This is a genomic window from Carnobacterium sp. (assembly GCF_045617425.1).
Classification (GTDB): domain Bacteria; phylum Bacillota; class Bacilli; order Lactobacillales; family Carnobacteriaceae; genus Carnobacterium_B.
The window spans coordinates 230,685-332,434 of the sequence record NZ_JAZLIO010000003.1 but is presented as its reverse complement, the minus strand read 5'-3'; the positions used below and the strand labels follow the sequence as shown (position 1 = coordinate 332,434).

Genomic DNA, 101,750 nt, shown 5'->3' with positions numbered 1-101,750 from the left:
CTTGGAACACATTATCATACTCTTTTTGATTAAATGGAGGTGGAGTGAATGGAGAAGCCCCTGTAGCAAAAACCAATACATCGTAATTTTCTAGTTTCTTTTCTCCAGAAACAAGATCCGTCACTTCTAACTGTTTGTTGGTATGATCAACTTTTGTCACTTTATGTTCGGTGAAAACTGAGACATTGTATCTCTTTTTGAACCATACTGCATCTCTAGGAGTTAAGGCACTTAATTCTTCAACTTCTCCACCAATTTGATAAGGAATTCCGCAAACAGAATAAGAAATGTCTTTTCCTTGATCGTACACGACAATTTCAGCTTCCTCTGTATTTCTTCGAGCTTTAGCTGCTACCGAAGTACCTGCTGCAACGGATCCAATGACAATAATTTTCATATAGTTTTTCTCCTCACTTATTGTTTAATAAAAGCTCGTTATTAGAATGGATTTATCTATTAAAAAATTCAAATTTTTAACAATTTTCCACCTTTATAGTTCATACTTTCTTTCATTCACTGACTACGGGTGTTCTGTTCTTTTTTCTACTTTTACTAAATCTGTATTTACAAGAATTTTTATGGTGGGATAAGGTCATTTAGGTAAAATCAAAATCCTCTAAAACGTTACAAGTACATAACTACTCATATGGAATACTATCTACTATTTTCACCTATTTAAGTTCAGACAAAGCTTTCATTACGATGGAATAAGACTAATAGCCATAAAAATTCCCTTCTTTTTATTCTCTTAATTTAAATATAGATGATGTTCTATCTATATGCAACAATAAAAATATAGTCTCATATAAAGATAATTGTTATCTATTTATGAGCGCATATTTCTAATTCAACTATTTTCAATATTGGAATTTTTTATTTCGGTAAAACTTTATTCCGTTTACTCAAAAAGATCATTAGATAACTCTACTACTTTATTAATCCAAGTGACTTCGTTTTTAATACTTTATTTAAAGTGCTAATCATTAACATACTGTTGTTTATGAATCATTAAATATGTGAATTCAGCTTCCCTTTTTTCATTTGCCTGTAGTTAGTAGATGATTTAAAAGTATGCTATCACTTATAAATGTAATTAGTTTAAGATTATATACTAATTATTAATTAAAGCATCTTCTGATGATTAAATTAATGTAATTTTAAGAGAAAATAAACTGTATAATATAATTAGTAAGCATCATTGATTTTAAACATAATTAGTAGCTTAACTATTTTTTAAGGAGGAATACATATGGAATTTTATATTAGACCAATTAATAGTGGGGACGGTAAAGGTTTAAACGAATTAAGACGCATGCCTGGGGTATTTGAAAATATTTTAGGTATTCCTTCAGAGAGAATACAACAAAATGAAGACTTTGTTGTTAGTATGGACGCTAATCAGCACCAGTTTGTCGCTATTTCAAAGTTTCAAGATAAAGAGGAACTAATTGTAGGAACCGCTGGATTATCTGTAAACGGTAATCATCGTATGAGACATAGTGGAACTATAGGTATAATGATCCATAAAGATTATCACAATCAAGGTATTGGTTCTGCTTTAATATCTGCACTTATAGACGTAGCAGATAATTGGTTAATGCTTGTTAGACTCGAACTTACTGTATTTGAGAAAAACGAAAGAGCTATACATCTATATGAGAAGTTTGGATTTGAAAAAGAGGGCCTTAAACGGCTTGCAGCAATAAAAGAAGGAAAGTACGAGAATGAATACATAATGGCGAGAATAAATCCTACTTTTCATTCCTTTTTGAATAACTAACTAATAGTTAATTTCTTTTTACATTAATAAGCTAATTTAGATAAGACCACTTTTTACTGGAAAAATTAGTGGCCTTTCTTAATTTGGATATGTTACATGATTTTATAGAAGTTTATGTGCCTAAATAAATCTATCTACCGTTATATGCCTCTAACCAATGATGGGGTTGTAATTCTTTTAAAGTTTTAAATAATAAGTCATTATCTTTTGTAGTGATTGCTGCTTTTACATCTGATCCCCAATAGACTAAACGTTCTTGACATGTTCCACATGGAGTTAATATTTTAAAAGGAGCATTTTCATTTTCTCTAACCACACATATGCTATGAGTAACAAAAGTATCCAATTTGTGTGCTTCTAATATTGATCCTGTCTCCATACACAACTCAGTTGAAGCATTCAATACATCTGGAGATACACTCGTTAAGATTTGATTATTTTTTGTGTACATAGCTGCTGCACCACCCCAGCCTTTAGGATATCTTTTTTCTATTAACAGTATAGCTGCTTGGTATATAGTTTCTTCTATATTCATTAAATAAGCTCCTTTCTGTAGATATACTATTTCGGATGATATCTTTGCTATAATCGTTTTTTATGTTCCATTTAATCTAAAAATATAGTTGTACATTATTAAATTTTTTAAAGTTTAATTGCTACACTTATTTTTATTTTAGATAATGATAAAAAAATACCAACTACAATACTTACAAATGTAATAAGATAAAAATCTTTGTATGTAATACTAATTTTCGATTCATATTTAATGCTCCTCTTAAATATAAATAAATCTCTGAAAAAAAAGAATAGTTAATTACTTTTAAACTCTCCAGTTATTTTTTGTAATAGCTATCATCAGAAAATAATACTATTTTTACTAGTAAATATTATTATAAATTTTTCTACCTACCTTATTTCATTTTTATCTTTGAAAAAAATAATTTCAGAAAAAGCTATACCAAAAGATATACCAAAGCTAGTTGAAAAAACGTTAAATAAATCTATTTTAGAAGACCTCATTACGTAACCAAAAAAATAATTTACAGTACTCAATAAAATAAAAACGGTAATAAATTTAAATATTCTTTTCCTTATATAAACCCCTTTAAAGTTCCTAATATTTACAAGGGCTGTAAAAGGAACATATATTAGCATGAAGAAAGTTAAAAATAGATACCCTACTAAAATTTTAAAAGAAATAGCATTATCTATATTTTTATAAATAATAAAAAAAGTTACTATAGTCGCCGATAAAAATAAACCATAAAGAACTTTTGTGAAAAGTAATCTTTTATTCTTTTTCATTTTGTGCCTCTCCCAAGTTGTTAGAATATATAGTGGTTAATAAATTTCTATTAAATTATATCATTAAATATACATTTAACGTACCTAAGGTTATTTTATACTGTTCAGTATTGAAACTTTTATATAGAATGATTTTTTAGCATGGAGATACTTACGAGATAGTATAATAAAATTAATAGTCTCTTGATAAAAAAGGCGAAATATTAATGTTTATAGTTAACCCATTTTATGCGATTTTATTAGGACTTATTTATTTATTTATTCGTCAGAAAAGAACTGAGATACATTAATTATAGTTTACTTTTTTTCTTGTCTTCTGTAGTTCATATTTTGTGTTGTCTATCCCATTTCATTTTAAAAATCTTCCTTCAAAATAGTTTTTGAAGGAAGATTTTTATACTATATATTTATCTCGTAGAATATCTTTCACAATAAAAAAGAGAACAGATGTTTAATAGCATCTATTCTTTTTTTAAAATATTTATTAGCCAATATTTTTTATGATGGTACGGATACGACTTCTCCTGTATCTAATAAACATAGATAGGTTTCCGTAACTTTTTTATCTAAAATAGATTCTAATGCAGATCGGTATAAATTCATTTGACCTTTATACTTCTCTAACATTTTCTCACCTGATTGTGGCCCATAATGACTGACTCTATCTGTCTTGTAGTCAAATAAAATAATCCGATCCTCTAACTCGATATAGCCGTCAATAATTCCGTGAATCAATATTTTGTCTTCAGCGTCGCCATTCATATCTGTAAACAATTTTTCAGCTTCTAATAAAAGTGAGAATGGTTCTTCACGATGAACATCTTTTGAAAAATCAATAATCATTTTCCCTAGTGGTGTTGTAAAAAATTCCACTACTTGTTCAACATTGACTTTTGCAGCAACATCTTCTTTTAAAACGCCATTTTTGATCAATGACGCAATTAGAGCTTCCAGTGTTTCTATAGTAGGAGCCGTACTTAAATCAACAGCTTGCATCACGGAATGCGTTGCCGTTCCTATTTCTGCATTCGAAGGAGCGGTTAATTCAGCCATAAACAGTGGTCGATCTAGAGTTTCTTCAACATACCGGTTTCGATTTCTCGGTTGATTGATATCGATTTTAACCATTTGATCGCTGTCTGGCTCTTCAAATAGCCGTTTGATTTCTGAAACCGATTGATAACTGGTTGTATGAGAAGCACCTTCATGCTCATAAATGTAATTCATCAATTCTAACGCTTTTTGAACGGTGAGTTGTTTGGGTTCAGCCTCAGAGATTGTATCTTGCAACTGATTCAACTTCTCTAACCAGTTTTCATCCGTTCCATTATCTTTTGAAATCAATTGTTCTTGAATTGCACTTTCATCATAAAAGTGGATACTAAAATGGGCAGAATGATTGGTAATGGCTCCATTTCTGGCACTGACAGAGATCTCCTCATTTTGACTTGAAGGATGACGAACAAGAGATAATCCGATCCACTTCATTAAACTACTAGCGGTAAATCGAATATCGGCTGGCAAAACGGTTGGATTATGGGAACTAACGACACCCCATTCTTTCCATGCTGCTGCTTCATCTTTATATGAACCCACTAAAAATAATTTTTCTTCTGCACGTGTCAATGCTACATATAATTTTCGCATTTCTTCAGATAACAATTTCGTTTTCTTCTCCACTTTCAAAGCGATTTCCGGTAAAGATGGGTATCGAATGCGACGGTCCAAATCTTTAAAATCCGTTCCCACTCCATATTGTTCATTAAAAATATAACTTTTTTTAATATCTTGCAAATTAAATTTTTTCGTTAAATCTAATACAAAGACGACTGGAAACTCTAGTCCTTTACTTGCATGGATCGTCATCACTCGAACAGCGTTCTCATCTTCAGATATAGCTGTAGGCTCTGCTAGATCTTTGTCTTTTTCTTGCATTTTTTCGATGAATCGTACAAATTGAAATAATCCTTTAAAACTTGTTTTTTCATAGCTGGCTGCACGCTCATATAAAGCATGCAAATTAGCTTTGCGTTGTTTACCCGAACTCATTCCTCCAACATAGTCTAAAAATCCTGTATCGTCATAAATTGTCCATATTAATGCTACTAAATGATCTCGTCGAGCAATTTCACGCCATTTGTTCAACCGCGTTAAAAACACATCGATTTTTCCATATAAATGTGAGGTAAAACGACTCGCTTTTTCTACACCTGGATAAGTTTGATAAAACGTTTTTACGGCATCAAAGTAATCCCCTGTTTTTTGGCTGATCCTAATTGAAGCTAATTCGTTCTCATCTAATCCAACAAGTGGCGAACGCAACACTGCAGCCAAAGGAATGTCTTGATATGGGTTATCAATGACTTTCAGCAAAGACATCATAATCGTGATCTCAGTCGTTTGAAAGTAATTCTGTGTATCATTTACTTGAAGCGGAATAGCCAGTCGTTTGAACATTTCCATTAATACCAAGTTATTCTTTTTAGTTGGTGTCAACAAAACAATGTCTCGATAATTAATTGGACGTGTTGTTTTAGCTCGCTTATCATAAATTGGAAATTGCGTTTGAATCAATTCTTGAATTTTTTGGCCGACCATCAATAATTCGCCTTCTGTCTTATCTTCAATCCGCATATCCCAATTAATCGATTCCGTTTCTTCGTCCTCATCTTCGGTGTCATTAGTACCTTTTTCGTAAATCAAAAGTTCCGGTTGATGTTTCTGCAATTCTGGAAAACCTGTAAAGCCTTGCACGAGTTTAGCCGCTTCATCATAATCCATTTGTCCAACTGCTTTATCCATTAGTTGTTCAAAGACTAAATTAGTGAATTGCAACACTTCACCACGTGAACGGAAATTTTCAGCTAATATAATTCGTTCACCTAATTCGTGATATTCATACTGTTCATATTTTTTTAAAAATAATCCTGGATCAGCTAAACGAAATGAATAAATGGATTGCTTCACATCACCTACCATGAACAAGTTTCCTTGATCTGATTTGTCATGGGCTAACCAACGCAATATATTTTCTTGAAGTTGGTTGATGTCTTGGTATTCATCAACCATGACTTCTTTAAATTTGTCTCGATAATGCATCGAAGCTTCAGTTGGAACCCAGTCTTCCTCATTGAACTGAGCCAGAATTTGGAGAGTCGAATGTTCTAAATCATTAAAATCTAAAAGGTTCCGTTCATCCTTGCGCTGACGAAAAGCTTCTGTGAAGAGTTGCGTCACACGCGCCATTTCTTCAACCAAAGGAGCAGCACTTAACATCAAGTCGATTTGTTCTTGGGGAGAAGCAGAGAAATAATCATTAGCTAATTCTTTAAAACGAGCTTTATATTGATCACGTAATCCCTTCATTTCTTCAGCCGTTTCTTTTATCGCTTCATCGGTTCCCTTTTTGATTGCTTTCCATCGAGCAAATTCAAAGTTTTTACAGCAATTATACGCTGCTTGATAATTGTGTTCGTTGATATATGCTTGAATTTCTTGCAATGCGATCCATTCTCCGCGAATCAAATCGGTTTGGTATTTTAGCTCTTCAGTACCCTCGCCTAGCTGAGCCGCAACTTGAGAAAGCTCGATTAGACTGTCCAATACTGATAAAATCTGAGGTTTTAACAGTTCTTTAAATAAAATGCCGGTCGTTAAATCATTTTCTTTTACTTGGTATAAATAAGATAATTGTTCTAACCACACAGCAGGCCTAGGGTTAGCTCTTGAAAACTCATACAAAGAGAAGATTAAGTCTGTTAGCCCCGCATCGCTTCGATCATTAGAGTACGAAGCGGTCAAATCTTTAAAAAGAGAGTCTTCTTCTCCGTACAACTCCTCTCTTACTTCTTCCCAGACACTTTCCTTAAGTAAAAGAATCTCTGTTTCATCCGTTAATAATCTAAAGATAGGATCTAAATTAATCAAATAATAATAACGACGGATTACTTGAAGACAAAAAGCATGCAATGTACTGATTGACGCTTGATGAATCAAGGTTACTTGTCGAGTAAGGTGTCTTTTTAATTCCATATCACTTTCAGATGTGACGGCTTCTTGGATTGCAACTTGGATCCGAGCTTTCATTTCTTTTGCGGCTGCTTCTGTATAAGTCACGATCAACATCTCATCAACATTGGTCCCCGATTTTATTTTTTCAATCACACGTTGGACAAGAACTGTTGTTTTACCTGAACCTGCTGAAGCAGACACAAGAATATTGTGGCCTTCTTCATAGATTGCCTGCCATTGTCCATCGGTAAAATGACTGTTTTCGGGTTTTAGCGGAAGTGGGTTCATCATTCTTCATCTTCCTCCTCTTCTTGCATTTTCTTAAGAATGTCTTCTCTTTTTAACGATTCCATCCGACGATAATTGTTTTCAGGCAACATCGCATCAAATTGTGAAACTGCGCGCAATGGTCCATTAACAGTCGGAATAAATTGTCTTTTTTCATAGAAAGGATTTAAAGTATTTACTCCTTCTACAATTTTATTGCCGGCATCAACAATCAATTTTTGGTTGTGTTGGCGTAATGCAGTCATTTCATCCAACGTAACAAATTTATTCGATTTTAAGTCTTCATTTTTCAATTGATTGAAGGGATAGACAAGTGAAGCTTTTGTCGGTTCAATCGTAGGATCTAATGACAAGAGCATGTCTTCATCTTCAAGCAACAATCCGTCCATTTTATAGGATTTTAGCAACTCATTGATATACGCATCTTCATCTAAAAATGTCCCCTTTTTCATAAACGGATTGGATACATGCAAATAAAACGCACCTGCAGGTTTAGCTTCGTGTCCAATCAATCCAACAGCATTTTGAAGAGCCGTATCCAAGTACGTAATCATTTGCATAGCTAGACCATAATAAGCATCCTGGTAATTAAATTTATGCGCGCTTGACTTGTAATCCACTACACTTAGGTAATAATCATCACCTAGATTCATGGCATCCACTCGATCGATTTTCCCGCGTAAATGTAGGGTTCCACCATTGTTCAGTGGAAAAGATAATCCTTCAATACCGGTTTGATTTGCAACTTGACCAAATAAAACTTCTGTCTGGACATTTTTCATATTTGTCCGTCTGCTTTGATTGCCGATGACCCAAACCATCTTTTTAATCGTTTGTCCTAGTTGATCACGAATATACTTCATACGATTGGAGGCATTTAAAATAGAGAATTTTGGTTTTCCATAAAGTTCTGTTAACACTTCTGATGTCAATTGTTCCAGCATGTCTTCCGTCAATTGATCAAAGCTGAGGTTTTTTTGAATGATTTGTTTAAACAAGTGATCTAACGCATCATGAAAGAATTCTCCCGTACCAGCTGGAGAAAGTTCAAAAACATCTCGTTCTTTTAACTTCAATCCATACGTCAAGAAATGGCCATAATGATCTGCATAAAAAGCTTCTAAACGAGAAACAGATAAATACAAATCTTTGCCATACAAATCTGTTGCAATGGTACTTTTTAAAGGTACTGGCAGATTTTTCTTAACCAAACTAACCAGTAAGTGATTAAAATCGCGTGCCACTTGTTTATCTCGTTTAAAGAACGTATATAAATTTTGCCAAAATAAACTTAACTGACCTTTTTGATCTTGCTCTTTGCGCAAAATCATCAACAGCTGACTAATCGTCGTTTTTTTCGTTCCAACAAAATCCATTAATTCTTTATCGGATGGATTTTCTAGTGATGTGACATCCATCAATTTGGGTTGGATCGGAAGATGAAACGCTTTTGCTATCCTGTCCACATATGGTGATAGTTTTGGACCATTCTTTGTTTCATCGCTGGTTGGGAAACTAAAAATCAATTTCTCAGAAGAATCTAAAAAGGCTTGATAAGCAATAAACAGTTCAGACGCCATAACCGCTTCAACAGTCGGTTTTAAATATTTTGTATCGTCTAGAAATTGTGAAAAGAAATCCCGATCTTCTTCAGTTAAAATACTTTTATTTTCAGTTTTAGCGGGCAAGTGGGCATCGGTTACTCCCAGCATAAATGTGACTTTGGCTGTTCCGATACGTGTTCCTTCAATACCTGAAAAAGTGACTTGATCAATACTTGGTGGAACCATGCTGTAAGTCGCATTATCAAATCCCGTCATTAAGATTGCATAGAAACTATCCAAGTCGAACGGTTCCTCTCCCAAAACTTCTACATATTCATCTAAAAGCTGCAAAAATGTTTGCCATGTTTGTTCATGTTTGCGAGCTTCTTCAAGATCATTGTCTTCAATCGCTTGGTCTCTCCAAAAGCCTATTTGATCTTTAACTCCAATGGTTTCCATAAATACATACAGTTCTTTTGCAGCATCTTTACTGGTTTGCGCTTTTTCTAATCGGTTGAAAAATGGAACCAATAATCCTGTCAGATCCGTTTTAATGGAATTGGCAATCTGTTCAATCCGCTGATCATTGTCCGACTGAAACTCGGCATCTTCATAGAAGTAACGAGTGTAGTGCCAAGGATCTGATTTTGTCCATTGGTACCCCTCATAGCCATAAGACAATAATACATTTTCGGTTACATCCACTCGTTCTCTAAACTGTCGTGCACGTTGCACATGCTGATTCACCCGTTGTGCGCGTTCTTTTGAAAGAGCTTCTTCCCCTTCGCTTATTGGAATCACTAACTCCGTTCTAAGAAGTCGCATCACATCTGCATATCGCCAATTGCGTTTGTAAATGCTGACTAAAGAGTCAATCACTTCAATAAGCGGATGTTGATTCATCAATTCTGCACTATCAACAAATAACTCTATCTCGTGACTACTAAATAACGGCTCTATGATGGCTAGATAATCATCCATATTGCGAGTCAAGACTAAAATATCCTTATAACGGTAATCACCAGTGGCAACCAATTTACGAATTTCTTTGGCCACATGGGTGATTTCTGCTTGTTTATTCTCTGCAGCCCATATCTCGATGCAATTCCCCATCGTATCAATGTTGTCTAACAGCTCATTGTTTGTTGAGGTGATTTGGCTCGTTTCTACCCAAAATTCTTCCAGTTGATTTAATTCCCCACAGTATGCCTCATCAATTTCTTGGATCAGTTTGTCTTTGTAGACTGGAATATTATTTTGGCGAGCCAGTTGATACAATTTATAGTAAGTTGCTCCGGATGTCTGGAATAAATTATGCATTTCCGGTTTTTCAACGGCATATGCTTTATCTGAGGTCAGCGCAATCGTCACTTTTTTAGCAGCTTTCATTAATGCCAAAATAAGTGCTTGTTCTTGAGCAGTAAATTGATAATAACTTTCAATGTAAATAGTGGTTTTAGACAAATCTAACTCTTCCACTTTTTGAATCAATGCAGACACAATATCTTCAGACTCGATATATTTATTCAATAATGCTGCATCAAAAGCCTGATAAATTAAGGATAGATCCTGTAACTTCAATTTGAAATCGGCTTCTTTAGGTGAAGTACCTAGACTAAACATCATATGATCCAAATCTGCTTGTGCAATCCGACCGCTGCGTAATTCTAAAAACAGATCTGTCATTTGCTGAACAAATCCATCTTTTCGGACTTCACCGCGATAGATGGTCAACTCTTCTTCATGTTCAATCAGTAATTTGCGAATCAACATCGATAAACCGGTTGTGGTTAATTGCGGCTTAGCGTAAATATCGGTATCTTTTAACCAATACCATGCTAATCGTGTAAAACTGAATACTTGTAAATGCATCATGCCCATAATCGGCTTCTTTTCAAAATAAGAATAGTGACTAAGTTTTTCTAAAACGGTCATTTCAGCCTGAAATTTAATATGGTCCGGAACTAAATAAAAAATAGACTCTTCCGTTTGTTTCGTCAGGCTTTCTGCTATCTCATCCAATAGTACCGAACGTTTATCACGATTCGCACGGCCTAACACAAATTGCAATCCCATCGTATTTCGCACATCCTCTCATTCAACTTCTCTGTCTCTCATTTTAACATACGCAAAAAAATAACGAGAGAAGAAACTTACCCTTATACCAACATTCATTTTTATCTTTTCATGGAAGAGTGAGTGTGATTTTTTGCTTCACTTGTTCGTGAAACCACTTTTGACGGAAGAGTGACGTTCATTTAGCCTGTCACTCTTCCGTGTAGAGGCGTTTCATGACAGAGCGATACCTATTTTATGCTCCACTCTTCCATGAACAAGCATTTTGTCGTTTAATTTGTTAACCGAAAAGCTTCTAGTCTAATTTTCTAGACAAAAAAGGCTGAGACAAATGTCCCAACCTACTATTTATTATCGATTAACATATACTAATAAGAAAGTAGCAAAGACCGCTCCTAAAGTATAAATCATCTTAAATGATCGTTTCATCGTTTTATGTCGAAATACTTTCATGCTTATCAAACCACCAAATCCGCCGCCAATGAGACCTAGAAATAACAATGTTTTTTCAGGAATTCTCCATTGTCTTTTTACAGCTTTTTGTTTATCTACATACATTAGAACAAACAAAAGGCTATTGCAAATAAGCAGATAACTCATTACAAAAATCATTCTTAAGCTCCTTTTAAAGCATTCAAGCGTGCAATTTCTACAATTACTGCAGTAGCTTTCTCCATGCTTTCAACGGCTACAAATTCATAGCGGCCATGGAAGTTTTCTCCACCAGCAAAAATGTTCGGTGTTGGCAGTCCCATAAAGGAAATTTTAGAACCATCTGTACCGCCACGAATAGGTTCGATGATTGGTTCGATAGACAGATTTTCCATCGCTTCTTCAGCTAAATCCACTACAGTCATATCTTTTTCAATGATCTCACCCATATTGTAGTAAGAATCATTTAAGTCAATTGTGATTCGTTCGCTGCCATATTCTTTATTTAATTTTTCAGCTTGTTCTAGCATGAAGGCTTTACGCGCTTCGAATTTTTCACGATCATGGTCTCGAATAATATAAGTCAATGTTGCTTCATCTACTTCACCCGTTATTCCAACTAGATGGTAGAACCCTTCACGGCCTTCCGTTTTTTCAGGAACTTCATCTTGAGGCAATAATGCATCAAAAGCCATGCCAATTTTCACTGCATTTACCATCGTATTTTTTGCAGTACCTGGATGAACATTTTTACCCTGAATCTTAACTATTGCTGAAGCTGCATTAAAGCTTTCAAATTCTAATTCTCCAATAGGACCACCATCCATTGTATATGCAAATGTGGCATTGAATCCTGGAACGTCAAAACGATCTGCTCCAATACCGATTTCTTCATCTGGACCGAAACCAACACGAATATCACCATGTTCAATTGAATTATCATTGATCAAAATCTCCATAGCTGTCATGATTTCGGCAATTCCTGCTTTATCGTCAGCTCCTAATAACGTTGTCCCATCGGTTGTGATCAACGTTTGGCCGATGTAATTTTTTAGATTAGGAAACTCTTTAGGATCTAAAACAACTTGTTGCTCTTCATTTAAAACAATCACTTCTCCATTGTATTGTTCATGGAATTGCGGATTTACATTTGCTGCATTAAAATCAGCTGTATCCATATGAGCAATAAACCCAACAGTGGGTACTTTTTTAGCTGTATTACTTGGCAATGTTGCTGTCACATAGCCATTGCTCTCATTATAAGAAATATCGCTTAGACCAATGTCTTCTAATTCTTTCATTAAGGTCTTAGCAAACGCCACTTGGCTTTGCGTGGATGGAATAGTGGTACTATTTTCATCAGAACGTGTTTCTGTTTTCACATAACGAATAAAACGAGGGACTAGATTTTCATACATAAGAGATAACTTCCTTTCAACATCGTTTTTTAGATAAATTTATAAGGATCTGTATTTAATTCTGATTGGATGATATCAAAATCCCATTCAAGATCAGATTTCCACTCCGTAAATAATTCAACCAACTTCGGTTTACAAATGCTTTCAATATGATGACCAGGATCAATAACGCTTAATCCGTCAGCTAACATATCATGAGCTGTATGGTAATAAACATCTCCAGTAATAAACACATCTGCTTTTTTGCTTAAGGCATCTGAATAATAGCTTCCTGCATCCCCACCACAAACGGCAACACGTTGAATCAGTTTATCTTTATCGGGTGTGATGTAACGTAAGCCCGATACACCAAACGTTTCTTTAACCTTTTGAGCAAACTCCTGAACAGTAACAGGGTCAGCTAAATTCCCTATTCTTCCAAGGCCATATTCATCAACAAAATTCTCAATCGTATATAAATCATATGGCGGTTCTTCGTAAGGATGAGCTTCAAATAACGCTTTTTCAATTGTTTGCGTTAGGTGTTCAGGAAACACAACTTCAATTCGTACTTCCGCTACATGTTCAGGTTCATCAATTTCTCCAATGGTCGGATTAGCATGATTGATAGGCGTGAAGCGTCCAATACCCTCAAATGTATACGTACAATCTTTGTAATTCGGACCGATTTGACCCGCTCCTGCAGCAGTTAGCGCTTTTCGAACTTCTTCTTCATTTTCTTTTGGAACAAAGACTGCAATCTTTTTATATTCCAGTCTTTTCGTAACATGTAAGATCTCTGTTTCTGTTAAGTTCAACTCATCTGCTAACCATGTGTTTATCCCATTTGTAGTCACATCTAAATTTGTATGCGCAGCATAGACGGTTATATCGTTTTTCAATAGATCCGCATACATCTTCGTTTGTGCATCATCTGTGGCTAAATTTTTAAGTGGGCGAAAAATAGGTGGATGATGTGCAAAGATAAAGTCAACGTGTTGTTCAATAGCTTCTTGCACCACTTCTGGACGAACATCTAATGTCACCATCATTTTTTTTATGGGTTTCTTTAACGTTCCAACCGCTAAACCAACCGGATCTCCTGATTCAGCTAAATATTTTGGAGCAAATGATTCAAATTTTTGGATAAACTCACTTCCATAAGTCTCAGTCATTTTAGCACCTCTTCTATTTTTTGAATTTCTGCTTGGATTTTTTTGATTTTAGTTGTTTGATCTGCACTTGAATGCGTTAAACTATCTAGAATATAGCGGTTTTTTTCAAGTTCTTTTTGCCATTTCTTTTTAAAGATAGCAGAACGTTCCTCTTTTAAATGAAAACCAAACATTAGGTAAGATTCCGTTACAGTTTGTTTTAGTAATGGATCTTTCACGGCCACCATCACTTCATAAATTTTATTGTTTTCTTCAATGATTTCTTCAGCCGTAATCGTGTACTCATGATTGACCAACCATTCGCGCAAAGTTCTTTCTCCTACGTTCGGCTGCAAAATCAAGCGTTCCTTGCCTGTCAAATGACCTTTTTTAAATCCATTGTCCAAGATAGAGGCAATTAAGGAACCGCCCATGCCGCATATCGTAATCGCGGTTACATCATCTTCAGGAGAAAGAACCTCTAAGCCATCCCCTAAACGTACACTGATTTGGTCTGCTAAACCAAGACGTCGCACTTGGTTTTTTGCTGCTTGGAAAGGGCCTTCGACAACTTCTCCTGCAATAGCAAACGTAATGCGATTATTACTCGCTAAAGCACAAGGCAAATAAGCATGATCAGAACCGATATCCGCTAAACGATCCCCCGGTTCGACATAAGACGCCGCTCTGCTTAAACGCAGCGATAATTGACTTTCGTCCATACTCATCACTTCTTTCTTTTCATAATCCTTGTTTATCCTTGGAAGAACTCTTCATCCATTAAATAACCTTCTGCAGCATCTTTTGAATGAAAAACTCCTTCAACTTGATCGTTCGGTAAAGTAACGACCCATGTCGGATTGTCATAGACTAAACGTAAAACATCGCCGTTATTGTCAAACCATAATTCAGAATAACCTTCTTCATATCCGTCAGCTGTTTTCTTTAAATGAGCAATCGCTTGATCCACTAAAGAACGAATCGTTGCTTCATCTTCATCTCTTACAGAAATGTAGCCTTTATCTGTTTCTTCTTTAGGTAAATAGCCTGCATAAATCAAAGCATTTCCATTCGGGTGAAGGAAGCGCACAGCCATTGTTTTAGGTACTGCACTGTCTTTAAAATGGTAATTCAAACGATTCATTGATACCTTTGTTGCCGTTAGTTCTTCGTAGCTATCAAAAATAGCCTTTTTTTCTTCAAATGATAACATGTCATTCATCCCTTCATTCTTACATCGTCTATTATTATACCAGTTTTTTCTTCCATTCGTTGAGTTTTATCTCTCAATACGAAAGAAGGCCGTCCAAATAATGTTGATTTTGGACGACCTTCATCTATTTTTATTCTAAGAAGTCTTTTAATTGTTTTGAACGGCTAGGGTGACGTAATTTACGAAGTGCTTTAGCTTCGATTTGACGAATACGCTCGCGTGTTACACCAAATACTTTACCAACATCTTCAAGAGTACGATTGCGTCCATCATCTAAACCGAAACGCAAACGAAGTACATTCTCTTCACGATCTGTAAGAGTGTCTAGCACATCCTCTAGTTGTTCTTTCAGCAATTCATAAGCAGCATTTTCTGCTGGACTTGTCGCATCGTGATCTTCAATAAAGTCCCCTAAATGAGAGTCATCTTCTTCTCCAATAGGAGTTTCTAAAGAAACTGGCTCTTGTGCAATTTTTAGAATCTCACGAACTTTTTCAGTTGGAAGATCCATTTCTGCTCCGATTTCTTCAGGAGTTGGTTCGCGGCCTAAATCTTGTAGCAATTGACGTTGGATACGAATCAATTTATTGATTGTTTCAACCATGTGCACTGGAATACGAATTGTACGTGCTTGGTCGGCAATCGCACGCGTGATTGCTTGACGAATCCACCAAGTTGCATAAGTTGAGAATTTAAATCCTTTTTTATAGTCGAACTTTTCAACAGCTTTCATTAATCCCATGTTTCCTTCTTGGATTAAATCTAAGAACTGCATACCGCGCCCAACATAACGTTTGGCAATACTAACAACTAAACGTAAGTTAGCTTCTGCAAGACGTTGACGTGCTTCTTGATCGCCTTCTTCTATTTTTATCGCTAATTCAACTTCTTCAGCAGCCGTTAATAAATTCACCCGTCCAATCTCTTTCAAGTACATTCTAACAGGATCATTGATCTTAACTCCAGGAGGAGCCGTTAAGTCTTCTGGTTTTTCTGCTTCTCTTTCAGCTTTCATTTCTTTGAGTTTCAGTTGTCGAGCTGTTGGACCACCATCGTCTCCAACCACTCCAACACCTGCATCTTCAACCGTTTGGATCAATTGATCCATTTTTTCAGCATTTAAAGAAAAAGGAGTTGCTATTTTATTTGTTAACTCATCGTAATGAATAGTTCCTGCTGCTTTATACTCTTTGATTAAACTCTTTACTTCACTATCATACGCTTTTTTTGTTGTTAGTTTTTTTTCAGCCATTAAAAAGCCTCCTCTTTCAATCTTACTCGTACATATTATGAATCATTTTTATTTATTTTTCAATAAACGAGATAAATTAACTACTTCGATCATCAGCACACGAAGCTGTTCTTTATCGCCTCGTCTGGATGCTTCTTTCAATGCATCTTGTTTTTCTTTCAATTGCAATTGAAGACCAGATTTTCTAGAGATCACATCTAAATAATCCTCTATTTCTCTTGTCGAAACTTCGTTGCTTATTGATAACAGTTCAATTTCAACAATTAAATTTTTCAATTCCGGTTCTTTTACAAAATCAATAAACGCATCAATCGTACCTTCATTAGCTGTGTGTTCTCGGAAACTTTCATACAAAATAAAGACCATTTGATACTCATCATGTACAAAATGAAATTCATCTGCAATATTCTTCAAGATAATCCATGCTTCTTCAAAGTGAAATAACCGATTTAATAGCAACCGTTCAGCGTGTTCAATATTAGTTGGTTTCCTTTTTTGGGTCTGCACTTGCGGGTAATTTGCTTCAGCAGGATGATTCTGCTGACTTTGCTGCTGTTTTTCTTTTGTCCGCTTATTACGAGACTCATGGAATTTCTGTTGAAACTGTTCTTTTAATGAATCAATCGAAAGGTCAAATTCCATTGCTAGTTGCTTAAAATAGAGTTCACGTTCAACAGCTGAAGTGACAGAAAGCAGTTCAGATAATATCTTTTCAATATATCCAAGTCGTTCACTCTCATTTGATAAATTGAGCGACTTACGGTAATAAGACATTTTGAACCCAAAAAGTGTTTCTCTTCCGTGAGCAATCAGTTCTTTAAAAGCATCCGCACCATTTTTTTTAATGTATTCATCCGGGTCCATACCTTCAGCGAATCGAATAATATCAATATCAAAATTGGTCTCTGCTGCTAAAAGATCACTAGCTCGTTTGGTCGCTTCAATTCCAGCAGAATCTCCATCATAAGCAATTATGACATGATCTGTAGTTCGGTCAATCAAATGTATTTGTTCGTTGGTAAGACTGGTTCCCATTGAAGCAATTCCATTGGTTATACCGGCCTTCCAAGCTCCAATAACATCCATAAATCCTTCAAACAAAATAACTTCTTTTTCTCTTCTGATCGAAGAACGTGCAAGATCAAAATTAAACAGAACGGTTCGTTTATTAAATAATTGAGTCTCCGGACTATTTAAATATTTTGGTGCACTGACATCAGCATCTGGCTGAAATATCCGACCTGAAAAAGCCACGGTTTTTCCTTGTTGATTGCGAATAGGAAAGATAATCCGATTGTAAAATCGATCAAGTAATTCCCCACTATCCTTCTCAACAAACAAACCCGTTTTTTTTAATAACTCTTGCTCATAATTTTTTCCAATTAAATATTGATGAAGCATGGTTCGTTCTCGTGGAGCAAACCCGATATTAAACGTATCAATTACTTCACGGGTCAATCCTCTTTGAGTTAGATACTCTAAAGCTTCTTCTCCTATTGTGGTATTCAATAGAATATGATGAAATAATTCTGCACTTTCTTCATGGACACGGATTAGTTTTTCTTTAGCTGAGTCATTTGGCTGGTTTTTATGATCGTGGTCTTGTACCAAAGATTCATCTAATTCAAATTGACTCAATTCAGCTGTTTTAATGACAGCTTCTGGGAAAGTTAACCCATCGACTTCCATTAAAAATGTAAAAACATTCCCACCACGTCCACAACTAAAACAGTGAAAAATTTGTTTCTCTTCTGTTACAGAAAATGAAGGAGTTCGCTCTTCGTGAAAAGGACAAAAACCAAAAAGATTTTTGCCTTTCTTTTTTAATTGAACATACTGACTGACAACATCCACTATATTGGTTTCTTGTCGTACTTTATTGACCGTTTCTTCTGGAATCATTATCGCCAAGCTGTTCACCTCTTAATCAAAAAAATAAAGAACGTTAGTTTCTATCAGAAATTACATTTAGTCTCTAAAAGTCGCACTCAAATACTAGTGCGACTTCACTCTCAAAATCTATTCTCAGACAGAAATATACATGTTTTATAATAGCACATTCTTTACAAGAAAACAAATCTTTAAATTGGTTAGCTAACATTGTCCTTTGTTACCTATAAAGAGATTTATTATAAAGATTAATAAAAGTTATTTATTTTGCTTTAACCTCATTTGCTAGAATCTTTTCATCACGGACAAACGTAAAATAAAACAATTGGTTCAGAGCCTCGCATAGCGCGTAGTTCCAAACCAATTGTTCACTTCAGTGATTTTTCATTTTAATTTTGCTACTGTTGCCGAGAATGTCGAGCGACTCATTAAAGATTTCCATACAATATGTGCAAGCATAAAATCAATCATACTGTGAACAATCGTACCTGCTCCTACCAATAGGAAAACCGATTGTAAGAAACCTTGCGTATAATAAGCAGTAGTCATCTCACCACCAAAATAAAAAACAGAAACTACAGCTACTTCACAACTAGCATGCAGCAAGCCGATTAAAAACGAAAAGAGTTGCGTTTTAGCAGTCGATTGCAAAATTGAAGGTTTTTTCAGGAGAATATAAGACCCGACTCCCGCAAAAACAACATGGGTCAAAGCTCTCAAAGCGATAATAATCGGGAAACCACCAAGCAAAAATCCGAGCGCCGTTCCTAAAGCTACAGTCAGTGCAATCATAGGCGAGATAAACATCGCAATAAAAATCGCCACATGACTAGCTAACGTAAAGGATGCGGGTTCCAAGATTAATTTAACTGGTGAAACCATTGGAATTAAAATACCTACAGCTACCAACAAAGCTGCAATCGTTAATTTGTGAACTCCATTCGTTTTCATTTCAACAACTCCTATCCTCAAATGCGCATTTACACGTGTCAAGACACGTTAGCAACTTTAATTATAGGTGTTTTCGAAAAGATGTCAAGACACCTTTTAATTTTTGTATAAAATGCCTAAGGTATTCAGTTCTTTTTTTATTCGATCAAATGTTTTTTTGTCTGGGCAGGCTATGGTATGCAGATGAACACCACCGGTTAATTCAGATAATAAGTTGGCTTGTTTATTTTCGATTGCTTCCATAAATTGATCTGCATCATATCGTGAAGCAATCATTAACCGTCCTTTTAATTCTCCATATATTGGGTGCTCAACGATAACATCCACCACTTCTCCTCCATTATCGACTACCGCATACAATTCAGTTTTTGTTTCTGCTGCACTATGGGAACTAGCTAATTGCCCAAGATATTTGTTCGTCATAGAAGCAGATTCCAATACATATCCTTTTGGGGTAGCAATAACATCAACCCCACTCGCTCTTAACAAGGCTACATCGCCCACAATAATTTGGCGACTCACATTTAATCGTGCAGCCAGATTTCTTGCACTTATGGGTCTGTTTTCTTGTGATAAAATCGAAATAATACTGTCTCTTCTTTTCGTTGCCTCCATAAAAATCAGTCCTTTTCCCATTAATACGCTCGTTTTAATCTTATTATACCTTAATAGAACACGTTTGAAGCCTTTAAATAAAACTTCTTAATTTATATAGGAACTATTCCTAAATATGCTATAATTTAAAAAAATGATTTCAGTTAGGAGGATCTAATGAAACTTTTCAAACTTAGTTTACTTATCTTCATCAGTTTAACTCTGATTTTTTGTCTATATGGTTACTATCAAAATCGTTCATTAGACATTGAATACCAAACGATTGCACTCGAAGATCTCCCCCAAGAATTAGATCAATTAAAAATCGTCCACGTATCAGATACCCATTTTGAAAGAAACCGCATCTCAATTGAAATGTTGCTTTCCGAAATAGAACAAGCCCAACCAGATCTGATTTTCTTAACGGGAGATTTGATTGATCGTACAGCTGATTTAAGCAATGTACCTTTAGAAGAATTCGGCCGCTCCTTGAGTACTCTTGCGCCAACTTATACCGTATCGGGAAACCATGAAACGAGCAGTGGACAATTAGATGAATGGGCTCAAGAAATCAATCAAAGCGGAGTTACGTTATTAAACAATGAACAGATCACTATAGAATTCAACGATGCTCAGTTAGCTTTAGTAGGGGTTAAAGATGAGGATTATCCTATTGATGTCCCTATGATAAATCCTATAACGGACATGCCTGTATTGTTACTCGCTCATCACCCTGAATATTTTGAAGACTATCTAACTTCTAACCCTCTTATTGAACCAGATATCACATTTAGCGGTCATGCTCATGGTGGCCAAATAAGACTCCCTCTTATCGGTCCTTTGTACGCTCCTGGTCAGGGCTTCTTTCCTAAATACACCACAGGAATCTATAATAGCGAAGTAGACCCCTCAAAAAAATTAGTCGTCAGCAGAGGAATCGGAAATAGCCTATTTCCATTTCGCATCAATAACAAACCCCATCTGTTAGTAATCACCCTTGAACGCACTAAATAAAAGCAACCACTTATGAGGAAAGAACAGGAGCTCTCATAAGTGGTTGCTTTTATATCTACTTTATTGACTAAATTGTGCCTCATACAACTTTTTATATGGCCCATTTTTTGCTAATAAATCTTCGTGACTGCCTTCTTCAGCAATTCCTTCTTCATTTACCACGATGATACGTGTAGCATGCTTGATCGTCGCTAAACGATGCGCAATGATCAATGTCGTGCGACCTTCGGCTAATGAGTTTAAAGATTCTTGAATCACTTGTTCTGTTTCAGTATCCAAAGCAGAGGTCGCTTCATCTAAAATCAAAATCGGAGGATTCTTTAAAAACATGCGCGCAATAGATAAGCGTTGTTTTTGACCGCCAGATAATTTTACGCCTCGCTCTCCAATAATTGTATCCAGTCCTTCCGGCATCTCATCAACAATTTTTTCTAAATGCGCTAATTTGACTGCTTTTCGTATTTCTTCTTCACTAGCATCTAGTTTCCCATAAGCCACATTTTCTCTGATGCTCCCTGGAAAAAGGTACACATCTTGTTGAACAACACCGACTTGTTCTCGCAAAGACTGCATCGTCATATCTTGAATGTTGATTCCATCAATTGTTACTTCTCCTTCACTAACCTCATAAAAACGAGGCAGCAAATTACAGATAGTCGTCTTCCCTGCTCCACTAGGGCCAACAAACGCCACCGTTTCACCTGCACGAATCGATAAATTGATTTTGTCCAACACTCTTTTGGACGAATCATACCAGAAGGATACTTGTCTGTACTCAATATCCCCTTTTAAGCGGTCGACTTCAATTGCATGTTCTTTATCTTGAATAGTAGGTCTTTTATCAAGTTCTTCTGTTAATCTCTTAAATCCTGCAATTCCTTTAGGGTAACTCTCAATCATCGTGTTCACTTTTTCAATCGGTCGAACAAATACATTGGATAATAAGATGAACCCTACAAAATCACCATAACTAATTTCACCTTGAATCGTATAGTAAGCTCCAAAAAATAAGGCAAATAAATTAATTAAACGAATCAGTAAATAATTATAGGAAGAGCTGATGGCCATCATCTTATAGAATAAAATTTTTGATGATCGATAAGCTTGATTCAGTAACTCAAATCTTCCGGCTTCATGTTCTTCATTTGCAAAGGCTTGAACCACACGTATCCCACTCACGGACGACTCAATACCTGCACTAAATTCACCTAAATCATTAAAGATCTTTGTGTTGATTTTGGTCATGCGTTTATTGAAAAACACTAATGCTATGGTGATAAAAGGAATCATCACAAACGTTGCTAAAGCTAATTGAACGTGCACTGTTAACATCAGCAAAAATGCTCCACCCAAAGTAATGATGGTGATAAACACATCTTCGGGACCATGATGAGCAACTTCCGATATTTCAAATAAGTCCGTTGTCAAGCGTGTCATTAATTTCCCTGTCTTTTGATTGTCATAATAACTGAACGGCTGCTCTTGCAAGTGACCATACAATTCACGACGCATATCTGTCTCGATATTCACTCCCAGTTTGTGCCCAAAATAAACAACGACATACTGCAAATAAGTGTTTACAACATACAAAAACAATAAAGATAGCGAAACTGTTACAATCAATGTCCAATTAGCTGAAGGCAAGAGGTCATCGACTACTCGATTGACTACTAGCGGAAAAGACAATTCTAAAACAGCTGCGAGTATCGCACAGCCAAAATCTAAAATAAATAATTTTTTATACGGCTTATAATAACTAAAAAAGCGTTTTAACATAGGATCCTCCAATCTGGTTTAGCCAATTTGATTACTATACTATTTTTTATGTACCTTATTTAGATTGAACGTACTCCATCAAGATGACCATATGATTGCATTCTTCATCTTTGGCAATATAGATAAAGGTTACCGGGGGGTTCAATTACCCGAAAATATATTGTTTGAATTTTTCCACGTGTGGATTGGCTTCTAATTCAGCCCAATAAGCTTGTTTAAACGCATTAAATTTTTGTGGTTGATGGTTAAACGCTTTGCGAATCGTTGGAGTTGGAGCAATTTCTTTAGCCCATTCTTTTAAATCGGCTTTTTCTTTCGCTACTCCTCTTGGCCACAGTCGATCTACTAAAATACGGCACCCATCTTCTTTTTCTACTTTTTCATAAATCCGTTTCATGGTTAAGGGATAGTTAAGCATAGCTGTTCACTCCTTTATCCAATTAAATAAAAACCCCACTAAGGAAAATTCTATCCTTAATGGAGTATAAAGTAAACTTATTTGCTAAAGGTTATTTAACAACTAATTTGTCTACACTTGCAAAAGATAACACAAATTCAGAGATTTGCATCAATAACGCTAATCGATTATTTCGAACAGCTTCATTGTCTGCCATAACCATATTTTCATTGAAAAAGGCTTCAATTAATGGTTGTAGCTGTTCAAAAGCTTCATAGCTCTGATGGCTGTTTTCTTGGCTAGACTCTGTTGCAATTGCTGCAAATGATTCATGCAAGTTTTGTTCAGATGGTGTTTCAAATAAAGCAGGATTTACTGATACTTGCGTTTGATCAAGAAGTTCTTCCCCTTTAGCAGCTAAATTTAAGACACGAGTCAACGCTTCGATGGTTGGTTTAAAAACAGCATCAGATAAATGACCATTGATGATTCGACTAGCTTCGATCAATTTCAGTACATTATCTTGACGAGAATTTAAAGCCGCATCGATAACATCATGACGAATGCTCTCTGCCATTAATAATTGACGTACACGTGCTTTAATAAAATCGATGACTTGTGGAGTGCTTGATTGGTAACCTTCTACCAAAGCGCTCTGTGTGATAACTGGAGCAGCTAAAATACCGTCTTTAAGTGAGTCCATAGGGAAAACCCAATTTTTTGATTCAATAATGCGTACAATACCGTATGTCTGACGTCTCAAGGCATATGGATCATTAGATCCAGTTGGAATCATTCCAACTGCGAAGAAACTCAAGACACTTTCTAGTTTATCGGCAATCGCTAACACGGCTCCGACAGACGATTGTGGAAGTTCTCCTTCACTTGAGATCGGCATATAGTGTTCTCTGATAGCAGCAGCTACAGTTGGATTTTCTCCTTGCATCAAGGCATACTTTTCTCCCATGATTCCTTGCAATTCAGGGAATTCTCCTACCATATTGGTTACCAAATCAAATTTATAAATTTCAGAAGCACGTTTTAAATCAATTAACTCAGTCGTCGTTAAGCCAACTTGTTCCCCAATCAATTGAGCAATAGCTTGTACTCGGTTCATTTTTTCATAAATCGAACCAATTTTTTCATGAAAAGTTACTTGTTTTAAGCGATCCACACAAGAAGCAATTGTTAATTTTTGATCTTCTTCAAAGAAGAATTGACCATCATCTAAACGGGCAGTCAATACTTTTTCATTTCCTTTTGCAACTGTCTTAATGTGCTCAGCATTTCCATTACGAACAGAAATAAAGCAAGGCAAAATAGTTCCTTCGCTGTCTTTCACTCCAAAATAACGCTGATGGTCTTTCATCGATGTAATCAATACTTCTTCTGGTAAATCGAGGTATTTTTTATCAAATGAACCATAAAAAGCAGTTGGGTATTCAATCAAATTGTTGACTTCTTCTAGTAATTTTTCATCAAATGTAACAGACCATTGATTTGCTTCCATCAACTCTTCAATTTGACTCACAATCATTTGTTTACGTTTGGCACTGTCCGCAATCACAAAAACATTTTCTAATGTTTTTTCATAATCTAATGCACTAGCAAAAGTGACATCTCGTCCTAAAAAGCGGTGTCCGCGTGAGGTATTTGACGTTTGAACATCCAAGATTTCAAAAGGAATCACTTCTTCATCCAACATCGCAGTCAACCAATGAAATGGGCGAATGTATTTAAAGGAGTGGCTGCCCCAATGCATGCTTACTGGGAAAGTCATAGAGGTAATCACTTCATCTAACCCAACTAAAATTTCTTTAACGGTTTTACCTGAAATAAATTTATCTACATAAACATACTCAACGTCTTTAATTGATTTGAAATAAATGTCCTCAGTCGTTGCCCCTTGACCACGCGCAAATCCTATAGCTGCTTTACTCCAATTTCCCTCAGCATCTTGAGCTATTTTTTTAGCAGGGCCTTTTACAGATTCTTCAATGTCTTCTTGTTTTTCGGCAATATCCTTCACAATGACCGCTAGACGACGTGGCGTTGAAAAAGGAATCACTTCTCCATGTGGTAATCTATTTTCTTTTAAAAAGGCAGCTACTTTTTGTGTTAATTGTTTGCTGCTCGGGGTAACGATATGAGCGGGTACTTCTTCTAAACCGATTTCTAATAACAGATTTTTAGTCATATTACTTTGCCTCCTTATTTTCGATAGATTGACCTTGAAGCAAAGGGAACCCTAATTTTTCACGTTCGGTAACAAAAGCTTTTGCAATCGAACGAGCCATTTTACGAATACGAGCCAGATATCCGGCACGCTCAGTAACCGAAACGGCTCCTCTTGCGTCTAACAAATTAAAGGTGTGGCTACATTTTAAAACATAATCATAAGCTGGATGAACCAGACCTGCTTCAATTTGAGTAGTCGCTTCCTTTTCATATTCATTAAATAACATTAAAAGCATCTCTTGATTGCTATTTTCAAAAGCGTATTTTGAATGCTCGTATTCAGGCTGAATAAAGATTTCGCCATATTTTACGCCTTTTGTCCATTCAATATCATACACACTGTCGACATCTTGAATGTAAGAAGCTAAACGTTCTAAACCAAATGTGATCTCACTAGTTACAGGATTGCATTCTAACCCACCAACTTGTTGGAAATACGTAAATTGAGTGATTTCCATTCCATCTAACCAAACTTCCCAACCTAGACCTGCACAGCCCATAGAAGGATTTTCCCAGTTGTCTTCCACGAAACGAATATCGTGTTCTAAAGGATCAATGCCTAATAAGCGCAGACTTTCTAAATAAAGTTCTTGGATGTTATCCGGTGAAGGTTTCATAACGACTTGAAATTGGTGGTGTTGGAATAAACGGTTTGGATTTTCACCATAACGGCCATCTGCTGGACGTCTTGATGGCTCTACATAAGCTGCATTCCATGGTTCAGGCCCAATAGCACGTAAAAAAGTATAAGGGCTCATTGTTCCGGCACCTTTTTCTGTGTCATAGGATTGGAGCAACAGGCACCCTTGATCAGACCAATATTTTTGTAAAGTTAAAATGATTTCTTGAAACGTTAAACTATTTTCTTTCATTACGCATTCTCCTTTTCATTTCAAATCCTAATGGATAACTAAAAAATAAGACAAAAAAAGTCCCTATGCTGATCAGGATCAGCATAGGGACGATAGTACAATCGCGGTTCCACCCTAATTCTAGTTTAAATAAAACTAGCATCTCTTTTAGTAAACAGCTCCAGAAGGCCTTTCAAAACTTTGTCTATACTCGGCTTTCACTATCCCAAGTTCGCTTTTATAGAGGTAAAATTTTTACTCTTTTCTTTCATCGCTGGTTATTCAGTTGTTACTATCATAGCTTGTCATAAGAACTTTTGTCAATCATTACTTTCATTCTTATCTGGCGTTTCATTCGGAGGAACTCTCTTGTCTATTAAGAGATTGCCCCAAGTATACATTTGATCGATAAATTTTTTACTTTTTAACTTGATTCCAACAGACTCTTCATAGATTAGGTCAATCAACGTCCTGATTTCACGTTTTGTTTCTTCTTTAACCGTAATAGCCCCTAATTGATCCAATGAAACTACTGAAAACAAACGAATAAAATGAATGGCTCTTCTGCTTGCATGATAGCGGTGACGATCTAGATGCCAATGATTTTGGCACAGTAGACCACCATAACTGCCTGAGTAATCAAAGGGACCTTCTGTATTTCCACATACACGGCAGCCTCTTAATTCAGGCGAAACACCAAAGTATGGAAGAATCTGGATTTCAAATATATTCACGACGATCTCAGGATCCGTTTCTTCATCGATTTCGGTTAAACACCGGTCAATTTTATGAAATAACGTACTATCCACAATCCCATCGTCTAGAGCTGCGTCAGCTAGATTTAAAATATAGGTTGCATAAGCATTTAAAAAAATATCGGTTTGCATACTTTTATACTGATCCACTTCTTTTGCATCTCTTATAAAACAAAGCCCCGTATCACGAATATCCGCAATATATGTCGCTTTCGTAAATGGCAACACCGCAGTTCTGAGTTTGTTCTTTTGCTTTCTGGTTCCTTTAACAAAAAACATTCTCTTGCCAAAGCGATTCGTAAACAATTTAACTAATTGATCGTTTTCGCGATGATTTCGCACAGATAACACAATGCCTTCTACTTCTTCTACTTGAGCCATTTAGAATCCTCCTACGAGATACAATCTCAGCTTAAAAAAACAAACCATAAAAATATGGTTTGTTTTTTTAGTTGGTTCCTGCTAATTAATAATCATCTTTGCGGTAACCGTAGTCTTGTAAATTCGTTTGACGATCGCGCCAATCTTTTTGAACTTTTACCCAAAGATCAAGGTAAATTTTGTCTCCCAGTAATACTTCGATATCTCTTCTCGCACGAATACCAATATCTTTCAGCATTTTTCCGCCTTTGCCAATAATGATCCCTTTTTGACTTGAACGTTCTACAATGATTGCTGCATGAACTTGAACTTTCCCCAGTTCATTACGTTGCATACTTTCTACTACTACCGCCACAGAATGAGGCACTTCTTCTCTAGTCAACTCTAATACTTTTTCACGAATCAATTCAGAAACGATAAAGTATTCGGGATGATCGGTCACTTGATCTTCCGGGTAGAATTGAGGTCCATCAGGAAGATATTTTGTAATTTCCTCTAACAATGTATCTACATTGTTTCCTTCAGAGGCTGAAATCGGAATAACTTGTGCAAAATCTACTAATGATCGGTAATCTTCGATAATCGGCAGCAATTGATCTGGATGTATTTTATCAATTTTATTCAAAACTAAAAACACAGGACTTTTTACTGTTTTTAATCTTTCCATAATAAAATTATCTCCGGGTCCTCTTTTTTCTGCAATATTTACCATAAATAAGATCACATCAACTTCTCTAAAAGCACTAAAAGCTGAATCTACCATGAAATCCCCTAGACGATGTTTCGGTTTATGAATACCAGGTGTATCAATAAATACGATTTGTGATTCAGGAGTTGTGTAAATCCCTTGAATTTTATTTCTTGTTGTTTGAGCTTTATCACTCATAATTGCTATTTTTTGCCCTACAATTCTATTTAACAACGTCGACTTACCAACATTTGGACGTCCTACGATAGAAACAAAACCTGATTTGTGCTCATTTGTATTTTTCATTAAACCATATCCTCCGATTTAAAAGCTCCGGGTAGCAATTCGCCAACCGTTGTTATGTGTTTATTTCCTTTATTGTTCGTTAGTAAGACAGGCATATCTGGACCACAAAATTCTGCTAGTACTTGTCTACAAGCTCCACAAGGTGAGATAGGGGCGTCTGTATCGCCGGTAACCACCAAATAGTCAAACTCCATTTTACCTTCAGAAACAGCTTTGAAAATTGCTGTACGCTCAGCACAATTGGTTAAACCAAAAGAGGCATTTTCAATATTACATCCTGAAAATACTTCTCCCTCTTTCGTTAAAAGAGCTGCTCCAACTGGAAATTTAGAATAAGGAACATAAGCTTTGTCTAGCATATCCGTTGCTTTTTGAATTAATTCTTCGACTTTTTTTCCTGCAGTGTGCATAAATGTTGATCCCCTTTAAAATAGTATTTGCCATAATTTAGGTAATATAATAATTGTCGCTACTACAACGGAAAATCCTGCTGTCATTAGAACAGCTGCTGCAGCCATATCTTTAGCTTTCTTTGCCAAAGGGTGATATCTCTCGCCAGCAGCTAGATCAACCACATTTTCAATAACCGTATTCCAAACTTCCATTATAATTACTAGAAATATACTGAAGATAACCCATAACCATTCATTGACAGCTAAATTAAGGAACAGACACAACAATAGTACTATTGAACCGATTCCAACATGGGAACGCATATTCCGTTCTTCTTGAAATACCGTTAGAACTCCCTTAAATGCATATTTAAAGGAATCTAAAAATCTAGAGTTTTTTACTACTTCTTTTTTATCTTTTAAGTCCATAGGCTTCCAATATCTCTTTCTGCAATCCAAACATTTCTTTTTCATCTTCAGGGGTCATGTGGTCATACCCATTCAAATGTAAGAACCCATGTAAGGCCAAAAATCCTAATTCTCGATCAAAAGAATGTCCATATTCATCGGCTTGGCTTGCGGTTTTATCAACAGAAATAATAATATCGCCAATATTTCTTGGCATCGGTTCTTCTAAATTGTCGAAGTTGATCATTAATTCGTCTTCTGCTTCATCTTCAATAGCAAAACTAATGACATCAGTCGGTTGATCTTTTCCACGGTAAGTCTTATTGATTTTTTGAATATTTTCATTGTCAACAAATGTCACTGACATCTCAGCATCCTTTGGCAACTCTAGATGATCTCCAGCAAATTCTAGCAATGCCTGGATCAATTCTTTTTGTTCTATAGTAATTTTGTTGGTTTCATCATACAAATCTAATTCCATGAGTACTATCTTCGCTCCTTTTTTATTCCTCAATTGTAACCCTCAGCTGATATTAATTATTCAATGTGGGGTATTCGATCCTCGAATGGAACGTACCATTCAATCCTTCACAAATTGCCTTTTCAACTATCTTCAATTCACGTAAAGAAATCGAACATTCATCAAATTGACCATCTGTGATTCTTCCATTAATTAAATTATGAACGAATTTTTCAATGGATTCTTTAGTCGGATGCGACATAGACCTTACAGCTGCCTCAGCACTATCGGCAATATTGATGACAGCTGCTTCCTTTGTTTGCGGTTTTGGTCCCGGATACCTAAAATCACTTTCAAGTACGGATTCATCTTTCTCTTTAGCCATAACATAAAAATATTTCATAAGTGTTGTCCCATGGTGCTGAGCACAAATATCAATAATCGATTGAGGCATTTTAGCATTTTCAAGCATTTTGACTCCTTCACTAACATGTCCAAAAATAATTTCTTTACTTTCAAAAGGAGTTAATAAATTATGTGGATTTTCCATCCCAGGTGGTAAATTTTCCACAAAAAAGAGTGAATGACGCAATTTTCCAACATCATGATAGTAGCATGCCACTCGAGCAAATAAGGAATCTCCCCCTATAGCCCCGACTGCATTTGCGCTTAAATTCGCTACCATCAAACTATGATGATAAGTTCCTGGAGCTTTTGTCAGCAGTTCTTTTAGCAATGGGCTGTTCGGGTTAGATAGTTCAGTTAACGTCAATACAGCATTTTCTTCAAATAAAACTTCAATATACGGCGATAGAAGTACAGCCAGTAAGTAAGAAATGATTCCACTCAATAGAGCATAGAAAATCATTAGAAAAACTTGTTGTGACCAAAAATTCATATTTAAGTATAAGATAAATGAACTGATAAACAAGGCATTGAATACAGTGACCCAAATAAAACTAGACCAGAATTGATTGGTGATTTTAGTACGCGTAATCATTGTACCCATCATACCGCTCAATAGATAAAACAGGACTAAAATAATGCTAAAACTAGTACCTGAATCTGGACTGAAAATAAAGATAGAAAATGCAGCTGTAAATCCATTGGCCAATATTCCAAAACGTCGTGAGCCAAATGCCGTTAATAACGTTGAAGCTAAAGCAGCTGGATACAATAAACCGATATAATCAATATCTGAACTTTGAAGCAACTGCAAGCTTTTCATCAACACTAATGAAGCAATCATAATAATAGAATAGAACGTAATTTGACGTCCATGATCGATTCTGTCAATTTTTCTAGATTTGCCTAAATAATACAAAAGCAACGCTTGCGTAAAGATCAATACAATCAGTCCATATAAAGATTGCCTTGAAGAAGAATTGTCCAGAAGACCTAGTAATTCAAGCTGATGCATATCATTGCTGTCAACAACATGGCCTTCTTGAACAATTACTTGACCTTGTAAAATCAGTGAAGGAGGAACATTAGCCATCTCTTCAACTTTCTTTTGCTCGGTAGCATTTGCATTATAGGTATTATTTTCAACAATAGCATTATCGATAATCAAGCTGGCGATGCGTTGGTTATTTGAGTCTAAATCAGAATAATCCAAATTGTTATTGGCTTCTATTTTAATTTCACTTACTTCTTCGCTTTTAATCGGATGAGTCATGAATTGAGATACCACAGAAACAATTGATTCTCTCATACTCACTAAAGTTGCTTCATTCGTAGTCAATAAATCTGAAACAGCCCAATCTGGAAGCATATCAATAAATTCTTTTGTGGCATCGTCTAAGTTGTTTAGTTTTTCTTTAAATAGTCTCAGCATCTCATCTTCTGATAATCTAGATACTTTCATCTCTGACAATTCCTCAGCACTTACCTCAGGATCGTTTTCAGTAGCTTTTTTTCTTGCTTCTTTTAAGTCAGCTTCATATTTTTTATCTGTTTCTTGAATCACTTCATCTATCGTAGCAAATAAAACTTCTACTTTTGATATTTGGATGCCCTTCAAGTCCGGGTTATACGTGTATACAGGAGAAACCGTTGCTGCGACAGTTTCTTTATTTTCTTTTGTCTTTTCTGTATCTTCTACAGTTGCATTTGCACGTATGGTCTCGTCTGCTACTTGAAACAACTCGATATCTAAAGCAGTAGGTTTAACGGTGCTGTACATAATAAAAAATATAATCACAGAAGAAAGCAAAAGAATAGAAGGAATATATAGCTTGCCCAGTTTTTTCTGAAGGCGTATTAAATTTCTTCGCATTCATTCACTTCCTATTCATTTTTTTCAGTACTCAGTTTTTCAATTTCATCTTTTTTGATTTCACTTATTGTTTTTTCTTCGCTGTAAGCATTTATAATGCTTGCAACTACTGGATGACGCACTACATCATTCGAATCAAATTGTACAAAATCAATCCCTTTAACTTTGTGCAATACTTTTTCAGCATGGACCAACCCGCTAATAGCTCCTCTAGGCAAATCAATCTGAGTAACATCTCCATTTACAATCATTTTTGAGCCAAAACCAAGTCGAGTCAGGAACATCTTCATTTGAGCTTTTGTCGTATTTTGTGCTTCATCCAATATAACAAATGAATCTTCCAATGTACGTCCTCGCATATAAGCTAATGGAGCAATCTCGATAACGTTACGATCCATTAATCGAGTAGTGTGCTCCAAGCCGAACACGCTGTACAAAGCGTCATAGATTGGGCGCAAATACGGATCGACTTTTTCTTTTAAGTCTCCAGGTAAAAAACCAAGATTTTCGCCTGCTTCAACAGCCGGACGAGTCAAAACGATTTTTTTCACTTCCCCTTTTTTCATAGCAGCAACTGCCATGACAACTGCTAAATAGGTTTTACCTGTTCCAGCTGGACCTACACCAAAAGTAATATCATTTTTTTTAATGGATTGAACATATTGGCGTTGACCAAATGTTTTTGCACGTATTGGTTTGCCACCATGATCTTTCCCAATTTCTTCTTCATACATGCTGACGAAAAATTGCAATGTATTTTTTTTAGCCATCTTAATGGCAGTAACCACATCTGATGGTCCAATTTGAATGGAGCGTTTGATCAACTCTTCTAATTGATTAAGGATTTCCTCAACTATAGCTGTGGTTTCTTCAGAGCCAATAATTTCTAAATGGCTTCCACGGCTGTTAATGATAACTTCCATTGATTCTTCTAATAACGTTAAATGTTTATCTTGAGTACCAAATAGAATAGCTGTAGTATTTTCATTTTTCAAATTTACTAAACGTGTTTCATTCGTCAAGTTAGTCAACCAAACAACACACTCCTTCTTCTTTCTATACTTTAAAGAATAGCACATTTTTTGTTTAAAATGAAGCTTTCCTTCTTAGATAGAAATCCACATCTTAAATCTTAAGAGCAAAAAAAAGATAAAGTTAAGAATTATCTTAACTTTATCTTTTTTAACGGATAACTGCTTATCCTTTATGCATTCAAAAGTTCTTTTACTAATCGATTGACTTCGTTACCGTCTGCTTTACCTTTTGTCAAAGGCACAACAACTCCCATAACTTTTCCAAAATCTTTCATAGACTTAGCATCTACTTTAGTAATAGCTTCTTGAATAATCGCTTTAAGTTCGTTTATAGAAAGTTGCTGAGGTAAATAGTTACCAACGATGTGCATAGCTGCTTCAGTTTGTTCAACTAGGTCTTCTCGACCAGCTTCTTTAAACTCTGCAAGAGATTCACGACGTTGTTTCATTTCGCGAGAAAGAACTGTTAACTCTTCATCCTCACTTAATTCATTACCTTTGCTGATTTGATCATTTTGCAATGCAGCTTTTAACATACGTAGAACAGCTAAAGATTCTTTATCTTTGGCTTTCATCGCAGTTTTAATGTCGTCATTAATGGTTTCTAAAAGTGACAAGACTTTCCCACCCTCAATTCTAAAAGCTATTTTTACTAGAATTTACGTTTTCTAGCAGCTTCAGATTTTTTCTTACGTTTCACACTTGGTTTTTCATAGAATTCGCGTTTACGAGCTTCTTGTAAAGTACCTGTTTTTGAAACGGAACGTTTAAAGCGACGAAGAGCATCATCAAGAGATTCATTTTTCTTAATAACTGTTTTTGACATATAAATTCCCTCCCTCCGTGCTTGAAAAAGTAACTGTTATTTAAGAACACATTAAATAAAATTACTGTATTCTTAAACACTGTCCTTCCTTATTATATCGAATGTATTTTTTTACGTCAATACAACATTTCCATATTTTAATAAAAAATAAGCAGTTTTTTGGTTTTTATACCATTTATTAAGAACAATTTTCACATTTCCCAAAAATTTCAAATCGATGGGATTCAATCTGGCACCCATTTAGTTGAGTCTCAAAGAAATTCATTGGGCACATTTCAATTTGTTTTGTTTTTCCGCAATTTGTACAAATAAAATGATGATGGTGTCCAGTATGTTTACACCCAAAACGGAACATTTTTTCCCCATTTAATTCAGTTTCTTCAAGTACCTCTAATTCAACAAATGTATAAATATTTCGATAAATCGTGTCGTAACTAATAGAAGGATATCTTTCTTTCAAACCAAGTTGTACTTCTTTTGCTGTTAGATATCGATTTTCAGCTGCAAATACGGATAACATATTCTCACGTTTGTCTGTGTATTTATATCCGTGTTCTTTCAACGTTTCGATTGCTTGTTCAACTGCTGTCATATAAGTGATCGCCTCCTTTACATGATCCATTTACCATCACATAGTATAACGCATTTGCTACAGCTTAATCAAGTTCTTGATTTCACCTTTTTTTAAAGTGATTTATTGTTGTTTAGTTGGTGGTTCTTGTATACTATTAATGAAGTAAGCAGATACAAAAAGGAGGAACATCATGTCTTCAAAATCAACTATTAATTTTTATATCATCTCCGATTCAGTAGGCGGAACAGCTAGTCAACTTGGACAAGCTGCTATGACTCAGTTTCCTGATGCAGATATTAAAGTCTCAGCCTATCCTTTCATTCGTGGATCGGATACTCTTTTATCTATTTTAGAAAAAGCAGAAGTCGATAATGCAATCGTCCTTCATACATTGGTAGATGAAACTTTAAATGAAACAGCTAAAACGTTTTGTGAATCGCATAAGTTGGTTTGTTTTGATCCGCTCTCTCCAATCATAAGCGAGCTTGAAGAACGTTCTGAAATGGCCCCTATACAAAAACCAGGAGCTTTGCATCTTCTGGATGAAACCTATTTTAATCGAATTAAAGCAATTGAATTTGCTGTTAAATTTGATGATGGTCGTGATCCTAAAGGTTTTTTAGAAGCTGACATCGTATTGCTTGGGATTTCTAGAACGTCAAAAACACCTTTAAGTATGTTTTTAGCTAATCAGAATTATAAAGTCGCTAATTTGCCTCTTATTCCTGAAGCACATATACCCGAACAAATATGGGAAGTAGATCCGAAAAAAATAGTTGGTTTAACCAGTGACCGTGAAGCGCTGAACTCTATTCGTCGTGAAAGAATGATCACCTATGGAATGAATCCAGATACGGAATATTCTAAATTAGACCGAATTGATAGAGAGCTTGTTTTCGCAAAAGATTTGTATGATAAATTAGGATGTTTAGTAATCAATGTCTCAAAAAAATCGATTGAAGAGACCGCTGCAATCATTATTAATACTTTACAAATCGAACATAAAAAATACGAACAGAATTAATTATAACTCCACTTTTAACTGAATAAACCATGGAATTTTCTATTCGTAACCTAAAAAATAAACCTAAAGAATTAAAGCTTTTAAGCTATAATTCTTTAGGTTTATACTTTATATTCTGAAAAAAGTCCACTATCTAGATGATCTTAAGCTAAAGCTAGAAATCGTAACCGGCAAATAGCCTGATTAGTCATAATATACTTCATCTAAAAACAATCCTTGAGAAGGCACTGTCATGCCGGCCTCGCTTCTGATCCCACTCTTAAAGATAGCATCTATAGATGATGGATCTGCCATACCTGATCCAATTTCCAAGAGCGTTCCCATAATGATTCGAATCATTTTATATAGGAAACCTTCTCCTGTGAAGGTAAAGTGAAGCAGATTGCCCTCTTTATGAATCTTGATTTCATTGATTGTTCTGACTGTCGATTTTTTAGATTTTTTAAGTGAAGAAAAACCTATGAAATCATGAGTTCCAACAAGTTTGCTGCAAGCCTCGTTCATTTTGTCAATATCAAGTTCTCCAGGAAGATCATAGCTGAAATTACGTTCAAACACAGAAGGGATACTATTATTCCAAACATAGTAGCTGTATTTTTTTCCACTGGCATTATACCTTGCATGGAATCTTTCGGGAACTTCCTCAAGTTTTTTCACAACAATGTCACGTGGGAGATAACGGTTTAGATGGTCTAACATCGCTGGAAATTCCATGGTAGATGTTGTTTTGAAATTAGCTACCTGCCCTTTAGCATGAGCTCCGGCATCCGTGCGCCCTGAACCAATTATTTCAGTTGTTGTTCCTGTCATTGCGGTTAAGACATTTTCTATTTTTCCCTGAATGGTTTTGTCTGAATCACTGAGCCTTTGCCAGCCTAAATATCTACCGCCATCATACTCAATCGTCATTTTAATGTTTCTCATTATATCCCTCTTAATCATTTAATTCTGCCCTATTTCCATGCCGTATACTTCTCTATTAGACCTATAATTGTTTATTAGATTAGACATTAACAGTACTTGTTACTAATTTACTTGTTTATTTATGCCCCTCTATACGACAGGGGCATTTAATTTTTTTACTGATTTAGCTCAAAGGAGTTAGCTATACTTTAGAAACCTCGGCTTGATCCCCCACCACCGGATGATCCACCGCCTCCAAAGCCGCCTCCACCACCGAAACCTCCTCCGCCAAAACCGCCACCGCCTCCACGGTAATGACTTCCGCCGGACATTCCAAGTAAGAAAGGCCACATGCTGCTTCGTCTTCCTCTTCCGCCGCCTGATCCGCCTCCACCAAAAAAGCTGCTGATAACAAAGAAGATAAACACAACTATAAGAATAGCTGGAAAGTCTCCTGAGTCGTCTTCATAATCTTCGGCATTGACGTCGTAGCCAGAAAAAATTGTATCATTATCAAACTGATATTCTTCATTAACTTTTATTGCTGTTTCAGTAAAAATATTTTTCAATGCTGCATTGTAATCATCATTGGATAAATCTTCAAGATTTCGATCCAAAATCGCTCCAGTTCCACTATCTGTCAGAGCACCTTCTAATCCATAGCCGATTTCAAAACGGATTTCACGTTCCTCAGCAGATAAAAGAATCAAGACTCCATTATCTAACTCATCATTCCCAATTCCCCACTTTTCAAACAGTTCTACGGTGTACTCTTCAATTGTCACACCTTGCAAACTGTTTACTGTAGCAACAACTATTTGTGGCTTCTCTTGGGTATCTTCATAATGTTTATTAACATCTATAATAAATTTTTCTGTTTCATCAGAAAGCAAATTTGCTTCATCATAAACATAAAACTCAGTAGAAGGTTCTGGATAATCAACAGCCGCCTCGACATTTAAAGGAAACAGTAACATAAGCAACAATCCGAAAGAAATCGAGAAAAAACTTAAAATTGAAAAACGGTCAATTTTTCTCACTAAATTTCCTCCTAACACATAAGTCTTTACAATTATTCCTCATTATTATCAAAATCAACTTCAGGGGCTATTTCTGCGCCTTCAACTGCTTCAAAATAAGGTTTTTCTGAAAAACCAGTCATACTTGCAATAATTGAACCTGGGAATCGTTTCACACGATTGTTGTATCCTTGTACTGTCTCATTGTAACGTTGTCTTTCAACGGCAATTCTATTTTCTGTACCAGCTAATTCATCCATTAAAGCTGTTACGTTTTCATTAGATTTTAACTCTGGGTAACTTTCAACCACTACTAATAATCTGGATAATGCTGAATTCATTTCGTTATTTGCTTCTACTTCTTCTTCCATCGAACCCGCTCCACTTAATGAAGCACGTGCATCTGCTATAGCTGTAAATACTTCTTCTTCTTGATCCATTGCGCCTTGAACGGAATTAACCAAGTTAGGAATCAAGTCATTTCTACGTTGCAATTGTGATTCAACTTGTGACCAAGCAAGATCCACGTTACTTTCTTCTTTGATTAATCCGTTGTACGAACTAATTAATGGAATGGCGATAATCACTACAGCTACGATAATTCCTATAATTATTTTCGTGCCGCTTTTCATATTTTTCATTTTGTCATCCTTCTTTCTTATATTATTCTATTGATTTAATTATACTGTATATTTTTGATTGATGCATCCGACTTAAGGATGAAAACCCTATATTTAATCTTAAAACATCACTTTAATTCCCTATAATATTATACACGGATTAATTATGTCATAAATGTCATTATTTAGGAAATAATAGAGTTAAGAAAAGAGAAAAAGAAAGATTCCTTTCTTTTTCTCTTTAGAGTACTACTTGACTGATTAATAACCTATTTGATTTAAAATATCCTCTAATAAATCAGGATTAAAAGTCTGTTCTTTTAGCATTTTGATTTCATAGCCATATGGTGCTTTTTTATCTTTTTTATCTTCACCTACATAGGGTGTTTCCAATATTTTAGGTAGATTAATCAATTGAGGATGATGCACAACTTTGTTTAACGCGTCAAATCCAATCGTTCCAAAACCAATGTTTGCATGACGGTCTTTATGACTGCCCTGTGGATTTTTTGAATCATTCACATGTACCACTTTAAGACGTTCTAATCCTACAATTTTATCAAACTCATTTAAAACACCATCAAAGTCCTCTTTCACGTTATATCCTGCATCATTTATATGGCAAGTATCCATTGTTACAGAAAGCTTGTCATTTAAGGTTACACCGTCAATAATTTTAGCGATTTCTTCAAAATTACGTCCTACTTCAGTTCCTTTTCCAGCCATTGTTTCTAGAGCAATTTGTGCTAGTTGATCTTTATGCAAAACTTCGTTCAATCCTTTAATAATTTGAGCAATACCTGCCTCTGATCCCGCACCTACATGCGCACCTGGATGCATAGTAATTTGTCTGGCTCCTAATGCTTCCGCTCTTAAAATTTCTGCTCTTAAAAACTCAATCGCAAATGTGAAATTTTCAGGTTTGATAGTATTTCCTAGATTAATAATATATGGAGCATGAACAACCATATTAGACAGATTATTTTCCTCCATATAGGAAGTACCTAGCGAAATATTCATATCTTCAATTGATTTACGTCGCGTGTTTTGTGGAGCTCCAGTATAAATCATGAACGTTGTAGCATTGTAGCTGCTCGCTTCTTCAGCTGAACCAAGCAACATTTTTTTTCCACCCATTGAAACATGTGATCCTAATAAAACCATCTTTTTTCTCCTAACATTAAATGCATTTTCTCTTATTCTAAGCTAGTTGTTTCAAAAGAACAACCAAACTTAATCATGATCTTCTATTTATTGCTTCTCAAATGACAATTGGTTTGCCCGTATTAAGTTTTCAGAGACAACGGATGTATCACTGAAAAAATCACCCAGATGTTGTTTTTCTTGTGTGAACAATACCATTAGATAGATAAATGGAAATATTTTTAAAATATAGCGACTAAAACATTCTCGGATAATTACCGTTGCCCAGCTTAGCTTCTCTTCTTTGAAGCTGACTACTCGAATCCCAAAAATAATTTTTCCAATTGTTTGTCCATTCGTTAATTTTGTTGTTAATACAAAATAGAGTAAGTAGATAACCAATTTACTTAATGAAAACGCTGAAAATGCATCATCATTTAATGGACTCCTTAACAATAAGAACAGCGGCTGAACAATTAATCGATTGATACTTGAAATTACGAGTAAATCAACTAAAAAAGCAAAAAATCTGAACCAAAACCCTGTGTAAAAAAATGAAGGATAACTGTGAAATGGTTTGCGCTTGCGCTCTTCTTGTTTTTGTTTTTCTTGCCAATACTTTCGTCTAGCATCTCTAAGATCTTGCGAATTCATTTTTTCTGTTGATTTATCTTGAGATTCTTGTGAAACTGGCTTAACAACTAAATCTTCCTCAATAATTGTTGATTCCATTTGTTTTTTCTGTTGTTCTAAACGTTTTAATCGTTTTGCTCGTTCAAGTTCCGCTTCTTCAGTAGCTAACGTTTTTTTTAACGCACTTAAATCCAGTTCTTTTGTATCACCTTTTTTTACTCGGCCTGATTCTTTCAAATGTTCGTGCTCATTATTATTGGAAGGTATACTCATTCTACTCACCTCCATAATAATACATCATCTTAGGAGAATCAGGTGTTCCAATTGCAGTCATCAGTTTATCGATATCTGAGTTCATTGTCTCACCTGATTGAAATAGACTACTTACTTTAGAACTAAATAATGAAGAAAATGACATGGAAGGACCTTGATAAGTAAATAGTTCTGCATCTTCTAAATCATAATCTTTTTTTATTGCTTCTAGTGCATCTTCTTGATAGCCTATTACATCGACTAAACCATTTAAAACAGCTTGTGCACCATCGTAAATACGTCCATCGGCTATTGTCCTAACGACTGCTTCATCCATTCCACGCCCTTCAACAATAACATCTACAAAGCGATCATACGATGTATTTACCAATGTTTGCAAAATTTCTGCGTCTTTTTCAGTCATTGTTCGAGTTGAAGATCCAATATCTTTAAATTCACCGCTTTTAATGGTAGTGTCATCTACCCCGATTTTTTCAAACAACTCACTAAAATTCGTTCCAGACATAATAACACCTATTGAGCCTGTCAAAGTTTCTTCAGAAGCAAATATTTTTTCTGCTGAAGCTGAAATATAGTACCCACCACTAGCAGCCATGCTTCCCATTGAAACATAAATAGGTTTTTCAGTTGTTTCTTGAATTTCAACTAATTTGTCTTTGATTTGAGCACTTTCATATGTACCACCACCCGGGGTATTGACGGATAAAACAATGGCTTTAATCGTATCATCTACTAATACTTGTTCCAACTGTTGTAAAAACGAATCATGATCGTACACTGAATCCCCAGTTAAACCGGATGCCTGACCATCTAAAATTGTTCCATCTACTGACAACAATACGATCCGGTTAGAAGCGTCTCCAGCTTCTAATAAATTTTCTTCCAATACAGTTGTTCCCAAAAAGCCTAATAAGTTATCGCTTAACGATTCAGTTGCTTCTTGTTCTTCGACAATATAAGAAAAATAATTACTAAAAAATAGTGAGAAAATAAAAATACCTAGCGCAACACCAATTGCACTCCATCTTTTTGCATTCATCTATAAACCTCCCAAATTTTGTTTCCTTACTCTATTTTGACAAAATTAAATATGAATAACAAGCTAAATTTATATTCTATTTTGCTAAGTTGTTTTCAGTGGACGAAAAAACGTGAGCAAATGATTATTGCTCACGTTTTTACTGCCAAAGGAAAGTTTACAGTTTAATCTTCAATTTTTGTTGTGTGGATCGATAATTCATCTAATTGTGCTTCACTGACTAAACTAGGTGCTGAAGTTAATGGATCTGTCGCTTTTCCATTTTTAGGGAAAGCAATCACTTCACGAATATTTTCTTTGCCTGCCAAAAGCATAGCAAAACGGTCAAGCCCTAAGGCAATTCCACCATGTGGAGGGAAACCATAGTCAAGTGCTTCTAACAAGAACCCAAATTGTTCTTCTGCTTCTTCTTTTGAAAATCCTAAAGCTGCAAACATTTTTTCTTGCAACTCACGAGTATGAATTCTAATTGAACCTCCGCCTAATTCGTAGCCATTTAATACAATATCATATGCTTGAGCGTAAACTTTTCCAGGTTCCGTTTCAAGCAAATCAATATCAGACTCTTTTGGCATTGTAAACGGGTGATGAGCAGCTGAGTAACGCCCTGCTTCTTCATCATACTCTAGTAATGGCCAATCAACGATCCACATAAAGGCATAAACGGATTCATCGATCAATTCTAATTCTTTTCCTAATTTCGAACGCAATGCTCCTAAAGAATCATGGACAACCGATTTTTTATCAGCCACAAACAACAACAAATCGCCTGTTTCAGCTTCCATTTTTTCAATCAATGCTTCTGCATCTTCTTTAAAGAATTTAGCGATTGGACCTTTTAAGCCATCATCTTCAACTTTTAACCACGCTAGACCTTTAGCTCCGTAAACAGAAACGAATTCGCCTAAAGCATCAATATCTTTTCGAGAATAGTTATTAGCCGCTCCTTTAGCGTTGATGGCTTTAACAGCTCCACCATTTTCAATTGCTCCACTAAAGACTTTAAAACTAGAATCTTTCACTATATCACTAATGTCTACCAATTCTAATCCAAAACGAACATCGGGTTTATCACTACCATAACGACTAATGGCTTCATCATAACCCATACGAGGGAACGGTAAAGTCAATTCAACATCTTTTGTATCTTTTAGTACTTTAGCTAATAATTCTTCAGTAAATGATTGAATCTCTTCAGGCTCCAAAAAGCTGGTCTCAATATCTACTTGTGTAAACTCAGGTTGACGGTCTCCACGTAAATCTTCGTCTCTAAAACAACGAACGATTTGATAGTAACGATCAAATCCAGCACCCATTAAGAGTTGTTTAAATAATTGTGGCGATTGAGGCAACGCATAAAAATGACCTGGATGAACTCGAGACGGTACCAAATAATCTCGCGCACCTTCTGGAGTTGATTTTGTTAAATAAGGTGTCTCTGTATCAATAAAGTTATGGTCATCTAAATAATGACGAATCGATTTTGTCATTTGGTGACGCAAAATCATATTTTGTGTCATCTCTGGACGTCTTAGATCAAGGTAACGGTATTGCATTCTTTTATCATCTGATACAGCTACACCATCTTCAATATAAAACGGTGTTGTTTTTGAAGTGTTAAGAACCTTCACATCGTATACTTCGACTTCCAATTCTCCTGTTGAAATATTTTTATTTACAACAGCTTCTTTTCTTTCAACAACTTTCCCTTTAACTTCAAGGACATATTCACTACGTACATCTTCAGCGATAGCCAATGCTTCTTTTGAAAAAGTAGGATTAAAAACGATCTGAACGATTCCTTCGCGGTCGCGTAAATCAATAAAAATCAAATCCCCTAAATCTCTTCTTTTTTGTACCCATCCTTTTAAGATTATTTCCTGTCCTAATAAATCACGCGAGACTTTCCCGCAATATTCTGTTCTTTTCCCCATTTGCTCCAGCTCCTATCACTAGTTGTTCCTATTTAATCTTCTTTATTGAAAAAGTCATTGAAAGCTGTCATATCTGCTACTTTTAAATTGAATAATTTTTCAAAATCTTTGTAAACCTCTGCTAACGGAACTTTTGATTCATTTCCAGTCTTCATGACTTTAAAATTCACTTCTTTTTGTTCTAATTCTGCATCGCCTAAAGTAATCACTACTTTAGCATTTAGTTTTGAAGCTGTTTTAAACTGACCTTTTATTTTACGATTCATGTAATCCCGTTCAGCAGACAACCCAGCTCCTCGAGCAGCTTGAACGATCTTAAGCGATTCAAGGTTCGTTGCTTCTCCTAAACCAATAACATAGACATCTACTTCATGAGTATCTGGTATATCGATTCCTTCTGCTTCTAGTGTCATCATCAACCGTTCTAAGCCTAAGGCGAAACCAAAACCAGGAGTAGCAGGACCACCGACTTCTTCTACTAATCCATCATAACGGCCACCAGCACAAATCGTTGTAATTGCACCAAATCCTGGAGCATCGCTCATTACTTCAAAAATCGTGTGAGTATAGTAGTCTAATCCTCTAACCATATTGCTGTCGATTACAAAAGGAATATCTAAAGCTGTTAACATTTCTTTTACGGCTTCAAAATGTTTTTCAGATTCTTCACTTAAATAATCTAGAATAGATGGAGCATTTTTAACGATTTCTTTGTCTTTTTTATCTTTACTGTCTAATACACGTAACGGATTTTTATGCAAACGTGTTTGCGAATCGGCACTTAACTCTTCAAAATGAGGTTCTAAATAAGCAATTAAAGCTTCTCTATAAGCTATACGACTTTCAGAATCCCCCAATGAATTGATCACTAAAGTCAATTTTTCTAGACCAAGTTCTTCAAACAAAGCCATGGCAAGAGCCATTGATTCGACATCTGTTGCCGGATTTGTACTACCAAAAACTTCAACACCTAATTGATGAAATTGTCTCATTCTACCACCTTGAGGACGTTCATAGCGAAACATTGGACCTTTATAATAAACTTTATAGGGTTTATTGTGTTCAGGTCCAAAAAGTTTATTTTCAACAAATGCACGTACAACTGGCGCTGTTCCTTCTGGACGAAGCGACATATGACGTTCACCTTTATCGTAGAAATCATACATTTCTTTTGAAACGATATCGCTTGTTTCTCCTACACCGCGAGAAAATAAATCATAACTTTCAAAAATAGGTGTTCTTATTTCTCCAAATTGATAATCAGCCAATACCATATTTAAAATTTCTTCAACGTATTGCCATTTTCTTGAATCCTCGGGTAATAAATCTGCTGTCCCTTTAGGTTTTTGAATAGCCATTAATCAACACTCCTTATTTTTTCAATTATTCTAAAAATACAAAAAAAACGTCCTTATTCTAAATAGAATAAGGACGAATGATTAGTTATTATCGTGGTACCACCTTTGTTTGAAAGCCTAAGCTTTCCTCAACGATTAACGCTCGTAACGTAACAGCTTTTCACTGCTAACCCTCAAGAATGTCTTTCAGTTAACTCTACGGGAATTTCTTTCAGCCAAGGAAATTCTCTCTATTCACACGTCAGAATTGCTTACTTTTTCTCTCATTGGGTGTTATATACAATAATGTAAGATTACAAGAAAGGATAAACAATGTCAAGACTAGAAAGTAAAAAGGTATTGTTCTATCCATTCATAAAAAAAATGAAGGAATATTAGGATTTAATTGCATATTAAAGCGTAACATTGCTATAATTGGAAAGTACATAGAATCTATAGTTGGTTGCGTTACCGCCATTAAGAAAGTAGTGAAACTATCAGTGGAAAATAATTTAATATTAAAAAAGAAAAAAAAGATTGTCACATTGTTCATCATTGCATTGTTTATCGGATTAACTGCTTTCGCTACAGTCGTTCTGGCTAATCAAGGAACCATCAAAGTGGATGCAAGTGTTGTCAATGTCCGAACGGGACCAGGACTATCTTACGACATTATGACACAGGTTACTGGCGGAGAAAAAGTAACCATGTTAACCGAGGAAAACGAATGGTATAAAGTACGTTTAAGCAACGATCAGATCGGCTGGATCGCCAGCTGGCTTATTGAAAATACCGAAGTGAGTGCTGCAACCAATAAGATTGGTGTGGTTACTGGAGAAGAAGTAAATATACGGAGTGAAAGCAACGCGGACTCTACTATCCTTGGAAAAGTAGTCAATGGAACAGAGCTAACCGTATTGTTCCAGCAAGAAGGCTGGACACAAGTTCAATACTATGGACAAGTTGCTTGGATCAGTTCAGAGCTGATTGAAATTACAGAATCATCTACTGAAACAACCACTGTTGCAGTCGCAGAGGAAAATTCAGCGCCTATACAAACCATCACAACTCGTAGTGCTAGCACGAATATTCGTACCAGCCCTTCTGTTGAAAGTAGTGTTGTGGCAACTGCTGAAAAAGGAGAAAGTTTTACTTATCTCTCTACTGAAGGCGATTGGTACCAAATAGAGTTATCTAGTGGTGAAACGGGTTATGTAGCAAACTGGGTTGTAGACTTGTCAGCCAACCAAACCCCTGCACCAACTGCCAACATTACTTCCTTAGCTGAAGCTACGATTGTAATCGATGCCGGACATGGTGGAGATGATCCTGGTGCCTTAGCACATTCATTTTATGAAAAAGATGTTACGCTAAATACAGCTAAGCTCGTGGCTAATCGATTGCGTGATGCTGGAGCAAATGTTATCTTGACGCGTTCAGATGATGAATTTGTCAGTTTAGATGAGCGAGCGGTCATCAGTAACCAATCAAATGCAGATGTATTCATTAGTTTACATTATGATTCAACTGAAACAGCTAATGAAATCAGTGGTACTACAACGTACTATTACCATGATAAAGATATGCCATTAGCTGAGGTCGTAAATGCTAATTTGAAACAAAATGGCTTATTGCCAAATAACGGTGTGCGATTTGGGGATTTCTATGTCACAAGAGAAAATACTCAGCCTGCCATCCTACTGGAATTGGGATATCTAAATAATGATGTGGATCAAGATACGGTCAATTCCGTATCCTATCAGTCTTCTATTGCAGAGATTCTTTATCAATCATTGAATCAATACTTTATTCCATAAACAAAAAACTGGCCCTTCAAGAAAAATTTCTTGTAGGGCCAGTTTTTTAACGTTGTTTACTATCTATGATAATGGTTACAGGACCATCATTTACAAGCGAAACTTGCATATCTGCACCAAATACTCCGGTTTGCACAGTTAATCCTGATGCTCTTAACTGCGCATTGAACGCATCGTAAACGGGAATAGCCGTGTCTGGTTTTGCTGCTTTAATAAAACTTGGGCGATTCCCTTTTTTAGTATCTGCATGTAATGTGAATTGAGAAATGGAAAGAATCTCTCCACCAACATCCTCTATGCTTAAGTTCATTTTCCCTTGTGTATCTTCAAAGATACGCATATTACTGATTTTACGCACAAGGTATTCTATATCCTCTTGTTGATCCTCTTCTTCTATTCCAACTAATAGAACGAACCCGTGAGTAATCTCTCCCACAACCGATTCTTCAATACTGACGCTTGCTTCCTTTGTTCTTTGTATGATAACTCTCATCTTGTACTCCCCTTTTTACTTTTTAAGAATTTTACTTATCTATCTTCTTGTTTAACAATTGTATCGGACCTTGTACTAATTTGAAAGATAAGATTACTTCTATTCCAAAAGAAATGTCCTTTAGAGCACCATCATCAATTATCAAACAACCTTATAAAAAAAAGCAGAAATCGCCTGTAATTTAGGGGATTTCTGCTTTTTTTATTGTACTATTAAGAAGACATTCTTTTTACACTGTATACATCAGGAATTGATTTAATTTTTTCAACAATTTTATCTAATTGTTGAATATTTTGAATACCCACCGTTAATGTAATAGTAGCCATTTTATTATTGTCTACTTTTCCATTCACATTGTTTAAATTTTTGGTCATACTGTTTACTACTTGCAATACTTCATTCAACAAACCGGAACGGTTATAGCCAATGATTTGTAATTCCGCATTGTATTCTTGACTCTTGGATGTCGTATCTTCCCACTCAACATCTATTAATCGATTTTCAGCATCTTTTGCTGCAAAAACATTTGGACACGTTTTCCGATGAATCGAAACGCCACGGCCTTTTGTAATATACCCAACAATTTCATCACCCGGAACAGGATTGCAACAACGACTGATACGAATTAGTAAATTGTCTATTCCTTGAATGACAATGCCGCCCTCATGTTTTATTTTAATTTTTTCAGGCTCTTTTTTAGTTTTCAATTCTATTGACGTAGTATCTTGGATTTTCTTTTCAAGATCTCGTTCTCTGCGCTCTTTTTCCGTTAAGCGATTGGCTATTACAAGAGCTGTTAATTCGCCATACCCTACGGCAGCGTATAAATCGTCTTCTGAAGTAAAATTAAATCTTTCTAACAGCATTTTGATATTGTTTTTCGTCAAGAAATTTTTCGGCGGAAACTGCATTTCATTTAACTGTTTTTCAACCATTTCGCGACCTTTTATGACATTAACTTCACGATCTTGTAGTTTAAAGAAACGTTTTATTTTATTTTTGGCTTTACTGGTTGATACTAAATTGATCCAATCACGACTTGGTCCGTAAGAATTTGGAGAAGTTAAAATTTCAATGATGTCACCCGTTTTTAATTTGTAATTTAAGGGAACAATCTTTCCATTAACTTTAGCACCAGTCGTTTTATTCCCTATCTCAGTATGAATATTGAATGCAAAATCTAACGGACCAGCTCCAGAAGGCAATTCGCTGACATCGCCTTTTGGTGTGAAGACGTAAACTTTGTCTTTAAAAATATCTTCTTTGACACTTTCCATAAAGTCACTTGCATCACTGGATTCATCTTGTAATTCAATAATATCTCTAAACCAAGAGATTTTTTTACCATCTGAATCATCTTCAACTTTTTTGGTAATGCCTTCTTTGTATGCCCAGTGAGCGGCAACCCCATATTCCGCTACTGCATGCATTTCTTTTGTGCGGATTTGAACTTCTATAGGTTTACCAAATTCTCCTATAACGGTAGTGTGGATGGACTGATACATATTCGATTTTGGCATAGCAATATAATCTTTAAATCTACCAGGCATCGGTTTCCAACGTGTATGAATCGCACCTAACACTGCGTAACAATCTTTAATTGAGTCTACAATAACGCGTATAGCTAATAGATCGTAAATTTGATCAAATTGTTTCTTCTGGTCACGCATTTTACGGTAAATGGAATAGATGTGTTTTGGTCTGCCTGTAATATCTGCAGATATATTTAGTTCCTCTACGGACTCTTCAATTTTTGAAATAGAATCCGTAATATATTTTTCTCGTTCTTCTCTTTTAGAATTCATCAAATGAACAATACGGTAATATTGTTGAGGATTTAGGTAACGCAAAGAAGTGTCTTCTAATTCCCATTTAATTAAATTGATCCCTAATCGATGAGCTAACGGAGCATAGACTTCAAGAGTTTCATTTGCGATACGTCTTTGCTTTTCAGGTCTATGAAATTTTAATGTGCGTAAATTGTGCAAGCGGTCAGCTAGCTTAACCATGATAACTCTTAGGTCTTTTGCCATTGCCAGCAACATTTTACGGTGATTTTCTGCTTGTTGTTCTTCGTGTGATTTATATTTAATTTTCCCTAATTTAGTAACTCCATCTACAAGCATAGCTACTTCAGGTGAAAATTCTCTGGAAATATCTTCAAAAGTGTATTCAGTATCTTCCACAACATCATGAAGAAATCCCGTTGCCACGGTTACAGGGTCCATTTTTAATTCAGCTAAAATACCCGCTACTTGTATTGGATGAATAATATAAGGTTCTCCAGATTTTCTGAATTGATCTCTATGGGCATTCGTAGCAAAATCGCATGCTTTTTTGACAAAAGCCACATGACTGCTATTCATATAAGTAACAGTTAAAGCAATTACTTCTTGTGCAGTATAATCTTTATTTTTAGGCATTTTGTCACCTTCTTTTCATTTATCCCTAGCTTGTTAAAAATTCATTACAAAATAAGCACTCCAAAATGAGTGCTTTAATTCCTTTATTCTCACTATATTATACTCATTTTAGTCCTTAATTTCAATATAAACCAAAAAATCAACTAAAACAGTCATTATTTTTTGATAAAAAAGAATACAAGTCAATCATTCGACTCGTATTCTTTCAAATTTTATTAGAGACCTATTAACCTTTAACGATTGCTAATCCATTTGAAGAACCTAAACGAGTTGCTCCAGCTTCAATAAATTGTTTAGCATCTTCAGTTGTGCGGACACCGCCACTTGCTTTAACGCCCATATCTGGCCCTACAGTAGCACGCATTAATTTAATATCTTCAAGTGTTGCTCCGCCAGTTGAAAAACCAGTAGATGTTTTCACATAATCAGCTCCTGCTTTTTTAGCAAGTTCACATGCACGTACTTTTTCTTCATCCGTTAATAGAGCTGTTTCAATGATAACTTTTGATAATGCTTTTCCTTTTGAAACGTTTACTACACTTTCAATATCACGTTGAACTAAAGCGTCATCTCCGCCTTTAAGAGCACCAATATTGATAACCATATCTACTTCTGTTGCGCCATTTTGAATTGCATTTTCTGCTTCAAAAGCCTTCACTTCTGGTGTGTTAGCTCCTAAAGGAAAACCAATAACTGTACATACTTTTACATCTGTACCCTTAAGTAATTCAGCAGATTTTTTTACCCAAGTAGGGTTTACACATACAGACATAAAGTTATATTCTGCAGCTTCTTCACAAAGCGTGATGATTTGTGCTTCTGTTGCTTCTGGTTTTAATATCGTGTGATCAATTGTTTTATTTAATTCTATTGTCATATTATATCCCTCTTTCTTATACTGTTGGTAGCATTTTCATTATACCCGACTTTTCATTTTGGAACAAAAAAGAAATTTCTCATTTATGCATTAATTCAAAATGATATGAGGTTGCTGCTAAAGCATATAACGGAGCAGTTTCTGTTCTTAAAATTCTTGGACCTAATGCACAAGGCAAAAACCCATTTTGAAGGAAATCATCGATTTCTTCTTTTGATAATCCACCTTCAGGACCAAAAATAATCAACAACTTACCGCCAACAGGAACCTGTTTCAATCCTTTAACGAAATTTTGATCCTCTCCCGCTTTAGCACTTTCTTCATAGGCTACTAAGCAGACATCAAAATTTTCTTTCATCTCTACCAACTGTTTTACCGAAGAGAGCGACTCAATTGTTGGGATTTTTGTACGATGAGATTGTTCAGCTGCTTCTTGCGCAATTTTTTGTAACCGTTCAATTTTTTTTGCCGCTTTTTTGGTGTCCCATTTTGTAATTGAAAAAGAACCTGCAAAAGGAATAAAGACACTTGCACCTAATTCTGTTCCCTTTTGAATAATTAAATCTAATTTATCGCCTTTAGGAAGTCCACTTGCAATCGTTACTTCAATTGGCAATTCTTGTTGTCTAAGGTCATCTTCTACCCAATTTAACTGAACTTCTTTCTCTTCTATAGCACTGATTCTAGCAATGAAAGCTTTTTGATCTTTTGTGACAAGGTACACACGATGATCAACTTTCATGCGCATAACTTTTACCATATGATGGAAAGCATCTCCGCTAATTGAAATGGTTTGGTTTTGATAATCTATTAAATCCTCTTTCAAAAAATAACGTTGCATTTATTCAACCTCCGCCAACGGTTTTTGAGCGACAATACTACACCAATCGTTCATTTGTTGCACTTGAATAATGATGAAACCATGTTTCTTTTGCTCAGAAAGAATGAGTTCTTTTTTATCTTCAATAATTCCAGAAGTTAAAAATAGACCACCTGGTTTTAAAACGCCATAAGCTTCTGGTATAAGTGGCACAATGATTTCTGACAAGATATTAGCTACCACAATATCTGCTTCGATCGTTACACCTTTCAGCAAGTCATTAGCTTTTACCGTAACGTCTTTAGCATATTCATTTAACTTAATATTATCCATGGCTGATTTTACTGCAACATCATCTAAATCATACGCATGAACATGCTTGGCACCTAAAGCTTTACTAGCAATACTTAATACACCTGAACCTGTTCCTACATCTAAAATCGTTTCGTTTCCACGAATATAGGTTTCAAGAGCTTGCAAGGAAAGCATAGTAGTTGGATGAGTTCCTGTACCAAAAGCTAAACCTGGATCTAATCGAATCACACGCTCATCTGCATGTGTTAATTCATACTCTTCCCAACTTGGGACAACCGTTAAAAATCGCGTTACTTGCAAAGGATGGTAATATTTTTTCCACGCCGTAGCCCAGTTTTCTTCCACAACTTCGTCTACTTTTACGATATTTGGCGCAATAGTTAAACCAAACGTTTCCAATTCATTGATCCGAAGTTTAATGCTTGGGAGCAATTCAGGTAAGAAAAGTGTATTTGGAAAATACCCTTTTATAATTACGCCTTCTTGAGAAAAATCGGCTTCATCTAATGCCCAAATTTCACCAAAACCATCATCTGGAGAATTTAAAAAATCTTGAATATCCTCAATTGCTACCCCTTGCGAACCAGCTTCAATAAGAATATTTGACACAGCATCTAAAGCTTCATTTGATGTTTGTATTTGTACTTCTGTCCATTTCATCTTGTTACGTTGCCTCCAATAAAAAATATAGTTGATTCTACTCGTTCAGTACTTCGGATAGATTAGCTTTTCCTCACTGTAACGATTAATATCTTTCAACGTTTTGATTGTTCCGTCAAAATTCGTATCGTTCCAATTTAATTCAAATGTATCAATTGATGGGTCAGTAGCAAAGTCTAACAAATCAGATTGCCCTTCCGTTACTACTATACGCAATGTTTTCAGTACTGCATCAACATAGCCTTTTTCAATACTCATTTTAAAATCAAATGGGATAGCTTTTAAGTAATTGTCCATTTGAATTTTTGATTTTTTAGGATCAAAAAAACAAATAGCGTCTTCAAATTGAATAATCTCACCTTCATTTGCAGTTCCTTCAACATCTTCAATCACAACATGATTTTCTTTATTTTCAGCAAAAATCGAAAAGTATAGTTCAATAGCGTGTTGACGCTTATTCCACTCTAACTTCCAATCAAATTCAAAATCACTTTCTTCTAAAGCTTCTCCTAAATAATCTAATAATGTTTCTTGTGCCATTATTTTTCGCCTCCATTAGTTGTTGGTTTCTTCCAACCGAAATCTGCATCTATCTTGCCTTTTTTTCTTGATACATATGGATTACCTGCAACTGTATACCGAAGCAAAGCTTCTGTCCATTCTCCTTTATTCGGAATACCTATTCTAGAAGAAACGTCAATTTTTTTAGGAATTTTTCTCGTTTCTACATCAATAGTCAATGGCGGTTCTGTAGCCAGTGTACCGTCGTCCAATTTGGTAATGTTCATCGCTTTTGTTAATTTTCCTGGTCCGTCTGTTACTATGAATCCTGATTTTCCTCGTCTTTCGGTCATTAACGCTAGTCCTTTTTGAGGTTCAATGGCTCGAATCAAAATAGCTTCCGGTATCCCTTTATCTTGAACCACAACGTTTAACATCAAATGAGTGTGCATACTATAGACATAAATCGTACCTGATTCTTTGTACATAGAAGCTAGGCGAGGTGTCTTCTTCAACCCATAACTGTGAGCAGCTTCATCCATTTCACCCAAGTAGGCTTCGGTTTCTACAATCCAGCCAGATGTCACCCCTTCGTCCGTTTCGTTGACCACCAAACACCCAAGTAAGTCTTGAGCAATTTCTTGTGTCGTTTTTGTCTGATCTGTCCAAAAATTCATTTCAATCCTCTTTCTAGTTTAGTGCACATTAAATGCTGCTTCATTCACTTCTTAGTATACAATAAAATAACACTTAGATAAAAAGAAACTCATTTTTGCGCTAATTTAGTTGGATATTTAATAGGTTATAAAGATTAAGTCTTACTTTTTTTAAATATCTATACTATGGTAGTTTTATGAAAAAAACTAGTTACTCCTAGAAATATATGTAGTTAAGAATCTTTAATGGTATACTCTTTAATAAGAAATGATAAAGCAAGTTATTTATATATTTTGATTTAAATACATATATGGGGGCGTCAATTTTGGAAAAATTTAAACAAGAAATTTTTATGTTAGCTGAACGATCTAAATTAGTAAAAGAAAAATTATTGACAGAAGAATCAACAAAGACTTCTTTAGTTATGCCTTTTTTTCAGATGTTAGGTTACGATGTTTTTAACCCTTCAGAATTTGTTCCTGAGTACATAGCTGACATAGGTATAAAAAAAGGTGAGAAAATCGATTACGCTATCATGGCTAACGATAAACCAATTATTCTAATTGAAGCCAAATCAGTTAATGATAAATTGACAACTCACGGTTCCCAATTGTTCCGCTATTTCCACACTAGTAGTGCAAGATTTGCTATACTGACTAATGGAATTATTTATCAATTTTTCACTGATTTAGATGAACCAAACAAAATGGATCAAAAACCATTTTTTACCTTTAACTTAGAAAAAATAAAAGATAGTTCTCTTTCTGAACTGATTAAATTCAAAAAAGATGGCTTTAATTTAGAAAGTATTTTTACAACTGCTTCCGATTTAAAATACTTAAATCTTTTTAAAGAATATTTTGAGACTGAATACGAATCTGTTAGTGAAGATTTTGTTAAGTTTTTTATTGGAAAAATTTATGAAGGTAAAGCAACCAGAAATGCAATAGATAAATTCACTCCTATTGTACAGAATGGATTGAAACAATTCGTTTCTGAAAAAGTTAGTTCTAAAATAAACGATGCTTTAAAAACTACTAGTGAAACTCCTATTAAAACTACTATTGTTGATACTGTTCCAGAAAAAATAGAAACAGTAGATTTGATTGATACTGATATTGAAACAACAGAAGAAGAGATACAAGGGTTTGGAATAGTAAAAGCTATTCTTTTTGAAACTGTCGATCCAGAAAGAGTTTTTTATCGCGATAATAAATCTTATTTTAATGTTTTATTAGATAATAGCATCAGAAAATGGATTGTAAGGTTAAACTTTAGTAACACTCGTAAGATAATACAGTTTAATGATGATTCCTCAGAAAAAATTGTATTGGATAACGAAATTGATATTTTACAATACAAGGATAGAATAATAGAAATTAGCAAAAGATTTTTATAGTAATTATCTGGTAAGACTATTTTTCAAAAAAAATCGTTCTCAATTTAAAGCAAAAAAACAATCCTGCATGAAAACTATGCAGGATTGTTTTTTGATATTTAGTAACAGAATGCATGTCAAACTAAAAATGGTTTGTTTCATTAATCCATTTCAAAAGCGCCAGTATAAAGTTGGTAATATTCTCCTTTTTGAGAAATCAGCTCTTCATGGTTTCCTCTTTCAATGATGCGTCCTTGTTCCATTACCATGATGGCATCCGAGTTGCGGACAGTTGAAAGGCGATGAGCAATTACCAATACTGTTCTACCCTTCATCAAAGCATCCATTCCACTCTGTACAACCGTCTCTGTACGTGTATCGATACTAGACGTTGCTTCATCAAGAATCAAGACAGGTGGATTTGCAACAGCTGCTCTAGCAATTGCCAGTAATTGTCTTTGTCCTTGAGAAAGTGAACCGCCATCTCCTGTTAATTCTGTATCGTACCCGTGTGGCAATTGTCTGATGAAGAAGTCCGCATTAACTAATTTTGCTGCTGCTTCAATTTCTTCATCCGTAGCATTTAATCGTCCGTAACGAATATTGTCCTTAATCGTTCCTGAGAATAAATGCGTGTCTTGTAGAACGATTCCTAACGATCTTCTTAAATCATCTTTTTTGATGTTTTTAACATCGATCCCATCGTAAGTGATGGTTCCTTTTTGAATATCATAAAAGCGATTGATCAAGTTGGTGATGGTTGTTTTCCCAGCGCCTGTTGCTCCAACAAAGGCAAGTTTTTGCCCTGGTTTTGCAAATAAGTTAATGTTATGAAGAATCGTTTTATCTGAATTATAGCCAAAGGTCACATCTTTAAAACGCACATCCCCGGTTAACTCCGTGTACACAGCTTCATTGGCAGTAGTAGTTTGTTTCCATGCCCAACTACCTGTCCGTTGGGTAGATTCTACAATATTTCCATCCGCTTGTTTGGTAACATTTACTAACTCAACCGTTCCACCATCTTCTTCAGGTTTTTCATCCAATAGATTAAAGATACGTTCTGCACCCGCAAGCGATAAAATAATCACATTAAACTGTTGTGAAATCTGCGCTACAGGCATAGTGATACTTTTCGTAAATTGAACAAAAGATGCTATACTACCAACCGTTAAAGCTGTTAATCCGGTAATCGACAGCGTAGCTCCTATGACAGCTGTTAACAAGTACATAAAGTTCCCAATGTTCCCCATGATTGGCATTAAAATATTTGCATACGTATTGGCTTTTGTAGCATTCTCTCTCAAGTCTTCATTTAACTTGCTAAAGTCAGCAACTGCTTCTTCCTCATGATTGAATACTTTCACGACTTTTTGTCCTTCGATCATTTCTTCCACATAACCATTTAACGTACCCAATGCGGCTTGTTGAATTGAGAAGTAACGACCACTTTTCCCACCGATCGTACGAATAACAGCAACCATAATCCCTACCATAAACAAAACAACTAAGGTCATTGGGATATTAATAATAAACATGGCAATAATAATCGATAAAATCATGATCAGCGAAGAAAAAACTTGCGGAATGGATTGACTGATCATCTGTCTTAACGTATCCGTATCATTCGTATAGTGGCTCATAATATCGCCTGTTGCATTGCTGTCAAAATAGCGAATTGGCAAAGATTCCATGTGCGTAAACATTTCATCACGAATATCTTTAAGAATCCCCTGTGACACTGTAACCATTGTGCGATTAAAAATATAAGTAAATAGAGCACCGGTCAAGTACAACATCGCCATTAATCCAATAGTACGCGCTAAATTCGAAAAATCAGGTGTTGCTTGAGTAAGAAGCGGCGCAATATAATCATCAATCAAAGTCTTTGTAAAACTGATTCCAATCGCATTCGTTGCTGCACTAATAATAATACTGACGACTACGACAATGATCCGTAATTTGTATTGCTTCGTCGCGTAAGACAGAATTCTTTTGAATATTTTTAATGGACTAACAGTTGGTCTCATCATCGAATTATTCTTCAACTATAGTCCCCCCTTTTACTTGAGAATCAAATACTTCTTTATAGATCTCATTATTTTTCAATAACTCTTCATGTGTACCAATTCCACTGATTTCCCCTTCGTCTAAGACGATAATACGGTCAGCATCTTGAATGGAAGAAATACGTTGTGACACAATAATTTTTGTTGTATTTGGAATTTCTTCAATAAATGCTTTTCGAATATAAGCATCTGTTTTTGTATCTACAGCACTTGTTGAATCATCCAAAATTAAAATCTTTGGTTGTTTCAACAAGGCACGAGCAATGGTTAACCGTTGTTTTTGACCACCAGAGACATTCGAACCACCTTGGTCCAGCATTGTTTCATATTTATTTGGAAAATCTTGAATAAAACCATCTGCTTGGGCTAATTTCGCAACACGGCGAACTTCCTCTTCAGAGGCCTCTTTATTTCCCCAACGTAAGTTGTCAATGATTGTTCCTGAAAACAACGTATTTTTTTGCAATACCATTGCAATTTGATCACGCAAGGTGACTAAATCGTACTCTTTTACGTTATGCCCTGAAACGTATACTTCACCTTTACTCACATCGTATAGGCGCGGAATCAATTGAATCAATGAAGTTTTACCACTACCTGTTCCACCGATGATTCCTATCGTTTCACCAGATTTAATCGTAAAGTTAATATGATTTAAATCTGGTTCTTCCGACAGTTCATTGTATTTAAATTGAACATTTCTAAACTCAATTTCGCCATTTTCAATCGTTGTAATTGGATTTTTAGGATTTATTAAAGTTGCTTTTTCTTTTAAGACTTCCGTTACACGCTCTACTGAAGCTTCAGAGATAACGATCATGATAAAGATCATCGAGATCATCATGATGCTGCTTAGAATCTGCATCATATACGTAATGAAACTCGTTAATTCACCCGTACTCATTGTTCCGCCTACAACGTATTTCGCCCCAAACCAATAAACAAGAAGCAGACAAGAGTAAATAGCGATTTGCATTACTGGAGCATTCAATGCTGTGATTTTTTCTGCTTTTGTAAACAGATTTTTTATATCCTCAGATGCTATTTTGAATTTTTCGATTTCTTTCTCTTCACGAACAAACGATTTCACAACACGTACACCATTGATATCTTCTTGTACGGTTTGATTCAATCGGTCATATTTCTTAAACACTTGTATAAAATAGGGGTGCACGCGATAGATTAGTCCGACTAAAATAAAACCTGCAATTGGAACAATAATTAAAATAGTTAAAGATAATTTCAAATTCGTATAAGAGGCCATTGCAAAGGCAAATGCAATCATGAACGGTGCTCGAATAATTGTTTTTAGAATCATTTGAAATGCCATTTGAATATTGGTAATATCCGTTGTCAGTCTTGTGATTAGACTAGATGAAGAATATTTATCAATGTTATCAAAGGCAAAGGTTTGAATATTTTCGTAGATATCTTGACGCAAATTAGTTGAAAGTCCTACAGCGGCATCTGAAGAAAATTTCCCACCTAGTACTCCAAATAACATAGACATACAGGCCATCAGAAACATGAGTGATCCGATTTTAAAAACATAATCTAAATCACCTGCTATCAATCCTTTGTCAATAATTTTTGCCATAAGAAATGGAATGAAAATTTCTGTAGCAACTTCTAATGCCATAAACAGCATAGTTAAATACGACGGTTTCTTGTACTGTCGCAATGATTTCATTAATGTTTTATACATTGTTAGATTCTCTCCTTTTAATTGAGCGAATGTTCTTGCTCCATTAAATCATATATTCGGTAAATCGTTTTTATCGTTAAACGGATATCTTCTTCCGGAATATCTTTTAGTATCTGACTATTTTTGTGATGAAACTCGTAGACGACTTTTTGATGCAGCGTTAGACCTTTTTTGGTTAATTTGATATTGACTACCCGTTTATCCTCGATGTTGGCTACTTTTTTTATATAGCCCAAGTCTTCTAACGAGGTTATGTTTTTTGTGATACTTGGCAGCGTTACGCCGAGTGTCTCAGCGATATCACTGATACGTACCTCCGTTAACTCTTTTGATAAATTATATAATGTTTTGATGATATAAACGTGTCTTTGTTGGACTTCAGGAGGAGGTTCAGGCAAAAACCGCATCGTGTGTTTCGCACTTAAACATGCATCGATATATTCTTCAGATAGTTGACTATCCATTGCTCAGCCCTCTTTTCTAATTAGTTTACCTAGTATAATTACTACAGGTAACTATATTAGCAAAAAAAAGAATAAATAGATAGTGAAATCTACTTATTCTTTCAAAGTAATTTTATCTAGTCTTTATTTGCTTTTACCTAAACCTGTTAAAAATTTAACGGTCTCAGGATCGTAATGAGAGAAAAACAAACTTTCTTTTTGGTTTAATCCTAGAATCGTTGCCATTTCTTCATCCGTTAACGAAAAGTTAAAGACATCAAAATTTTGTATCATGCGTTCCTTTGTGACTGTTTTAGGAATCACCACAATATTCCGTTGAATCAAATAACGTAAAGCAACTTGTGCTACAGACTTGCCATAGTTCTCACCGATTTTTTTCAATGTTTCATTGTTAAAGAAATCATTTTTACCTTCAGCGAATGGTCCCCATGATTCAATTTGAGTATTGTATTCTTCCATAATTTTTTGAGCTTCTACTTGTTGGTTAAATACATGCGTTTCGACTTGATTTACCATAGGCTGAATTTCGCTGAACTCCGCAATATCAATAAATCGGTCCGGATAAAAATTGCTGACTCCAATGGCTTTTATTTTTCCTTCTCTATAATATTCCTCCATCGCACGATAAGTTCCGTAGTAATCATTAAACGGTTGGTGGATCAAAATCAAATCCAAATAATCCGTTTGCAATTTTTCCATAGACTCTTCGATGGAAGCTTTTGCTTTTTCATATCCTGCATTTGAGATCCAGACTTTTGTTGTGATAAAAAAGTCTTCACGAGGAATTCCGCTCTTCTTCACAGCATTTCCAACAGCAGATTCATTCCCGTAGGCTTGTGCTGTATCAATTGAACGATACCCTACCTCAATGGCTTCACTTACCACACGTTCACATTCTTCAAGATCATCTACTTGATACACTCCATAACCTAAAATCGGCATTTTTATACCGTTTGCTAACGTAACTGTTTCCATTTAAATGGCCTCCATATTTTTATTTTTATTTATTTTTCTACGAGAAACCAACAATGCGATGTGGAATGTAAGGTTCTTCTAGAAATTGAACATCTTCTTGAGTAAGTTTAAACTCTACTGCAGCAACAGCTGTTTCTACATGTTCGAGTTTAGTTGCTCCAATAATCGGTGCAGCCACTCCCTCTTTTTGTAAGAGCCAAGCAAGTGCTACATGCACTCTAGTGACTCCATAACGTTCTGCTAATTGTGCAACCCTTCCAATAATTTCAAGGTCCTGATCAGCTGTTTTATCATATTTAAGACGTGCTATCTTATCCGTTTCTGTCCGTTTTGTTTGAATGGATAAATCTCGTGTTAAGCGCCCCGAAGCTAAAGGACTGTATGGTGTCAGAGAAATTTTTTCTGATAAGCAGTAAGGAATCATTTCGCGTTCTTCTTCTCGGTAAATCAAATTTAAATGATCTTGCATAGAGATAAATTTAGTCCATCCGTTCCGCTCTGCAATCGTTTGGGCTTTTTGAAATTGCCAAGCATACATTGAAGAAGCCCCAATATACCTTGATTTACCAGATTTCACGATGTCATGTAGCGCTTCCATCGTCTCCTCTATCGGCGTATCATAATCCCAGCGATGAGTAATGTACAAATCAACATAATCGGTTTGCAATCGTTCTAAACTTTGGTCAATTTGAGAAAGTACAGCTTTTCTTGATAGACCTCCACCATTCGGACCGTCAAACATTTGACCATGAACTTTTGTTGCCAGTACAATCTCATCTCGATTGGCATACTCTTTTAATGCTTTCCCTAAAATTTCTTCACTTTTCCCAATCGAATAGATATTAGCAGTATCAAAAAAATTGATTCCCAATTCCAATGCTCGTTTAATAATGGGACGACTTTCCTCTTCATTCAATACCCATTTATGAATCCATTTTTCAGAATCTCCAAAACTCATTGCTCCTAAACAAATCCTTGAAATATCTACTCCTGTATTTCCTAGTTTTGTATATTCCATCTATTCACCCCTTCACTAATAATGAAGCTAACTTATAAGGTTCATTTTACTAAATGATGCTTGTTCTTCCTACTCAAAAGTCTTTTCAATAAAAGTTACCTTATTAGTGACTAGGATACACCTTGGAGTGAACTTTAAGTCAAGTAAAAATAACTTTTTTTTAAATGAAGAAAATTCAATATTCCTTGGACTATGTTAATCATAAAAGTAAAATAACTGAGTCGTCGATTGCTTAATTAAATTGAGTTCAGTTCCCACTTTTTCCCAATGTAGTTACTTTTTTAAACACAGAATAAAGACTTCCATATGTTAGTGGAATTTGCATTAGGATAATCTGATTCCATATACCAGTGTCTATAATCTATTGATTGATGATGACATTATTTTTTATGAGCCTAGTTTTTTTTATTCTGTATGCTAGCTAAAATACTCATAGCTTTTTGATAATCTACGTTAGGGCTTCCATCTAAATTTTTATCTGTGATCTCAAACCCTAGTTTTTGATACAAGTGAATTGCTGCATAACTCCACGTTTGAGTGTGCAGATAAATAGGTGAATTTTTTTCAAGTTCTTGCAGTAGTATAAGAGTTCGATTCACCATTGCTTTTGCGAGTCCTTTACCTTGATAACCTGGTTTTACAGCTACCCAATGAACTAATGGATAACGCTCGCCATTTGGCGCTTCCTTCCACCAAGCTGAGCACGTGCCAACTTTTTCTCCTGAAGAATCTAGGACAAATAACAATCGCGTTCTCAGATCTTTAGAGTATGGCGCAAATTTTTCCTCGAAGTAATCCAATGCTAGTCCCTCATTCTCAAATTCCGAAACAGCCGTTTCAATGGCTGCCCATTCTACTTCATCGCCCTCTTGATAACTTTTAAAGTAAAAACCTTCAGGTAAAATGTGTTCATTAACTGGAAGATCTTTTGAACGATACATCCAAATTTCCGCATATGGAATTGTTTTATCTAACAAAAAAGCACCACCTTTTTTTTATTGTTGAAAATAATTAACGATTTTTAGAACATTATACTTAAGATTTACTCTTTCAATCTTTTATTCATGCCACAACAAATGACTTGAACAATAAAATTTTAAATATACTTAATTCTATTATAATACTAGCACTATTTAGACGAAAGTGTTTTAAGTACGTTTATATAACTCATGAACTAGTTCGTATAGAAGACTCAATGCTTGAGTTTTACTTTTAGAACCTTTCTTTTCTTTTGGATATAACTATTTTTTATGAGTGTTCGCTTTACAAACAGAACAAACGTTCGTATAATAGGATGAAAGGAGGGGTTCTTATGTCATTCAATTATGCTAAAGAAAGAAGCGATGATATCTTTTGTATTGACGTTAAATCTTTTTATGCTTCTGTGGAATGTGTTGAACGTGGTTTACATCCTTTAAAAGCTCTACTAGTTGTTATGAGTAATGCAGATAAACCCGGTGGCATTGTGTTAGCTGCTTCACCAATGGCTAAAAAAGTATTAGGCATTAGAAACGTTACTAGAAAATGGGAAATCCCTTATCACCCCAATTTGGTTATCGTACCACCTAGAATGAGCTATTATATCGAAAAGAATACTGAAATCAACGATATCTTTCGTAAATACGTTTCTGATGAAGATCTACATATTTATAGTATCGATGAATCCTTTATTTCTGTCCGAGGAAGTTTAAAGCTTTTCAAAAAAAAGAGTGCTTATGGCTTGGCCAGAATGATTCAATACCACATTTTTAAGAAGACCGGTCTCTACGTAACGATTGGCATTGGCGACAATATGTTAATGGCTAAACTAGCTTTAGACAATGGCGCCAAATATAATGACGACTTTATTGCTGAATGGCGATATAAAGACGTTCCAAACACAGTTTGGAAATTAGAAAAATTAACCGACATGTGGGGTATCGGGAGTCGAACAGCACTTAGATTAAACAGTTTAGGAATTAAAACAGTCCATGATCTAGCCCATGCAAATTTTTATCAGTTGAGAGATTCAATGGGTTTGATTGGTGAACAATTATATGCAAATGCTTGGGGCATCGATCGCAGCGACATTAGAGACTCCTATCGTCCTTTAGAAAAAAGTTATGGCAACTCTCAAATTCTCAAAAAAGACTATTATAAAAAACATGAAATTAAAATTGTTATTCGTGAAATGGCTGAACAAGTTGCTACCCGAATTAGAAAACATCATTGTCAAACTGGATGTGTCAGTCTTTCTGTTAGTTATTCTAAATATGAGGAACAAGTTGGGTTTTCGCGCCAATTAAAGATCCCAAGTACTTCTAATACAAAAAAATTAGTTGACTCCTGCTTTGAAATCTTTAATAAGTATTACGAGGATGACAAAGCCGTCCGGCGCATAGGCATTACCTATTCAAAATTATCCTATACGAGTGATATTCAATTGGATTTATTTGAAGATCCGACTGAACAAATTACAAATGAAAAATTAGATTTGCTAGTCGATAAAATAAGAGAGAAATATGGTTTTCAATCATTAGTACATGCTAGTAGTCTTATGGATGGTGCAACAGCTATCGACCGTAGTTCTCTTGTTGGGGGCCATGCTGGCGGAATGGAGGGTATAAAATGAATGACTTAAATGATGAATACCGTGATCGGGGTATTAAAAAATGGGCAGGCTTTTATTTGTCTGAACATACAGCTACTCAAGAAAAATTAACGAATGAGAAAAAGAAATTCAATCCACAAAAAAAAAAAATGGACTCACAAGAAATCGCATCCGTAATCAATGAGGCTGTACTCAAGAATAAGTCCATTGCTATCCAAATTGAAGCAGTCGACCAAAATGGGTATTATAAAGACGATGTTGTTGGTTTAGTTATTGGCGGAGATGAATTAGGCATCTACGTAGACGATACAAAAGTTGATTTCGATGAGATTCGCAATATTCAATTTATCCGCCTTAAAAAATGGACTAATCTTACTGATGAAAATGAAATGGAGGGATAAATATGAATACGGCTATCCTTACAGGAAAAGTTGATTCAGATGTTAAAGTAATCAATACAAAAAGCGGCACACCCTTCTGTAGGTTTACTCTACTCTCAGATGGCCGCAAGTTTAATTGTTTAATAGCTGGTAAAAAAGCTTTTAGTTTTGTGTATGAAGTAGAACTTGGTTCAAACATTACAATTGAATCTGTCATTAACGATCGCAATCAATTAGTAGTTCAAAAATTCAAACTATTAAGCCCACCTAATTACTTTGGACAGGTATTTGATTATAAAGGTCACCGAATGCCACACAAAAAGGTTATGTTTTAAGGTTTATTCTTATTATTGTTACTATCTAAATAGGTCAACAATTTCAATATGTTGATCAGCCCATTATTTTTAATACAAGTTTGGTAGTGCTATACTCTAACCAGGTAATAAAGATTACCCAATCAAAAAAATAACACTAATAGAATAGTTGACACCTTATTTTTTCAACCTATTCCTATTATGAAAGGAGAAAAAATGAAAAAATTAAGTATGACTCTAACTATACTGATGGGATTATTTATTCTAACCAGCTGCGGTACTAGCAATGAAGATGAAGAAGCTTCTTCACAATCTTCTGTTGCACAAAGTATTTCATCAAGTTCAAGTAGCTCGAAAGAGTCGGCAGAAAGTGCTTCAAGTACGCCTACTTCTGATGGACAAAATGAATCATCGAGTTCAAGTAGCTTAGAAGAACCAGCAGAAAGTACTTCAAGTAGTTCGGAAAGTTCAGAAGAAACTACTGATAGTACGCCAAGCGCACCAGAAAATGTCATCAATTCTGAAGAAGAAGCTTTTGCTTTTATCAAAGAACAAACTGGAATTGAAGCTAATAACACTGATATCGTCTATGGTCTTTTAGAATCAGATGAAAATTCATATACATTAAGATTAGTAAGTCAATCTTTAAGAGAACAAGGCGGTTCTGGAACTGCTGGTATATATAAAGTTTATAAAGATGGTACTTATGAAATAGTAGCTTAGTTAACCAATAGAGACATTAACTGTCCTGCACATGACGTGTAGGGCAGTTTCTATTTTATTATAAGTATTATTTTAATAGCAGTTCAATTATGACACTACTAAATTAGTTTCATATAAAAAAGACCCCAAAAAGGAGTCTTGAAGTTTATTGCACTTTATAAACAACTGTTGTAAGTAAAACATGCGGTTCCGTCATCACTTGGTTGACAGAAACAATTTCTCCTTCATTCTCACTTACTTCTCCTAACAATACTTCTAAATCGTTTTGTACAGTTTCGCGTCCTTCAAATTCTCCAATAGGATTACTCGTAACAGTTAAAACTCTATAGTTATACATCATATTTCTCCCTCCTTTCTGGTGCCTATATTATAACAGAAAGTAATCTCAATTCGATGCAGTTAGCTTGCTAGAAATTTCAAATAAACGAATGCTCTTATATTAGACTATGAAAATCAATAGGTAGCTATGTTTAAAAACCTTTTTTTATTTTTCAGATACACAATGTACTTTTATAATGCTAAAATCAATTATATACATTCACTGACATAGAACCAAAAGATTTAAAGAGCAAACTAGATAATTTTCTAAGGTAATATTATACATAGATACAATGAACGCACTATTATGGAGGTTCTTTAATGGAAAGGTTTATAGATATTTTATCGTCAATTGCTATTATAATTTTACTGGTTCAGGCTTTAGTTTTATTTATTAAAGGTCAAAGTAATAAATATCAATGGTTCAATTTACTAAGTTATGCATTAATTTTCTTTTATTTACTACTTCCTGATTCTGATTCGTTATTTTTCGCGAGTTGGCTAACTTTAATGTACTCTATTTTTCTTGGCCATATTGCTGATAAATATAAAAAGGGAGTAAATGTGTTTGATTCAACTGATACGTCTAAGAAAAAAGCTACATTATACCAGATTACTCTATATTCATTTCCAATAGTAATCCTATTCTTGTTTTCACTTTATTTTATACTTCCTAAAAACTATTAAGAACAATAAGAGTTTTCTATTCTCTTTTTGAAAACAAAAGAAAAAAATTTTATAGATTTTTTAAATACGCTGCCTAACATTTTAAATTTTTATCTTTTTCTTGTATCGAATTTTAAAAGTAATATTGAACAAATAAAAGAATACAAAGAACTTCTAAATCTGGATGTCATCAACCAAGAAGAATTCAACAAAAAGAAAGTAGAGCTATTAGATCTATAAATAAAGATATGTATTTTATCATGAGTATGGCTATTTTGACTATAATTTTCAACTTAATTTTTAATAAAAGTTCATAATAATTCGTAATTCTGATATTGTGTGCGATACTTCTAGAAAGGAGATGTTCTAACATGAGGTTAGTTATTACATTTATTAATGGAGAAGAACTTGAACTGATTGAGTCTTCTATTCTTAATGGTTACGTGAATTCACATAAACAAAACACAAAAAATGGACTCGAAAAAATGTTTTCAAACTCATTTGATGGTTTGCATACAAATGTTTTTTCTTTAATCGCCACCAGTACACCTCAATTAGGCTATGCTAGTTTAATTAATGAAGCAGATTGGATTACAGTAGGAAAAGATAGTGAATTCGCTACTTTTTATAAAACTTCATCGATTAAATCTATTGCACGAAAATTACTATAACTCTAATCATTAAATATAAAGCACCCAAAAATCTAAGTTTTTGGGTGCTTTTCTTTGTGTTCTTAGTTAGAATCAACTAATTTATCTAGTTTGATCGTACATTCGACGCAGAATAAACATTTATTTAATTCCTTTTTTTCTTCGTTTATCGTCTAAAATAATTTTTAATGCACGTTTTTTTGTTTTAATATTTGGACTTTTCATTCTTCGTCTAGCACTCGCTAAATCTTCTTTTTCAGACATCCTATTTTCTCCTTATATTTAATTTCATTAAATATGGTTAATTAGTAACTGTTTATATTTTCTAAATGATGTTGGTTTTTATTTATCAGCTTACTAAAACCTAAAATATTACCAGCTGGCTTTTTTTACACCAGGTATAAGTCCAGCATGAGCCAAATTCCTGAACGTAATTCTTGACATGCCGAATTTGCGCATGTAACCTCTTGGCCGACCATCTATAAGATCACGATGATGCAAGCGTGTTGGTGAAGCATCGCGAGGCAACTTCTGTAAAGCTGCATAATCTCCATCTGCTTTTAACTCTTTTCGAATAGCAGCATATTTTTCAACTGTTGCTTGTTGGCGTTTATTTTTTTCCATTTTACTTTTTTTAGCCATTATTCATTTCTTCATTTCCTATTTATCTGTAATAAAATTTTCAAAAGCAATCTCTTTTACAATACCTGATGCTACTTTACTTCCGGAGCTTGCTGAGTGAACGAGTTGTTCTCCAGATGTTGCATTACTATCTCCAGCTGCATAAACATTTTTGAACGATGTACTTCCAAATTCATCCGTTTGAATTCTTCCTGCATCATTTAATGTTATCGAAAGATTTTTAGCAAAAGTCATGTTCAATTCAAACTGAGGTGCTAAAAATCCTCCATAAACTTCTATCGATTGGCTGTTGTGTAAATTGATTTTACCTTTACTATCCTTTTTTTCAATAGATTCAATTTTATCCTCAAACAATTCAATCTCATTTTTGGCAAGAATTGATTTAATAGAATCGGAAACTTTCATGCCATTCGTGAAAACAGTTAATTGTTTGCTCCAATGAAAAATCATTGTTGAAAAATGTAATATATGTTCTTCTTGTTCGACAATGATAGCTAATTTCTGATTCTTCAACTCCCAACCATCACAAAATGGGCAATTAAAAAATAAATCGCCATATACTGACTCTAACCCTTTAACATTAGGAAGGGTTTCTTTCAAACCTGTTGCTAAAATAATTCGTTTTGTTTCAAAATTATTTTTTAACGTTTCAATGATAAAAAAAGAACTTTGATCAGAAATATCGGCAACAGTGTCAGATATCAGTTGAATATTTGAGTATTTCAGGAGGTCTTTTTTTGCTTTTTCCCTAATAGTGAACGGAGATAAGCTGTCATTCGTGATAAATCCATGTGCTTCATTTGTTACTTTATTACGCGGGTCGTTATTGTCGATTAAAAGAACATTAAGTTTGGCTCTTCCTAAAACAAGTGCTGCACTAAGACCTGCAGGGCCTCCTCCAATAATCACGCAATCGTATACCATAAATTTCTCCTTTTTATAAACAGTTTGTATGATCCGTACTTTCTACTTTATTGCCTTATCGCAACTCTAAGCTAGCATTTACAAAGAAGTTAAATTGAATTTATGTATAAGAAAAAAACACTTATACATAACAGCATAAAAATTCTATAACTAAATTAACTACCGAGTTTCTTTATACAAGGTTTTCTTTCTTAGTTTAGGAGAGTACTTCATCAATTCTAGCCGTTCTGGTTGAGTTCGTTTGTTTTTAGTTGTGTGATAATTCCTCTCACCTGTTTCAATACATTCAAGTATCACTTTTACTCGCATATAAGTACCACCCTTCTTTTTAAAACGTAATGATTACGTTTTAAAAATAGCACAATTTAATAATCCCGTCAACTTAAATATCCAAAAGAACACTATTTTTTAATTGAACCATCCATTTAAAGTGATAACTACCTTAAAAATTTTTCTATTGTTTCCAATTCTCTTAACTGAATCCTTTTCAAATAAATCAAGTAAAACGGATGGACTACATTAAAATCACTTAACGGAATCTTTTTTAAGATGCCGTTTTTCAGTTCTTCTTCAACAGCTTTCCGATACACAAAAGTAATACCTATATTTTTTCCAACCAATTTTTTTATTGCACCGATACTTCCAATCGTCATAACTTTTGAAAAGCTATCTAAATGGATTCCTTTATTTTTTATGGCTGTTTCAAAAATAAGCCGTGATCCAGATCCCTCTTCACGCACCAAAATCGTCGTAGAAAATAAGTCATTAATACTTTGATTCTGTTTCCATAAAGAACATTTCTCGGAACAGACCGCGATAAACGGTTCCTCAGCAATCTTTTGAAATTCAAATACAGATTGATTAAATTCCCCTTCCACAAGTGCAAAATCGATTTTCCCATGTTCCAATAGTTCGGTTAAGTGTTGAGTGTTATCCATTACCATCGAAATATCATGAGTTGGGTATTGATTTAAATACGACTCAATGAGGTCCGGTATCATATAATCCCCAATCGTCAAAGAAGCTCCAAATGTAAGAGTAGTGTGTTCTATAGTAGAAGACAATTGTTTTTGCACCTTAGTGATCTCTCTTTGCAGCAAATAAAGATCCTTTTGCAGTTGCTTGCCTTTAGCTGTTAAGGATAGTTGTCTGTTTTCATAGCGAATCAGTTCGACTCCTAGTTCCTGCTGCAAATACTGGATGTGTTGAGTGACAGCAGGTTGAGTAATGTGCAGCCTTTTAGCTGTTGCTGTGTAATTCATTTCTTCTGTCAGCGTAAGAAACGTTTGGTATCGGTAATCTAGCATCTCAAACATCCCCTTCATAAGTTTATCTTATAAAGATATAATAAATGATTATTTTATTTTATACAAATTATCTTATATTATAATCTTATAAATAAAGGATTGGAGGAAGTTTAATATGTATACTCAAATGAAAAATAATCGTTCCATCTTGCCTGGTTTAATGATCAGTGTCATAATTTCATTCATTAGTCAGTATTTAACCAATCTTATACCGAATATAGGTGCAGCATTGATTGCCATTTTTTTAGGGATCCTTCTAGGAAACACCTTTTTGAACAAACCTTATTTAAAAAGAGGAACTAAATTTTCTGAAAAAACACTCTTAGAATGGTCGATTGTATTGAATGGGATAATTTTAGATTTTCAGATTATCAAGCAAGTTGGTTCTACCGGATTTATTTTTGTGATTCTCCAAATGATTTTAACGATATTATTTACTTATTGGATCGGTCGAACTATGAAGTTCAATAAAAAGATGTCTTTATTAATGGGTGCGGGTAATGCAGTATGTGGCTCTTCTGCTATTGGGACCGTTTCTCCAGTGATTGAAGCTGATAAGAAAGACAAAGCCATGTCTATTACTATAGTCAATGTCATCGGTACGATATTGATGGTCTTATTGCCTATCCTCTCTTCTGTTCTGTATCAAAATGAAGTCGTTCAAACATCTTCACTGATCGGAGGAACGGTCCAATCTATAGGACAGGTCGTTGCTTCAGCAAAGCTGGTCAGCGTCGACGTAACCAATTTGTCCATTGTCTTTAAACTCATGAGAGTTCTCCTCATTGTTGGTGTAGCCCTATGTTTCAGCAAATTAAATACCCAAGAGGAAGAATCGCTATTTTCTAAAACGACTACTAGCTCAACTTCTGAAGTGAAAAAGAATTCTAGTCTAATGACTGTTCCTTGGTTTATTATCGGCTTCTTCATTTTGTTCGTGCTTAGAAGCTTTCTGCCTTTGCCTTCCCTTATGATTCACAGCTCGGAAGTCATCAGCAATCAATTTGAGATTACTGCTTTAGCTGCAATTGGATTACAGGTCAAGTTCTCAGATATCTTAAAAGAAGGACCTCGAACTATGTTGTACGGTTTACTGATTGGCTTCTTCCAAATCGTATTGGCTGTGGTATTAATTACTTGGCTGTTTTGATAGAATCATTTAGTAGGTAGAAAAAGTCGTTTTACATCAATGTTTCCAGTAGTTAGTTGCACATAGAAAAATACTTTTAAACAAGGAGAGCATAGGAATGAAACAAGAAACTATCTTAAGAAAAATGATACCTGAAGATTATGATTCTATTTTGGATTTAGTGATTAACACTTGGGATTATCGGTCATGGGTCCCAAACAATTTAGTAGCTCCAATGGCCGATTTTTTTCTAAGTGATTTATTACTAGAATCAGATGATATTTTTGTTGCTCAAATAGGTGATGACATAGTTGGGATCGTAGCATCCGGATTAGTAGACCAAACCAATATTCAGAAAATCAGTACTAGGAAGAATATTTCTTCATTGGAAAAAATTTTACGCATTACTGAACCTGATTCGATCTTTTTAAAATACATTCAGACGTTGGAAATCAATGAATTTCTTTTAGAAAAAAGCCAAAAAATTTATGATGCCGGTTTAAATTTGCTTATCGTGAAAGAAGAATTTAAAGGATCGGGTATTGGGGGACTGCTGTATAATCATTTTTATGATTACCTTAAACAACATCAAGCAGAGAATTTCTATTTGTTTACCGACAATTCTTCTGATTATCAATACTATGAACACAAGGGTCTATCCCGCGTAGCTGAGAAAAAATATTATTGGGAACCAGGAAATAATGATACCTTAGAAATTTACTATATATATGAAGGAACATTAAACTTATCCGACTAAACGAATTAACCGTTTCAGTTCAACTATTATTTTACAATTTAGAAAAAAAGCAGGCACAGTCAACTCTAAAGCTATCCGCTTTAGAGTTGACTGTGCCTGTAAAGTAATCGGAAATTATTCCTACTAATTTAAATTACTAGTTTACTTATTTATATAAATTTTCTCTAAATCTGAATAAAATGAGTAACATGATTTACCTTATTAAAAGGTTTGGCCACTGAAAATTGTGAATCAAGTTGAACCACAGCAATATACACTAGTTAAAGAAAAGGGAAACGTTATCTAAATTTTACTTCTAACCGTACATCAAAAAAGCACTGCCTATAATTCAAATTCTTTACTACTATTCCTTCTATCGATAACCCAGCTTCCTCCTGAACACATTCAATGCATTATATAAGATACACATCATGGAAATCAGTAAGCTATTTATAAAGCACCGTATTAGCTAACTTGTTTTTGCAAAACGTTCCAAGTTTTCCAGTGTGGAATTCAACCCATCAAGATGATCTTCATTTTTGATGCCTTCAGGGACATTTTCAGCGACAATTGTTACTTTTGTGCTTAGGACAGCTTCCTCAAAGTACCAGGTCACCACCATATTCCCTGCAAAGGCAGGATCATCTGACTCAAATACACCAGCCTCTACAATTTTCTTATCGGGTATCAATTCGATAAAGGTACCTTCTAAAGTATCTGAGTTTGCAGTTGTTTTACCTTGAACAGCATATTCATCCTCATAGATGAGTGTTAATTGAAATCTCCCACCTACTACAGGTTCAAAGAGCTTTATTTCTCCTCTCATGCCCTCCGGCGGCAACCACTTAACTAAAGAATTCGGATCCATAAATGCTTGATAAAGTGTTTGTGGCGAAGCATCAATTACTTTTGAGACAGTGTCAATCCTTCCACTCTTCGGATTGTTTTCCATGATAAACGCTCCTTTATCATAAAATCGACTCTTTTACTTTTTTAAAGTATACCACCATTAGTAAGAGAGATTCTTCTAGAATGTTTTAATCTTCAAAAATATCAATATATTCTTATGTCAGCATCAAATTGAGTATACTAGTTTTCGTTCACAAAAAAAGAACTGTCATATAGACAGTTCTTTTTAATATAAAACGTTATTTTAACATTTTGAGTATTGAGACGTTGTTTGAAATTTTTAAGGCCTGATTATTTAATATCAAACAAATAAAAAATATACAAAAATACCTACCAAAAACCTAAAAAATTAATTTTAGTAGGTTTTTGGTAGGCAAATCATTATTCCATGGCTTTTATTTATTTAAAATCTTGTTATATCAGCGTTTTACTCGTCATCCATCTTAAGAACACTCATGAACGCTTCTTGAGGGACTTCAACTGATCCGACTTGTTTCATCCGTTTTTTACCAGCTTTTTGTTTCTTCAATAGTTTTTGACGACGGGTTACGTCACCACCATAAAGTTTAGCTGTAACATCTTTACGCAAGGCTTTGATGTTTGAACGCGCAACAATTTTTTGTCCGATTGCTGCTTGAACTGGGATTTCGAATTGGTGTCTTGGAATGATCGTCTTCAATTGATCAACGATCGCTTTTCCACGGTTGAAAGCAAAGTCTTTATGGACGATAAATCCTAAAGCGTCTACTTTTTCGCCGTTTAATAGAATATCCATCTTAGATAGAGCACTCGTCTTATAGCCGATCATTTCGTAATCTAATGAAGCATAGCCTTTAGTACTTGATTTTAATTTATCAAAGAAATCATATACGATTTCGGATAATGGAATTTCATAAACCACGTTTACTCGGTTATCGTCCATGTAGTCCATTGTTAAGAAATCCCCACGTTTGCGTTGTGAGATTTCCATAACCGCACCAACGTAATCATTTGGAACCATGATCGTTGCTTTAACGTAAGGTTCTTCAATTGATTCGATCACACCTGGTTCAGGCATTTCAGCAGGATTCGCTACGATTTTTTGAGTACCATCTGTCAAGTTTGCATGATAGATAACCGATGGAGCTGTTGTGATCAAATCTAAGTTGAATTCACGTTCTAAGCGTTCTTGGATAACGTCCATGTGTAAGAGTCCTAAGAACCCACAACGATAACCAAATCCAAGTGCTTGAGAAGTTTCAGCTTCGAATTGAAGTGCTGCATCGTTTAATTGTAACTTGTCTAGAGCGTCTCTTAAATCGCCATAACGAGAAGAATCAATTGGGTACATTCCACAATAAACCATTGGTGTCATTTTACGGTAACCTTCTAATGATTCTGTAGCCGGATTATCAGCTAATGTAATAGTATCTCCAACTCGAGTATCTTGGACTGTTTTGATGTTTGCAGTAACATATCCAACATCTCCAACCATTAGAAATTCGCGTTTGATCGGTTTAGGCGAAAAGATCCCAACTTCAGCTACTTCAAACGTTTTTCCGTTACTCATCATTTTCATAGTATCGCCAGGTTTGATCATACCTTCCATCACGCGGATATTTAAAACAACTCCTCGATACGCATCGTAAGCTGAGTCAAAGATCAACGCCCTTAAAGGATCATCTATATCACCAACTGGAGCTGGAACTCTTTCAACGATTTGTTCTAAGATATCTTCGATCCCAATACCGGCTTTAGCACTCGCTAAAACTGCATCGCTTGCATCGATTCCAATTACATCTTCGATTTCAGCACGAACACGTTCTGGATCTGCAGCTGGTAAATCAATTTTATTGATAACCGGAATAATCTCAAGGTCGTTGTCTAAAGCAAGATAAACGTTAGCCAGTGTCTGGGCTTCGATTCCTTGTGCCGCATCAACAACTAGGATAGCACCTTCACACGCTGCTAAACTTCTTGAAACTTCGTACGTGAAATCGACGTGTCCTGGTGTGTCAATCAAGTGTAGTGTATACGTTTCGCCATCTTTGGCAGTATAGTTCAATTCAATCGCGTTTAATTTGATTGTGATGCCTCGTTCACGTTCAAGATCCATCGAGTCCAATAATTGTGCTTGCATATCACGATCAGCAACTGTATGCGTCATTTGTAGGATACGATCTGCTAAGGTTGATTTTCCATGGTCAATATGGGCAATAATGGAAAAATTCCGTATGCGTTTTTGTCTTTCATTTAATTCCTGTTTATTCATCTAGTCGTGCCTACCTTCTTTATTTATTCCGAAAAAGTGTCACTGTAAATTATACCAGTGAAAAGCTTGAATTACAATGCGTTGACTCAAACTAGCTCTTAAGACAAAAGAAAAACCTAAGCATTAGCTCAGGTTTTTCTTTGTGCTTTAAATAAAACTAATGCTTATTTAAAAAAATCGGTTCATTTCTTTTTCTTATCTGCTTTAAATGCATCTTTTACTTTATCAAAAATCGAACCATCTTGTTCTTCAACTTCCATACCGCTAGATTTAGCGAACTGTCTCAACAAGTCTGTTTGTTCTTTTGTTAAATTTTTCGGAGTCACTAATTTAACTCTTACATGTTGGTCTCCTGTACCTGTACCACGTAATTTTGGTGCTCCTTTGCCTCTCAAACGGAAATTCGTTCCGGTTTGTGTTCCAGCAGGTATTTTTAATTTCACCTTACCATGAACAGTTGGCACTTCCACTTCATCTCCTAAAGATGCTTGGACAATATTGATTGGCAATTCATAATAAATCTCTGATCCATCTCGATCAAATTGATTGCTAGCTTTAACACGGAAAACAACATATAAATCTCCGTAAGGTCCGCCATTTTTACCGGCTTCCCCTTGTCCATTTAAGCGCATTTGATTACCATCTTCCACACCTGCAGGAACAGTTACTTTAACGGTATGTTTGTCTTTCGTATGTCCAGAACCATGACAAGTTGGACAAGCTTCTTTGATTTCTTGACCTGTACCATGACAAACATCACATGTTTGACGTGTCATTACGCGGCCAAGTGGCGTGTTACGTTCAACGTTCAATGAACCTGTACCATGACATTTAGAACACGTTACAGGGTGAGTACCTGGTTTTGCCCCATCACCATGACACGTTTTACATTCTTCTTCACGGTTATAGCTAACTGTTGTTTCTTTCCCGAAAATAGCTTCTTCAAATTCAAGATTGATTGTGTATTGTAAATCGTCTCCTTGACGAGGAGCATTTGGATTTTGCGAACGACCTCCGCCACCAAAGAAAGATTCAAAGATATCTTCGAAACCACCGCCGCCGAAACCACCAAAGCCTCCGCCGCCGTATCCGCCGCCACCTGCTCCAAAGTTTGGATCTGTACTTGCATGTCCATATTGGTCATATGCCGCACGTTTGTCAGGGTTACTTAATACTTCATAAGCTTCCGCAACTTCTTTAAACTTTTCTTCAGATCCAGCTTCTTTATTAATATCCGGATGGAACTTTTTTGATAATTTTCTGTATGCCTTTTTTATTTCATCATCGGAAGCACCTTTTGATACTCCTAATACTTCATATAAATCTCTTTTAGCCATAATTTCCCTCCATCGTCACTTGACAATTTTTTAATGTATCCTCAAATTCACCTTATTGAGCATAGCATATCTAGAAGAAAAAGCCAAAAGCAATTTGCCTTGGCTTTTCCATTCCATCCTTAAATTATAAAGGTTATTTAGCGTCATCGTCGATTTCTTCAAAATCAGCATCTACAACATCTTCAGAACCATCTTGTGCTTGTTCTGCAGCTTCAGGATTTGCTTCTCCTTGTGCTTGAGCAGCTTGTTCATATAATTTAACTGTTAATGCTTGTACGATTTCATTTAACTCATCGCGTTTTGTTTTCATTGCTTCAAGATCATTTGCTTCAACAGCCGCTTTCAATTCATCACGAGCTTCTTCAGCTTTTTTAACTTCAGCTTCGTCAACTTTGCCTTCTAATTCACCAATAGTTTTATCTACTTGGAATAATAATTGATCCACTTCGTTACGTAATTCTACTTCTTCTTTACGAGCTTTATCAGCTTCTGCATTAGCTTCTGCATCTTTAACCATACGTTCGATTTCTTCATCTGTTAAGCCTGAAGAAGATTTGATTGTAATGGTTTGTTCTTTTTGAGTTCCTAAATCTTTAGCACTTACGTTAACAATTCCGTTTTTATCAATATCAAAGGTTACTTCGATTTGAGGAATTCCACGTGGTGCAGCAGGAATATCTGTCAATTGGAAGCGACCTAGTGTTTTGTTGTCAGCTGCCATTGGACGTTCCCCTTGCATTACGTGTACGTCAACAGCTGGTTGGTTGTCAGCAGCAGTTGAGAATACTTGTGATTTACTTGTTGGGATCGTTGTGTTACGTTCGATCAGTTTAGTAAATACGCCACCCATAGTTTCAATACCTAATGATAACGGAGTAACATCTAACAATACGATGTCTTTAACGTCACCAGTGATAACTCCACCTTGGATTGCAGCACCCATTGCTACAACTTCATCAGGGTTAACAGATTTGTTTGGTTCTTTTCCAGCTTCTTTACGTACTGCTTCTACAACAGAAGGGATACGTGTTGATCCACCAACTAAGATTACTTCATCAATTTCAGATGTTGATAATCCAGCATCTTTCAATGCTTGGCGAACAGGTCCTTTAGTACGTTCTACTAAGTCATAAGTTAATTCGTCAAATTTAGCACGAGTTAAGTTGATTTCCAAGTGTAATGGACCAGCTTCTCCAGCAGTGATAAATGGTAAGCTGATTTGAGTTGAAGTAACACCTGATAAGTCTTTTTTAGCTTTTTCAGCAGCATCTTTCAAACGTTGTACAGCCATTTTGTCTTTAGATAAGTCAACGCCGTTTTCTTTTTTGAATTCAGCTACCAAGTAGTCCATGATTTTGTTATCAAAATCATCTCCACCTAATTTGTTGTCACCTGCAGTAGCTAATACATCAAATACACCGTCTCCTAATTCAAGGATTGAAACGTCAAAAGTACCACCACCAAGGTCAAATACTAAAACTTTTTCATCTTTGTCTACTTTGTCTAAACCATAAGCTAATGCTGCAGCAGTTGGTTCATTAACGATACGTTCCACTTCAAGACCGGCAATTTTACCAGCATCTTTTGTTGCTTGACGTTGTGCATCGTTGAAGTAAGCAGGAACAGTGATAACAGCTTTATCAACTGTTTCGCCTAAATAGCTTTCAGCATAACCTTTCAAGTATTGAAGAATTGTTGCAGAAACTTCTTGTGGAGTATATTTTTTACCATCAACTTCAACTGAAAAGCCAGCTTCTCCGATATGACGTTTGATTGAGCTAATTGTGTTAGGGTTTGTTACAGCTTGACGTTTAGCCACTTCTCCTACTTGCATTTCTCCATTTTTAAACGCAACAACTGATGGAGTCGTACGATTGCCTTCTGGATTCGGAATAATTTTTGCTTCTCCGCCTTCTAATACAGCAACTGCTGAGTTTGTTGTTCCTAAGTCAATACCAATTATTTTACCCATTCTAAATCCCTCATTTATATTTTATTTTTTTTTACAATTTTTTAAGCTTTATTGAGCGACAATTACCATTGCGGGACGTAATACACGTCCGTTTAAATCATAACCTTTTTGGAAAACTTGTACAACTGTTTCGCTTGGCTGACCTTCTTCAACAGGAACGGTTTGAATCGCCTGATGGAAGTTTGGATTAAATGGTTCATTCAAAGGATCAATAACTTCAATGCCTTCACTTTTCAATGCAGCATTGAATGTTTCCATAACCATTTCAATTCCTTTTTTCAAATTTTTCCCTTGCTCATCTGTTACTTCAATAGCTAGAGCTCGTTCTAGATTATCAATAACGGGAAGTAATTCTGTTGCTAAAGATTGAGCACGGAATTTAGCAGCATCTTCACGTTCTTTTGCATTGCGTTTTTGGATATTTGCCATTTCAGCTTGTACACGCAAATATTTATTTTCCATTTCTTCTAAATCAGCTTTTACTTTAGCAAGTTCATCAACTTCTGGTTGTTCCACTTCTACAGTTTCAGTTGTTTCTTCTACCAATTCTGTTGGTGTTTCTTCAACCATTTCTTGTTCTTGCTTTTTATCTTTATTTCTAGACACAACAACAGCTCCTTTTGTTTAATCGTCTACAGAATCATAATAGTCGATTATTTTTTTTGAAAGCTCATTTCGAAATACATCCACCAAACCAATCATTTTAGAATATGGCATATTTGTTGGACCTAACAATGCAATAACACCTGAACTATATCCTTCAATGTCATAACTGGCTGTAATTAAACTGAACTCATTAAAAAGCTCATTGTTTAACTCCGTCCCAATTTTTACATTGATTCCAGTCGTACTTGGAATCAATAAAGAAGATAAGTCATGAGTACCATCCATTAAGGAATAAATAGACTTGAATTTTTCGACATTTAATTCATTCGAGAAATCGAGTATATTCATTCTTCCGCCTACATGCATCCTATCTTGTCCAGCTTTCAAAAAGACATCTTCGAAGATATTCAACATTCCTTCATTTGTTCGAACATACTTATTCAACAATATCGGAATTTCTGTCTTCAGTCTTTTAAATACTTCCATTAGCGGAAGACCAACTAATTGTTCGTTAAAAATACGAACAATTTTTTCTAGCTCGTTAACATCCATTGACCTCGGAATCGTTACTATTTGGTTTTCTACATGGCCTTTATCGGTTACTAAGATAGCCATCACTTGGTAATCATTTAATGGCACCAATCGAAAACCGGTTAGAATACTTTCTTTGATTTCAGGACCTAACGTTATCGCCGTGTAACTGGTCAACCGAGAAAGCAATTCAGCAGATTGAAAAACGATCTCATCCAATTGTCTAAACTGATTTCCTAAAGCATTCTTTATGACCGCAAGATCTTTTTTTTGAATTTTTGCTGGATGTACCAGATGATCTACATAAAAACGGTACCCTTTTAAAGATGGGACACGACCGGATGACGAATGCGTTTTTTCAATGAAGCCTAATTCTTCAAGACGCCCCATTTCATTACGAATAGTTGCTGAACTAAAATTAATTTCAGCCTCATTCATTAAGGTTTTGGACCCTATGGGTGTCTCATATGAAGTGTATAAGCGAATGATAGATTTTAAAATTAAAATCTGCCTTTCAGTTAACATATTGCATCACCTCTTTTTTAGCACTTGAAACTACTGAGTGCTAATACATTTATTAATTTACCAAATATAACTGTATCTGTCAATAATTTTTGATTTTTTTTTGACTAATTTTGACGTTTATCTAAAAAGCCAATCTAATGCTTGATTTATCCTAATTTTACTAAAAAGACAGTGTCAAAAATGGAAAGTTCCATCTTCAACACTGTCTTTTAATTTTTCTTATGTTAGATTAAATTCTAGTTTAGCTTTTTCAATTTCATTTCTAATTTGTTCAAATCCAGTACCACCTAATGAATTTCTACGTTCAACAGCTACACGAGATTCCAATAACGTATAAACGTCTTCTTCGATAATAGGAGCAGCTTTTTGAAATTCAGTTAAAGGAATATCTTGTAAATAATGACCATTTTTCAAACACTTCAAAACAAGTTTCCCAACAATTTCGTGCGCTTCTCTAAACGGAATACCTTTTGAGGCTAGATAATCAGCTAACTCAGTTGCGTTCGAAAAATCTTTCGTTGTTGCTTCACTCATATTTTCTTCATGCACGATCATGTCTTCCAACATACCGGAAAATATTTCCAAACAATCTTTAACCGTTTTTACTGTATCAAACATGCCTTCTTTATCTTCTTGCAGATCCTTGTTATAGGCTAACGGCAAACTTTTCATTGTTGTTAACAGCGAAAATAAATTGCCGTACACTCTGCCTGTTTTTCCACGAATCAATTCTGCCATATCCGGATTTTTCTTTTGCGGCATAATGGAACTACCAGTCGAAAAAGTATCGGTTAAACTAGCAAATTGGTATTCATGACTGGTCCAAAGAATCATTTCTTCGCAAAAACGTGAAAGATGCATCATCAGTATACTGCTGGTAGATAGAAACTCTAAGATGAAGTCTCGATCGCTAACGGCATCCATACTATTAGAGTAGATAGAGCTGAAACCTAACTGTTCAGCGGTGTACAAACGATCGATTGGAAATGTTGTTCCTGCCAAAGCGGCTGCTCCTAGTGGCGAGCAATCGATTCGTTTTAAACTATCTTGATACCGTTCTAAATCACGTTTAAACATATTGTAATACGCCAATAAATGATGAGCAAAAGAAATTGGCTGAGCATGTTGCAAATGAGTATATCCTGGAACAATCGTTTCAACATGCTTTTCTGCTTTCAACAAAATAACTTTTTCCAGATCCTCAAGAGATACAGAAATTTCACCTACTTGACGTTTTAAGTACAGGTGCATGTCAGTAGCCACTTGATCATTCCGGCTTCTTGCAGTGTGCAACTTTCCTGCAACAGGACCAATTTCTGTATGGAGAAGCGTTTCAATATTCAAATGAATATCTTCATTTTCAATAGAGAATACCAACTCATTATTCTGGGCTTTTACTAAAAGACTTTCCAACCCTTTGATGATTTCATCTGCTTCTTCTTGAAGAATAATCGACGTTTTAGCCAACATTTTAACGTGTGCCAAACTTCCTAAAATGTCTTCTTCAGCTAAAACTTGGTCTACTTCAATTGAAGCCCCAAACTCATCAATCCATTTTTGATTTTCTCCTTCAAAACGACCGCCCCATAGTTTTTTCATTTTTGTCATCCTATCTTTTATTAAGTATACTTTCTTAGATTTTACTTAGTCTTAATTGCATCTTTTGGTTTATTTACTTCTGCGTGTACTTTTGTAGGTAATCCCCACAATTTGATAAAACCAACAGATGACTCTTGGTTAAATGTATCTGCGGAAGTATAAGTCGCCAAGTTCTCATCATACAATGAGTTTGGTGATTTTCTACCTTCTACAATGGCATGGCCCTTAAACAACTTCACACGAACCGTTCCGTTAACGTACTTTTGAGTCGATTTCAAAAAGGCAACCAAACTTTCAGTTAATGGGTTGAACCATAATCCGTTATAAATCATTTCAGTTATTTTTTGTTCGATCATTGGTTTAAAGTGCGCAATATCTTTAACAAAAGTAAGGTCTTCTAGTTCTTTGTGTGCCGTCATTAACGTTACTGCTCCAGGTGCTTCATAAACTTCACGAGATTTGATCCCAATCAATCTGTTTTCAATATGATCGATCCGTCCAACTCCATGTTTTCCAGCAATGCTGTTCAACTGTTGAATCAGTTCAGCTAATTCATATGTTGAACCATCGATTGCTATCGGTACACCTGCTAAAAATTCGATTTCAATCATTTCAGGAATATCCGGTGTGTTTTCTAAACTAACGGTTAAATCATACGCAACTTCTGGTGGAGCAATCCATGGATTTTCTAAAACACCACACTCATTGCTTCTTCCCCATAAGTTTTGATCAATAGAGAAAGGATTATCTAAATCAATTGGAACCGGAATTGAATGCTCAATAGCGTAATTGATTTCTTCTTCTCTTGACCATGTCCAATCACGAACCGGTGCAAGCACTTTTAAATCTGGTGCTAAAGAATGAATGGCAACTTCAAAACGAACTTGATCATTCCCTTTTCCTGTACACCCATGTGCTACTGCTACAGCTTCTTCTTTTATAGCTACTTCAACTAATTTTTTAGCGATTAAAGGACGAGATAACGCTGATATCAACGGATACTTACCTTCATAATACGTATGCGCTTGTAACGCAATCAATGCAAAGTCATTAGCAAATTCATCTTTAGCGTCAATCGTATATGAGGCTACCGCACCAATTTCGATTGCTTTATCTTTAATAAAGTCTAAGTTCTTTCCTTCTCCAACATCTAAACAACAAGCTATTACATCATATCCTTCATCCATTAACCATTTAATAGAGACTGATGTATCCAGTCCCCCTGAGTAAGCTAAAACAACTTTTCCTTTATTCATAAAAACACCTCATCCGATTAATTTTATTGCATGAAAGTATCCTAACATGGCAATAAGATTAAAACAAGCTAAAAGTGTTTTTTTATACTAATTATTGTATTTTTTAGCTTATTTAAGAAAAATTATTGTATATAAATATGTTTTATTCGTTAATTATGTATAAACGCATAAAATAAAAACCAGCTATCGACTCATGATTTTTTCATTTTTATGCACAAAAAAAGACAAGATCGTGATATCTCGTCTTTTTTTATTCGTTTAGAGTTCGCCTAAAAAGTTCTTATGAGTCAATCCTTTATACTCTTCAAAAAAATGCGCAGTATCCAGTTCATCTTGTTTCAATTGAGCGATTAAAGCATCAATCGAATCATATTTTTCCTCATTACGCAAATAATCGTACCAAAACACGGTAACATTTTCACCATAAATATCTTCATTAAAATCAAGAATGTACACCTCAACCGTCAATGGACGATTCGGTTCAAAGGTTACATTATGACCGATAGAGGCCATTCCTTTATAAACTTGACCCCCTACTAAAATTTCAACAGCATATACGCCTATGCGTGGCAATTTAACAAAGTTCTCAACTTCGATATTCGCTGTTGGGAATCCTAATAATCTTCCTCTTGCATCACCATGTACGACTCTTCCAGGTGTAGCATAAACATAACCCAGTAGATTATTTGCAGCAGCCATATCTCCAATCTCTAGAGCTAAGCGAATACGTGTAGAACTGATTTTGTCTTCTTTTGAGAGTTGTTTCTCCACTACTACGATCTCAAAACGATCTTTAGCATATAGCGGCAAATGCTCCATGGAGGCCACTTCTTTTTTTCCAAATGAATAATCAAAACCGGCTACAACCGTTTGAGCATGTAAACCAATAATGTACTGTTCTACAAACTCTTGAGGAGTCAAACTTGCAAAAGCAGACGTAAATTCTACTTCATAAAGAAAATCAACCCCAATTTTTTCCATTAACTCTTCTTTACGAGAAACAGTGGAAAGATATTTATGATGATCCGGATTTAATTTTTTAAACACAATTGATGGATGTTGATTAAATGTCATAACTGCTAATTTCAACTGATTTTTTTCGGCAATTTTTTTTGCTCTGCCGATTACTTCTTGATGACCTCTGTGGACGCCATCAAAAAAACCTAAAGCTAATACTACTTTATCTTTAGGGATTTCACCTTCCTCATATGGATGATGTAATTTAATGATTTCCATAGTGTGAAAACTCCTTTATAAATTATTTCGTAACACTTTAATTGGTTTTAAATACTCTTTTTTTTGCGGGTGAACAGCATAAATACTGACAGCTTTTTGAAGATACATAAACACGATTGGCTTAGACAATAATTCTTCGGGTACAGTATTGATTGGAAGCACTGTGCCATTTTTCACTTTATCCCAAAGCTCTTGATCAATTTCAAAAGAAGCTAACTCTTTCAAACCAAATTCCAAAGGAAATAAAGCTTCTTCTATTTCTTGTTGTTCCATTTTTTCAGCAACTTGCGCTAAGGTTAAACAATCACTGGCTTTAAACGTTCCGCTTAAGATACGTGTTAAGTCTGACATATGGGCAGGGTAGCCCAAATTTGCGCCTAGATCCACTGCTAAAGTCCGAACATACGTCCCTTTTCCACAAGCTACTTCAAATTTCCACGAAACGGTCCCTTGCTCTTCATCTACCAAAAGATCCGAAGTGCGCTTAAATGATTTTATGTCAGCAATTCTAACCGGTCGTTCAACCGTTTCGCCAGCACGAGCATACTCATACAATTTTTTCCCATTTACTTTTACAGCAGAATACATTGGCGGAATTTGAGTAATTTTTCCCACCATATTATTCATAGCTTCATCAATACTTTCCAGTGATGGAATGCTTCTGACACTAACTTGTTCAACAATTTCTCCGCTGCGGTCTTCTGTTGTAGTGGAATACCCTAGTGTGATTTCTCCTATGTATCCTTTACCCGTTTCCATCATATACTCAACAACTTTTGTGGCTTTGCCCACACAAATAGGCAACACGCCATCAACATCTGGATCTAATGTACCTGTATGTCCAATTTTTTTAGTTTTTAAGATTTTTCTGAGTTTAAATACACAATCATGGCTAGTCATGCCACGTTCTTTCCATAAAGGGAGAATACCTTCCATAGCTAAATCCCAACCTTCCTTTTTTCAACTCTCCTAGTATACCATAATTACCAAAATGCCGTCATCCATTTGTTAACTGTATATTAGTTCAATCATCTGTTTTAGTGAGCGAATTGAAAGCTACCTTTGTTACTCTATTCTAGATTTTAGATAAAGCTCGTACTAAGTGAAACATCATTTTGTACGAACTTTATCAATAAATCTGTATTATTAATCAAAAATCTGTATTATTAATCAAATGGATACTTATTTTAATACTCGTTTAATCAATAAAATCATTTATTAATCAATTGGAATTTATTTCAGTGCTCATTTAATCATTAAATTTATTTTGTTAGTCAAATAGATTCTTATTTGCCATCTATTGAATCAATAAATTTAAACGAAAGCTCCTTTACAATGAATGGATACGTAAAAAAGTTCAATAATACAAAATCAGAGACCAGAATCTATGTCCCAGTCTCTTTAGTCTAGATATTTTAAAATTTCTTCTTCATAGCCTGGACTGACTTCAGTCACTACCGAAAGATCTCCATTAGATTCTAAGATTACTGCAAAAACCTTATCAGACGAACATCTTGCTTGAGATCGAATAGCAGAATAAATATTTTCTTTTGTTACTCGACTCTTATTCATTGTATGTTCTAAAAAATCTCCTTTTAAAAACAATACTTTAGGAGGCGGATTAATATAACTAGAAAAAATTGGCCATTTGCTAATGATTTTTGAAATAAGAAACTGCAATAATAATAAGAGAACAATGGCTAAAAAACCATTAAAGATTGTTACTTCTTTTAAAATCAAAGTAGAAGAAATCGTTGATCCTATAGTAAATGAAGTGATAACATCCTGTATACTAATATTGGAAACACTTCTATTACCAAATATTCTTAAGCAGACAAGCAACAATATAAAGGTAATAATCGTTGCAAAAAAGATTCTAATAACTGGTGTCCAACTTTCAAATAAAAGATTGGGCGCTTCCATTTCTGTTTGCAAATTTATTAAAAAGTCTGACATAAAAACACCTCCCTTACTCATTAAGTGTAAAGAAAATGTTTTAAAGAGTAAAGAAATTGAAATCAAAGAAATTTTACTAAATTCTTTAAATAAAAAACCCCCAAAGATTACCTTTGGAGGTTTGAAATAAGTCTCATGTTTTAGTAAGATTTTTTTATCCCACTTAGTTCATTGAGAATTTATTTAGTCTTTATTTAAGTTACGCAATAATTCATCAATATGATTACCATATTCAACAGATTCATCACGCTCAAATTTAATTTCTGGTGTTTTGTAAAGTGACAAACGTTGGCCTAATTCACTTCTAACTAAACCAGAAGCTTTATCCAATCCTAGCTGTGTTTTTTCACGATCGCTAGCTTTATCAGATAAAATACTGTAGAAAACCGTTGCTTGTTGTAGATCACCTGTTACACGTACGTCGGTTATATTTACATCAGCAACACGGGGATCTTTCACACGTTTTTTCAAGATATCATTTACTTCCCTTTGAATTTCTTGAGAAACGCGACCAATTCTATGATTTGCCATGTTTAACCCTTCTTCCTTACGTATTACTTACGTTTAATTTCAACCATTTCATAAGCTTCGATAACATCATCCACTTGAACTTCGTTGTAATCTTTAACCATAAATCCACATTCGAATCCTTTTTTAACTTCTTTAGCATCGTCTTTAAAACGTTTCAAACTTGCTAATTCGCCTTCAAAGATAACGATATTGTCACGAATCAAACGGATGCTGCTGCTACGAGTGATGTAACCATCTGTAACAAATCCTCCGGCAATTGTTCCAACTTTTGATACTTTGAATGTTTCACGAACGACTGCTTGTCCAGTTACTTTTTCTTCGTATTCAGGATCCAATAGACCCTTCATAGCTGTTTCAATCTCATCAATAGCATTATAGATGATACGGTGTAAACGAATATCAACTTGTTCTTGATCAGCTTGAACCTTAGCTTGTGGTGTTGGACGAACATTAAATCCGATAATGATTGCATTACTTGCAGCTGCCAAAGTGACATCACTTTCGTTGATCGCTCCTACTGCTGTGTGGATCATTTTCACACGGACGCCTTCTACATCAATTTTTTGTAAGCTTGATGATAAAGCTTCTGCAGAACCTTGTACGTCTGCTTTAATAATAACATTAACGTCTTTTAATTCGCCTTCTTGTAAACTAGAGAATAAGTTATCAATGGTCACACGATTCGTTACCGAACGTTGTTCAGCCATTGCCTTTTTCTCACGAGTTTCTCCAGCTGTACGAGCTGTTTTTTCATCTTCAAAGACAACGAATTGATCTCCTGCTTGAGGAGCATTGTTTAACCCAGTAATTTCCACTGGAGCAGAAGGGCCAGCATGTTTCACACGACGACCATTTTCGTTAACCATTACACGAACACGGCCGTAAGTATTCCCAACTACAATAGGATCTCCTACATTCAATGTTCCTTCTTGAACAAGTAAAGTAGCAATTGGACCTTTTGATTTATCTAAACGAGCCTCAATAACTGAACCAAGTGCTAAACGAGTAGGATCTGCTTTTAAATCTTCCACTTCAGCTACAAGTAAGATCATTTCTAATAATTCATCTAAGTTTTGTCCGAATTTAGCTGAGATTTCAACAAAGATAGTGTCTCCACCCCATGATTCAGGAACCAAACCATATTCAGTTAATTCTTGCATAACACGTTCAGGATTTGCATCTGGTTTATCCACTTTGTTCACTGCTACAATAATTGGAACTTCAGCAGCTTTAGCATGGTTAATCGCTTCAACTGTTTGAGGCATAACACCATCGTCTGCAGCTACCACAATAATGGTGATATCTGTTACATCTGCACCACGAGCACGCATAGTTGTAAACGCAGCATGTCCTGGAGTATCTAGGAAGGTAATGGTTTTTCCATCAACATCTACTTGGTAAGCTCCGATATGTTGTGTGATTCCACCAGCTTCGCCTAAACTAACTTTTGTATTTCTAAGTGAGTCTAGTAAAGTTGTTTTACCATGGTCAACGTGTCCCATAATGGTTACTACTGGTGGGCGAGAAGTAAGGTTTTCTTCAGCAGATTCTTGTTCAAAGTACACATCTAAATCAGATACATCTACTTGAACTTTTTCTTCCGTTGCAATACCATACTCTTCAGCCAATAATTCAATGGTTTCTTTACTTAAGCTTTGATTTAATGTTGCTGCGACACCAAGTAGGAATAATTTTTTGATGATCTCAGCTGGTTCGCGGTAAATCTTTTTAGAAATATCTGCTACTGTCATACCATCTGTATACACAAGTACTTCTGGTAACTCTTTAAATTTACGTGCTACTGGTGGTGCTACCGGTTTAGTTTCACCTTTTTTACCTTTTCTTTTACGTTTGTTGAATCCGCCATGTGTTCCTACACTACCACGGTTAAACGGTCTATTACCCGTTCGTTTATTTTTATTACCTGCTGGAGCTGCTGCTGCACGTTGTGGTGCTTGATTTCCAGTTCCAGTTTGAGCAGTTTGACTGCTTGTTTGCGTTTTTGGTTTTGTTGATGCAGCTGGTTTAGCAGCTGGTTTATTTGTTGATGCCGGTTTTACAGTTGTTGTATTTTTCGGCTTGTTTGTACCAGCTTGATTTTCTTTTGCTGGACGGTTTGGTTGATTGGATTGGTTCTTCTGATTCGTTATAGTATTACCACCTTTTTGATTTTTTGTACTTGAAGTACTCGTTGATTCTGTTTGACCACTCTTATTAGGAGCTGTATTGCCTTTTTTATTTGAAACAAATAATTGATTTAGTTGTTCAACTTGTTTGTCTTCCATTGAAGACATATGGCTATTGTAATCAATCCCAAGTTCTTTTGCTTTATCAATAACACTTTTAGTTGGTACATCTAATTCTTTAGCGTACTCATATACACGTTTTTTAGCCATGTTATCACCCTCCAATTAAATTGATAATAATTCTCGGAATTTTTTTCCAAAGCCATTATCCGTGATGGTGCAAATGGTTCGTTCTCTTCCTATTGCTTGGCTTAATTCACTTCTCGTAAAGTGAATTATAAAAGGAATTTCATAATAACTACACTTATCCGAGACTTTTTTCTTCGTATTTTCACTTGCATCGGTCGCTACAATCACAATTTTAGCAGACTGATTTCTGATTTCTTTTAAACTTAAGTCTTCACCAGTAGTCAGTTTCCCAGCTCGTGTTGCCATGCCTAAAAGATTTAAAACTTTTTGTTCTTCTATCATAAACTCATCCTAGCTTTTTGATGCGTAACATAGTCCAAAAGTTCTTGATAAAAAGCATCGTCCAATGTTGTAGTACCTAATACTTTATCCAGCACATGTTTTTCCCATGCGGATTGTACAATTTCAGGTTCAATTGAGACATAAGCTCCTCGTCCAGGCAATTTTCCGCTTGGATCGATAGATACTTGATTTTCTTTATTAATTACAATTCGAAGCATATCTTTTTTAGGTTTCATTTCGTTGGAAATAACACATTTCCTCATAGGAATTTTACGTTTTGGCATCATTTTCACCTCTTGTTAGTCTTCCACGTTATCCCGTTCTTCAGCTAATTCAATCAATTCTTCTGCAGATTCAGCATCTAAATTACCTTCTCCAATGTCATCAGCAATTGTGATTTCATCAAATTCAGAATCTAGGTCTTCAACAGATTCAATGATTTCTTCATCATTCATTTCTTGTTCTTGACTTTCAATAGTTTCAATTACTTCAGCATATTTAACATCTTTTTCTAAACCAGTTTCTTCTTTAGCCAAATTGATAGCCTCCATGTCTGTTTCAGATTTGATATCGATTTTATATCCTGTTAATTTAGCCGCTAATCGAGCATTTTGTCCGCGTTTTCCAATTGCAAGAGACAGTTGGTAATCAGGAACAACTACTAAACAGCTGCCGTTAGATTCATTGAATGTCACACTGACAACTTGAGCAGGATTCAAAGCATTTCCGATATATGTTGCAGGATCTGCATCCCATTCAACGATATCCATGTTTTCACCTTTTAACTCATTTACGATTGCTTGAACACGTTGTCCTTTAGGTCCTACACATGTTCCAACTGGATCAATGTTTTCTTCTCTCGAACGAACTGCTACTTTAGCACGGTCACCCGCTTCTCTAGCGATTGAAACGATTTCGACCACTCCATCATAAATTTCAGGAACTTCTTGTTCGAATAAACGTTTCAATAAATCAGGGTGGCTACGACTAACAAAAATTTGTGGACCTTTTGATGTATTTTCAACTTTTGTTACGTATACTTTGATACGATCATGAGGTTTGTATACTTCATTAGGAATTTGTTCTTGTTTAGATAAAACAGCTTCAATTTTACCTAAATTAACGTAGATATAACGGTGATCTTGTCTTTCAACAATTCCTTGCATAATATCATTTTCATAAGCAATGAATTCATTGTAGATAATGTTTCTTTCCGCTTCTCGTACACGTTGCATGATGACTTGTTTAGCTGTTTGAGCAGCAATTCTTCCAAAGTCTTTAGGAGTTACTTCAAAACGAATTTTGTCGCCTAATTCATATGCTTTGTTTAATTCTAAAGCTTCTTCCATACCTACTTCAAGACGAGAATCATAAACGACATCTACCACTTCTTTAACAGAGTAAACATGGATATTCCCTTTTTTTAAATCAAATTCAACTTCAACGTTTTGTGCTTGATCATAGTTTCTTTTGTACGCTGAAACTAAAGCAACTTCTAAAGCTTCGATAACGAATTCTTTTGAAATTCCTTTTTCTTGTTCCAAAGCCTCAAGAGCATTTAACATTTCTTTGCTCATTTTTTACTTCTCTCCTATCCTTAACACTAATTTAAATTAAAATTGAATCGCTCTTCTAGCTTTCGCAATTGTTTTTCGACTGAATTCGATATCTTTCACTCTAGTTTTAACGCGAATAGTCAATATTAACGTTTCATCATTTACTTCTTTTAAAGTGCCTTCATAAACTTTTTCACCATCTACAGGTTCGTATAAAGAAATATGGATATATTCCCCTACTGCATTGACATAATCTTCTTCTTTTTTTAGTGGTCTTTCAGCTCCAGGAGATGAAACCTCTAAGAAGTATGCTTGCGGTATTGGATCCGGATTGATTTTGTCCATGTGTTCGCTAATTTGTTCGCTAACCAATGCACAATCCTCTAAATCAATACCTTCTGGCTTATCAATATAAACTCTCAAGAACCAGTTTTTGCCTTCTTTTATAAATTCAATGTCTTCTAATACAAACTGATTTCTTTCAACAATAGGTTGCACGATTTCAGTTACTGTTTCTACCACATTACTCAACTTTTTCGCCTCCTTATAGTTAGTTTTCTAACTTACTGCCGAAAAAGAGTGAGCGTCACCGCTCACTCTCAACAGAATATCTAAATCCAAATAAATAGTACCATAAATTCGGACAATAAGCAACAAAACACCATCAAATAAGTCTTTCCAGTTGTGTTTCACTTTAAAAATTTTTCTGATTTAAATTAGTTGAGTTCTTAAAAGAGGTCAAATAAGGATAATTGATTTTCATCTGGTAATCCTTTTAATACACCATTTTCATTCAAAAACTCAATAACAGTTTTAGAAACTTTCCCTCTTTTAGCTAAATCTTCTTTAGAAAGGAACGGTTTTTCGTTTCTAGCTTCCTTAATTTGTTTAGCCACATTGGCTCCTAAACTCGGAACAGCTCTAAATGGCGCAATAAGCGAATTACCTTCAATGACAAAATTAGTTGGATCTGATTTTTCTAAATCTACCATTTTAAATTCAAATCCACGCTCAACCATCTCATTACACAATTCTAAAACGGTTAGTGTATTTTTTTCTTTTGTTGAAGCATCTAATCCTTTATCCGTGATTTCTTTCATCTTTAATTTTAAGCTTTCTTTTCCTTTCGCCATAGCGACTAAATCAAAATCGTCAGCGCGTACGGAAAAGTAGGCTGCATAATAAAGGATTGGAAAGTGCACTTTATAGTAAGCTACTCGTAAAGCCATTAATACATATGCAGCAGCATGGGCTTTAGGGAACATATATTTGATTTTCAAACAAGACTCGATATACCATTCAGGTATTTTTTGATCTCGCATCGCTTTTTGCCAATCATCAGGAATCCCTTTTCCTTTACGAACAGATTCCATAATTTTAAAGGCTATACCATCTTCTAAACCATTATGAATAAGATAAACCATGATATCATCACGACAACCAATTACTTCTGACAAAGGAATATTATTCACACGAATCAATTCTTCCGCATTTCCTAACCATACATCTGTTCCATGCGATAATCCGGATATTTGAAGCAACTCAGCAAAAGTTGTTGGCATGGTTTCTTCTAGCATCCCTCTTACAAAACGTGTACCAAATTCTGGTATGCCTAATGTACCCGTTTTTGATTGGATCTGTTCTGGTGTTACGCCAAGAACTTCAGTTCCACCAAAAATCTTCATCACTTCTGGATCATCAGTCGGAATGGTTTTAGGATCAATCCCAGATAAATCTTGCAACATTCTAATAACGGTTGGATCATCATGACCCAAGATATCTAGTTTCAACACGTTGTCATGGATGGAATGGAAATCAAAATGCGTTGTTTTCCATTCTGAATCTTGAGCATCTGCTGGAAATTGGATAGGAGTAAAATCATATACATCCATATAGTCGGGTATAACAATAATTCCGCCTGGATGTTGACCAGTTGTTCTTTTGACTCCAGTTGACCCTTTTGCCAATCGATCAATTTCTGCAGCACGTAAGGTCAAATTATTGTCACGTTCGTATCCTTTTACATAACCAAACGCTGTTCTGTCTGCAACAGTACCAATCGTTCCAGCACGGAATACATATTCTTCACCGAAGAGTTCTTTCGTGTAATTATGTGCTTTTGCTTGATAGTCACCTGAGAAGTTCAAGTCAATATCCGGTACTTTGTCTCCATAAAAACCTAAGAACGTTTCGAAGGGAATATCGTGTCCATCTTTGTGCAGACGTGCTTCACATTTCGGACAGTTTTTATCTGGCAGATCATACCCCGAACCAACAGAGCCATCTGTAAAGAATTCAGAGAACTGGCAATTAGGGCAAGTATAGTGTGGCGGCATCGGGTTAACTTCTGTGATCCCGGTCATCGTTGCAACAAAACTAGAACCAACCGATCCCCTTGAACCAACTAGGTAGCCATCTGACATACTTTTATGAACCAGTTTTTGTGAAATCAAATAGATAACCGAGAATCCATTTCCAATAATACTGTTCAGTTCTTTTTCGATTCTTTTTTCAATGATTTCTGGTAAAGGATTGCCATATAGTCTATGTGCTTCATCGTAGCTCAATTGACGTATTTCATCCTCTGAACCTTCAATTTTTGGAGTGTATAGATCCGTTTTTATCGGTGTGATATCATCTTCCACCATATCTGCAATCTTATTTGTATTCTCCACAACAATTTGTTGGGCAGTTTCTTTTCCTAAAAATGAAAAAGTTTCTAACATTTCCGTTGTCGTTCTAAAATGAACTTCTGGTAATTCTGCTCGGTTCAACGCATTAGCTCCACCTTGAGAATTAATCAAAATTTTACGATAAATACTATCTTCTGGGTTTAAATAATGCACATTTCCAGTTGCAACTACCGGAATATTCAACTCTTTTCCTATTTTGACAAGATTACGAATAATTTCTTCTAAATCTGATTCATTTGTAACCAACTCTTGTTCGATTAGAGGCGCATAAACTTCTTTTGGCATAACTTCAATATAATCATAAAATTTCGCTTTATTTTTTGCTTCATCATATCCTTTTTGCATCATGGCCTCAAAAACTTCTCCTTGACTACAAGCAGTGCCAATGATCAATCCTTCTCTAAATTTATTCAATTCAGAACGGGGCAATCGTGCAGTTCGGAAGAAATAATTGACCATGGATGAAGAAATCAATTTAAAGAGATTTTTTAACCCAACTTGAGAAGTTGCGATAATGGTTGCATGAAATGGTCGAGCCCGTTTATAGGCATCACCTTCACCAATATGTTCGTTTAATTGATCATGATAAAACATCTCATGTTCTTCTCTAGCCTCTTTTAGAAAAAGCCAACACAATTGTCCAGTCGTTTCAGAGTCAAAAATAGCACGGTGATGTTGTTCTAAATTAATTCCGTATTTTTTTGCTAAAGTGTTTAACCGATGACTCTTATATTGCGGGTGTAAAAAACGTGACAATTCTAACGTATCAATTACCGGATTTACAGCATCTGGGATATTGTGTTTAGCGTTACTTGTATTTAAAAAGCCCATATCAAAACTAGCATTATGAGCAACGAGTATATGATCGCCCGCAAATTCTTTAAATAACGTTAAGACTTCTTCCTCAGATTTTGAGCCATGAACCATTTCATCCGTAATACCCGTTAAATTAATTGTTGTCTGTGACAACGGATGACCGGGATCAATGAATTGTTCAAAAGACTCAATAATATTTCCTTTGTGCATTTTAACGGCTGATAACTCAATAATGCTATTGTATACGGCTGAAAGCCCGGTTGTCTCCACGTCAAATACGACATAAATCGCTTCTGATAACTCAATGTGTTCAGGATTATAGGCAATCGGTACACCATCATCCACGATATTCGCTTCAATCCCATAAAGAATTTTAATATCATTTTTTTGACCAGCATGAAAAGCATCTGGAAAAGATTGCGCACCAAAATGATCTGTTATTGCAACAGCTTTATGACCCCACTTAGCTGCTTGATCCACTAAATCTATAACGGTATTCGTTGCATCCATTTGACTCATATTGCTATGCAAATGCAACTCAACACGTTTGTTGTCCTCTGGAGCAGTATCTTTACGTGTCTCATGATCCCATTCCGTAATGTCTTGAGCATTCAACACGAGATCCCGCATAAAGTTGTCTTCTTGGACACTACCTCTTACTCGGATCCACATTCCCTTTTTTACAGCCGCAAAAGCTGCTTCATCTTCAGGAGAGTTAGAGAATTTTTTTACTGAAAAAGAAGACGTATAGTCCGTCATTTTTAGTATAAGTAATTGTCTTTCTGATCTTAATACTCGTACTTCAACATCAAAGACATATCCCTCGATTGTAACGCGACGCTCTTCTTCAACAATTTGATCCATCTGTTTGACTTCTTCTTTAGCCGTAATCTTCCGACCTAACACGATTGGACCTTTTTGAGCTTGAACTTGATTTTTATTGTGTTTCTTTTCTTGTTCTGCTTTTTGTATATTTTCATTGGCTCGAATAGCTAGTAACGTTTCCGATTCTTCTTTTTTCGCTTGGAATTCAGCTATTTTCTTCAGATGAGATTCCTCATCAATAACGGGTTCAATTTTAAATCTTGGAAAACCTAAAGAAACATACGCTTCTTCAACTGGTGGCAAATACTGGTTCATTAAATGTCCTTTGACAACTTCGTTTTCAACATAAAATTGAATTTTTTTTCCATTCAAAAGTGGAAATTGTTCTCTAAAAGGTTTATCACAGATTGGCGAAGAAACTGCACTTAATTTCACTGCAGATGACCAATAATGTTCAAGTTTTTCAATAGTCAGTTTGGGTTGAAGTGTTTCAATGGTCAATTGTACACTAGCAATTGGATTAAAAGCTAATTGCATTTTTTCAGAAAGATTTTGATAAACTTCAAACGGCAAAATATCTTGGAATTGCAAATGGAAGTTCCACAATTTTGATAATTTATGAACCGTTACCTTTAAAACTTTTGCTTGAGAAAAATGAATTTTGTAACGATCTTCATGTTGTAAACCGATTTGTTCGAGTAGTTTTTGAAATAATTCTTCTTGATTTAAACTCATGAGAAACTCCTTTCACTTACTAAGGGTAGTACTAAGAAGCAAAACGAACAATCAAAGTACAATTGTAAAAGGAGTACAGACAAGTGGATGTGCGTACTTGTTTGAACTCCTTTAATAGTAATGTCTTCGTGCGATTAAATAGAACTTAGTAGAATGTTTAATGTATCGATTAATTCTTCGGTACGTACTTCTAAAGCTTCTCCTGTTTTTCTAAGTTTCAATTCAACAATATTTTCTTGAGCTTTTTTACCTACTGTAATTCGGATAGGCATTCCAATTAAATCTGAATCTTTAAATTTTACACCGACACGTTCATTACGATCGTCTAGGAGAACTGAAAAACCAGCATCTTGTAATGACGTATACAACTCGTTTGATAAGCTAACTTGGTCATCAGCTTTCATATTAACAGGGATCAAATGTAATTCATATGGTGCTAAGTGTCTTGGCCAGTTCAAACCTTCCTCACTCGATTGCTGCTCGGTAATAGCAGAAAGTAAGCGACTAACACCAATTCCATAACACCCCATCACTACTGGTATAGAACGTCCATTATTATCTAAAACCGTAGCATTCAATGGTTTTGAATAACGAGTTCCCAATTTAAAGATATGACCGATCTCGATTCCTTTAGTGAATTTCAATACTCCTTGTCCATCAGGTGATAATTCTCCTTCTTGAACAAAGCGTAAATCAATATAGTCTTCAATTGATGAATCACGATTTAAATTAACATTTAAATAATGATAACCATTTTCATTCGCTCCAGCAACAGCATTGATCATGTCTTGAACATACTCATCTGCAAGAACTCTTACATCTTCACTAATGCCAACTGGACCAATCGAACCAGCATTTACACCAAGATAGTTAACTGTTTCCTCATCGGTTGCTAACTCTAAAAAGGCAGCATCAAGGTAATTTTTTAATTTAACATCATTTACTTCATGATCGCCTCGGATGACAACTAAAACAGGGTTTTCATCTGCAATAAATAATAGACTCTTCATAATTTTTTCTGGTGCTACTTGCAAGAATTCAGAAACTTCAGCAATCGTTTTGCTAGTTGGTGTTTCAACTTTTTCTAAAGCTTTTTCATTCTCAAGCGATTTTTTATGCATATGGAAACTTGTAGCCATTTCTAAGTTTGCAGAATAGTCACTTGAATCTGAATAAACGATCGTGTCTTCGCCGATATCGGATAAAGCCATAAATTCTTTCGAATTGCTGCCTCCCATTGCACCAGCGTCACCAATAATACTTCTAAAATCAAGACCGCAACGCTCAAATATTCTTGTATAAGCTTTTTCAAAATTTTGATAGGTTTCATCTAAGCTTTCGAAGCTATCATGAAAAGAATATGCATCTTTCATAATAAATTCTCTTCCTCTTAACAAACCAGAACGAGGACGTTTCTCATCTCGGAACTTTGTTTGAATTTGATACAAAGAAAGCGGCAACCGTTTATATGAAGAAATTTCATCACGTATCAAAGTTGTAAAAGCTTCTTCATGAGTAGGACCTAAAAGATAGTCACGTCCATGACGGTCTTGTAATGTCATCAAATCTTCACCATATGTTTCATAACGTCCGGATTCTTCCCATAGTTCACGTGGCAATAGTGAAGGCATCAACATTTCAACTGCATTGATTTTTTCAAATTCTTCACGCATAATAGTTTTTAATTTTTCTAATACACGAGTTGCCAATGGCAAGTAGCTGTAAACACCACTCGATATTTGTCTGATGTATCCAGCTCTTAACAACATTTTATGGCTAAGAACTTCTGCCTCATTAGGTACATCTCTTAAAGTTGGAATAAATAATTTTGATTGTTTCATCGTTTGCTGTCTCCTTTTTGACACATTAAATTCATCTCTATCAATTTTTTCGATGTTCTTTAATTAAAAAAATACGTTTGGATATCGTTCCATGTAACTAACACCATCAATAGCAACAATAAGGCGATACCAACCAATGTGATAATGCCTTCTTTTTCTTCACTTAGTGGTTTGCCTCGTATACCCTCTACAATGTTTAATATCAGTTTCCCACCATCAAGACCTGGGATAGGTAACAAATTCACGATTCCTAAATTTACACTCAAGACAGCTAGCCAATTGACTATTCCAATTAACCCTGTTCTAACAACTGTTTCAGTCGTTGCATAAATAGCAACTGGACCACCAAACATGTCAATTGAGAATCCTTTTGTAAACATCGAGCCTAACACAGTAAACAATTGAGTCATTAAGAACCAAGTTTGAGTAAAACCAAAACCGATTTTTGCCCAAAATGATGTATTCAAACTATTTTCTACACCTATTTGTCCTACTTCGGTTCCATCAGCCATTTCATTAGCAGCTGGGGTTAGTGATACTGTTTTCTCTGTTCCATCAGCTGACTCGATATGAAATAGCAATTCCTTATCAGGATTCACTCGTACGATTTCTACCATTTCAGTCCAGCTGGTAATTTTTTCATCATCGATCTGAACGATACGATCGCCATCTTTTAAGCCAGCTTCTGCTGCCGGGCTATCGGGAACCACCGTGCCTAAAATATTTTCTTGGCTGACTACACCACCTTGCATGAAGGCAAGCACTATAAATGCAACCACAGCTAAAATAATATTGTTCATTGGACCCGCAAAGTTTGTCATCATTCTTTTTGGCAAACTAGCAGATTGAAATTGAACGTCAAGCGGAGCGATCTGAACTTCTGTTCCATCTTCTTCTATGATCATGGCATCTCTTAGTACTGGGTAGCGGACCAAGTTTGTTTCATCACCAGCTAAGTAACCCTCTACAAATAAGTCTTTTTCTAAATCAATAGCACTTATTTCCATTGGGACTGCATCTAATAATTGCTTTTTCTTATAATTATTGATCAATGTCACTTCATTATTATCGTTTACTATTAAGCCAATCGGTGTACCTGGTTTTATTTCAGTTTCCTCTTCATATCCCGCCATACGAACATATCCGCCCACTGGTAAGATGCGAATCGTAAACGTTGTTTCACCTCTACGATAAGAAAATATTTTAGGTCCAAATCCAATAGCAAATTCTCTAACTAAAATACCTGCTTTTTTTGCAAAATAATAATGTCCGAATTCGTGAAAAATAACTAAAATACTAAACACTATAATAAAGGTAATAATGGTAGTGATCATATACTCTCTCCTTTAGTACTTCATTAAAAATTAAAATTTAATTTTATCGTTAATACTGCGTACAAAACAAGTTTAATTCTATCATAATTTGAGTGTAATAACCAATCGACTTATCAATTTATTGTCTATACGAGAAAAGTAGCCATCGCAATAAAGGACAACTACTTTCTTATTTCATATAAAGATTAAATCAATCCTGAAAAATAGAGGATTGGCAAGACGAACAACAAGCTGTCAAATCGATCTAAAATGCCACCATGACCAGGAAGCAAATTACCAGAATCTTTTACATTGTAATACCGCTTAAATGCAGATTCAACTAAGTCTCCAAGTTGTCCAGCTACTGAAAGAACAATGGTTAGAGCTAACATCCAACCAGTATTGTAGTTTTGTGGATAGTAAGTCAAATAAATAAACCCTACAATTAAAGCCATAACTACTCCGCCCAAAGCACCTTCAATAGTTTTATTGGGGCTGATTGATGGAGCAAGTTTGTGTTTACCCAATTTTCTGCCAATCAAGTAAGCTCCAATATCTGTTGCCCAAACCACAAATAAAACAAATAACAATAAATCTAAACCTGAATGTCTTGTTAACAACAAGAATCTAAATCCATACCCTATGTACATTATTCCTAGAACTGAAACCGCAACATCATCAAACGTAAAATTGTTTTTTGAAAATACGGTACAGACTAATAATAATAAGACAAAAAGATATAAAATTATTTGTGAATTCATATATTCAGGTAAAAACATGGATACATAATGTGGAAATAACAATCCTAATAATGCCAAAATAGCAATAAGACCTTCGCTTGTAAAGAGCTTATTGCCCTTCATTCTAAATAGTTCAAATAATGCAATTATCCCCAGACCAGCAACTACAAGTTCTAAAATCCAAGAACCCATATAAACGACTGGAACAAATAGAATAAGAGCGACAATTGCCGTTATAATGCGTTGTTTCACTTGTATTTCCTCCTAACTTAATTATAATCCCCCAAAACGTCGGTGTCGTTTTTGATAAACTCCGATAGCTTGCTCTAATGCTTGTTCATTAAAATCAGGCCAAAGCACTTGAGAAAAGTAAAATTCACTATAGGCATTTTGCCACAACATAAAGTTACTGATTCGTTCTTCACCACTCGTACGAATCATAAAATCAACGTTTTGATAACCTTTTAACTCATGTGTCATTAGAGATTCTTCAAATAATGATTCCGTAATATCCTCAACGTCAATTTCTCCAACTCTGACTTTTTCAGCGATAGCTTTAGAGGCTTCAATCAATTCGCTTCGTCCTCCGTAGTTAAGGGCAAAATTTAATACCATACCTGTATTCTGTTTAGTATCTGCTATTGCCTTTTCGACAGCTTTGCGAGTATGTTTAGGGAGTTGTTCTGTAAAGCCCATAACTTGTACTTGAACATTCTGCTCCATTAACTCAGGTACAAAAGTGTCAAAAAAATCAACCGGCAATTGCATTAAAAAACTCACTTCATCATCAGGACGTTTCCAGTTTTCAGTTGAAAATGCATAAAGCGATAACACTTTCACACCCATTTGACTTGCCCTTTTGGTTACTTTTTTTACAGTATTCATTCCCTCTTTATGACCAGCGATTCGAGGCATAAATTTATTTTGAGCCCAACGACCGTTTCCATCCATAATAATAGCAATATGTTGTGGAATTTTTTCATTAGCATTAAAAGAAACATCTGTGATTTCTTTTTGATTTTTTTTCTTAAATAACCAGTTCAAGTGTTTCCCTCCACTTCGTAATTCACCATTACTCATTGTAGCAAAAAAGGGGGTAAAATCCTATTAAATTTAATAATAAACAAATTTTTTAGCAAATCTTTAAGGAATAGCGATAGTGGTTTCTTTTGATCCTTTTATAAATTCGACACTTACTCTTCTTTATTTATCAAATAATAACAGTAAGAGCCTTTTAGTGGGCTCAAAAAATGAATAATGCTATAATAAATTATACTCAATTAGTTACTTAAGGAGGACACTAAAATGAACAGAAGAATTAAAAAATTTATAGTCGGTTTAATCATTTCTGCTATAGTAACCAAGTTAACTAGTCTGTTAATGGGTGATGATAAAGAAAAAGTTTAACACCATTTAAATTGCAAACGCAACGCCGTCCAGTCATTAAGATTGGGCGGCGTTGCGTTTGCAATTTTTGTGTTTATTTTGTTGCACCCTCTGTTATCCCTTTAATAATGTACTTTTGAAGGAACATGTATAAAATAATGATGGGTACGATAGCGAGTACAAGTCCTGCTAGAGCAAGGTGCCATTGTCTGGTGTACTGTCCAAAAAAATAAAACATTTGTAAAGGAAGTGTATGCATCCCTTCTTTATTGATCACTAATGATGGAAGTAAGTAATCATTCCATATTTTAATGGTATTTAATATAATCACCGTTACCGTTGTCGGTCTTAATAAAGGGAAGATAATAAACTTGAAAATTTGAAATGGACTTGCACCATCTAATATTGCGGCTTCATCTAATGATTGTGGAATAGATCTTAATGCTCCATAAAAAAGGAAAATAGATAAACTAGTAGAAAAACCTAAATTCATAAAAATCAACCCTACTCGGTTCAACATATTTATTTTTCCAAACAATTCTACTAAAGGAATCATAATTGAATGAAAAGGAATCAACATGGTTAATGCACATAAGAAATAAATGATGGAACTTGCTTTTCGTTTATTTCTAGAAAGAGCATAAGCTGCCATGGCAGTAAAAACAACAATGATTAATACACTAACGGCTGTAATCACAAATGAATTCATAAAACTTCTAACATAATCCAAATCTTCAAATGCTGCTGGGTAATTTTCGGCCGTTACTTGTTCTGGCCAAAATAAGGTATTAGTAAATATTTCGCTTTTGGTTTTTATTGAATTAATAAAAATTAAGATAAAAGGGTACAACCACATAAGTGAAAGAATTCCGCCTAAAAGATACACCAAGTTCCGGGTCAATTTAGCTGATTTCATCATAAGTCCACTTCCCTTTTTCTTGTGATATAAATTTGTACAATTGATATGACAGCTACTATAATAAAGAAAATAATAGCTTTAGCTTGTGCATACCCCTGTTCAAAAGAGACAAACGCTGTATTGTAGATATTCATTGCAACCATTTCAGTAGAACCAAATGGACCACCAGCTGTCAAAGCTAAATTTTGATCGTAAACTTTAAAAGCGTTAGATAGTGTTAAAAACAAACTGATTGTAAAAGCTGGAGCAACCATTGGAAATTTTATTCGCCAAAACTTTTGTTGTGAGCTTGCACCATCTATTTCAGCTGATTCTAACAACTCAGCTGGTATTCCATTTAAAAAGGAGATATAAATCAGCATAATATATCCACTCATTTGCCATAAAAATAGGATCACTAGTCCCCAAAATCCTGTTCTTGCATCTGCTAGCCAACCGTTAAAGAAGTTTAAATTAGTCAATGAAGCAATTCCTTCAAATGCATTGATAAAAATAAATTGCCAAATAAAGCCTAATATGATCCCACCTATAAGATTTGGCATAAAGAAAATCGTTCGAAAAATCGTGCTCAATCTACTCATTTTTTGCGTGACTAATAATGCAAAACCTAGACCTATAGCATTAACTCCTATCACTGAAACCAATGTAAATCTAAAAGTAAACGAAAGACTTTTCAAAAATTGGTCATCCTTTACAATTCTCGTATAGTTTTCTAAGCCAATGAACGTAGACTGAAATCCATCAGAATCAGTAAAGGAA

The 101,750-nt window shown here is 35.1% G+C and carries 92 protein-coding genes and 2 other annotated features (1 of these 94 only partly in view); of the genes, 13 read left to right on the top strand and 79 right to left on the bottom strand.

What is annotated here, in order from left to right; translation table 11 throughout:
- A partial coding sequence (locus ACKI3H_RS02125; protein WP_407370638.1) for an FAD-dependent oxidoreductase occupies nucleotides 1-397 on the bottom strand: 397 nt, incomplete at its 3' end.
- Between the two features lie 852 nt (nucleotides 398-1,249).
- Between ACKI3H_RS02125 and ACKI3H_RS02120 the strand changes: the two genes are divergently transcribed.
- On the top strand, nucleotides 1,250-1,780 hold the full coding sequence (locus tag ACKI3H_RS02120) for a GNAT family N-acetyltransferase (RefSeq protein WP_407370637.1): 531 nt from the start codon (nucleotides 1,250-1,252) through the stop codon (nucleotides 1,778-1,780).
- 130 nt (nucleotides 1,781-1,910) lie between these two features.
- On the opposite strand, the gene ACKI3H_RS02115 is transcribed toward ACKI3H_RS02120, so the two are convergent.
- The 13 genes from ACKI3H_RS02115 to ACKI3H_RS02055 form a co-directional block, all read right to left on the bottom strand.
- A complete protein-coding gene (locus tag ACKI3H_RS02115; RefSeq protein WP_407370636.1) occupies nucleotides 1,911-2,315 on the bottom strand; it encodes a cytidine deaminase in 405 nt (134 codons plus the stop codon).
- Nucleotides 2,316-2,686: 371 nt separating this feature from the next.
- Entirely contained in the window at nucleotides 2,687-3,085 is a 399-nt protein-coding gene (locus tag ACKI3H_RS02110; protein WP_407370635.1) for a hypothetical protein, read from the bottom strand.
- 498 nt (nucleotides 3,086-3,583) lie between these two features.
- Nucleotides 3,584-7,387, bottom strand: coding sequence for a helicase-exonuclease AddAB subunit AddA (gene addA, locus ACKI3H_RS02105; RefSeq protein WP_407370634.1), 3,804 nt, complete (start codon nucleotides 7,385-7,387; stop codon nucleotides 3,584-3,586).
- Complete coding sequence (locus ACKI3H_RS02100) at nucleotides 7,384-11,004, bottom strand: PD-(D/E)XK nuclease family protein (protein WP_407370633.1); 3,621 nt, start codon at nucleotides 11,002-11,004, stop codon at nucleotides 7,384-7,386. Before ACKI3H_RS02100 ends, addA begins: the two co-directional genes overlap by 4 nt.
- Nucleotides 11,005-11,355: 351 nt before the next feature.
- Entirely contained in the window at nucleotides 11,356-11,616 is a 261-nt protein-coding gene (locus ACKI3H_RS02095) for a DUF1294 domain-containing protein (RefSeq protein WP_407370632.1), read from the bottom strand.
- Nucleotides 11,617-11,618: 2 nt separating this feature from the next.
- Nucleotides 11,619-12,854, bottom strand: coding sequence for a peptidase T (gene pepT, locus ACKI3H_RS02090; RefSeq protein WP_407370631.1), 1,236 nt, complete (start codon nucleotides 12,852-12,854; stop codon nucleotides 11,619-11,621).
- A 29-nt stretch (nucleotides 12,855-12,883) separates the two neighbouring features.
- Nucleotides 12,884-14,008, bottom strand: coding sequence for a Nif3-like dinuclear metal center hexameric protein (locus tag ACKI3H_RS02085; RefSeq protein WP_407370630.1), 1,125 nt, complete (start codon nucleotides 14,006-14,008; stop codon nucleotides 12,884-12,886).
- Entirely contained in the window at nucleotides 14,005-14,709 is a 705-nt protein-coding gene (locus ACKI3H_RS02080; protein ID WP_407370629.1) for a tRNA (adenine(22)-N(1))-methyltransferase, read from the bottom strand. Before ACKI3H_RS02080 ends, ACKI3H_RS02085 begins: the two co-directional genes overlap by 4 nt.
- Before the next feature lie 32 nt (nucleotides 14,710-14,741).
- A complete protein-coding gene (locus ACKI3H_RS02075; protein ID WP_035024165.1) occupies nucleotides 14,742-15,200 on the bottom strand; it encodes a hypothetical protein in 459 nt (152 codons plus the stop codon).
- A gap of 130 nt (nucleotides 15,201-15,330) precedes the next feature.
- The gene (rpoD, locus tag ACKI3H_RS02070) at nucleotides 15,331-16,452 is read right to left on the bottom strand and encodes an RNA polymerase sigma factor RpoD (protein ID WP_350450033.1); all 1,122 of its coding nucleotides are present in this window, start codon (nucleotides 16,450-16,452) and stop codon (nucleotides 15,331-15,333) included.
- A 48-nt stretch (nucleotides 16,453-16,500) separates the two neighbouring features.
- On the bottom strand, nucleotides 16,501-18,354 hold the full coding sequence (gene dnaG / locus ACKI3H_RS02065) for a DNA primase (RefSeq protein WP_407370651.1): 1,854 nt from the start codon (nucleotides 18,352-18,354) through the stop codon (nucleotides 16,501-16,503).
- A 372-nt stretch (nucleotides 18,355-18,726) separates the two neighbouring features.
- Nucleotides 18,727-19,293: a hypothetical protein gene (locus ACKI3H_RS02060; RefSeq protein ID WP_407370628.1), complete on the bottom strand. Its 567-nt coding sequence runs from the start codon at nucleotides 19,291-19,293 to the stop codon at nucleotides 18,727-18,729.
- Nucleotides 19,294-19,389: 96 nt separating this feature from the next.
- Nucleotides 19,390-19,908, bottom strand: coding sequence for a transcription repressor NadR (locus ACKI3H_RS02055; protein WP_407370627.1), 519 nt, complete (start codon nucleotides 19,906-19,908; stop codon nucleotides 19,390-19,392).
- A 156-nt stretch (nucleotides 19,909-20,064) separates the two neighbouring features.
- Here ACKI3H_RS02055 and ACKI3H_RS02050 point away from each other — a divergent pair, with 156 nt between their 5' ends.
- The gene (locus ACKI3H_RS02050) at nucleotides 20,065-20,901 is read left to right on the top strand and encodes a metallophosphoesterase (protein ID WP_407370626.1); all 837 of its coding nucleotides are present in this window, start codon (nucleotides 20,065-20,067) and stop codon (nucleotides 20,899-20,901) included.
- Nucleotides 20,902-20,961: 60 nt separating this feature from the next.
- On the opposite strand, the gene ACKI3H_RS02045 is transcribed toward ACKI3H_RS02050, so the two are convergent.
- The 14 genes from ACKI3H_RS02045 to ACKI3H_RS01980 form a co-directional block, all read right to left on the bottom strand.
- On the bottom strand, nucleotides 20,962-22,677 hold the full coding sequence (locus ACKI3H_RS02045; protein WP_407370625.1) for an ABC transporter ATP-binding protein: 1,716 nt from the start codon (nucleotides 22,675-22,677) through the stop codon (nucleotides 20,962-20,964).
- Nucleotides 22,678-22,822: 145 nt separating this feature from the next.
- Nucleotides 22,823-23,095 carry a DUF488 domain-containing protein gene (locus tag ACKI3H_RS02040; protein ID WP_407370624.1) on the bottom strand — a complete coding sequence of 91 codons (273 nt, stop codon included), beginning with the start codon at nucleotides 23,093-23,095 and terminating at the stop codon, nucleotides 22,823-22,825.
- A gap of 91 nt (nucleotides 23,096-23,186) precedes the next feature.
- Nucleotides 23,187-25,271, bottom strand: a complete 2,085-nt coding sequence (gene glyS, locus ACKI3H_RS02035) for a glycine--tRNA ligase subunit beta (RefSeq protein WP_407370623.1) — start codon at nucleotides 25,269-25,271, stop codon at nucleotides 23,187-23,189.
- 1 nt (nucleotide 25,272) lies between these two features.
- Complete coding sequence (gene glyQ, locus ACKI3H_RS02030) at nucleotides 25,273-26,184, bottom strand: glycine--tRNA ligase subunit alpha (RefSeq protein ID WP_013710795.1); 912 nt, start codon at nucleotides 26,182-26,184, stop codon at nucleotides 25,273-25,275.
- An 82-nt stretch (nucleotides 26,185-26,266) separates the two neighbouring features.
- Nucleotides 26,267-26,444, bottom strand: a binding site (T-box leader).
- A gap of 39 nt (nucleotides 26,445-26,483) precedes the next feature.
- Complete coding sequence (gene recO / locus ACKI3H_RS02025) at nucleotides 26,484-27,299, bottom strand: DNA repair protein RecO (protein WP_350450040.1); 816 nt, start codon at nucleotides 27,297-27,299, stop codon at nucleotides 26,484-26,486.
- Between the two features lie 85 nt (nucleotides 27,300-27,384).
- A complete protein-coding gene (gene era / locus ACKI3H_RS02020; RefSeq protein WP_407370622.1) occupies nucleotides 27,385-28,293 on the bottom strand; it encodes a GTPase Era in 909 nt (302 codons plus the stop codon).
- Nucleotides 28,293-28,703, bottom strand: a complete 411-nt coding sequence (locus ACKI3H_RS02015; RefSeq protein ID WP_407370621.1) for a cytidine deaminase — start codon at nucleotides 28,701-28,703, stop codon at nucleotides 28,293-28,295. Before ACKI3H_RS02015 ends, era begins: the two co-directional genes overlap by 1 nt.
- A gap of 15 nt (nucleotides 28,704-28,718) precedes the next feature.
- Nucleotides 28,719-29,114, bottom strand: a complete 396-nt coding sequence (locus ACKI3H_RS02010) for a diacylglycerol kinase family protein (protein WP_407370620.1) — start codon at nucleotides 29,112-29,114, stop codon at nucleotides 28,719-28,721.
- Nucleotides 29,098-29,574, bottom strand: a complete 477-nt coding sequence (gene ybeY, locus ACKI3H_RS02005) for an rRNA maturation RNase YbeY (protein WP_407370650.1) — start codon at nucleotides 29,572-29,574, stop codon at nucleotides 29,098-29,100. Before ybeY ends, ACKI3H_RS02010 begins: the two co-directional genes overlap by 17 nt.
- A 52-nt stretch (nucleotides 29,575-29,626) precedes the next feature.
- Nucleotides 29,627-31,831: an HD family phosphohydrolase gene (locus tag ACKI3H_RS02000; RefSeq protein WP_407370619.1), complete on the bottom strand. Its 2,205-nt coding sequence runs from the start codon at nucleotides 31,829-31,831 to the stop codon at nucleotides 29,627-29,629.
- Between the two features lie 11 nt (nucleotides 31,832-31,842).
- Nucleotides 31,843-32,853: a PhoH family protein gene (locus ACKI3H_RS01995; protein WP_407370649.1), complete on the bottom strand. Its 1,011-nt coding sequence runs from the start codon at nucleotides 32,851-32,853 to the stop codon at nucleotides 31,843-31,845.
- A gap of 182 nt (nucleotides 32,854-33,035) precedes the next feature.
- Nucleotides 33,036-33,482, bottom strand: coding sequence for a GatB/YqeY domain-containing protein (locus tag ACKI3H_RS01990; RefSeq protein WP_350450045.1), 447 nt, complete (start codon nucleotides 33,480-33,482; stop codon nucleotides 33,036-33,038).
- Nucleotides 33,483-33,517: 35 nt separating this feature from the next.
- A complete protein-coding gene (rpsU, locus tag ACKI3H_RS01985) occupies nucleotides 33,518-33,691 on the bottom strand; it encodes a 30S ribosomal protein S21 (protein WP_007725241.1) in 174 nt (57 codons plus the stop codon).
- 178 nt (nucleotides 33,692-33,869) lie between these two features.
- The gene (locus ACKI3H_RS01980) at nucleotides 33,870-34,292 is read right to left on the bottom strand and encodes a Fur family transcriptional regulator (protein ID WP_274413432.1); all 423 of its coding nucleotides are present in this window, start codon (nucleotides 34,290-34,292) and stop codon (nucleotides 33,870-33,872) included.
- A 163-nt stretch (nucleotides 34,293-34,455) separates the two neighbouring features.
- On the opposite strand from ACKI3H_RS01980, the gene ACKI3H_RS01975 reads away from it, so the two are divergent.
- Nucleotides 34,456-35,289: a pyruvate, water dikinase regulatory protein gene (locus ACKI3H_RS01975; protein ID WP_407370618.1), complete on the top strand. Its 834-nt coding sequence runs from the start codon at nucleotides 34,456-34,458 to the stop codon at nucleotides 35,287-35,289.
- Between the two features lie 183 nt (nucleotides 35,290-35,472).
- On the opposite strand, the gene truA is transcribed toward ACKI3H_RS01975, so the two are convergent.
- From truA to hisS, 8 genes are all read right to left on the bottom strand, one after another.
- Complete coding sequence (gene truA, locus ACKI3H_RS01970) at nucleotides 35,473-36,213, bottom strand: tRNA pseudouridine(38-40) synthase TruA (protein WP_407370648.1); 741 nt, start codon at nucleotides 36,211-36,213, stop codon at nucleotides 35,473-35,475.
- Nucleotides 36,214-36,401: 188 nt separating this feature from the next.
- On the bottom strand, nucleotides 36,402-37,232 hold the full coding sequence (locus ACKI3H_RS01965; protein WP_407370617.1) for a TPM domain-containing protein: 831 nt from the start codon (nucleotides 37,230-37,232) through the stop codon (nucleotides 36,402-36,404).
- Between the two features lie 32 nt (nucleotides 37,233-37,264).
- Nucleotides 37,265-37,852, bottom strand: coding sequence for a LemA family protein (locus ACKI3H_RS01960; protein ID WP_407370616.1), 588 nt, complete (start codon nucleotides 37,850-37,852; stop codon nucleotides 37,265-37,267).
- A 240-nt stretch (nucleotides 37,853-38,092) separates the two neighbouring features.
- Nucleotides 38,093-38,995 (bottom strand): deoxyribonuclease IV, encoded by a 903-nt coding sequence (locus ACKI3H_RS01955; protein ID WP_407370615.1) that lies wholly within the window; start codon nucleotides 38,993-38,995, stop codon nucleotides 38,093-38,095.
- Between the two features lie 87 nt (nucleotides 38,996-39,082).
- Nucleotides 39,083-39,880: an RDD family protein gene (locus tag ACKI3H_RS01950; protein WP_407370614.1), complete on the bottom strand. Its 798-nt coding sequence runs from the start codon at nucleotides 39,878-39,880 to the stop codon at nucleotides 39,083-39,085.
- A gap of 1 nt (nucleotide 39,881) precedes the next feature.
- Complete coding sequence (gene sppA / locus ACKI3H_RS01945; RefSeq protein ID WP_407370613.1) at nucleotides 39,882-40,919, bottom strand: signal peptide peptidase SppA; 1,038 nt, start codon at nucleotides 40,917-40,919, stop codon at nucleotides 39,882-39,884.
- A 164-nt stretch (nucleotides 40,920-41,083) separates the two neighbouring features.
- Nucleotides 41,084-42,853, bottom strand: coding sequence for an aspartate--tRNA ligase (aspS, locus tag ACKI3H_RS01940; RefSeq protein ID WP_407370612.1), 1,770 nt, complete (start codon nucleotides 42,851-42,853; stop codon nucleotides 41,084-41,086).
- A gap of 32 nt (nucleotides 42,854-42,885) precedes the next feature.
- Nucleotides 42,886-44,211, bottom strand: a complete 1,326-nt coding sequence (hisS, locus tag ACKI3H_RS01935; protein ID WP_407370611.1) for a histidine--tRNA ligase — start codon at nucleotides 44,209-44,211, stop codon at nucleotides 42,886-42,888.
- A gap of 66 nt (nucleotides 44,212-44,277) precedes the next feature.
- Nucleotides 44,278-44,487, bottom strand: a binding site (T-box leader).
- A gap of 203 nt (nucleotides 44,488-44,690) precedes the next feature.
- Here hisS and ACKI3H_RS01930 point away from each other — a divergent pair.
- Nucleotides 44,691-46,007 (top strand): N-acetylmuramoyl-L-alanine amidase, encoded by a 1,317-nt coding sequence (locus tag ACKI3H_RS01930; RefSeq protein WP_407370610.1) that lies wholly within the window; start codon nucleotides 44,691-44,693, stop codon nucleotides 46,005-46,007.
- Nucleotides 46,008-46,053: 46 nt separating this feature from the next.
- On the opposite strand, the gene dtd is transcribed toward ACKI3H_RS01930, so the two are convergent.
- The 7 genes from dtd to ACKI3H_RS01895 form a co-directional block, all read right to left on the bottom strand.
- Complete coding sequence (gene dtd / locus ACKI3H_RS01925; RefSeq protein ID WP_407370609.1) at nucleotides 46,054-46,500, bottom strand: D-aminoacyl-tRNA deacylase; 447 nt, start codon at nucleotides 46,498-46,500, stop codon at nucleotides 46,054-46,056.
- A 212-nt stretch (nucleotides 46,501-46,712) separates the two neighbouring features.
- Nucleotides 46,713-48,923: a RelA/SpoT family protein gene (locus tag ACKI3H_RS01920; RefSeq protein WP_407370608.1), complete on the bottom strand. Its 2,211-nt coding sequence runs from the start codon at nucleotides 48,921-48,923 to the stop codon at nucleotides 46,713-46,715.
- 226 nt (nucleotides 48,924-49,149) lie between these two features.
- Complete coding sequence (gene deoC / locus ACKI3H_RS01915) at nucleotides 49,150-49,794, bottom strand: deoxyribose-phosphate aldolase (RefSeq protein WP_202945007.1); 645 nt, start codon at nucleotides 49,792-49,794, stop codon at nucleotides 49,150-49,152.
- Nucleotides 49,795-49,879: 85 nt separating this feature from the next.
- Nucleotides 49,880-50,641 carry a 16S rRNA (uracil(1498)-N(3))-methyltransferase gene (locus tag ACKI3H_RS01910; RefSeq protein WP_407370607.1) on the bottom strand — a complete coding sequence of 254 codons (762 nt, stop codon included), beginning with the start codon at nucleotides 50,639-50,641 and terminating at the stop codon, nucleotides 49,880-49,882.
- Entirely contained in the window at nucleotides 50,642-51,595 is a 954-nt protein-coding gene (prmA, locus tag ACKI3H_RS01905) for a 50S ribosomal protein L11 methyltransferase (RefSeq protein WP_407370606.1), read from the bottom strand.
- A gap of 45 nt (nucleotides 51,596-51,640) precedes the next feature.
- Complete coding sequence (locus ACKI3H_RS01900; protein WP_407370605.1) at nucleotides 51,641-52,135, bottom strand: DUF3013 family protein; 495 nt, start codon at nucleotides 52,133-52,135, stop codon at nucleotides 51,641-51,643.
- Nucleotides 52,135-52,773: a DNA-3-methyladenine glycosylase gene (locus ACKI3H_RS01895; protein WP_407370604.1), complete on the bottom strand. Its 639-nt coding sequence runs from the start codon at nucleotides 52,771-52,773 to the stop codon at nucleotides 52,135-52,137. The genes ACKI3H_RS01900 and ACKI3H_RS01895 overlap by 1 nt, the downstream gene beginning before the upstream one ends.
- Before the next feature lie 305 nt (nucleotides 52,774-53,078).
- On the opposite strand from ACKI3H_RS01895, the gene ACKI3H_RS01890 reads away from it, so the two are divergent.
- A complete protein-coding gene (locus tag ACKI3H_RS01890; protein ID WP_407370603.1) occupies nucleotides 53,079-54,152 on the top strand; it encodes a type I restriction endonuclease in 1,074 nt (357 codons plus the stop codon).
- A gap of 140 nt (nucleotides 54,153-54,292) precedes the next feature.
- Here the strand turns inward: ACKI3H_RS01890 and ACKI3H_RS01885 are convergent, their stop codons facing one another.
- The 6 genes from ACKI3H_RS01885 to ACKI3H_RS01860 all read right to left on the bottom strand — a co-directional run bounded on the left by ACKI3H_RS01885 (nucleotide 54,293) and on the right by ACKI3H_RS01860 (nucleotide 61,339).
- Nucleotides 54,293-56,164 (bottom strand): ABC transporter ATP-binding protein, encoded by a 1,872-nt coding sequence (locus tag ACKI3H_RS01885; RefSeq protein WP_407370647.1) that lies wholly within the window; start codon nucleotides 56,162-56,164, stop codon nucleotides 54,293-54,295.
- Nucleotides 56,165-56,168: 4 nt separating this feature from the next.
- Nucleotides 56,169-57,905, bottom strand: coding sequence for an ABC transporter ATP-binding protein (locus ACKI3H_RS01880; protein WP_407370602.1), 1,737 nt, complete (start codon nucleotides 57,903-57,905; stop codon nucleotides 56,169-56,171).
- A 17-nt stretch (nucleotides 57,906-57,922) separates the two neighbouring features.
- Nucleotides 57,923-58,369, bottom strand: a complete 447-nt coding sequence (locus ACKI3H_RS01875) for a MarR family winged helix-turn-helix transcriptional regulator (RefSeq protein ID WP_407370601.1) — start codon at nucleotides 58,367-58,369, stop codon at nucleotides 57,923-57,925.
- Nucleotides 58,370-58,492: 123 nt separating this feature from the next.
- Complete coding sequence (locus tag ACKI3H_RS01870) at nucleotides 58,493-59,344, bottom strand: aldo/keto reductase (RefSeq protein ID WP_407370600.1); 852 nt, start codon at nucleotides 59,342-59,344, stop codon at nucleotides 58,493-58,495.
- Nucleotides 59,345-59,381: 37 nt separating this feature from the next.
- Nucleotides 59,382-60,362, bottom strand: coding sequence for an aldo/keto reductase (locus ACKI3H_RS01865; RefSeq protein ID WP_407370599.1), 981 nt, complete (start codon nucleotides 60,360-60,362; stop codon nucleotides 59,382-59,384).
- 395 nt (nucleotides 60,363-60,757) lie between these two features.
- Nucleotides 60,758-61,339: a GNAT family N-acetyltransferase gene (locus ACKI3H_RS01860; RefSeq protein WP_407370598.1), complete on the bottom strand. Its 582-nt coding sequence runs from the start codon at nucleotides 61,337-61,339 to the stop codon at nucleotides 60,758-60,760.
- Between the two features lie 335 nt (nucleotides 61,340-61,674).
- Between ACKI3H_RS01860 and ACKI3H_RS01855 the strand changes: the two genes are divergently transcribed.
- The 4 genes from ACKI3H_RS01855 (at nucleotide 61,675) to ACKI3H_RS01840 (ending at nucleotide 64,369) form a co-directional block, all read left to right on the top strand.
- Nucleotides 61,675-62,973, top strand: coding sequence for a Y-family DNA polymerase (locus ACKI3H_RS01855; protein ID WP_407370597.1), 1,299 nt, complete (start codon nucleotides 61,675-61,677; stop codon nucleotides 62,971-62,973).
- Nucleotides 62,970-63,353 carry a hypothetical protein gene (locus tag ACKI3H_RS01850; protein ID WP_407370596.1) on the top strand — a complete coding sequence of 128 codons (384 nt, stop codon included), beginning with the start codon at nucleotides 62,970-62,972 and terminating at the stop codon, nucleotides 63,351-63,353. Before ACKI3H_RS01855 ends, ACKI3H_RS01850 begins: the two co-directional genes overlap by 4 nt.
- Nucleotides 63,354-63,355: 2 nt before the next feature.
- Nucleotides 63,356-63,667: an ssDNA-binding protein gene (locus tag ACKI3H_RS01845; protein WP_407370595.1), complete on the top strand. Its 312-nt coding sequence runs from the start codon at nucleotides 63,356-63,358 to the stop codon at nucleotides 63,665-63,667.
- Between the two features lie 195 nt (nucleotides 63,668-63,862).
- Entirely contained in the window at nucleotides 63,863-64,369 is a 507-nt protein-coding gene (locus ACKI3H_RS01840) for a hypothetical protein (protein WP_407370594.1), read from the top strand.
- A 145-nt stretch (nucleotides 64,370-64,514) separates the two neighbouring features.
- Here ACKI3H_RS01840 and ACKI3H_RS01835 read toward each other — a convergent pair whose 3' ends face one another.
- Nucleotides 64,515-64,709, bottom strand: coding sequence for a hypothetical protein (locus ACKI3H_RS01835; protein ID WP_013710757.1), 195 nt, complete (start codon nucleotides 64,707-64,709; stop codon nucleotides 64,515-64,517).
- Between the two features lie 299 nt (nucleotides 64,710-65,008).
- Between ACKI3H_RS01835 and ACKI3H_RS01830 the strand changes: the two genes are divergently transcribed.
- Both ACKI3H_RS01830 and ACKI3H_RS01825 read left to right on the top strand, forming a co-directional pair.
- Nucleotides 65,009-65,374, top strand: a complete 366-nt coding sequence (locus tag ACKI3H_RS01830) for a hypothetical protein (protein ID WP_407370593.1) — start codon at nucleotides 65,009-65,011, stop codon at nucleotides 65,372-65,374.
- A 350-nt stretch (nucleotides 65,375-65,724) separates the two neighbouring features.
- Nucleotides 65,725-66,024 carry a hypothetical protein gene (locus ACKI3H_RS01825; protein ID WP_407370592.1) on the top strand — a complete coding sequence of 100 codons (300 nt, stop codon included), beginning with the start codon at nucleotides 65,725-65,727 and terminating at the stop codon, nucleotides 66,022-66,024.
- Between the two features lie 120 nt (nucleotides 66,025-66,144).
- Here the strand turns inward: ACKI3H_RS01825 and ACKI3H_RS01820 are convergent, their stop codons facing one another.
- The 5 genes from ACKI3H_RS01820 to ACKI3H_RS01800 form a co-directional block, all read right to left on the bottom strand.
- Nucleotides 66,145-66,267, bottom strand: coding sequence for a putative metal homeostasis protein (locus ACKI3H_RS01820; RefSeq protein ID WP_198022524.1), 123 nt, complete (start codon nucleotides 66,265-66,267; stop codon nucleotides 66,145-66,147).
- Between the two features lie 108 nt (nucleotides 66,268-66,375).
- Nucleotides 66,376-66,645, bottom strand: coding sequence for a 30S ribosomal protein S14 (gene rpsN, locus ACKI3H_RS01815; protein ID WP_407370591.1), 270 nt, complete (start codon nucleotides 66,643-66,645; stop codon nucleotides 66,376-66,378).
- An 18-nt stretch (nucleotides 66,646-66,663) separates the two neighbouring features.
- Nucleotides 66,664-67,569, bottom strand: a complete 906-nt coding sequence (locus ACKI3H_RS01810) for an NAD(P)/FAD-dependent oxidoreductase (protein ID WP_407370590.1) — start codon at nucleotides 67,567-67,569, stop codon at nucleotides 66,664-66,666.
- Between the two features lie 159 nt (nucleotides 67,570-67,728).
- Nucleotides 67,729-67,878: a 50S ribosomal protein L33 gene (gene rpmG, locus ACKI3H_RS01805; protein WP_407370589.1), complete on the bottom strand. Its 150-nt coding sequence runs from the start codon at nucleotides 67,876-67,878 to the stop codon at nucleotides 67,729-67,731.
- A gap of 128 nt (nucleotides 67,879-68,006) precedes the next feature.
- Nucleotides 68,007-68,876 (bottom strand): LysR substrate-binding domain-containing protein, encoded by an 870-nt coding sequence (locus tag ACKI3H_RS01800; protein WP_407370588.1) that lies wholly within the window; start codon nucleotides 68,874-68,876, stop codon nucleotides 68,007-68,009.
- A 115-nt stretch (nucleotides 68,877-68,991) separates the two neighbouring features.
- Between ACKI3H_RS01800 and ACKI3H_RS01795 the strand changes: the two genes are divergently transcribed.
- Both ACKI3H_RS01795 and ACKI3H_RS01790 read left to right on the top strand, forming a co-directional pair.
- Nucleotides 68,992-70,026: a YeiH family protein gene (locus ACKI3H_RS01795; protein ID WP_407370587.1), complete on the top strand. Its 1,035-nt coding sequence runs from the start codon at nucleotides 68,992-68,994 to the stop codon at nucleotides 70,024-70,026.
- A gap of 97 nt (nucleotides 70,027-70,123) precedes the next feature.
- Entirely contained in the window at nucleotides 70,124-70,762 is a 639-nt protein-coding gene (locus tag ACKI3H_RS01790) for a GNAT family N-acetyltransferase (protein WP_407370586.1), read from the top strand.
- A gap of 448 nt (nucleotides 70,763-71,210) precedes the next feature.
- On the opposite strand, the gene ACKI3H_RS01785 is transcribed toward ACKI3H_RS01790, so the two are convergent.
- The 24 genes from ACKI3H_RS01785 to ACKI3H_RS01670 all read right to left on the bottom strand — a co-directional run.
- Nucleotides 71,211-71,693 carry an SRPBCC domain-containing protein gene (locus ACKI3H_RS01785; protein WP_407370585.1) on the bottom strand — a complete coding sequence of 161 codons (483 nt, stop codon included), beginning with the start codon at nucleotides 71,691-71,693 and terminating at the stop codon, nucleotides 71,211-71,213.
- Nucleotides 71,694-72,077: 384 nt separating this feature from the next.
- On the bottom strand, nucleotides 72,078-73,901 hold the full coding sequence (lepA, locus tag ACKI3H_RS01780; RefSeq protein ID WP_407370584.1) for a translation elongation factor 4: 1,824 nt from the start codon (nucleotides 73,899-73,901) through the stop codon (nucleotides 72,078-72,080).
- A gap of 182 nt (nucleotides 73,902-74,083) precedes the next feature.
- Nucleotides 74,084-75,241, bottom strand: coding sequence for a molecular chaperone DnaJ (gene dnaJ / locus ACKI3H_RS01775; RefSeq protein ID WP_407370646.1), 1,158 nt, complete (start codon nucleotides 75,239-75,241; stop codon nucleotides 74,084-74,086).
- A gap of 130 nt (nucleotides 75,242-75,371) precedes the next feature.
- The gene (dnaK, locus tag ACKI3H_RS01770) at nucleotides 75,372-77,210 is read right to left on the bottom strand and encodes a molecular chaperone DnaK (protein ID WP_407370583.1); all 1,839 of its coding nucleotides are present in this window, start codon (nucleotides 77,208-77,210) and stop codon (nucleotides 75,372-75,374) included.
- A gap of 48 nt (nucleotides 77,211-77,258) precedes the next feature.
- The gene (gene grpE / locus ACKI3H_RS01765; RefSeq protein ID WP_407370582.1) at nucleotides 77,259-77,816 is read right to left on the bottom strand and encodes a nucleotide exchange factor GrpE; all 558 of its coding nucleotides are present in this window, start codon (nucleotides 77,814-77,816) and stop codon (nucleotides 77,259-77,261) included.
- An 18-nt stretch (nucleotides 77,817-77,834) separates the two neighbouring features.
- Nucleotides 77,835-78,872, bottom strand: coding sequence for a heat-inducible transcriptional repressor HrcA (gene hrcA / locus ACKI3H_RS01760; RefSeq protein WP_407370581.1), 1,038 nt, complete (start codon nucleotides 78,870-78,872; stop codon nucleotides 77,835-77,837).
- 219 nt (nucleotides 78,873-79,091) lie between these two features.
- Entirely contained in the window at nucleotides 79,092-80,471 is a 1,380-nt protein-coding gene (argH, locus tag ACKI3H_RS01755; RefSeq protein WP_407370580.1) for an argininosuccinate lyase, read from the bottom strand.
- 41 nt (nucleotides 80,472-80,512) lie between these two features.
- Entirely contained in the window at nucleotides 80,513-81,727 is a 1,215-nt protein-coding gene (locus ACKI3H_RS01750) for an argininosuccinate synthase (RefSeq protein ID WP_407370579.1), read from the bottom strand.
- A 258-nt stretch (nucleotides 81,728-81,985) separates the two neighbouring features.
- A complete protein-coding gene (gene ribF, locus ACKI3H_RS01745) occupies nucleotides 81,986-82,963 on the bottom strand; it encodes a riboflavin biosynthesis protein RibF (RefSeq protein WP_407370578.1) in 978 nt (325 codons plus the stop codon).
- 15 nt (nucleotides 82,964-82,978) lie between these two features.
- Nucleotides 82,979-83,899 (bottom strand): tRNA pseudouridine(55) synthase TruB, encoded by a 921-nt coding sequence (gene truB, locus ACKI3H_RS01740; protein ID WP_407370577.1) that lies wholly within the window; start codon nucleotides 83,897-83,899, stop codon nucleotides 82,979-82,981.
- 465 nt (nucleotides 83,900-84,364) lie between these two features.
- Nucleotides 84,365-84,919: a DUF421 domain-containing protein gene (locus ACKI3H_RS01735; protein WP_407370576.1), complete on the bottom strand. Its 555-nt coding sequence runs from the start codon at nucleotides 84,917-84,919 to the stop codon at nucleotides 84,365-84,367.
- Nucleotides 84,920-85,102: 183 nt separating this feature from the next.
- Nucleotides 85,103-85,450, bottom strand: coding sequence for a 30S ribosome-binding factor RbfA (gene rbfA, locus ACKI3H_RS01730; protein WP_013710724.1), 348 nt, complete (start codon nucleotides 85,448-85,450; stop codon nucleotides 85,103-85,105).
- Nucleotides 85,451-85,473: 23 nt separating this feature from the next.
- Nucleotides 85,474-87,846 carry a translation initiation factor IF-2 gene (gene infB / locus ACKI3H_RS01725; protein ID WP_407370575.1) on the bottom strand — a complete coding sequence of 791 codons (2,373 nt, stop codon included), beginning with the start codon at nucleotides 87,844-87,846 and terminating at the stop codon, nucleotides 85,474-85,476.
- Between the two features lie 15 nt (nucleotides 87,847-87,861).
- Nucleotides 87,862-88,167, bottom strand: coding sequence for a YlxQ-related RNA-binding protein (locus tag ACKI3H_RS01720; protein WP_350450095.1), 306 nt, complete (start codon nucleotides 88,165-88,167; stop codon nucleotides 87,862-87,864).
- A complete protein-coding gene (gene rnpM, locus ACKI3H_RS01715) occupies nucleotides 88,164-88,451 on the bottom strand; it encodes an RNase P modulator RnpM (RefSeq protein ID WP_407370574.1) in 288 nt (95 codons plus the stop codon). The genes ACKI3H_RS01720 and rnpM overlap by 4 nt, the downstream gene beginning before the upstream one ends.
- A gap of 15 nt (nucleotides 88,452-88,466) precedes the next feature.
- Nucleotides 88,467-89,744: a transcription termination factor NusA gene (gene nusA, locus ACKI3H_RS01710; RefSeq protein ID WP_407370573.1), complete on the bottom strand. Its 1,278-nt coding sequence runs from the start codon at nucleotides 89,742-89,744 to the stop codon at nucleotides 88,467-88,469.
- A gap of 36 nt (nucleotides 89,745-89,780) precedes the next feature.
- Nucleotides 89,781-90,254 carry a ribosome maturation factor RimP gene (gene rimP / locus ACKI3H_RS01705; protein ID WP_407370572.1) on the bottom strand — a complete coding sequence of 158 codons (474 nt, stop codon included), beginning with the start codon at nucleotides 90,252-90,254 and terminating at the stop codon, nucleotides 89,781-89,783.
- A 197-nt stretch (nucleotides 90,255-90,451) separates the two neighbouring features.
- Entirely contained in the window at nucleotides 90,452-94,792 is a 4,341-nt protein-coding gene (locus ACKI3H_RS01700) for a PolC-type DNA polymerase III (protein ID WP_407370571.1), read from the bottom strand.
- A 134-nt stretch (nucleotides 94,793-94,926) separates the two neighbouring features.
- Complete coding sequence (locus tag ACKI3H_RS01695; RefSeq protein ID WP_407370570.1) at nucleotides 94,927-96,633, bottom strand: proline--tRNA ligase; 1,707 nt, start codon at nucleotides 96,631-96,633, stop codon at nucleotides 94,927-94,929.
- Nucleotides 96,634-96,692: 59 nt separating this feature from the next.
- Complete coding sequence (gene rseP / locus ACKI3H_RS01690; protein ID WP_407370569.1) at nucleotides 96,693-97,967, bottom strand: RIP metalloprotease RseP; 1,275 nt, start codon at nucleotides 97,965-97,967, stop codon at nucleotides 96,693-96,695.
- Nucleotides 97,968-98,152: 185 nt separating this feature from the next.
- The gene (locus ACKI3H_RS01685; protein ID WP_407370568.1) at nucleotides 98,153-98,938 is read right to left on the bottom strand and encodes a phosphatidate cytidylyltransferase; all 786 of its coding nucleotides are present in this window, start codon (nucleotides 98,936-98,938) and stop codon (nucleotides 98,153-98,155) included.
- Between the two features lie 21 nt (nucleotides 98,939-98,959).
- Complete coding sequence (locus ACKI3H_RS01680; RefSeq protein ID WP_407370567.1) at nucleotides 98,960-99,766, bottom strand: isoprenyl transferase; 807 nt, start codon at nucleotides 99,764-99,766, stop codon at nucleotides 98,960-98,962.
- A 400-nt stretch (nucleotides 99,767-100,166) separates the two neighbouring features.
- Entirely contained in the window at nucleotides 100,167-100,988 is an 822-nt protein-coding gene (locus ACKI3H_RS01675) for a carbohydrate ABC transporter permease (RefSeq protein ID WP_407370645.1), read from the bottom strand.
- Nucleotides 100,988-101,750, bottom strand: the 3' portion of a protein-coding gene (locus ACKI3H_RS01670) for a carbohydrate ABC transporter permease (protein ID WP_407370644.1). 83 nt of this gene lie beyond the right edge of the window; 763 of the gene's 846 nt are visible here — the last part of the coding sequence; its start codon lies beyond the right edge, outside the window — the gene reads right to left on this strand; it ends in the stop codon at nucleotides 100,988-100,990. The genes ACKI3H_RS01675 and ACKI3H_RS01670 overlap by 1 nt, the downstream gene beginning before the upstream one ends.

Coding starts and splice junctions, on each gene's coding strand:
- ACKI3H_RS02040 (WP_407370624.1), bottom strand. CDS start 23,095: ATGCTTAACTATCCCTTAACCATGAAACGGATTTATGAAAAAGTAGAA.
- ACKI3H_RS01835 (WP_013710757.1), bottom strand. CDS start 64,709: ATGATGTATAACTATAGAGTTTTAACTGTTACGAGTAATCCTATTGGA.
- ACKI3H_RS01910 (WP_407370607.1), bottom strand. CDS start 50,641: ATGCAACGTTATTTTTTGAAAGAGGATTTAATAGATTATCAAAACCAA.
- ACKI3H_RS01960 (WP_407370616.1), bottom strand. CDS start 37,852: ATGAAAAATATGAAAAGCGGCACGAAAATAATTATAGGAATTATCGTA.
- pepT (WP_407370631.1), bottom strand. CDS start 12,854: ATGTATGAAAATCTAGTCCCTCGTTTTATTCGTTATGTGAAAACAGAA.
- ACKI3H_RS01975 (WP_407370618.1), top strand. CDS start 34,456: ATGTCTTCAAAATCAACTATTAATTTTTATATCATCTCCGATTCAGTA.
- rpoD (WP_350450033.1), bottom strand. CDS start 16,452: ATGGCTGAAAAAAAACTAACAACAAAAAAAGCGTATGATAGTGAAGTA.
- ACKI3H_RS01920 (WP_407370608.1), bottom strand. CDS start 48,923: ATGCCTAAAAATAAAGATTATACTGCACAAGAAGTAATTGCTTTAACT.
- ACKI3H_RS02060 (WP_407370628.1), bottom strand. CDS start 19,293: ATGAAAACGAATGGAGTTCACAAATTAACGATTGCAGCTTTGTTGGTA.
- dtd (WP_407370609.1), bottom strand. CDS start 46,500: ATGAGAGTTATCATACAAAGAACAAAGGAAGCAAGCGTCAGTATTGAA.
- truA (WP_407370648.1), bottom strand. CDS start 36,213: ATGAGAAACATTAAAATGACGATTGAGTATGATGGCGGTAGATATTTA.
- ACKI3H_RS01700 (WP_407370571.1), bottom strand. CDS start 94,792: ATGAGTTTAAATCAAGAAGAATTATTTCAAAAACTACTCGAACAAATC.
- ACKI3H_RS01695 (WP_407370570.1), bottom strand. CDS start 96,633: ATGAAACAATCAAAATTATTTATTCCAACTTTAAGAGATGTACCTAAT.
- ACKI3H_RS01810 (WP_407370590.1), bottom strand. CDS start 67,569: ATGGTATACGATTGCGTGATTATTGGAGGAGGCCCTGCAGGTCTTAGT.
- ACKI3H_RS02050 (WP_407370626.1), top strand. CDS start 20,065: ATGAAACTTTTCAAACTTAGTTTACTTATCTTCATCAGTTTAACTCTG.
- ACKI3H_RS01950 (WP_407370614.1), bottom strand. CDS start 39,880: ATGAGTATACCTTCCAATAATAATGAGCACGAACATTTGAAAGAATCA.
- ACKI3H_RS01825 (WP_407370592.1), top strand. CDS start 65,725: ATGAGGTTAGTTATTACATTTATTAATGGAGAAGAACTTGAACTGATT.
- ACKI3H_RS02045 (WP_407370625.1), bottom strand. CDS start 22,677: ATGTTAAAACGCTTTTTTAGTTATTATAAGCCGTATAAAAAATTATTT.
- ACKI3H_RS01885 (WP_407370647.1), bottom strand. CDS start 56,164: ATGATGAGACCAACTGTTAGTCCATTAAAAATATTCAAAAGAATTCTG.
- ACKI3H_RS01875 (WP_407370601.1), bottom strand. CDS start 58,369: ATGGATAGTCAACTATCTGAAGAATATATCGATGCATGTTTAAGTGCG.
- ACKI3H_RS01845 (WP_407370595.1), top strand. CDS start 63,356: ATGAATACGGCTATCCTTACAGGAAAAGTTGATTCAGATGTTAAAGTA.
- rpsU (WP_007725241.1), bottom strand. CDS start 33,691: ATGTCAAAAACAGTTATTAAGAAAAATGAATCTCTTGATGATGCTCTT.
- hisS (WP_407370611.1), bottom strand. CDS start 44,211: ATGGCTATTCAAAAACCTAAAGGGACAGCAGATTTATTACCCGAGGAT.
- lepA (WP_407370584.1), bottom strand. CDS start 73,901: ATGAATAAACAGGAATTAAATGAAAGACAAAAACGCATACGGAATTTT.
- ACKI3H_RS01870 (WP_407370600.1), bottom strand. CDS start 59,344: ATGGAAACAGTTACGTTAGCAAACGGTATAAAAATGCCGATTTTAGGT.
- ACKI3H_RS01800 (WP_407370588.1), bottom strand. CDS start 68,876: ATGCTAGATTACCGATACCAAACGTTTCTTACGCTGACAGAAGAAATG.
- ACKI3H_RS01955 (WP_407370615.1), bottom strand. CDS start 38,995: ATGGTTTTATTAGGATCACATGTTTCAATGGGTGGAAAAAAAATGTTG.
- ACKI3H_RS02055 (WP_407370627.1), bottom strand. CDS start 19,908: ATGGAGGCAACGAAAAGAAGAGACAGTATTATTTCGATTTTATCACAA.
- truB (WP_407370577.1), bottom strand. CDS start 83,899: ATGGAAGGTATTCTCCCTTTATGGAAAGAACGTGGCATGACTAGCCAT.
- ACKI3H_RS01785 (WP_407370585.1), bottom strand. CDS start 71,693: ATGGAAAACAATCCGAAGAGTGGAAGGATTGACACTGTCTCAAAAGTA.
- ACKI3H_RS02100 (WP_407370633.1), bottom strand. CDS start 11,004: ATGGGATTGCAATTTGTGTTAGGCCGTGCGAATCGTGATAAACGTTCG.
- ACKI3H_RS01790 (WP_407370586.1), top strand. CDS start 70,124: ATGAAACAAGAAACTATCTTAAGAAAAATGATACCTGAAGATTATGAT.
- ACKI3H_RS02115 (WP_407370636.1), bottom strand. CDS start 2,315: ATGAATATAGAAGAAACTATATACCAAGCAGCTATACTGTTAATAGAA.
- rnpM (WP_407370574.1), bottom strand. CDS start 88,451: ATGCCAAAACGTAAAATTCCTATGAGGAAATGTGTTATTTCCAACGAA.
- ACKI3H_RS01880 (WP_407370602.1), bottom strand. CDS start 57,905: ATGTATAAAACATTAATGAAATCATTGCGACAGTACAAGAAACCGTCG.
- ACKI3H_RS02120 (WP_407370637.1), top strand. CDS start 1,250: ATGGAATTTTATATTAGACCAATTAATAGTGGGGACGGTAAAGGTTTA.
- ACKI3H_RS02095 (WP_407370632.1), bottom strand. CDS start 11,616: ATGATTTTTGTAATGAGTTATCTGCTTATTTGCAATAGCCTTTTGTTT.
- infB (WP_407370575.1), bottom strand. CDS start 87,846: ATGGCTAAAAAACGTGTATATGAGTACGCTAAAGAATTAGATGTACCA.
- ACKI3H_RS01895 (WP_407370604.1), bottom strand. CDS start 52,773: ATGAATTTTTGGACAGATCAGACAAAAACGACACAAGAAATTGCTCAA.
- glyQ (WP_013710795.1), bottom strand. CDS start 26,184: ATGAAAGAAAATAGTTTAACGTTTCAAGAAATCATTTTAACTTTACAA.
- rbfA (WP_013710724.1), bottom strand. CDS start 85,450: ATGGCAAATCATAGAATTGGTCGCGTTTCTCAAGAAATTCAAAGGGAA.
- ACKI3H_RS01795 (WP_407370587.1), top strand. CDS start 68,992: ATGTATACTCAAATGAAAAATAATCGTTCCATCTTGCCTGGTTTAATG.
- ACKI3H_RS01855 (WP_407370597.1), top strand. CDS start 61,675: ATGTCATTCAATTATGCTAAAGAAAGAAGCGATGATATCTTTTGTATT.
- ybeY (WP_407370650.1), bottom strand. CDS start 29,574: ATGGAATTAGATTTGTATGATGAAACCAACAAAATTACTATAGAACAA.
- ACKI3H_RS02080 (WP_407370629.1), bottom strand. CDS start 14,709: ATGGACGAAAGTCAATTATCGCTGCGTTTAAGCAGAGCGGCGTCTTAT.
- rseP (WP_407370569.1), bottom strand. CDS start 97,967: ATGATCACTACCATTATTACCTTTATTATAGTGTTTAGTATTTTAGTT.
- aspS (WP_407370612.1), bottom strand. CDS start 42,853: ATGGGGAAAAGAACAGAATATTGCGGGAAAGTCTCGCGTGATTTATTA.
- ACKI3H_RS01900 (WP_407370605.1), bottom strand. CDS start 52,135: ATGGCACAAGAAACATTATTAGATTATTTAGGAGAAGCTTTAGAAGAA.
- rpmG (WP_407370589.1), bottom strand. CDS start 67,878: ATGCGAGTAAAAGTGATACTTGAATGTATTGAAACAGGTGAGAGGAAT.
- ribF (WP_407370578.1), bottom strand. CDS start 82,963: ATGGAAATCATTAAATTACATCATCCATATGAGGAAGGTGAAATCCCT.
- ACKI3H_RS01820 (WP_198022524.1), bottom strand. CDS start 66,267: ATGTCTGAAAAAGAAGATTTAGCGAGTGCTAGACGAAGAATGAAAAGT.
- ACKI3H_RS01830 (WP_407370593.1), top strand. CDS start 65,009: ATGGAAAGGTTTATAGATATTTTATCGTCAATTGCTATTATAATTTTA.
- ACKI3H_RS01750 (WP_407370579.1), bottom strand. CDS start 81,727: ATGAATAAAGGAAAAGTTGTTTTAGCTTACTCAGGGGGACTGGATACA.
- ACKI3H_RS01720 (WP_350450095.1), bottom strand. CDS start 88,167: ATGATAGAAGAACAAAAAGTTTTAAATCTTTTAGGCATGGCAACACGA.
- dnaG (WP_407370651.1), bottom strand. CDS start 18,354: ATGATTCCAGAAGAAACGGTCAATAAAGTACGACAAGAAACCAATATA.
- ACKI3H_RS02110 (WP_407370635.1), bottom strand. CDS start 3,085: ATGAAAAAGAATAAAAGATTACTTTTCACAAAAGTTCTTTATGGTTTA.
- dnaK (WP_407370583.1), bottom strand. CDS start 77,210: ATGGGTAAAATAATTGGTATTGACTTAGGAACAACAAACTCAGCAGTT.
- ACKI3H_RS01865 (WP_407370599.1), bottom strand. CDS start 60,362: ATGGAATATACAAAACTAGGAAATACAGGAGTAGATATTTCAAGGATT.
- ACKI3H_RS01735 (WP_407370576.1), bottom strand. CDS start 84,919: ATGTCAGACTTTTTAATAAATTTGCAAACAGAAATGGAAGCGCCCAAT.
- nusA (WP_407370573.1), bottom strand. CDS start 89,744: ATGAGCAAAGAAATGTTAAATGCTCTTGAGGCTTTGGAACAAGAAAAA.
- argH (WP_407370580.1), bottom strand. CDS start 80,471: ATGAAAAAACTATGGGGCGGTCGTTTTGAAGGAGAAAATCAAAAATGG.
- ACKI3H_RS02000 (WP_407370619.1), bottom strand. CDS start 31,831: ATGCGAAGAAATTTAATACGCCTTCAGAAAAAACTGGGCAAGCTATAT.
- ACKI3H_RS01675 (WP_407370645.1), bottom strand. CDS start 100,988: ATGAAATCAGCTAAATTGACCCGGAACTTGGTGTATCTTTTAGGCGGA.
- addA (WP_407370634.1), bottom strand. CDS start 7,387: ATGATGAACCCACTTCCGCTAAAACCCGAAAACAGTCATTTTACCGAT.
- ACKI3H_RS01850 (WP_407370596.1), top strand. CDS start 62,970: ATGAATGACTTAAATGATGAATACCGTGATCGGGGTATTAAAAAATGG.
- hrcA (WP_407370581.1), bottom strand. CDS start 78,872: ATGTTAACTGAAAGGCAGATTTTAATTTTAAAATCTATCATTCGCTTA.
- recO (WP_350450040.1), bottom strand. CDS start 27,299: ATGGCTCAAGTAGAAGAAGTAGAAGGCATTGTGTTATCTGTGCGAAAT.
- ACKI3H_RS02075 (WP_035024165.1), bottom strand. CDS start 15,200: ATGTTATCATTTGAAGAAAAAAAGGCTATTTTTGATAGCTACGAAGAA.
- rpsN (WP_407370591.1), bottom strand. CDS start 66,645: ATGGCTAAAAAAAGTAAAATGGAAAAAAATAAACGCCAACAAGCAACA.
- ACKI3H_RS02015 (WP_407370621.1), bottom strand. CDS start 28,703: ATGCACACTGCAGGAAAAAAAGTCGAAGAATTAATTCAAAAAGCAACG.
- ACKI3H_RS02085 (WP_407370630.1), bottom strand. CDS start 14,008: ATGACTGAGACTTATGGAAGTGAGTTTATCCAAAAATTTGAATCATTT.
- ACKI3H_RS01840 (WP_407370594.1), top strand. CDS start 63,863: ATGAAAAAATTAAGTATGACTCTAACTATACTGATGGGATTATTTATT.
- prmA (WP_407370606.1), bottom strand. CDS start 51,595: ATGAAATGGACAGAAGTACAAATACAAACATCAAATGAAGCTTTAGAT.
- sppA (WP_407370613.1), bottom strand. CDS start 40,919: ATGAATGCAAAAAGATGGAGTGCAATTGGTGTTGCGCTAGGTATTTTT.
- glyS (WP_407370623.1), bottom strand. CDS start 25,271: ATGACTAAAAATCTGTTATTAGAAATCGGTTTAGAAGAAGTACCCGCT.
- era (WP_407370622.1), bottom strand. CDS start 28,293: ATGAAAAATACAAATGAGCACAAATCAGGTTTTGTTTCTATCGTAGGA.
- ACKI3H_RS02010 (WP_407370620.1), bottom strand. CDS start 29,114: ATGGACTTAAAAGATAAAAAAGAAGTAGTAAAAAACTCTAGATTTTTA.
- ACKI3H_RS01680 (WP_407370567.1), bottom strand. CDS start 99,766: ATGAGTAATGGTGAATTACGAAGTGGAGGGAAACACTTGAACTGGTTA.